Source organism: Acinetobacter sp. SwsAc5 (assembly GCF_013391485.1).
GTDB lineage: Bacteria > Pseudomonadota > Gammaproteobacteria > Pseudomonadales > Moraxellaceae > Acinetobacter > Acinetobacter towneri.
In genome coordinates, this window is record NZ_JACAXD010000004.1 from 57,672 (window position 1) to 163,906 (window position 106,235).

Here is a 106,235-nt window from a genome sequence, read left to right on the forward strand (position 1 = left end):
GTTCAAATAAAACTGTATGTTTAGACATTATTTGCTTTCCTCAGTATTTTGCGCTTTGGCTTCCGCTTCAACCTGTGCTTTTAATTGTGCCAAGACTTCATCGCGTAAATGCGGTTCAGCCATTGGGAAGCCTAATTTTGCACGTGCAGCCACATAACTTTGTGCAATAGAACGTGCCAAAGTACGAACACGTAAAATATAACGCTGACGTTCAGTCACAGAAATTGCACCGCGCGCATCCAACAGGTTAAAGCAGTGAGATGCTTTAATCACTTGCTCATAAGCAGGTAATGGTAATTCTGCTGCAATTAAACGGCTCGCTTCTACTTCATAGAAGTCAAACAGTTCAAACATTTTTTCTACAGGTGCGTATTCAAAGTTATAGGTCGATTGTTCAACTTCGTTTTGATGGAACACATCGCCATACGTCACAGTACCAAACTGTCCTTTAGTCCAAACCAAGTCGTAAACTGAATCTACACCTTGCAGGTACATTGCCAGACGTTCAAGACCATAGGTGATTTCGCCTGTTACAGGGTAGCATTCAACACCACCGACTTGCTGGAAGTAAGTAAACTGAGTCACTTCCATGCCGTTTAGCCATACTTCCCAACCTAAGCCCCAAGCGCCAAGTGTTGGAGATTCCCAGTTATCCTCTACAAAGCGAATGTCATGCACCAATGGGTCAATTCCAATTGCTTTTAAAGAATCTAAATACAATTGTTGGATGTTGTCTGGGTTTGGTTTCAGCACCACCTGAAATTGATAGTAGTGTTGTAAGCGGTTCGGGTTTTCGCCATAACGACCATCTTTAGGACGACGAGATGGTTGTACATACGCCGCGTTCCATGTTTCTGGACCTAAAGCACGTAGGAAAGTGGCAGTGTGGAATGTCCCTGCACCCATTTCCATATCGTAAGGTTGTAAAACGACGCAGCCCTGCTCCGCCCAGTAGTTTTGTAAGGCAAGAATTAAGCCTTGAAAGGTATCAATATGCGATATGGCGCGACTCATGGTCATCCACTTAAAATTAGAGAAAAATTGTGCTCAATTATAAGGATTTTGAGGTGCAGTGCAAAGGATTCGAGCGTTTCAGCGACAAGTTCTGATAATAAATTATTTAAACGCTTTTGTTTAATTTTCGAGTTAATTCAAAACGTACCCCATACCAGACATATTTTCCCAGTTGGCAAAGTCCTGAATCGCAGACCATTCACATAAACGTCACCTCATGACGCATAACATCTTTCTCAATCTTAATTTTCAAATCATGAAATGTTAGCTTTGAAATGATGTTGTCACTGAGGTGTTTGCTATGTCTGATCGCATTCGTGAAAAATTACAAATTCTTGCCGATGCAGCTAAATATGATGTGTCCTGTTCCTCTAGTGGTAGTGACCGTAAGAATAAAGACAAAGGTTTAGGCGATGCCAGTCGGGCAGGGATTTGCCATAGCTATACCGAAGATGGGCGCTGTGTTTCATTGCTGAAAATCTTGTTCAGTAATGTCTGTATTTTTGATTGTGCTTATTGTGTGTCGCGCCGTTCTAATGATGTGAAACGTGCTGCATTTACGGTACAAGAGGTGGTTGATCTGACCATTAATTTTTATCGTCGTAATTATATAGAGGGATTATTCCTTAGCTCAGGTATTTTTAAATCCGCCGACTATACGATGGAGCGGATGCTTCAAGTGGTGAAAAAGCTACGTCTCGAAGAAAATTTTAATGGCTATATTCATCTCAAAACTATTCCTGGAGCATCGCCTGAGCTGATTCATGAAGCAGGACTTTATGCTGACCGTATGAGCATCAATTTAGAAATGCCAACTGAGGTCGGATTAAAAGCGTTTGCGCCTGAAAAATCACATCAAGAAGTACAAAAAGACTTGGGGCTAGTGCGAGATCGACTGATTCAACTCAAAGATGAACGCCAGATTATCAAGCATGTGCCAAAATATGTACCCGCAGGGCAGACCACGCAAATGGTAGTCGGCGCACATCAGGAAACTGATCAAGACGTACTTATGATGGCAGATCGACATTACAAGGAATTTAAACTGAAACGGGTATATTTCTCAGGTTATATTCCAATCAACACAGAAAATAACTATTTACCAGCGGTCGGTTCGGCGCCGCCTTTATTAAGGGAAAATCGGCTTTATCAAAGTGATTGGTTGATGCGTTTTTATGGTTTTGAAGTCAATGAAATCGTCAATGAAAAACACCCACATTTAGATTTGGATGTAGACCCCAAACTGAGTTGGGCGTTGCGTCATCCCGAGCAGTTTCCAGTGGATTTAAATCGTGCTGACTATCGCATGATCCTTCGTGTACCAGGCATCGGCGTAAAGTCAGCCAAGAAAATCGTGCAAGCGCGTCGTTTTGGCAAGATACATACTGATTTATTGAAGCAACTCGGTGTGGCGTATTCACGTGCCCAGTTTTTTATTCGTTGTGAAGACAGTCCACGGTTTCAAAAGGAACTTTCTACGACTGATATTCGTCAGCAAATATTAACGCAGGGTTCATCTAAATACGTTAAACAACTGTCACCGCAATTGAGTTTAGGATTTTAAACATGCTCAGTGATGCGGTGGTTTATTACTACTTTGATGGCTCTATGGTCGGTTTACTCAACTGCGTATTTCGTGCTTTTCAATTTAAAGAGTTTCACGTGCAACTGTGTTTAAACCAAGGTGCGCAGCATGGCTTATTTGCTACGGTGGTTGAAATTCCAAATCATGAGCAACATGCAAGTCGTGTTTGGTCAGCTTTACAGCAGAAACTTTCGCATTCATCTCTGAGACAATTTTATCTTGCTTATTTGTCAGAATCGTTGGATGCCTATCAACATTTATTTAATTACTGTATCTATGTTTTTCGGCATCAACATTCAGTCGAAAAAAATTACTCTCATCCCAGTGTTTTAGCGATTTCGCAATGGACGAAAAAGGTCGGGCGCGAAAAGCATCGTATGGAGGCTTTTGTGCGGTTTAAGAAAACCACAGATGGATTGTTTTTAAGTTTAGTTCGACCTGATTTTAATGTATTACCTTTGATACAGCCGCATTTTAAGCGTCGTTATCAAGATCAACGTTGGCTCATTTATGACGAACAACGTAAATATGGACTGTATTATGACTTACACGAGATTCATGAGGTGTCTCTAGATGCTCATCAGATTGACCGTAATATTGAAAATGGAGCTAGTCAAAATTTTCAATTAGAATTAGATGAACAAGAAGAATTATATGATCAGCTTTGGAAAGATTATTTCAATAGTATCAATATTAAAGAACGTCAGAATGTGAAATTGCATGTGCAATATTTGCCAAAACGTTATTGGCGATATTTGAATGAAAAATATGTTTAAGGCATTTTTTTGATTATTATTTTAAAAATACCAACATAACAAAAGAGCACATTCATGACTAAATTAGTTTAAAAAACAGCAGTACTGATTATCGCTTGTTTGAGTACTTTGGTATTTGCCAAAACGCAAGATAAAGCGATAGATCCTTATAGCCAATGTGTCGATGACATAATTCCACAGCTAAAACTGGGCAATATCAATAATGCTGTGGTGGAGATCTGTAGTACCAGAACCAAAACTTTATATGCAAAGCAGATTGTGCAGGTATGGGATCAAATAAAAAAACAGAGTCAGGAATACAAGCAGCTTGAACGCTATCAGGACATCATGAAATCACAACAACTCTTGAAAAATTTTGTCGATCAAAAGTGCCGTAATGCTGGTGCTTATATCGGTTCGCCGATGTATGAGTTTTGCCCCATGCAAAAATATGTAGAGCGATTGGAGCAATTGGAGGAGTATTTAAATTAATCTTGATCAGTTTTCGTTATTATTTAAAACTGTAATTTAAATACATCTTCAGTCTGAGTCGGCGTATACTGCTGCAACCAATGAAACAACACTATTCCAGCAAGGTGCATTGTGAGCTTAACCCAATCAGACTGGCTAAATGTCTTAAAACCGAATTACAAAGTATTACCTTTCAAAGAACGCCTACTTTGTGGTTTGGGCGCATTATTGGGTTTGGCATTGTCTTCACTCATCAGTTGGTGGGTATTGGGCGATATTAACGCATGGTATATCGCGCCAATGGGTGCATCTTCGGTATTGTTGTTTGCTGTGCCTGCCAGTCCTTTGGCGCAGCCGTGGAATATTGTAGTTGGGAACAGTATTGCAGCAATTATGGGCGTGAGCTGTGCTTTATATATTCCAAATTTAACCGAAGCCTTTAGTGTGGCGGTGGCTTTATCTATTTTCTTGATGATGACCACCGATTCGCTGCATCCACCGAGTGGAGCAGTGGCCATTACCGCAGTGCTTGGCGGAGATGCCGTGCGTGAGCTGGGTTATCACTTCATCTTTTATCCTGTGCTGCTTAATTCAGTTTTGCTGATGATGATTGCAATCGTATTTAACCGCATGATTGGCAAGCCTTATCCTCAAACGCCACAGTTGAATCAACGTACCCAAGACCCAACGCCTACTCAAAAAGCCACTATTCAGCCGCAAGATATTCAAGATGTTTTAGATGCCCAAACCCAGTTGCTAGATATTAGTGAATATGACTTACAAAAAATCATTTTAGAAGCGCAGCACAAAGCCAGTGAACGACAAACTCAAGCACTGACTTGTGCCGATATTATGAGTAAAGATGTGGTCAGTTTGCAGCAAGATGAGGATATTCACAGTGCTTTAGAAAAATTCAAACACATGAATTTAATGAGTTTGCCAGTCATTGATACTGAACAACATTTGGTGGGAACTTTGGCATTGTATGAAGTGGTGGAATGGTTTAAACACGCAACAGATTTACCTTATAGCTGGAAACATCAAGTAAAACATATCATGTTGCGCCAAGTGGTCACGGTGCAACCGCAACAAAGTATTCAAGACCTTGTACCGTACTTTGTCGAGCGTTCTTTTAACTACATTCCTGTGGTAGAGCAGCAGCGTTTGGTGGGGATTATTAGCCGTGCCGATATGATTGCCGTCTTAAATCAACAGCTTGCTGTAAAGACCAATTGATTGACTTGTATTGTCGATGCGTATTCAACACGCTTCAATTCTGAAAACACTGAACTGTTATGACACTCTGAAATATGGTGCAGGTTGAAAGGCAAAAAAAAGCTACGATGCTTGGGGGAGCAATCGTAGCGAAAAAGAAGAAAGTTGTGTGAATAGGGTGGTGTCTACGAGTGAATCGGTAAACGATTCAAGCCTATGAATCTTTAAATATGGTCAGTCTTTCAAATTTCAATACCGTTTATCGGTCTTGATCGGGATTGACTGTGCGCACAGGTCTTGTGTAGCCCTGAGTATAGTTTGCTGTATTCGACTGGTTTTGTTTAGGGATCACCAACCACAACACCAAATACACCAAAATGCCTGGAAAGGCAGCACTCATCACGGAAACAATCACAAAAATTAAGCGCAGTAAATTTGCGTTCCAACCAAAACGTTCAGCAATACCACCCATAACCCCAGCAATCATATTTGAGCGGTTTGAGCGATATAAACCAACATTGGCCATCTAATTCTCCTTGAGAGATCTAAAATTCAAAATAAATACAGGCTGAGGTTTAGGTTTACAGCACATCATCTGTCTATAGAATAAAAATGGTGATGCACTTGGGTTTTTTAAAGGGCGGTGGCAAAGCAATTAGTAAAGTTATGTAACTTTTGGTGTTGCTTAAACCAGCATCTACCTAAAATATCGTAAAGAAGCAATGGGCAGAGTAAGCGCTTGACCACAAAGGATTGAGGAAAAGCATGGCTTACATTGAGCTGTCTATTCGGTGGTTTGAATAGGACTGAATACTCGGTCTGGTCACTCTATATGAGGGATAGTGTGTCGGCTAAATTAAATATTTGCGCAGTTTCTATATGGAGTGCAGTGGCATTGCTTGGATGCGATGATTCACAACTTGAGCAAGCTGCAGTGCAAAAATATACAGAACAGGTAGAAACCAAAAGACTGACTGAAGTAGCAGGGCAGGCAACCGCACCCATGCAAACGGCTGCAACAGAACATCATATTCCCGAAAATCATCTGACTTATGTGGGACGCTATACTATTCAGATTAGCTGTGAAGATAAGTTTGTTATGTGCGAAAGCGGAAAAGTCGATTATATTCTGACCTTATTGCCTGATGGGACAGCGCATCGTATTTTTGTCAATGCGGGGCAAATCAGTTACGACAATAAAAAAAAATACCGCAAAGATTTATGGTTCTATGATGAAGACGCGCATCAAATTGTGGTGGCACGCGCCTCTGGGGTGAACTTTTACTATAATGTTGATCAAGACCATAATTTAATTATGGATAAAAACAAAATTGCGATTGCAACAGAAAATAATCGTGAATACTTTAAAAGCAATCCCTTACCTTCGCAAAACTATCATTTAATCAGAGCAAGTTAATTATTCGCTCATTCAATTCTTAGCCCATTCGTGAAAAACTTTTGGGCTTTTGTTTTTTTACATCAAGTTTTTATTTGGGATGTGTAAAGTATGATTTATCAATGATGGCACATCGTCTACAACTGAATTGAGCAAGGTGTAGTGGATAAAAGTGTTAGTCAAACAGGGCAGAATACGGGAATTCTATAGTAAATTACGAAACTGCACGATCCACAGAACAGTGCTGTGATGACTGGTAATTTAAAGATTTTTTAGAAGGAATGGTGGGTCGTCCGCGATTCGAACGCGGGACCAACGGATTAAAAGTCCGCTGCTCTACCGACTGAGCTAACGACCCAGAGGAGTAAAAATGACGATGATCATTTTTAAAGTATCAACCTTGAAGAAGATGGTGGGTCGTCCGCGATTCGAACGCGGGACCAACGGATTAAAAGTCCGCTGCTCTACCGACTGAGCTAACGACCCATCTAAGGTTGATCAAGGAAATGGTGGGTCGTCCGCGATTCGAACGCGGGACCAACGGATTAAAAGTCCGCTGCTCTACCGACTGAGCTAACGACCCTGAACCAGCAATCAAGCAGGCTTGATTGTGAAGTGCAAGAAAAACCAGAGGGTTTTAAGCACCACTTCGTTTGATGGAGCGTATTGTAGCAAGATATGAAGCGAGCGCAAGTAAAAAATAAAAAAGTTGCCTATGTTTGATTATAAATGCAACAAATTTGTCGTATCTAATCAAAAAATAGGCAACATAGTGGCTTAGAAGCGATATTGATACTGTTGAATATTGTCGTAAATTTCTTGGGTCAGCTCGCAATAAGCAGATTGGTTTGGCAATAACACCAGAATTTTTTCATCACACTGTTTTAAATCAAAACCTTGAGTTTTCAGGGTGTTCTTCTGATATTTAAATGTACCTGTGGTTTGCATTTGCTTTTGAATGCGTAAAAAAACGGGTACTGCATAAGCGGGCATTGCTTTTTTAAACTCCACCAGCATTTGACGCAAGTCTTGTTCATCTAACTGGCAGCCTTCGTTTAAGGTAATCGCAGCCATACCTGCACGACCATTGGTATGTGGGATTTCAACGCCATACACGACAGCTTCAGCAATTTTTTCATAGTCACTGACAATGTTTTCTACTTCTGTGGTGGATACGTTCTCACCTTTCCAGCGGAAGGTATCACCTAAACGATCAACAAACTGGGCGTGACGGAAGCCAATGTCGCGGACTAAATCGCCCGTGTTAAAATAGGCATCGCCTTGTTTAAACACGTTTTGCATCATCACCGCCTTGTTTTTTTCAGGGTCGGTGTAGCCATCAAACGGTGAGCGACGGGTGATTTTTCCAATCAATAAGCCGACTTCGCCTTTTTTGACTTTCATGCATTTGCCTTTGGCATCGCGTACGGGTTCATTTTTTTCTTTATCAAACTGAATGACCGCATAAGGTGTCGGTGAAAAACCAACCGTGTTGTCAAAGTTAAACACATTGCTAAAGCCGACGTTGCCTTCGCTAGACGCATACAGTTCCAGAATTTCCTGAACACCAAAGCGTGTTTTGAATTTGCTCCAAATATTAGGACGCATGCCATTGCCAATCATTTTGGTCACACGATGCCCACGCTCTAAATCAGAAGCAGGCGCATCCATTAAATAACGGCACAATTCGCCCACATAGCCAATCGCAGAGGCATTGAATTTGTGTACATCTTGCCAGAAGCATGAAGTGGAGTATTTTCTACGGATGGCAAAGGTGGCACTGCCTGCAATTACGCCACACCAGCACACCACAATACCTGTGGCATGGTACAGCGGCAGAGTGCAGTACATCACATCATCCTGATTTAAACCCAAGACATGACCATAGGTACCATAAGCCAACGTCCAACGGCTATTGGTGAAAATCACCGCTTTAGGTAAGCCTGTTGTACCTGAGGTATAGATATAAAACAGCCCATCTTTGCCCTGTACTGACTGTGTGGTGGCAGGGTTAAAGCTTGGGAATGATGCAATGCATTGCGCTAAATTTTGAAAACCTTCAGGGGCAGTGCCAGCATCGGTACGGGTATTTTGATCTGCAAACCAATACAGTCGATTTTCTGTAAGCTCAAGTTCTTGGCGAATATCGGCAACGGCTTGACGACATTCTTCCCCCACAATCACGGCAATTGGTTTGACTAAATTGATGCTGTGCGCCAAAACTTTGGCAACTTGTGCGGTATTGACCAAAGCCACGGTAACGCCAATTTTTGCTAAGCCAATGACACTGGCAATTAATTCAGGGCGATTTTCCAACATCACCGCAATGACATCACCTTTATGTGCACCTATGCTTAAATAGTAATGGGCAATTTGGTTGGCCCAAGCATTGAGCTGTAAATAGCTGTACTGCTGATCTTCAAACACTAGTGCACAGCCATGCGGGTTACGATGCACGGCTTTTTCAAATGCTAGACCTAAGCCTGCAGGCGTGTTGGGTGTGCGTAAATAGGCTTGCTTTAACCCTGTGATCAGGTGAGGCACTTTAGTCATAAACTGCGGAATTTTTGCCGCAACATCCGTTAAGCCAATTAAATCGCTTTTTGTCATCTGGTTCATAAGAATCCTGTTTTTGTCATCATCCGTTGCATCTGCACAGCATCACGTCTTGTTGTTTTGTAATCCCTAAGTCCTAGTGCAATCAACCTAATTTTTCAGCTTTGTTAGGTGTTTTTAGAAAAGCTGTTAAAAATCAAAAACACCTAAGTTCAAATTAGCTCGCTTAAATTTAAGTCAGCACCGCGTTGGCTCTAAAGTAGCAAAAAAAATCCAGCCATTAAAATGACTGGATTTTTTTATTCCGCTGCAAAAGTGCGAATTACGACTCAGTTGGCGGAGTTACTTTTTTAGGTGGACGGCCACGTGGACGACGCGGACGCGCAGTTTTCTCTTTCTCTGCTTTGTCCTGTTCAGATTCAGCAGTTTCGACTTGGTCGTCTACAGCCAATTCCGCTTGTACAGGTGCGACCACTTCAACGGCAGTTTCTTCTTGCGCTGCTGCAGTTTCAGTGACAGCTTGTGCAAGGTCGTCTTGCGCGTTCAACTCAGGCTGAGTAGCTTCAGTTGTAGCCACTGCTTCAGGGTTTACTTCTGTAGTTGCTTCGACTTCAGTGCTTAGCGCTACAGACGTTTCTGCAGTAGAGTTTGCTTCTACAGATGCGTCGGTAGTTGCCACAACGTCAGTCGTTGGCTCTGCTGCAGGTGTGCTTTCCGCTTCAGCTTTTTCTACTGCCTGTGCTTGCTTGGCTTGTTCCAATGCTTGCTCAGCAGCTTGTTTGGCTAAACGACGACGCTCACGCGGATCGTTGGCAACACGCTTATCTGACACTGGTTTTGGTGGTGTTAGGTCTAACACAGGTGCAGGCTCAGCTTCAGGAGCAGCTTTGGCAACTTCCACATCGCGAGTGACAGGTTTTTTCTCTGCCACAGGCGCAGTGCTAACAAGGCTTGCAGCATACTCGTCAGTGAACTTCTGCAAAGCACGATTGAACGTTGGAATTAAACCAAACTGTTCAATCAGGACTGAGCAATCTTCACCATAGACGTGGCGAATCAGACTACCAATGCTGTATTGCGCTAAAGTTGGCACCTGTGAAGGTGTTAACTTTGGTGCAGTTACTTGCTGCGCTTGAGCTTCACGTTGCTGACGACGACGCTGACGCGGGTCATTGCTGGCACGTTTTGCAGGCGCAGTCGGTTGTGCTTGTACTTCCGCAGGTGCAGCTGTTTCTTCTGCAACAACGGCTGCAGCTTCTACCGCAGCAACAGCTTGAGTTGGTTCAGCAACCGTTTCAGGCACAGTTGCTTCTACTGCTGTGACTGGTTCAGCCGCTAATGGCGCAGCATTCAATGCCACAATTTCAGTTTGAGCCTGATCGACATTCACCACCAAAGCCGTCGTGTTGAACTCTTGACGCGGTGCGTCAATTAACTCCACTTTCGGCTGATTAGAAGTCACTGCGGTAGGTGCTTGCTCATTCAATACGCTTGGGTCGCGGTGACGATTTGGGCGTTCTGGACGAGGTTGGTTACGACGGTCACGACGTGGTACGGCATTTTGCTGCTGCTCATTGTTGTTTTGAGCTTCTTGCTGCTGCGGTGCTTGGTCATTGTTGTGCTGACGACGAGAGTTGCGTTTGTTTTCACGCGCTTCTTGACGTTGCTCCTGACGCGACATTTGAACCACTTCTTCATGCACTTGATGTTGTTGATTATCGTGCTGAGTTTGCGGCTCACGTTGCTCTTTGTGCTTGTTATTGTTGTTGCTGTGACGCGGCTTTTTGTTGTTGTGACGCGGAGCAGGTTTGTCTTCACGTTCAGCAGATTTATCTGCAGAGTCACGTTCAGTTTTTTGTGCCACTGTTGATGGTGCAAGGTACACATTTTGACTGCTTGCAGCAGGGGCAGTAGACGCAGTTGCAATTTGACCAAACTGACCACGGCTCACAGCACCGCTATTTACCATTTGCTCAATGGCTGCTGCAGCATTGTTGGCACTACGTGCTTGATCAATAGTGCTGGCTTGCTTTTGAACAAACAGGTTTTCTAACCATGCACATGGGCTTGCAGCTGTTGTGGCTGCCGCAGGTGCAAGCTGCTGTTGTGCAGATGCTTTATTTTGCTGTGCTGCTTGTGGTTTTCTTGCAGAAGTTTTTTCTGCCGCAGGTGCAGCAGCGTGGCTGTGCGATTGATCGGCTTCTTCTAAATGCCATTCAGAAGATTCATAACCCAACTCTTTTTCGCTTGAACGAGTTGCTTCAGTACGTTCATAGCTGGTTGGTGCAAAGCCTTCAGGATTATACGAAATTTCGTAATGCGGGGTTTCTAAGTGTGGGTGAGGTAATACAGTCACACGCACATTTGAAGTTTGCTCAAGGTAAACCAGACTGTGACGTTTTTCATTCAGTAAGAATGCTGCAATTTCAACAGGTACTTCGACTTGAACTTCACCATGACGTTCACGCAGGGCAATTTCTTCCACTTTACGCATAATTGAAAGTGAAAGAGAGCGTAGGTCACGTACCATGCCTGTACCGTGACAGCGTGGGCAAACGTAACCAGTCGCTTCTTCAAGTGATGGACGTAAGCGCTGACGGCTCATTTCCATTAAACCAAAACGTGATAATTGACCAAATTGAATACGTGCGCGGTCACTTTGTGTTGCTTCACGAAGTTTGGCTTCAACCATACGTTGGTTGCGGTCTTTGGTCATGTCGATAAAGTCGATGACCACCAAACCACCGATGTCGCGTAAACGCAATTGACGCGCAATTTCTTCGGCAGCTTCAAGGTTGGTATTAAGCGCAGTATCTTCAACATCTTGACCACGGGTAGACTTAGCCGAGTTGATGTCAATTGAAACTAATGCTTCAGTTTGGTCAATGACAATTGAGCCGCCTGAAGGCAATTTAACTTCACGCTCATAAGCTGTTTGAATTTGGCTTTCGATACCAAAATGCGCGAATAGCGGCTCATTTAAAGTATAGGTTTTTAGCTTGTCTAACTGACGTGGCATCACGGCTTTTACGAAGTTATAGGCTTCGTTATAAGCTTGTTCTGAGTCAATTAAAATTTCGGCAACATCATCACGTAAGTAGTCACGAATCGCACGTGTCACCACACCTGCTTCTTGGTGTACCAACATTGGCGATGGGCCAGAGCTTGCGGTGTTTTGAATTTGCGCCCAAAGGTCAAGCAAGTGTTGTAAATCAAGCTGTAATTCTTCTTGTGAACGACCAATGCCCGCAGTACGTACAATCACGCTCATGCCGCGTGGCACGTTTAAAGATGCCAACATTTCTTTGAGTTCTTCACGCACAGAACCTGAAATTTGACGACTGATACCGCCACCTTTCGGGTTATTTGGCATAAGCACTAAATAACGACCAGCCAAAGAAATGAAGGTAGAGAGCGCAGCACCTTTGTTGCCACGTTCTTCTTTTTCTACCTGTACCAAAAGCTCAGTGCCTTCAGTGATCAGTTCACGAATATTAGAAGTTTGGCGAGGGTCGGCTTTGTAATAAGAGTTTGCGATTTCACGCATCGACAGGAAGCCTTGGCGACCTGCACCGTATTCAACAAATACGGCTTCTAAAGAAGGTTCTACACGGGTCACATGACCTTTGTAGATATTCGATTTTTTTTGTTCACGGGTACGATTTTCTAAATCGAAATCGTAAAGACGCTGACCAGTGACAAGTGCAACGCGAATTTCTTCGGCATGTGTTGCATTAATCAACATACGTTTCATGGGTGTAACACCTAATAGTGATACACAGCAAAAAATCGCTAGACACGTAGCGAACATCAAGCATCACGGATCAACTGCTCAGATCTCAAAAAAACCAATTGTGGTCTGAGTTTTTTTTACCGGCCTTTTTGTGTGGGGCTGCGGTGTATGATTCACGTATTGATGATGGCAATACGGCTTTAACCTTTAAACGGATAAAGTCACCTGATCGCTTCACTGGCGGACGAGCGGTGTATTGGATGTGTGTAACTTTCACTGTCACATTGCTCGAAGATCATCTCTTCTTTCATAGATAGAGTGTCTTGATACGGAATTATCGTCGTATCTTTACAAATTGTGCAGATCCAATACATCAAACGCTTTAGCCTGAAGTGGTTTTCAGGGTGCGACTAATCTGATGTGTATCAGTTTACGTTTAAAAACCAACTAGAGTTGGCGACATATTTTTTCAGGCAAACTGATTTATGTACCTGAGGTACAATTAAACGCAACAGTTTGCTTTTTTGCCGATATAATAAGCCTTCGGCGTCGGCATAATTCTTTTGGGACCTGCTCGTATGTAGTGGGATGTTGGTTGATTGCTCTATTTCAGAAAAACCTGAAAAGATTCAACGTGAACCCACTGACGATGGTTTCCGTGCGCTGACTATATCAAACCTTGCATCATCTGCCTATGGGCTAAGCTTATGTTTCTTGTGTAAAGCATAGCCTAAATGATCAGTTTTTAATCAATTTTAGTATTTTATTAGGTCTCTTAACTGTATGAATTCTACCCAACAATGGCAAAGTGTCACTTGGTTTGAAGTGGATGAGCATCAAGCGGGTCAACGCATCGATAATTTTTTGTTTAGTCGTTTAAAAGGGGTGCCTAAAAGTCGCATCTATCGTTTGATTCGTGAAGGGCAGGTGCGGGTCAATAAAAAGCGCATTAAAGCAGAAACCAAACTGAATATTGGCGATCAAATTCGTGTGGCGCCGATTCGCTATGAACAAAAAGACGACAGTGCTGCTCCAATTTCAGACAAGGTGGCACAGGGTTTATTGAGCCGTGTGATTTATGAAGATGAAGGCTTGATGGTGGTGAATAAACCTTCGGGCATTGCAGTCCATGGCGGCAGTGGCGTTGCCTACGGGTTGATTGAAGGCTTACGTGCTGCGACAGGTAAAAAATATTTGGAATTGATTCACCGTATTGACCGTGATACTTCAGGCTTGGTGATGATTTCCAAAAAACGCAGTACCTTAAAAACCCTGCAAGATTTATTGCGCGAACATAAAATCCAAAAAACTTATGCTGCCATTGTCAAAGGGCAGGTGAGTTTGGATCAACAATTGATTGATGCGCCGTTACATCGTTATGAATTGGCGAATGGCGAACGTCGTGTACGTGTGTCTAAAGAAGGTAAAGAATCTAAAACCCAGTGGAATGTGGCAGAGCGTTTTATGCATGCAAGCTTGGTATATGCTTCGCCATTGTCTGGACGTACCCATCAAATTCGTGTGCATGGTTTAAGTATTGGGCATCCGCTAGTAGGTGATGATAAATATGGTCATCAAACTGAATATCGGGGTCCTGCGCCACGTCGTTTGTGCTTACATGCCATGCGTTTGGAAATTCCAGGCTATCCTGTGATTGAAGCGCCTTTACCTGAAGATATGCAGAGTTTGGTGGCGCAGTTGAGAGCGCAAAAGGCGGATAAGCCGACGGCGCCACCTGAGTTTTAATTTTTGTAACTCTCTGTTGTGCGATAGCAGCTTGCTTCTTTTTAAAGATGAGGAACATTGTTTCGCAACAAGGAGATGAGGTTTTTAGGGGTAATTCACAGCCACATTTTATAGTTTTTAATTTAAATTTTTGGTGTATAGGCTATGCCTTACTTTTCAAAGATGAAAAGTAACAAAAAACTTTTGTTTCGCTGATGGAACATCTCTGTGCCACAGCGAAACGGCGACATCCATGTCGCCCTTCGCGTATCGAATATTTGTTGTGATATATGTGCTGATTCTTGGTCGTTTATCCTTTTGAGTTAAGGTAAAGCGAGGGAATTTAAAAGCCGAATCAAATTTAGGAACCTAATATGAATAAACCTGTAGAACTCATCATTTTTGATTGGGATGGCACCTTATTTAATTCCGTCGGTCAAATTGTGGCGAGTTTGCAGTTCGCAGCACAACAATTTCAGCAACCCCTGACCGATGCTGCGGCTAAAAGTATTATTGGTTTGGGTTTGCCTGAAGTGGCACAGCGTTTATTTCCTGAAGTGCCAGAGCTGCATCAAGCGATTTTGCAGTGCTATTCAGAACACTATGTCGAACACTCAAAAACCGATGCTTGGTTTGAGGGTGTGGCAGATATGCTCGATGAGTTGTCAGGTTTGGGACTGAAATTGGCAGTGGCAACAGGCAAAAGCCGTAAAGGTTTAGACCGAGTGTTGGCGCAAACCAAAAGTCAGGATTTGTTTGTGGCGACACGTGCTGCAAGTGAAACCAAATCTAAACCTGATCCTTTAATGTTGCAGGAAATTTTGAGCAGTACCGATGTGCAGGTCGAGCAAGCGATTATGGTGGGTGATACTTCTTACGATTTGGAAATGGCACAAAACATTGCCATGCCGCGTGTAGGCGTGAGTTATGGCGTGCATAGTGTAGAGGTGTTGCAGCGTTATCAGCCTTTAACCATTGCAGATGATGTGCCGAGTTTGCATGATTTTTTAGTGCAGCAATATCGTTTACGTCAGGCGAGTTAAACCCAGTAAAACAATTTAGATGAATTTGAAATTAGAGTAACTTGAAAAATTTCAGGTTGCTCTTTTTTTATGTACTTTTGGGAGCGTCATAAAAAGGCTTAGCTTTTAGTCTAAAGTTAGGATTAAGACATTTTAAGATTGCTGCGAATTGCCGAGTCAATGACTCGGAAAATAATGTCATAGCCTACAGACAACTGTTTTGCTTGCTTTTTATAAAAATAGATTAATAGCTAATAGCTATTGAAAAAAAGAAAATAAGTATTGGCATAAACCCGCCATTTTTCCGATTCTTAATCAGTTTACATACCTCTGAGCTGGATAGCTTGTCCTGAGAATGGACAAGATCGGGGTCATCATCCCTATTTTCTATTATTACCTTTCCAACATCTCGGGGTATATGCCCAATTTTTGCAGTTTAAGGAAACATTGATGTCGAATTCTGCTGTTGTTGAATCAGTTGCGCAAGCATTACGTACTGCCGAACTCTCTCAAACTGCGATTGCGCCAATCCGCCCAGAACTTGGTGGTGAAAGTGCTGACGTAGATATTGCCTATGCCGTTCAAGAAGTGAATACCGAACGTGCCTTAAAAGAAGGTCGTCGTTTGGTGGGGCGTAAAATTGGTTTGACCTCTAAAGTGGTTCAAGCACAACTGGGTGTAGATCAGCCTGACTTTGGCATGTTGTTTGCCGATATGGCTTATGGTGATGGTGAAGCGATTCCTGCAGGTTTGCTGATTCAGCCAAAAGTAGAAGCAGAAATTGCATTGGTGATTAACCAAGATCTAACCAAAGAAAAACACACGTATGCGGATATTATCAGCGCGACTGAATATGCCTTGCCTGCCATTGAAGTGGTCGATAGCCGTATTGAAAACTGGAAAATTAGTTTGATTGATACCGTGGCCGATAACGCATCTTCTGCTGCATTCGTTCTAGGTTCAAAACCAGTCAAGCTAGAAAATCTGGATTTGGTGAACTGCAAAATGGTGATGACCCGTGGTGAAGAAGTAGTTTCTCAAGGCGTGGGTAAAGCTTGTTTAGCAAATCCATTAAACGCTGCCGTGTGGTTAGCCGATGAAATGGTGCGCCGTGGTCGTCCATTGTTAAAAGGCGACATCATCTTAACTGGTGCTTTAGGTCCTATGGTTGTTGCACAGCCAGGTGAAGAATTTAAAGTCGAAATTGAAGGCTTTGGTTCAGTGACAGCTGCGTTTGCTGCGGAATAAATCGAGATTCTAAGAGAGTACATGCATGAAAAAGATTAAATGTGCAATGATTGGTCCAGGTAATATTGGTACAGATTTGCTTTATAAATTACAACGCAGTGAATGGTTAGAGCCTGTGTGGATGGTGGGAATTGACCCAACCTCTGAAGGTCTAGCTCGTGCGGCAAAAATGGGTTTAAAAACCACAAGTGACGGTGTAGATGGTCTTCTTCCTCACGTACTTGAAGATGACATTAAAATTGCTTTTGATGCAACTTCTGCTTATGTGCATGCAGAAAATAGCCGCAAACTGAATGAGCTTGGCGTGTTGATGATTGACTTAACGCCTGCAGCAATTGGCCCATTCTGCGTACCACCAGTGAACCTTGAAGCGTTGCTACAAGCGGGCGAAGTGCCAAACGTCAACATGGTGACTTGTGGTGGTCAGGCAACAATTCCTATGGTGGCTGCAGTTTCTCGTGTTCAACCTGTGGAATACGGTGAAATTATTGCAACGGTATCGACTAAATCTGTGGGGCCGGGTACACGTAAAAACATTGATGAATTTACCCGTACAACTGCAGGCGCGATTGAAGAAGTTGGCGGTGCAAAACAAGGTAAAGCCATCATCATCATTAACCCAGCTGAGCCACCATTAATGATGCGTGATACCGTTCACTGCTTGGTGGAAGGTGAGCCAGATCAGGCAGCAATTACAGAATCTGTGCATGCCATGATTAAAGAAGTGCAAAAATATGTACCGGGTTACAAACTTGTAAACGGCCCTGTTTTTGATGGCAACCGTGTTTCAATTTTCTTGGAAGTTGAAGGTTTGGGTGATTACTTGCCTAAATACGCAGGTAACCTAGACATTATGACTGCAGCGGCTGCACGTACTGCAGAAATGTTTGCAGAACACGTTTTCAAAACTGCTGAAGCTTAAGGAATACCAAAATGTCTAAGATTATTATTAATGATATGACTTTACGTGATGGTATGCACCCAATGCGCCATCAAACCACACCAGAGCAAATGGTTGCAATTGCCACTGCGTTGGATGATGCAGGTGTTCCTTTAATTGAAGTCACACACGGTGATGGCTTAGGTGGTAACTCTGTGAACTATGGTTTTGCAGCAGCTACTGATGAAGAATATCTGAAAGCAGTGATTCCAAACCTGAAACAGGCAAAAGTTTCTGCACTGTTATTGCCAGGTATTGGAACAGTTGATCATCTGAAAATGGCGCATGATGTAGGTGTGGCAACCATTCGTGTGGCGACACATTCGACTGAAGCAGACGTTTCTGAACAGCACATTACTGCAGCACGTAAACTGGGTATGGATACTGTGGGCTTCTTGATGATGGCGCACATGGCTTCTCCTGAAAAATTGCTCGAAGAAGCACAAAAAATGGTGTCTTACGGTGCAAACTGTATCTATGTAACAGATTCTGCAGGCTATATGTTGCCTCAAGATGTGACTGATCGCGTAGGTATTTTACGTGCCAACCTCGGCTCAGACATCGAAATTGGTTTCCATGGTCACCATAACTTGGGCATGGGCGTTGCGAACTCTGTATCGGCTGTGACCGCAGGTGCAACCCGTGTTGACTTGGCTTCGGCTGGTTTAGGTGCAGGCGCAGGTAATACACCACTTGAATTGTTTGTAGCGGTCGCAAACCGTATGCAAATGGAAACAGGTGTGGACTTGTTTAAAGTGCAGGATATTGCTGAAGACTTGATCATTCCAATGATGACGCATCAAATTCGTGCAGACCGTGATGCAGCAACTTTAGGTTATGCAGGTGTTTACTCATCGTTCCTATTGTTCGCAAAACGTGCCGAAGCAAAATATGGAGTATCTGCGCGTGAAATTCTACTTGAGCTTGGTCGTCGCGGTACGGTGGGCGGTCAGGAAGATATGATTGAAGACTTGGCATTGACTATGTCTAAAGCACGTGAAATGCAAGCCTAAGTTTTTAATATAAAGCAGGCTTGAATTAAGCACTCCAAATGCGTTTGGGGTGCTTTTTTTATGCTGTGAAAGATGTAAAACGTGCTGAATTTTGTGCTAATTAAAATGTTTTTCTTATAAGTTAGGTTTATAGAAAATAACGCTAACACATGGGTTTAAAGTTAAAAAAGATTAATCCTTCACATGATGCAAAAAATAACAGCGTTTTTCACCTAAATTAAGCAGTGAATTCAAATAAAAATTCATTTAGTGAGGATTTTGAGCTTAATTTTTTATCGTTAAAAAGAATTAAAAAACTTGGAAAAAAGCTGCTCGATACAGAAAGTGCTGAATTTGTAGAAAAGCTTAATACTGTGGTCGGATTTTTTTCAATTACAGAGTTTTGCATGATGCGCTAATTCGCTTATTGGATGAATAGGAAAAACTCATGCATCGTCATAATTTATGGATAGCACTTTTTGCTGCGACAGCAACTTTAGGGACATCTGCCACTCAGGCAGATTTTATTGACGACAGCAATGTTCAGCTTAAATTTAAGAATTTTTATTTAGATCGTCAAATTAAGGACAACCCTGCGGGTAATTGGGGTTCGTGGTCACAAGCTGTCACTTTAGATGCTAAATCAGGTTATCACGATTTAGGTGGAATTAAGGTTGGAGCCGATCTTCTTGTTCAGCATGCAGTGAAACTCAAAGGGCGCGATAAAAACCCAGACTGGGTGTTGCCACATAACGGTAAAGAATCAAAAGATCACTTTGGGAAAGTGGGAGCAACGCTCAAAGCGAAAGTATCTGAAACCGAGCTTAAAGTGGGGGAGTTGTTACCAGTATCTCCAGTTTTGGTCTTTGATCCATCGCGTCAATTGCTGACCACTTATAGTGGTGCATGGTTAGAATCTAAAGATATTCAGAATACTAAACTATCCGTTGCTTATATTGATAAAATTAACAACCGTTATGACAATCAGTTCCGTGATCTGACTTTATTCGCACCAGGTAAAACCTTGCCAGATGCTTCAAAAGGACATTTTGATCTTGGTCCAACTTCTGATGGTATGTGGATTGCGGGAGTAGATCACCAATTCACCAAAGAATTGGGTGCAAGTTATTGGTATGCAGATGTGCAAGATATTTACCAACAACATTATGTAGGTTTGAGTTATAACCGCCAATTGGCTGAAAAGACCAAACTCACTAGTCATGTACGCTACTTTGATAACGCCGAATCGGGTGATCAATTATATGGTGAAATTGATAACCAAGCACTTTCGGTAGGTGCAAAGGTGAATCATGGTGCGCATACTTTTGGTGTTGGCTATCAGCAAATGTTTGGCGAAACCAACTTTCCAACATTGGGTGGTTGGGTGCCACAGCCTTATTTAGTGAACTGGGGTGTTGCAACCTTTACCAACCCTGATGAAAAATCATGGGGCTTCACTTATGGCTATGATTTTGCTGAATTGGGTGCAAAAGGCTTAAACGCAACAGCTATGTACATGTTAGGTAAAGATGCGACGTATGCTGCGAAAAAAGACCAAGACTCAGAAGAGTTGAACTTGATTGTCAATTACACCGTACCAGAAGGTAAATTGAAAGGTTTAGGTGTTCAGGCAATGTATATTGATGCAGATTTTGATTACAAATCTGATTTACAAGAGTACCGTGTCGCCACCACTTACACCTATAAATTTTAAAATTTGTAAAAAAGAGCGACTTTATATAGTCGCTCTTTTTTTAATATTTACGCACTAAATACCTTATAAAAATTATGACTTTAATTTTATTAAATTTATAAATTTCATAGAGTTGTTTAATCGTTTTTTTGTGGGTTGTGATCGTAAATTTGTATCAGTTCATGCGGCATGAACAGGTAATATAAGCCAGTAAATACGTAATGTTGAATGAGTCCACTTGACGTCAAATTCTATTTTTTAGAGCTAAACGCAAGCTAAAGACTGTACGAGGAGTATATATGAGCACTGTTCAAATCCCTGACTATACAACAGATCCATTCTTTGGCTTAGAAGATAAATGGATTGAAACTGCCGAAGGCGAATTAACGCACTATCACGAAGTGGGTGAAGGTACACCTATTCTATTTTTACACGGTTCAGGCACAGGTGTATCTGCTGCGGCAAACTGGTGGTTAAACTTGCCACAAATTGGTGAGCAAGCACGTTGTATCGCAATTGATACCATTGGCTATGGTCAGACTGTGGTGGCTCCAAACACTGCTTATGGTATTCGTGCTTGGGTTGATCATGCAGTGCGTACTTTAGATGCATTGGGCATTGAAAAAACATGGTTGGTGGGTAACTCGCTTGGTGGTTGGTTGGCATTCCAATTGGCATTGGACTACCCTGAGCGCGTACTTGGTATCGTGTCTATGGGTACAGGTGGTGCAAAACAGACTGCTGCACTGAAAGCTCACGCAAACCCAGTACTTACAGAAGAAGGTATCAAAAAGACACTTTCTATGTTCGTTGTGAACAAAGACCTGATCACAGATGAGTTGGTTAAGGTTCGTTTTGCTTCTGCAAAAAATGACTATGCATCAGACCGTTTAATGGATGTGGTTGGCGCACGTGACCGTGACCGTTTTGAGTTCCCACTCGATTTTGACAAAATGAAAGACATCACAGTACCTGTTTTACTGATTCACGGTACGCAGGATGTAGTGATTCCAGTATCTCGCACATGGGACATTTTAAATGTTGTGCCACATGCCGATGCGCACATTTTCAGCCAATGCGGCCACTGGTCACAAGTTGAAAAAGCGGAAGAATTTAACACTGTAATTAAAAATTATTTAACTGCACGTGGCGTAAAATAAGCAACATGATGTGAAAAAGGATGGCTTCATGCCATCCTTTTTTATGAGTAATATTTGGGGCATTTAGTGTTGGATAAAACTGGCCACCAAATTAATGCAAATGGCTAAAATGGTGGTATTAAAACTATAGGCCAAAATAATGTGTAGTGTGTTCAGCACTCGCATAGGCTGTGAGCTAATTGAAACATCTGCAGTTTGTGCTGAAGTACCAATCACATAACTAAAATATAAAAAATCTGGATAAGTCGGGTAGGGTGTTTTAGGAAAATCCAGTCCACCTTCTTGCTGCTGTTGTAATGCTAAATAGTAGTCATGGGCATAGTGGATGGCGAAAATGGTGTGCATAAAAAACCAAGCACATAAGATGGTGGTAATAGATAAAATAAAATGTCCCATGCGCACAAATTCACTTTGTGCAAATAAATTCACCTCAATAATGATCGCAATAAAGCACATCACCAAAGTTAAAAATACCAAAAATAGAATCAGCCATTTGCTGGCATCTTGCTGTTGGGCGCGTTGCAAAATATGTGCATGATCACTGTGCCACAGATTAAGCATGGTCAGCAGTAAATAGCAGGAAATGGCAATATTCCAGCTTAGTAATAAGCAACTTGACCATGCCCATGTACTCAAAGTTTGAAATATGGCATACAGCACAATGGTAATCACAAAACTAATAAAGAAATAAGGGCGAGACTGAATACCAGATCGCATGCGTGTGAGTGGATTTTTTAGCATTCTTATTCCTTTTAAGGCTTTTTTTCTCACTTGATTGTGCGCTGTTTTATGGCATGAGTCTAAGTAATTCTGGGTATTTCAGGTAGGTTTACTTATTAGACTTAAGTTGTAATTTAAGGTGCTTGATGGCAGCAATTTTGTATAAAAATGTGCTGTGATATTTGAAGTCAATGAGCATTCATTTTGCATTATCTTTCAAAAATATGTTTAGACTTAAGTCTAAAGCTGAGTATTGATGCAGAAACAATAAAAAAGTGCTTTTTCCCTTGGTGGAGAAAAAGCACTTTTATGATTGGGTATTTCAGACTTGAGTTTTATTCGCGGTTTATGTCCAAATAGAACACGCGAGTGAGCAGCTCTAAAAATTTCTGTACAGCAGGTGAGTTACTGTTTTTGCCATAACTCACATATAAGTCCAAATACGGTAATTCTACATCTAAGGGGCGAATCACAGTATTTTCCATGGTTAGTGGTGCAACATAGCCTGGCAAAATAGTGCAGCCCAAACCCATGCCTACAGAGTTGATATTAAATAAAATATTGTCTGCTTTTTGCACAATATTCAGTTCAATATTATGTTGTTTAGAAAAATCGACAATCAAATGGTGCAAGGTATAAGATGCTTCTGCCGCAGGAATAATAAAATCTACGCCATTTAAAGCTTTAACAGGAATACGTTCATATTTTGCTAATGGATGATCTTTAGGCAAAATAAAAATCAGCGGCTCACGCAGCACAAACTGACTTTCAATTTCATCACTATTAATATTGTGTCGGGTAAAGGTGATGTCGAGCTCACCTTTTTTGATCATCTTCATTTGCTCGGTATTGTTCAAGCTGAGCAATTCAATTTTCAAATCTGGGTTTTGTACCCGTAAGTTAGGCAGTACAAAGGGGAAAATTTTCATTTCCGCCACAGGTACAAAGCCAATACGTAGCATTTGCTGTTTGGCTTGTGAAACCTGACGTGCCATGGCAACGGCTTTGTCGGCTTGGGCAAGGGTCAGGCGAGCCTGTTCCAAAAATACAGCGCCTTCTTCGGTCAGTTCAACCTTGCGTTTGGTACGGTTTAACAGTTTAACGCCAACATCTTCTTCTAAGTCTTTAATTTGCTGACTCAGCGAAGGTTGAGCCGTATAAAGCTTAAGCGCCGCTTTACTGAAGTTGAGTTCTTCAGCCACGGTAATGAAGTAGCGAAGGTGACGTAATTCCATACAGCCATTCCAAAGATTAATTCAAAATATGTCTTACTATAGATTAATAAAAGTATAATCTATAAACAACCATCAGATGAAAATTATTGTGTCATTTAGGAAATAAATAGGGTTTTATCATTGTGTAATGTTTTAATCGCATAATATAAAGTTTTATTAATCTATAAAATCTATTAATTAAAACAAAAAAAATATTTCACTAAACGTCCCTAAAAAATCATTATCCATCCAAAGTTGAGTCTATTTACTTTGTGCCGTTGTTGGTCACAGGAGAGCTTTTCATGAGTGGAAAAATTGATGTGCGCGAAATCGACGCTTTGGTCGATGCACAAAATGGACGTATCACTCCATCTATTTATACAGATCCAGATATCTACGAATTAGAACTTGAACGCGTGTTCGGCCGTACGTGGTTGTTCCTGTGTCATGAAAGCCAAATTCCTAAAGCTGGCGACTTCTTCAATACCTACATGGGGGAAGATCCAATTATTGTGGCACGTCAAAAAGACGGTTCAATCAAAGCATTTTTAAACCAGTGCCGTCACCGTTCTATGCGTGTGAGCTTCGCAGACTGTGGTAATACGCGTGCATTTACTTGCCCATACCACGGCTGGTCTTACGGTATTGATGGTTCACTCAAAGATATTCCATTAGAAGAACGTGCTTATCCTCAAGGTGCTTGTAAAGAGCAATGGGGCTTGGTGGAAGTGAATCGTGTGAAGTCTTACAAAGGCTTGGTATTCGGTTGTTGGGATGAAACGACTCCTGACCTAGAAGAATACATGGGCGACATCGCTTGGTACTTAGATGGCGTGGTGGATCGTCGTCCGGGTGGTACAGAAATTATTGGTGGTGTACACAAGTGGGAAATTGACTGTAACTGGAAATTTGCTGCAGAACAGTTTGCCTCTGACCAATACCACGCATTGTTCTCTCACGCATCTGCTATTCAGGTTTTGGGTGCAAAACCAGATGATGACAGCAGTAAACAATTGGGTGCTGCACAAACTGCTCGTCCTGTTTGGGAAACTGCGAAAGACGCACTTCAATACGGTTCACGTGGTCACGGTTCAGGTTTCTTCTTTACAGAAAAACCAGATGCAAACGTATGGGTAGATGGCGAAGTTGCTAACTATTTCCGTGAAACGTATGACGAAGTTAAAGAGCGTTTAGGTGAAGTTCGTGCCCTACGTTTGGCTGGTCACAACACGATGTTCCCAACCTTGTCTTGGTTGAACGGTACAGCAACACTTCGCGTATGGCACCCACGTGGTCCGAACAAAACTGAAGTATGGGCATTCTGTATTGCCGATGCTGAAGCCTCTCAAGAAGTGAAAGACGCTTTTGAGCGTTCTGCAACACGTGCATTCGGTCCTGCAGGTTTCTTAGAGCAAGACGACTCTGAAAACTGGATTGAAATTCAAAAAGTATTACGTGGTTACAAAGCGCGTCAAAACAAACTGATTGTTGAGATGGGTAAAGGTAACGAAAAAATCCGTGAAGATGGTATTCCGGGTATTACCAACTACATTTTCTCTGAAACTGCAGCACGTGGTATGTACCGCCGTTGGGCAGATTTGCTGATCCATGAAAAATGGGAAGATGTTGAAAAAGCAGCTGACGAATACGAGAAGGAGCTAGTGAAATGAGTCAAATCAGTTTAGAACTTCAACACGAAGTTAGCCAATTCTTGTATCGCGAAGCAAAGTTGCTGGACGACTGGAAATTCCGTGAGTGGTTAGAACTCATGGCAGAAGATATTTCTTATACCTTGCGTACTACACCAAATGCGCAAACCCGTGACCGTCGTCGTTCAGTTGAGCCACCCACCACTTGGGTGTTCAACGACAACAAACACTTGCTTGAGCGCCGTGTAGCACGTTTAGAAACGGGTATGGCGTGGGCAGAAGAGCCTCCATCACGTACAACGCACATGGTTAGCAACGTGATTGTTGAAGCAACAGATGTTGAAGGTGAATACGATGTACACGTAACTTACTTACTGTACCGTACTCAAAAAGAGAAAGACGTGACGATTTACTGTGGTAAGCGTAATGACAAAATCCGTCGTGTTGAAGGTGGCTTAGGCTTCCAAATTTTCAACCGTAAGATTGTGCTTGACCAAGTAACGTATAACTCACACAACCTGAGTGTATTCTTCTAATGAATAAGATTTTTGTTTGCCAAGTTGACGAATTAGACGAAGGCGAAGCGTTAAAAGTGGACTGCGGTGTAAACGGTATCGAAGCACTGGCAGTATTCAATAACGGTGGTGAGTTCTTTGCCATGAATGACCGTTGTTCACACGGTAATGCGTCTATGTCTGAAGGTTATCTTGAAGATGATGGCACGGTTGAATGTCCACTACATTCTGCACGTTTCTGTTTAAAAACTGGTCAAGCTTTATGCTTGCCAGCAACTGACCCAATTCAAACCTTCCCTGTGGTGGTTGAAGATGGTGCGTTATACGTAGAAATGGCAGGAGAATAAGCATGGGTTGGCTAAAAGGCGAAGTGGCACTGATTACAGGTGGCGGTTCTGGTTTGGGTTGGGCTTTGGTAGAACGCTTCCTTGATGAAGGTGCGCATGTGGGCGTATTACAGCGCTCACAATCTAAAGTAGATGCCTTAAAAGAACGTTTTGGTGATCAAATTGTGGCTGTCGCTGGTGATGTTGCCAACTATGCAGACAATGTCCGTGCTGTACAGGCCACTGTGGAGCGTTTTGGAAAACTGGATTGCTTTATTGGCAATGCAGGGATCTGGGACCATTATGCAGATATCGTCAATACTTCGGGTGAGCAGCTTGAAAAAGCCTTTGATGAAATCATGGGCATTAATACCAAGGCATTGATCTTGGGTGCAAAAGCGGCACTAGATGAGTTGGTGAAATCTGAAGGTTCTATCATCTTAACCTTATCCAATTCTGCGCTGTATTCTTCAGGCGGTGGTCCTGTTTACACTGCATCTAAACATGCAGGTGTTGGCATCATGAAAGAGTTGGCTTATGAGTTGGCACCTAAAGTACGTGTTAATGCCGTTGCGCCTTCAGCGATGAATGTCAATATTAAGGGCGCAGCATCTTTAGGTCAGGAAAACCTAGGCTTACTTGATGCACGTGATCCTGAAAAAATTGCACGCGGTATGCCGCTGAATTTCTTGCCTGAGCCAGAAGATATGACAGGTTCTTATGTGCTCTTAGCATCTCGTCAAAATAACCGTCCACTGACTGGCGTTCTGATCAATGCAGAATGTGGTCTGGGTATTCGTGGTTTACGTCAACCACGCGCAGGTTTCTTTGACGAATAAAATTGAGTCTAAATTCAATAGACGAATCGGCAGCCTTTCTCTGGGCTGCCTTCCTTATTTAGGAGTCTCTCATGGCCGTTAAACTCATTTGTGCATCGCACAGTCCTTTAATGGAATTTGCAACACCGCAAGATCAATCCAAAGAACAAAAAGTTCGTGCTGCCTTTGAGCAACTTGCTGCAGAAGTCAAAGCTTACGATCCAACCTTAATCATCACGTTTGGTCCAGACCATTTTAATGGTTTCTTTTACGATTTGATGCCAAGTTTCTGTGTGGGTATTCGCGCCACGGCTGCGGGTGACTGGGACTACGGCAAAGACAATGACCGTATTGATGTGCCTGAAGACAAAGCTTTGGCTATGGTGCATCGTGTATTGGATGAAGGCGTAGATGTGGCGTACTCGTATCGTATGCAGGCCGATCATGGGGTGACTCAACCTTTACACTTCTTATGCGATGGTCAGTTAGACCGTTACCCAACCATTCCTGTATTTATCAATGGTGCTGCTGCACCAATGCCAACCACGAAGCGTACCATTGCTTTGGGTCGTGCAGTGGGGCAATTCATCAAGTCTTTAAATCTTGAAAATGAACGTGTTCTTGTTTTAGGTACAGGTGGTTTGTCGCACGATCCACCAACACCACAAATGGGGTCAGTGCCACCTGAAGTTGAAGAGTTTCTAATTGCAGGACGTAACCCAAGTGCTGAAGCACGTCATGCACGCCAAGCCAAAATTATTGCTGTTGGGCAAAAACTTGCAGCGGGTGATACATCGGTCGCAGTGCCACTTAGCCCAGAGTGGGATATTGCCTTACTTGAGAAATTCAAGCATGCAGATTTTGCGGCAATGGAAGCCATGACTGAAGCTGAAATTCGTCGTGATGGCGGCCGTGGTGGTCAGGAAGTTCGTTCATGGATGGCTGCTTTTGCGGCATTGGATGAGCTGGGTGCGTATGACATGACCACACATTGCTATGAAGATATTAGTGAGTGGATTGCGGGCTTTGGCATCGTATCTGCCGAGTTAAAAGGTTAAGTCCATGAGCGTAGAAACAATTGTAATTGTGGGAGCAGGTCAGGCAGGGGCGAGTGCCATTCTTGAGCTGCGTGGCAACCAATATGCAGGCAAAATTATCCTCATTGGTGATGAAAAACATTTGCCTTATGAGCGTCCACCGCTGTCTAAAGATGTAATTTTACGTCCTGAAGAAACCAAAATCGAAATTCTGTCTGAAGAAAAATTGGCAGAATTGGGCGTGGAAACCATCCGTGGCAATGGCGTGAGCAAAATCAATGCCGAAGCGAAAACTGTTGAACTCTTAAACGGTGACGTTGTCGCTTACGACAAACTTTTGCTTGCTACAGGTGGTGCAGCACGTCGTTTACCTAACTTTGATGCTTTGGGTAAACACGTTTACACGCTGCGTAACCTTGAAGACTCACAAGCTTTGGTTCCTGTACTGCAAGCGGGTCGCCGTATCATTTTAATTGGTGGCGGTGTGATTGGTCTGGAGTTGGCATCTTCTGCACGTTTCAAAGACTGTCAAGTAACAGTCATTGAAATGGGGCCAATGGTGATGGGGCGCTCATCACCACGTATTTTAAGTGAATTCTTGCTTGAGCAGCAGCAACTGGCTGGTGTCGATGTACGTCTGTCCACACAAATTGCAGATTGTAAGTTGGATGGTGAAGAAATTGTTGTCACCCTTGAGGGCGGCGAAGAACTTCGTGCTGACGCTGTGATTTACGGTATTGGTATTATTCCAAATGCGCAATTGGCTGTAGCAGCAGGTCTGGACGCAGATTTTGCAGTGCATGTGAATGAAAACTGTCAAACCTCAAACCCAGACATTTATGCTGCGGGCGATGTTGCTTCACAACTTCGTGAATGTGGTAACCATCGTCGTGTAGAAACTTGGGAAAATGCCAACTTGCAAGCAGGCATTTTTGCACGTCATGTCATGGGCGTGGCGCATCCTGTTGCAAATCCTGCTTGGTTCTGGACTGATCAGCTCGACATCAACTACCAATTCGTTGGTGATATGTCGGCAGCAGAATGGCATGTACGTGGTGAGATGGATGCGACTAAACGCAGTGACTCCACATTCGTACTGTTTGGTGTGACTGATGGCGTGATTGTAGGTGGAATTACCGTGAACGCTGCCAAAGACATGCGTCACCTGAAAAAGCTGATTAGCAAACAGGCTGCATTTGACGCAGACAAGTATTTAGATGTGAGCCAAGACCTTCGCAAACTGGTGAAGTAATCTTGAATAAATGAAACAGACCTGAGGCAACTTAGGTCTGTTTTTTATGTGCTTAAAAAAGTTAGATTTCATGTTGGGTAAAGTATGAACGCCAATACATCTCCGCTTGTTGTGACCGCCAGTATTTATGTGCTCTTGGTGCTGATCTGGGCCATTACGCCATTGGCGATTGTTTGGAGTGTGCAAGAAGTCCATCCGATGTGGGTGCTGATAATCCGCTACTTTGGTGCTTCTGTGATTGCGCTGTGTTTACTCAAATTGATGCGTGGCCCATTGCCTTTTGATAGCACTTCTATGAAAAGCTATTTGGCAGGAAGTCTGAACTTAATTGGTGCGCAACTATTTATCTATTTGGCAGCAAATTATTTAACGTCAGGTTTAATGGCGCTGATTTTTGGTTTCTCGCCATTGATTGCAGGCTTGATCGGTCATGTGATTCTACGTACACAAAAACTGATCGCGTTACAGTGGATTGGTATGGCAATTGCCATTTCAGGGCTAAGTTTTGTTTTTGCTGATTCTGCCGATAGCAAAGTCAATCCTTGGGGTGTGGTACTCATGCTGATTAGCATGGTGTCTTATATCAGCTCAATTTTTTGGGTCAAACAAATCAATGCACCTTTAAGTCCTATGTCTCAGGCCACAGGTTCATTAATGGTTTCGGCACTGGGTTCATTGTTATTAATTCCTTTTATTTGGCAGCATGTTCCAACCGCCATGCCTGGGGTGAAAACCATGATTGGTTTTATCTTTACCATGATCATGTCATCTATTGTGGCAATGCTGTGCTATTTCTGGCTAATTCGCGGTTTAACTGCATCTACGGTTTCTTTAAGCAATGTGATGACGCCTATTATTGCGCTGATTCTGGGTGCAACGCTAAACAATGAACACATCAGCATGAATGCCTTTATTGGTATTGCTGTGGTGATGTTGGGTATTGTGATGTATTTCTGGAAAGAATGGCGCGAACAGTATTTCTGCAAAGGCTAATTTTGCAGTGCTGAGTTGTTGTCCGATACGACTTTTTTCTCAAAACAACAAAAACATAAAGGAAATTGCCCGCTTGATTTCGCTACTATGCGTGATAGAGTCAACACATGAACCAAAGCTGTGTTTATTTCTGAACAGATCAGGATTAAAAGCATCATGGCCGATGCGCTATATATTATTGGGCTTACATGAACAACGTGGAACAAAAGCATTTTCAACTGCCAACGGAAGCCTGTTGGTCACATACTTGGCGTAAACCCAAGCTACAGTTTTTGCCTTCAAATCATTATGATGGCACGCAGTTTTTTAATCCTGTGGCGTACCCTGAGGGGCGCAGCCAAACCGATTTGCTGAAATGGTTGCTAAAACGTAAATCGAACAGCTGGAAGGTCAATGCTCAACAAGAGGCACAACAGTTCTTTGCAACGCCGCGTGCGGTTCCACAATTACGCCCACAGGCCAGTTTGGATGATTGGCAAGTCTGGTTTGTAGGGCATGCCACTGTATTGATTCAAATTGGCCCCTATAACATATTGACTGATCCAGTCTGGGCTGAGCATGTGAGCCCGAAACAGGGCAGAGGGCCTAAACGTGCCTGTCCTGCGGGCATTGCATTGGAAGATTTACCCACCATTCATGCCGTGCTGCTTAGCCACAACCACTATGACCACATGGATTTAGCCACCTTAAAATGGTTGAACCATCAATTTGCCATGCCTATTTATACAGGTTTGGGCAATAGCTGGTATTTACCGCCAGACTTGCATGTGATTGAAATGGATTGGTGGCAGTCGGCTTTGTTTAAAGAGTTGAAAATTGTGTACACCCCTGCACAACATGGTTCGGGGCGTGGTGCACGTGATCAGAACATGGCGTTGTGGGGAGGTTTTTCCATTTTGCATGGGCAAGACCATTGTTTCTTTGCGGGTGATACGGGTTATTCGCCACACTTTAAAGAAATTCAAACCCGTATGGGCGCACCACGTGTGGCACTTTTGCCTATTGGTTCTTATGAGCCACGTAATCTGATGCGTTATATGCACATGAACCCTGAAGATGCCTCTCAGGCGCATAAAGATTTGCATTCCAAATGTTCTTTGGCCATTCATTACCGCACTTTTGAGTTGACCGATGAAGGGCGTGAGCAACCAGAGGCAGACTTGCATCATGCCATGAAACGTTCATCTAAATTGATGAATCCGTTTTATTGTATTCGTGAAGGTAAGAAGCTGATTGTGTAGTCGTTAACAAGCCAAAAGTAGTTTTCTACTTGCTGAAAAGTGTTATTTGCAAACGACACAATAAAAAGCCCCTATCGAATAGGGGCTTTTTTATGAGTTTATATTTTTAGTGAATCTTTAAGTGTAAAGATTACAGTACACCTGGCTGACCAAGTGCAGGATCCGTTGCACGAGCAGCTTGTGCATCTGTAACAGTCATGCCTAACGCAGCAGCAACACCTTCACCATAAGCAGGATCACATGCGTAACAGTTACGAATATGGCGGTACTTAATGAAGTCTAGCGCATCGCCCATTGCACGTGCGGTATTATCAAACAGTGCCTGTTTTTGCTCAGGGTTCATTAGGTTGAACAAGGCGCGTGGCTGGCTGAAATAGTTGCTGTCGTCTTCACGGTAATCCCAGAAATCTGCATCGCCACGGATTTTCAATGCAGGTTCGCGATATTGTGGTTGCTCTTGCCATTGGTGGAAGCTGTTTGGCTCGTAGTGTGGCAAGCTGCCATAGTTGCCATCCATACGACCTTGACCATCACGACGGTTTGAGTGCACGGGACAACGTGCTGCATTCACTGGAATTTGTGAATGATTCACGCCTACACGGTAACGAGCAGCATCGGCATAGTTAACTAAACGCGCTTGTAGCATGCGGTCTGGTGAATAGCTGATTCCTGGAACAAGGTTGCTTGGCGCAAAGGCGGCTTGTTCAACATCTTGGAAGTAGTTTTCTGGGTTACGATTCAGCTCAAACTCACCCACTTGAATGAGTGGGTAGTCACCTTTAGGCCAAACTTTAGTCAGGTCAAATGGGTGATATGGCACTTGTTCTGCCTCAAGTTCAGGCATGATTTGTACGAACAGCGTCCATTTAGGGAAATCACCACGCTCAATGGCGTTATACAGGTCAGTCTGGCTGCTTTCACGGTCACGACCAATCAATTCTGCTGCTTCTGCGTCGGTTAGATTTTGAATGCCTTGTTGAGTGCGGAAGTGGAATTTCACCCAAAAACGCTCATTATTGGCATTAATAAAGCTGTAAGTATGGCTACCAAAACCATGCATGTGACGATAACCCACAGGAATACCACGATCCGACATCACAATGGTGACTTGGTGCAGTGCTTCTGGCAGCAAAGTCCAGAAATCCCAGTTATTGGTCGCATTACGCAGGTTGGTGCGTGGGTCACGCTTTACCGCTTTATTCAGGTCAGGGAATTGACGTGGGTCGCGGAAAAAGAACACTGGTGTGTTGTTACCGACTAAATCCCAGTTGCCTTCTTCAGTATAGAATTTTAAAGCAAAACCACGAATGTCACGTTCTGCATCGGCAGCGCCACGCTCACCTGCAACGGTAGAGAAACGAGCAAACATTTCAGTTTTTTTGCCAACTTCAGAGAAAATTTTGGCACGGGTATATTGGCTGATGTCGTGCGTGACAGTAAACGTACCAAACGCACCTGAACCTTTGGCATGCATACGACGCTCAGGAATTACTTCACGTACAAAGTTTGCCAACTTTTCATTGAGCCATAAATCTTGGGCAAGAAGTGGGCCACGTGCGCCCGCAGTCATACTATTTTGGTTATCTACAACAGGTGCGCCTGCATCGGTGGTTAAATGCGTTACAGGGCATTTTTTTATCTCTTGGCTCATCATTGTTCTCCATTATTGTGATCATCATGTGGTGGGCTGTATTAGAAATTTAGCTTCTAAAACAAGCGGCCATGAACCGTTTTGTTTGTTTAAAAAATCAACTACAACACCACAATACCATGCAGATCGGGCTTTGTAGATGAAAGCTTTTCAAATCTCACCATTTTAATGTAAAACGATTTTTATAATTTTACAAATAGATAAATTTATTGTTTATGATTGGTGTATTCGATTATTGTTTGTGTGGAAATCAGGGTCTGTTGACATTTCATAAATGGCTTGCGCTGTAGGCTAAAACTGAGCAGATCAGGCATGAAACGCAGGGAATAGCGAGACTATTGCCAAGTTTCATAACGCAATCTGAGAAAGTTTTAGTCACAGCCTTTCAGGACAAGCATATTTTTTGCTGCTATTACGTTATGTGTCAGTCACTTAGAATGACTAAATTCCCTATCTCATGCCTTATATCAGCTAAAAAAATATGCGTCGTCGCAAACATAGACGAAGTGTCAACAGACCCTAATAGTTTTTGCAGCATTAAATATCTGAAACAGAGACTAAAAACGGTTGAATTGCTAGTGAAATATCGGTGTACAAGGTGCCCCAATCTTGAAAATGCGGATTGATTAATAAACTTTGTGAAATAAAGCCATAGCTGATGCGGTGCAGATTCAAAGCAAGGCGCAGTTGTAGTTCGGCATTATGTATGACAGGTGCGAATATCTGTTGCCACATTTGCAGCATCATGCTGTAACTTTTTTGGTAAGTTTCAATGTGTGAAACTTGTCGTTCCAGTAAAAAAGTCTGCGCCCAAAGCCATTGTTGTGCCTGAATTTGCTGAAGCTGAAACTGAATGATGGTTGCAATATAGCGGTTTATTTCAACAACTGTGGATAACTCAAGTTGCTGTTGGGCATAACTTTTTAAGTGTTCTGCATGCTGTTTGACTTGCAGGTGAATCGTCAATGCCAGTAAATCTTCTTTCTTGGCAAAGTATTCATAAAAAGTGCCTAAACCGACACCTGCCAAATTAGTAATTTCACGAATGGTAATTTCAGCTGCCGAGCGTTCATGCAAAAGCCGAACAAAACTTTCCTGTAAAGCCTCTTGAGTCAGTTTAGCCCGCGATTGGCGCGGCTTACGGCGCACTTGAACCTCAGAATTTTTCATAAATAAAGCCGAACACCTGAGCACATATTTTTCTCTATACTAAATGCAATGATAGCATCGCGTTTGTCTAGGAGTGACACAATGCAGACATGGATGACCCATCAAATTCAAAATCAGTTTGATGAATTACAAGACTATAACTTATTTGAAACCGATACGGTTTTACAAGAAATTTTAACCCGTTATGGCAGTCAAGATCAGACCCGACTGAGTGAATTGGGGCACATTGCAGCATCGGCAGAATATTATCATTATGCCGATTTAGCCAATCGGCATACGCCTATTTTACATGCCTTCGATGCACGTGGACGTCGTAAAGATGTAGTGGAGTTTCATCCTGCGTGGCATCACTGGATGGCGCTGAATCGTAAGTTTGACACGCATGCACATCCATTTAAGCAACCGCAATCTACGGCAAAATGGGTCGATTGGGCCAGTCGTTTTTATTTGGCAGGACAGGTTGAGTGCGGTAATTTATGCCCAAATTCTATGACTTTAGGCAGCATTCCGCTTATTCAGCGTGAACCTGAGTTGTGGGCAAGCATGGGTGAGAAACTGTTATCGCATGAATATGACCCGCGTGATGTGCCGATTTCACAAAAGAAATCTATTTGGCTGGGCATGGGTATGACCGAAAAGCAGGGTGGTTCAGATGTGCGGGCCAACCAAACGCTCGCCGTTCCAGTCGCAGCGACAGGACGTGGGCAAGCCTATTTACTCACAGGTCATAAATGGTTTTTCTCTGCACCAATGTGTGATGCACATTTGGTGGTCGCCAATACCGAACAAGATGGTTTGGCTTGTTTCTTTGTACCGCGTTGGTTAGAAGATGGCAGAAAAAATAATATTCAGGTACAGCGTTTAAAAGACAAAGTGGGAAATCGGAGTAACTCCAGTTCTGAAGTCGAATTTCAGCAGGCGTGGGGCATCATGATTGGCGAAGCAGGGCGCGGTATTCCCACCATTATTGAAATGGCGAACTACACTCGTTTAACCTGTGCTGTGGGCAGTAGTGCCATGCTGCGTCAAGCCTTGGTGCAATGCCTTGCCTATACTCGACAACGTCAAGCATTTGGACAGACTTTGGCGAATCAGCCATTAATGCAGGCAGTCTTGGCAGATTTGGCTTTGGAAACTGAAGCTGCGGTACAGCTCAGTTTTCATTTGGCACATTGTTATGAAAGCGATGATGCTGTGTCTTTGGCATGGAAGCGTTTAATGACCCCTGCTGCAAAGTTCTGGATTTGCAAACGCGCGGTGGAACTTACAGGTGAGATGATGGAAGTTTTTGGTGGCAATGGTTATGTCGATAACAGCATCATGGCACGTATTTTCAAAGAAGCACCTGTAAATACCATTTGGGAAGGTTCAGGCAATGTCATGTGTCTGGATGTACTACGCGCTATGCAGCGAGAACCTGAGCTGATTCAGGTGTTATTGCAGGATTTTGCTCGCACTGCCGTTACTCATCCTATTTTGGGCAGTGAATTAGATGGTTTGCAGCAGTTATTGCAGACCACGAACAGCAACGATTTACAATTTATGGCACGTGCTTTGGTGAGCCGTTTGGTGATTTTGGCACAAGCGGTTTTGTTGTTGCGTTATGCGCCAAGTTTTGTGGCAGAAGGTTTTATTCAGTCGCGTTATAGTGCATTGCATGGGCAAGTGGTGGGTATGCTTAAACCTAAACAGGTCGATGTTGCATCCATCTTGCAGCGTGCATTTTCAGCATAGCATCCCTTGCTACTTGATTCTGCACAAAAAATTCACCCGCTTGGTAAAACCAAACGGGTGAATTGAACCGTATATTGCAGTCGAGTCGTGATCAATCACGCTCGCTTGTAGCAAAGCTGATTGCTTCAGCGAAACTTATTTCGCAGGCTCTTCAGCTTTTACACCTTTTTGATATAGAGTGTAGATGAAAATTGGAATATCCAAATCTTCCAAGTGTTTGTAGATCAGTGGACGTACATCTTCCCAATCTAAACCGCCTACACCTGTTGCAAGACGCGGTAATGCCAAGCTTTCAATTTTCTCTTCTTCAATCAACTGTTTTAAGTTTTTCAAAGTGCGGTTGACGTATTCTGTCGATGCTTTACCTGGTTTTGAACCGTTGTCATAAGCCGCTTCCTGAGTCATCAGGTTGACGATGCGTTGACCTTCGGCATTGACCCAAGTCCATTGTTCACCCGCTTTAGGATGGTAAATATGACAATAGTTGCGGAAGTCTTTATATAGCGCAGGCCAGTGCTCACGCAGACTTAAAGCCAAACCTGTTGCAAAGTTATCGTTAGGGGCAACACCGTGAGCAATCGCACGTGCTTCGCTCAGTAAAATATCTCCAGAAACTTCATAAATCATGAATTTGACTCCTGTTTTTAATGGTCTTGTTAAACTGATCTTCTATATTCATATTAGCCAATCATTGCAGTTTTTCTAGTGGGTTTTATAACCAATAAGTCTTTGAAAAGTAATAAAAATTTTTAGAATTTTATGCTATAATTGTATGGGTAAAGCCGCTGAGTGTTCTTTAAAATAGCCTTCAAAAATAACCGTCAGAAAAATCTGATAAAGTGGCGGCAATAATTTATTTACCCTTCTTTTTATCTTAGCACTATTGAGTGAAAATCGCTTGTAAAATGTACAAAAAAGCGTATGATCGGCTTCCCAATTTAATATGGAACATTGGTGAGAGAATAGTCACGTTATGCAGAAGCAATTGGCTTGAATTTTCCCTCAACATCTCCATCTAAAAGAGTAGCGACACTGCTCATTTCCATGATCAACCGAAAGGAACAGCGTAATGGCAAAGAAAAAACAGCCTGAGCTTATTCAGCATAACTTTGTGGCCAAGCACATGCACAAGGTCAACAAAAGTCAGGTTTTTGTAGACCGTAAGAAAAATGCCAAACGAGGCTATAGCAAACACAAACAAGGGCGATATTCCGATGATTATCGCCCTTGTTGTTTTTGGAGTGAATGGTGTGTTGCTTGAGGCTTAAACTAAGTTTTATGGAGATACGATACGTGTCGCTAGTTTCACCATATCGCCCAAGCCATGGGTTTTAAAATAATATTCCATCAGACTTTTCACCATCAGCGGATTATTCATTTTTAACGCCTGATCTAATAAATGTTGCGCATCGGTCATCGGTACATGACAAATTGCTTTACGCACCCGCAAGATATTACTTGAACTCATCGACAGGGTATTAAAGCCCATTGCCATCAGAATTACCGCAGACAGCGGATCTCCTGCCATTTCGCCACAAACGCTCACAGGCTTGTCATATTTATGACATTCTTTCACCAAGCGGGTTAAGGCGCGCAGTACTGCAGGATGAAAGTGTGAATAGACGTTGGCCACACGCGGATTGTTACGATCCACTGCCAATAAATACTGGGTTAAATCGTTTGATCCTACCGAGAAAAAATCCACCAACGGGGCAAATTCATCAATTTGCAGCAGCACACTCGGTACTTCTACCATAATGCCAATTTTCGGTTTGGTGATTTTAACCTGTTCTTCTTCCTGCACTGCTTGCAAGTCACGATCGAGCAAATACAAGGCTTCTTCAACCTCGCTGACACTGGTGATCATTGGCAGCAAAATATGCAGATTATTCAAACCAATACTGGCTTTGAGCATGGCACGAATTTGCGAAGAAAAAATTTCAGGATGATCTAGCGTGAAGCGAATCCCGCGCCAACCCAAGGCTGAGTTTTCTTCTTCAATCGAAAAGTACGGCAAGTCCTTGTCTGCGCCAATATCTAGCGTACGCATCACCACAGGTTTGTTGGCAAAGTGACTGAGCTGTTGGCGGTAAATAGCACGCTGTTCTTCTTCGCCCGGGAAACGGTCACGCAGCATAAATGGAATTTCAGAACGATATAAACCAACACCTTTAGCACCGCGTTGTACGCCACGCACCACGTCAATCATCAAGCCTGTATTGACATACAATTTTACCGCTACGCCGTCAGGGGTAATGGCATCTTTGGTTTCATATTGCTTGAGGTCTTTGGCAATCTGTTCTTCTTCTTTTTGAATTTCTTTATAGCGTGTCCGCATGCGACGTGGCGGGTTGATAAACACCCGACCTTGGTGCGCATCTACAATCATTTCCACATCGTCTAGGCTGTTGATGGGCAATTCAGTTACGCCAACTACGGTTGGAATACCCAAAGCACGTGCCACAATGACCATGTGAGAATTCATTGCGCCTTCGGTGGTGACAATTGCTGCAATTTTATCGACAGGCAGTTCTACCAAAGCTGCTGTGGAAATTTCTTCGCCAATTAAAATACTTTCATCGGTCAGTTCACGGTGACTGGCATCGGCTTCTTGTAAAGAGGCGAGAATACGACGCCCTAAATCTTTCAGGTCAGAAACACGTTCGCGTAAATAGTCATCTTCCATTTGCGAAAATAGGGCAATGTGATTGTCAATTACAATACGCACTGCACCTTGTGCCCAGTTACCTTCACGAATCAGTTCTTTAATTTCTGCAGGCAGGGCATTTTCATCCAACATGCGTAGGAACACACTGAATAAAGCGCGTTCTTCTGCCATTAAGGCATCCTGCATTTTGTCATCTAGTGCCTGAATTTCTTGACGCACTGCATCTAGTGCGTTGTCTAGTAATTCTAACTCTTCACTAATGTCTTCAGCTTCACGATCAGGTACAGCCGCCAAATCTGCAGGTGGATACAGAATTACCGCACGACCCAGTGCAATCCCGCCCGAACCTGATACGCCCTGAAAGGTTTTGTAGGCAGGCAGGTTGTTGGGTTTGCGGAACACATCAATGTTGCCCACGGCATGCGCATGCGCAATGACACCTGAAAGCTGAGCACAAAGTGTGACTAAAAAGGATTCTGCGGCTTCAGAAAAGTCTTGTTTGTCCTTGTTTTGCACCACAAGAACGCCCATAACTTTACGGCGATACATGACAGGCACGCCAAGGAAAGAATTATAAATTTCCTCGCCTGTTTCGGCCAAATACATGAAGCGTTCGTGTTTAGGTGCGTCGTCTAGGTTGACAATTTCTTCACGTTGTCCGACTAAACCGACCAAACCTTCACTGGTATGTAGAGACACATGCCCCACAGCCTCAGGATTTAAACCCTTTGATGCCATGAGCAAATAGCGTTGATTGCGTTCATCGAGCAGGTAAATAGAGCAGACATCCACATGCATGGCTTCTGCGACCTGATTGACCATAATATCGAGTGATTCATGCAAACTGGTGGACGCATTGATTTCTTGTACAATGCGTCTAAGGGTATCCAGTTGCATGTTCGACATACGCGCTACTCCATATTCCAATCAATGATTTGAGGTCAGTTTTACACCACAGATGACCCTATAACAATAAGCTAAAAAATCTACATCTTCATGCAAATTTTAAGGTTTTTTCAGGGGCAATTGATTGCACAATTCCACCATCGCTTTACGGTAGACGTCACGTTTAAAATTGACGACCTGACCAAGCGGATACCAGTAACTGACCCATTGCCATTGATCAAATTCGGGTGGGTCTGACAAATTCAGCCGAATATGATGCGCTGACGCTGTCAGTTGCAATAAAAACCACTTCTGTTTTTGACCAATACATACGGGATCTGAATCCGTGCGTATATACCGATGTGGCAAACGATAACGCAGCCAACCCTTAGTTTGCGCGATAACTTGGACGTGTTCGGGCAGTAAGCCAACTTCTTCTCTCAGCTCACGATAAAGTGCCTGTTCAGGGGTTTCTCCATATTGGATACCTCCTTGTGGAAATTGCCATGCATTGTGACCAATGCGTTTTGCCCATAGAACTTGTCCAAACTCGTTTGCCAAAATGATCCCGACATTGGGTCGGAAACCTTCTGAGTCGATCATTTGGCTACCTAAATATTGTTTAATTTATGACTTTGCACTCGGGGATGATGATTTCTTTTCTCCAACTCGAAAACGCAAAGTGTAAATAATGTTAAAATTGCTATGATCTTAACGAATTTCTATCGACTAGCGGAGATAGATTTACAATTTTTTTCTTAAATTTCAGTTTTTACGAGTATTTTCATGAAATTGGCGCTATTTGATCTCGATCACACCTTGTTAAATACTGATTCAGATCATTCTTGGGGTGAGTTTTTGGTAAGTGAAGGCTTGGTCGATCCTGTTCGCCATCGCGCCATGAACGACAAGTTTTATGAAGACTACAAAGCAGGGCAACTCGACCCAATTGCATATAACGAATTTGTATTTGAGTTTTTAACCCAGCACGACAATCAGTACCTCACAGATTTGCATGAATTATTTATGCAAAAGGTGATTCGTCCACAAATGCGCCCTGAAGGGTTTAAAGCTATTCAGCGTCATCAAGAATTAGGGCATGAATTGGTGGGGATTACAGCAACATCTGACTTTATTACTGCACCTATTTTCCGTGAGTTTGGTATTAGTGAAATTATTGCCACCAATGCCGAAGTGGTCGATGGTAAATATACAGGCAAAGTCATTAATACTGCGTGTTATCAACAAGGCAAGTTGGTGCGTTTGGAGCAATGGCTTGCAGGGCGTGAAGTGACAGAATCTTGGGCATATTCAGACTCGATTAATGATCGTTTCTTGTTGGAATATGCAGATCACGCCATTGCTGTAAATCCTGATGCACGTTTACAGGCTTTGGCTGAAGAGCAAGGTTGGGATGTGCAGGACTGGTCAATTTAAGTCTGAATTTTTTTGAGGTGTTGCTACTCTGGCTTTTACTAGCTTATTGATTTATTTTTGTTTTTATTTATTGCAATGTTGGATTATGTCATTCATTTTTAGAATAGGCATGCTAAGGTAAGACAAGAATTAAAAATGATCAGGAGTGAAAAAATGAGTGGTGTACGCCCAAGAATGACACATTTATTTGAACAACTGGGTTTGGATGCCAGTGAAGCCGCGATTCAGCAATTTATTGAAACGCATCAATTGAATGCGGAAACAACAATTGCCGAGGCAGAATTTTGGACGGAAGCACAGCGTCAGTTTATCGTCGAAAAAATGAAATCGGATGGTTCATGGGCAATTGTGGTAGATCAATTGAATGAATCTTTACATGAAGATTCGGTGAATCGTTAAGACCTCACTTGCACCTAAATTAAGCCAATAAAAAATACCCTCAATACAATCGTGTCTGAGGGTGTTTTTCATTCAAAAGAAACGATTAATCTTTTAGTGTTTCATCATCTCAATCAATTCTAAAACAGCGCGTGATTGCGTTCGTCCCGGATGCCATACCATGCCTAATTGACGGTTCATTTCTAAGTCAATATCTAACTGTTGTAAGTCTTGATTGACCAAAGTTTTAGGTAAAACAGACCATCCCAAACCAATTGACACCAACATCCGAATAGATTCTAGCGGATTATTGCTCATGGTGACTTTAGGTTTAACACCTTGCTTTTCAAACTCTGCCAAAGTGATTTGACTGGTATAGGTTTGCGCGGCAGGCAACAAACTAGGGTAGGCGAGTAAATCGGTCAATTGCAGGTTTTTCTGATGTGCAAGCGGATGAAAAGGCGCAACCACAAACACCAATGGATCATTCCAAATGGTGACATAAGACAGACGTTCATCTAATTTGGGCGGTAAGGTCAGAAAAGCCAGTTCTAAATCGCCTGCCAAAACTTGTTCATGTGCCTGTTCTGAGTCGACAAAATGCACATCTAGCGTGACGTTGGGAAATTCCTGCACATATTCACGCAAATGATTGGGTAAATGATGCAAACCAATATGGTGACTGGTGCCAATTTTCAGTTTGCCTTGAACCTGTCCTTGCTCATGACTGAGGGTATGGTGAATATCGCCCAGTTCATTCAGCCAGTTTTTGACTTTAGGCAATAATGAATGTGCTGCATGCGTGGCTTGCACCCCACGACCTGCCGACTCAAACAGCTTCACGCCAAAATAGCCTTCTAAGCTGTGAATACGTTTGGTCACCGCAGGCTGGGTAATAAATAACTGATCTGCTGCCAAAGAAATAGAACCTGTTTCCATGACTTTTACAAAGGCTTCAAAGGCTGCAAGATTCATTTGCACCATCCATAAAGATTTTTTATTACTGTGCTTATTATTTAGAAAAAATTAGAATTAATCAAAACAAATTCTACTTATTTTGAAACTATGCGTTTGGGATGATCTGTGGAGATACAGTAGAGATAAAAAAAAGATCATCGTGGGCTGCAACCAAGATGATCTCAAACTGAAATGGAATATTCACAAGCAGAATCTTTAAAACCATTAAGCGATAATTTTAGAATCTTGCGTTTGTGCTTTCTTTTCCCAAATCCGCTCGTGAATGAAATACGCAACAGCTTGTACTGTCGGTTCGACCAAACTTAAGGTAATGGCCATCCAAATATTGCCTGTGACTATATAACCGACCACCATCGCCACGGTGATGTGCATGATGTAGTAGCTTAAAGTTTTTTTGAACATCCGTTGATTGTTGGTGACAAATTTTTGAATATGACTCATGTGAATACTCCTTATGCTGCTTTGATCGTTTTCTGTGTGGATAGCTAAAGGATAATCATTCTTATTTAATTTGTAAAAGCGAATAATTTTGTAATTTTAATTGGAAAATTAGATTTTAATAGTAAGATTACAAGGTCAAGATTTTAAGCATCTATTCAGTTTTGCTTATAGGCATGTTGTAATCAATCAATAAAAATTATTTTGCTTGAAAGAATAAAGGGTCTGCTGACATTTCATAAATGGCTTGCGCTGTAGGCTAAAACTGAGTAGATCAGGCATGAAATGCAGGGAATAGCGAGACTATTGCCAAGTTTCATAACGCAATCTGAGAAAGTTTTAGCCACATGAGCAAAAACAAAGCATTGCTTTGTTTGCTGCGCAAGGGGACAAGCATATTTTTTGCTGCTATTGCGTTATGAGTCAGTCATTTAGAATGACTAAATTTCCTGCCTCATGCCTTATATCAGCTAAAAAATATGCATTGTCGCAAACATAGACGAAGTGTCAATAGACCCTAAAAATTCCTAAAAGTTTTTAAATTAATAAAAATGATAAATTAGATTTATACAAATTCGCGGTTATAATCAAATTAATGAAAAAATTACCCAGTCCAGTGGAGTAGATCTGACATGGCAGGCGAAAACCAACAAGCACAAAATCCAACTGCAAAAACTTTGTATGACAAATTGTGGGATGATCACTTGGTCACTCAACGTGATGATGGCTCGGCTTTATTGTATATCGACCGTCATTTATTGCATGAAGTGACTTCTCCACAAGCCTTTGAAGGTTTGCAACTTGCAGGACGTAAACCGTGGCGTTTAAGTGCCAACGTGGCAACGCCTGACCATAACGTACCAACGTCAAAGAAAGAACGTGCGGACGGTATTGCGGGTATTGAAGATGATACTTCACGTATTCAGGTACAAACTTTAGATGACAACTGTAAAACCTTTAATGTGGTGCAGTTTGACATCAACGACATCCGTCAGGGGATTGCGCATGTGGTTGGGCCTGAGCAGGGCTTAACTTTGCCAGGTATGACCGTGGTTTGTGGTGACTCACATACAGCGACTCACGGTGCATTTGGGTGTTTGGCGCATGGTATTGGGACGTCTGAAGTTGAACACGTATTAGCAACCCAATGCTTGGTTCAAAAGAAAATGAAAAACATGCTAGTGCGTGTAGATGGCAAATTAGGTCAGGGTGTTACACCTAAAGATGTCGTTTTGGCGATCATTGGTAAAATTGGTACTGCAGGCGGTACAGGTCACGCGATTGAGTTCGGTGGTCAAGTGTTCCGCGATATGTCGATTGAAGGCCGTATGACAGTATGTAACATGGCGATTGAAGCAGGCGCGCGCGTGGGTATGGTGGCTGTGGATGACAAAACCATTGAATACGTGAAAGGTCGTAACTATGCACCAAAAGGCGAGCAATGGGATGCTGCAGTTGCTTACTGGAATACTTTACATTCAGACGAAGGTGCACACTTTGACACCGTAGTGGTATTACAAGGTGAAGAAATTGAGCCGCAAGTGTCTTGGGGAACTTCACCTGAAATGGTGATTCCAGTGTCACAAGCCGTACCAACTTTAGAACAGGCGAAAGATGACGTACAGCGCAATGACTGGACGCGTGCTTATCAATATATGGGCTTAACTGCAGGTCAGTCTTTGGCAGATATTCAATTAGACCGCGTATTTATTGGCTCATGCACCAACTCGCGTATTGAAGATATTCGTGCAGCCGCTGAAGTGATTAAAGGTCGTAAAGTTGCAGCAAGCATTAAACAGGCGATGGTGGTTCCGGGTTCTGGTTTAGTTAAGCAACAAGCGGAACAAGAAGGCTTAGACAAAGTGTTTGTAGAAGCAGGCTTTGAATGGCGTGAACCAGGTTGTTCAATGTGCTTGGCAATGAACGCAGACAAATTGCAACCGGGTGAACACTGTGCATCGACTTCAAACCGTAACTTTGAAGGTCGTCAAGGTAACGGTGGTCGTACCCATTTGGTGAGTCCAGCAATGGCAGCTGCGGCAGCAATCGCAGGTCATTTTGTAGACGTACGTTCATTCTAAGTTATGCTTTCATCCCAGCCTTCTCTCAGAGAGATGGCATTCCCTCTCGCTATAGCAGAGGGCAAGGGAGAGGTTACGGATTCAGTGAGAATTAAACATGAAAAAATATACCGTTGAACAAGGTATCGTTGCACCATTAGACCGTGCCAATGTCGATACAGACTTAATCATTCCAAAACAGTTTTTGAAATCGATCAAACGCACTGGTTTTGGCGATAACTTATTTGATGAATTGCGTTATTTAGATGAAGGTTATCCGGGTCAGGACAATTCAAAACGTCCGATTAATACTGAGTTTGTGTTGAATCAGCCACGTTATCAAGGTGCTTCAATCTTAATTTCACGTGCCAACTTTGGTTGTGGTTCAAGCCGTGAGCATGCACCTTGGGCATTGAATGAATATGGTTTCCGTACCGTTATTGCACCAAGTTTTGCCGACATTTTCTTCAATAACTGCTTTAAAAACGGCATGTTGCCTGTGATCTTGTCTGAAGAGCAGGTCGAGCAATTGTTTCAAGAATGTGCGGCAACAGAAGGTTATCAATTAACCATCGACTTGGAAGCGCAAGAAGTACGCACACCAAGCGGTACGGCATTTAAGTTTGAAGTAGATCCATTCCGTAAACACTGTTTATTGAATGGTTTGGATGATATTGGCTTAACATTACAAGCAGCCGATGACATTCGTGCTTATGAAGAGAAAACCAAGCAGTCGCGTCCGTGGGTTTTTGCCGAAATTCAGGCATAAATTCGCTGAAATTTGTCATAGCATCGCTGCCTAACTCTTGCTAACATCGGCACATAATAATTTTTATATTTTGTATCTAACAGGTGAGGTTAGGGGCGAATAATGACTAAAATTTTCGGTCGGCTTGCTGTCATTGGATTATGTATCACTACGCTAAGCGCATGCCAAACGTGGAATACAGCACGCATTAAACAGGTGAAAGAAACTGAACAAAGCAAATCCAATGCGCTGATTTACTGTGCGGGTACAGATAATTGTGAGTTTGAGCGTTTAAATACGGTCACCATTGTCGATGCAGAAAAACATCGTGTTACACGTGCTGCCATTCAAGAGGGTTTGGTGCGTTTACAGGAATCATCCTTAAATAAATCCAATGCCTTGTATTTATCTGTACCGCCTAAACAACATGAATTGGTGATTCGCTTTTATCCCATTTCTAAAGATCGTGCAGAAAAATTGCATGTGATTCATAAGTTTAATGCCAAGCAAAAATATACTTTTAGAATGTATCGTGACCGCAGTCGTAGTAAAGGCAGCTTGTTAAATGTGTCTGCGCCAGATCCTTTATGTGTAGATTTGGTGCAAAACAGCACAACTATTCGACGTTTTTGCAAACCCTACAATGTCTTAAATGGCTTGGGTGAGTTTGTAGAACAAAAAATTTAATCCCACAGTCTTTGACTGTCAAGAACAATGGAAAATCTCATGTCAAAACATATTTTGATTTTAGCTGGTGACGGCATTGGTCCAGAAATTGTGAAAGCTGCTGAACAAGTGCTGACACGTGTCAATGAAAAATTCAATTTGGGTTTGACTTGGGAACAAGGTTTATTGGGTGGCTCTGCAATTGATGTACATGGCGAACCATACCCAGAAGTGACATCTGAGCAAGCAAAAAAAGCCGACGCAATTTTATTGGGTGCAGTCGGTGGTCCAAAATGGGACAACATTGAACGCTCAATCCGTCCAGAGCGTGGCTTGTTAAAATTGCGTTCAGAACTCAATTTGTTTGCTAACTTACGTCCTGCAATTTTGTATCCACAATTGGCAGATGCTTCAAGCTTAAAGCCTGAAATCGTATCGGGCTTAGATATCTTAATCGTGCGTGAATTGACAGGTGGTATCTATTTCGGTCAGCCACGCGGTATTCGTGAATTAGAAAACGGTGAAAAACAAGGTTTTAACACCGACGTATATGCTGAGTCAGAAATCAAACGCATTGCAAAAGTGGCGTTTGAAATGGCGAAATTGCGTGGTGGTAAAGTATGTTCGGTGGATAAAGCCAATGTACTAGAAGTGACTGAATTGTGGAAGCAAACTGTGACTCAGTTACATGCAGAACAGTACCCAGAAATCAACTTGTCGCACATGTATGTCGATAACGCAGCGATGCAATTGGTACGCGCGCCAAAACAATTTGACGTATTGGTGACAGGTAACTTGTTTGGTGACATCTTGTCTGATGAAGCGGCGATGTTGACAGGTTCTATTGGTATGTTGCCATCTGCGTCTTTAGACGAAAATGGCAAAGGTATGTATGAGCCTTGCCATGGTTCAGCGCCAGATATCGCAGGTCAAAACTTGGCAAACCCATTGGCAACCATTCTTTCTGTGGCAATGATGTTACGTTACACCTTCCGCGAAGAAGCGGCAGCAAAAGCCATTGAAGATGCAGTAGGCAATGTATTAGATCAAGGTTTACGTACTGCCGATATTATGTCTGAAGGCATGAATAAAGTTGGTACTGTTGAAATGGGTCAAGCAGTCGTTACGGCACTCAACTAAAAATTTAAGCGATTTAACCTATCGCTTACAGCTCAAAATCATTAAACGCAGTCTTCGGGCTGCGTTTTTTTATTGGTTTTGTACTTTCAGAGTGTTTTAGCTAGGAGACTTAACAGCGTTGTCCCGAAACATACACTGCGGTAGCAATACCCTGCTGTAGGCGAAAATACAAATCACAAGTCAGTGCAACATCGTAACTTTCATGACTCGGGATACCGATATTTAACGGAACAGCACCAATACCTGTAGTGGGATGCTGCGCCATAGGGATCGGAACACGTACAGGACGAATGATACGGTAATGTAGCAATTGAGGGGTAGCTTGAGCTGTACCAAGCTGTTGATAGCCAATTTGGCTTAATTGCAAATGGGTCAGGATATATTGGCTAGATTGACCAATAAATTGCTGTAAATACGCATCGCGGTTTAAAGTGGAATGCGGTGGATTACTACTACACGCCACTAAACTGAGCGCAAAAAGAACTGTTATACAAGCAACGCAGGATCGAAATAACATGCTTTTTCTCCCTTGCTCAAAACTTTATTGTAGAAGGCAATGCAAGAAAAGAATGTGGTGATTCGATAAGTGGTGGAAAGCAAGAATGAAAGGCTAGGCAGAAATTTTTGAGGTGAACGTAAAAAAGCCACTCCGAAAGTGGCTTTGCTTACACTAAAACTTAGCGTGCGCGGTAAGTGATGCGACCCTTTGTTAAGTCGTAAGGGGTCATTTCAACTTTCACACTGTCACCCGTTAAAATACGAATATAGTGTTTACGCATTTTACCAGAAATGTGAGCAATCACTTCATGACCGTTTTCTAAACGTACACGAAACATAGTGTTAGGAAGCGTTTCGGTGACAACGCCTTCGAACTCAATGAGTTCCTCTTTATTGGCCATAGCCTACCTGAGTATCAAATTGGAAAGGCGCAAATTATAGGCAATTTATCTGCAAAAATCAAGATGCTTAATCCTATACGCCGATCATCTGTTAGTAAAATAAGCGAATCATCGGTTTATACTTTTTCTGTAAAAATGGGCCTGTTTAGGTTGTCAGTTCGGTCAATCGCAGTTAATCTAATTTCAATCTTTTTAAGTATAAATGAAGTACATACAAGGAAGGTTTTTGCGTGGGTCAGCTAACAGATGCATCGGTTGTATTGCGATTAGGCTACCAAGCGATTCGTCGTGCGGGGTTGCCAACCGAAGAAATTTTAACAAAAGCTGGTGTGGCCTTAAATCAGGTCGAAGCCAATGAGCGAACGCCTTTAAATGCACAATATGCGTTTTGGGTTGCGGCTGAGGAAGTCAGTAAAGACCCTGATATTGGTTTACATCTGGGGGAACATTTGCCACTTTACCGTGGGCAAGTGATTGAACATTTGTTTATTTCTTCAGAAAACTTTGGTGAAGGTCTAAAACGCGCTTTGGCTTATCAACGCCTAATTAGTGATGCTTTTGATGCTAAATTGGTAGTGGAAGATGGTCGCTGCTATTTAACCAATGGTGTGCAGCCAGGGTCAGAAAATATCGTTAATCGTCATTTTTCTGAATGCGCCATGTCGGGTGTTTTACGATTCTTTAAATTTATTACTGAAGGTCGTTTTCAGCCCATTTATATCGACTTTAACTTTAGTCAAGGCGCTACTGATGATGAATATTTCCGTGTCTTTGAATGTCCTGTGAGTTTGGGGCAGAAAGAAACGCGTTTGTATTTTGATCCGAGTATTTTGGATTATCCACTGTGGCAGGCAGAACCTGAGTTATTGCAATTACACGAACAGTTGGCATTGGAAAAACTGCAGGAACTGGCGCGTTATGATTTGGTTGGTGAAGTGCGCCGTGCCATTGGTTCGACCTTAGAAAGTGGAGAAACGACACTAGAAACAGTGGCGGCACAATTGAATATCACGCCACGTCGTTTGCGTACCCAATTGAGTGAAGCCAATACCAGTTTTCAGCAAATTCTGTCCGATTATCGCTGTCGTCTGGCTAAACGATTATTATCGAATACCAATGAAAGTGTGGAGCGGATTGTGTACTTAACGGGTTTTTCAGAGCCAAGTACGTTCTATCGTGCCTTTAAACGCTGGACCAATGAAACCCCAGTGGAATATAGAAAGCGCAAGCAGCGTTAAGTTTGAAAATTTAAAACCTTTCCTAAACAGAATCCCCCTAAATCCCCCTTTTTCAAAGGGGGACTTTCGTTTTAAAGCCTCGAAATGGAGCTCCTCTCTTTGGAAAAGGGAGGTCGGAAGGGATTAAATTATTCCGGCATATTTAACCAATGTGGCCCTAAGGGAACTTTCGGTAAATCAAACTGTTCAGGATAGTGTGCCTGAATAAAATACAAGCCATCGGGTGGGGCGGTAATTCCTGCTGCTTTACGGTCTTGAGCTGCAAAAATTTGGTCAATATGCGCAATGTCATATAAACCTTGTCCAATCTCCAATAGACAACCCATGATATTGCGAACCATGTGATGTAAAAAACCATCGGCTTGAATATCTAATACCAAATAATTGCCGTGACGAATTAAGCGACAATGACTGACATGACGGACAGGCTGATTGGACTGACACGCTGCAGCACGAAAGCTTTCAAAATTATGTGTCCCTTCAAATTTCTGCGCAGCTGCAATCATTTTATCGACATCTAAGGGATAATAAGCGTGGGTGACTTGTTTGTGCAGCAAGGCAGGGCGTTGTGGATTGTTATACACCACATAGCGATAACGCCGTGCCTGAGCCTTAAAACGGGCATGGAAGTCCATATCCATCGTTTTAATCCATTGAATCGCAATGTCTTTGGGTAGTTGGCTGTTGGCACCCATTAACCAACCGCGTTCAGGGCGAATGGCATGCGTATCAAAATGTGCCACCATATTGGTTGCATGCACGCCTGCATCGGTACGTCCTGCACCATGTAAAATAATGGGTTCATCGGCAATTTTGCTCAGAACTTTTTCAATGGTTTCCTGCACACTAGGTACGCCTGCTTGCTGGGTCTGCCAACCCCGATACCGAATGCCACAAAACTCAATTCCGATTGCAAAACGCTGCATAATCACCTCAAATCACACTGAAGACTGCCAATGCGCATACCACTGTGCAAGGCTGTCGTATTGTAAATACATTTTTAAGGCTTTGGCATAAAGATCTGCGTGACTTTGGCAATCACTGATTAAAATTTTGCTGTCCTGTAACCACTGGCTGATCGCATAGCGTTGTTGCATGCCACCAAAAGTGACTTGGGTGGTGAGAATGACGGCACATTGTTGAGCTTGCAAGGCCTGAATTAACGCAATCACTTCGGCATTGACTGCCATATTGCCTGTGCCATAACTCTGTAAAATCAGGCAGTGTGGTGGCTGTTGCTGTAAGGCTTTTAAATTATCGACCAAAGCAGAAATGGCAATTGGCTGCAACATCCAATTCAGGCAGTTAAAGTGCTGGGCTTTTTCAATATGTTGAGAGCTAATGTTGAATGCTGGCTCATTCTGCGATTTGCTCTCCGTGCAAACCAAAGCGGACTGACCTATAAATGCATTTAACTCGGTGGTGTGTTGTTTCAGTGCCGTTGCGGCATGAATCAGTTGATGATGGAAGGCCAGATATACTCCCTGAGTCACTTGATGAATCTGTTGTAAAGCAAAATTTAGGTTGTCCAAGGCATCACTAAATTCACGGGTATCTGTGCCTTGTGCATTGAGTAAGGGATATTGGCTACCCGTGAGAATGACATGGGTACTTTGCGCTAAAAAACGTGCCAAGACTGCGCTGGCATAGCTGAGGGTGTCGGTGCCATGTAAAATAACGAAATGTTGAAAATCATCGTGTTGTAATTTTTGAATATATTGAATGAGCTGTAACCAGTCTGCGGCTGTGCAGGCACTACTGTCTTTAATGACAGGGGCAACAAAGCATTCAATCTCTAAATTTAGGGGTAAGACCTGTGCCAAGCGTGGCAGAAATTGCTCCGCAGGCATTGGGCTTAGTGGTTCACCGACACAGCCAAAAGTGCCGCCCATATAGATTAACGCAATTTTTTTCATCATAAAAAAAGCAGCCAAGAATGACTGCTTTATCTTAATCTGATTTGAATTAAGAAGCGATTTGATTCAGTAACTGATCGGCACGTTGGCGTTGTTCAGCAGAATAATTTGCGCCTTGTTCGCTAAGTAAAGCTTTCGCAGCATCATAAGCGCCCAACTCTACATATTGGCTCGCTAAGTCTAAGTTCAACTGAATTTCATCCACTTGAGATAAGTCTGGGAATGATTTCACCAATGGATCATTCAGATCAACATCTGTGCTGACAACGGTTGCAGCAGGTTCAAGTGCAATACTTGGTGCAGCAATGATTTCTGGTTCAGTTGTAGGTTGAAGATTGGTTTCCGCAGCAGGCGTATTGTCAAATGTGAAATTAAAATCAGGTGTTGCAGGTTCAGTTTTTGCTTCAACAGTCGCAGGGGTTTCTGTTGTTGAAAAGTCAAAGTCTAAACTTGGGGCTTCAGTTGTAGCAGGTGCATTTGCTGGTGTTTCAGATGCTACTATTTCAGTTTTATTCGGTTCTAAATCAAAAGAAAACTCAAGCGGTTGGGCTGCTTCTGTAGCACTTGTACTTGGCTCAGGAGTAATTGCGGGTGTTTCAGTTTTCTCTGTTGCTGGTGCAGTATCTACAGAAAAATTAAAGTCTAAAGCAGCAGGTTCTGCTTTTACTTCAGGCTCAGCTGCTTTTTCTACAGGTGCAGCAGCAGGGCTGAAATTTAACGATGAGGTATCAAATTCTAAAGCTGCTTCAGGTGCTGCTGTTTTATTTGAAGTTAGTTCGTGCTGTAACTGGTCAAAAGAAGAGCTATCAGAAGAGATATCATCTTTTGATTGTATGAGGGCATCAAAATCAGCAGTTGATTTTTGTTCAACAGGAGCCGATTCTAAATCCGCTGGAGTCGTTGGTTGAAAATCAATCCCATCAATTGCTTTGTTGTTTTGCTCATCAAATACTTGTTTTTGAGCTTCTGCTTGAACCAAAATATCATCAAGGCCCAAAGCGCGTATATGATTGAGTAATTGATCAATCGCAAACCCATCTTTTTGCTGTAAATGAATGTCGAGCAAGAATAAATACAGACCGTGTAAAGAATTATCACGTTTTAAGGCCTGGTTGATCTGTGCTTCCGCAGCAAAGAAATTGCGTTCCTTAATCAGATTTTCAATATTTGTCTGAATTTTAACAGGTACAGGGGTAGAGTGTTGTGGAGTTGGAACAACCTCTTCAACCACCACCGATTTCTGGGCAACTTTTTTGGTAGTTGTGGTTTTCTTGCCACTGGTTTTGGCTGGCGCTGCTGTTTTCTTGTTGCTTGGTTCGGCTTCTTTACTTGCTTCACGCTTTTTCAAGAAAATTGCGATCACCAGTAATAAAATAAACGGAATCACATAAATCAGCATGTTTATACCCCTTGAGGATGTGGTCCCTGTTTGACCTTATCCCAAAAAAATCATTGTGTGTAACATTTAGTGTTTTGGCTTATTTGCGGCTTGTTGTTTTTGCAATTGTTGTTGCAGTTCAGCAAGGCGCGCGTTGAGTAATTGAATTCTGTGATCCTTCTGACGTAATGCCAATTCTAATTCTGTTACGTTTCTCTGTAATTTAACGGTTTTCTCACGGGATGTCATAACTTTTAATGACAAGTCACCCGAAGTTTGTGTGGATTGTGTGTTCTTCTTGGCAGAACCGTGGGTGGAGTCCTGTTGATTCTCTGCCACGAGGCTCATTTCTGCTTGATTTAAACGATATTTGGCTTTGCCTGATTGTGGTGCACTGGCCGTTTCTGGTTGTGGAATTGCGGCTTTTTTCTCTGGTTTAGAGTTAGCTTGTGCATGTAAGTTTAAGGTCGCACCACGACGTAAACGATTGGCATCGCCTTGAATAAAAGCATGCTCATTATTGGCTTTAATTTGTTGCATCACTTCGGCAACAGGGCGATTGTTTTCGCCCGCAATGCGTGAGGCAATGGCCCATAATGATTCATTCGATTGCACTACATGTTGAGTATTGACCGTAGGCTTCGCTGTTACAGGGCTTGGTTTAGCTTGTGTAGCCGCTATTTGTGCAGGCTTTTTCGTTGCAGCAGCAGGCTGAGTTTGTGCTAGTTGCTTCGTACGTTGCTGTTCAGCAAATTTTTGTACCAATGGATCAGCCGATTGTTGTGCGGTGACTGAAGTGGTGGCTGTAGATGCTGTCGGTGTTGGGTTGTTATTTGTCTGTGCTGGCGCTACTTTTGGGGCAATCACAGTCGTATTTTCACTTGCTGCGCTACGGCTTGGTGCAGTTTGAACCACCGTCACTGTTTGATGGTTTAATGCAGGTGGTGTATTACGTTTAATGGTTAACGGTGCTTCAAAAGCTTGTTGTTCAATTGCTTTAGGCGTTTCAACCTGATAGTTCGCACTTACGGGTAAATTTAAAGCAATGTCTTGCTCATTGACAATCATGACAGGCGTTAAAGCTTGTTCATTACTGCGTTGCATAACGGCCAATGGCGCAGGTGCACTGCGTTTTAATGGTGTACGAATATGTTGCAGGCGAGTTGCATTACCTTCTTTAATTTTGACCACAATATTCAACTCAGACTCGGTTAGAGGTCGAGATGAGGTAATGGTGATGACCCCTGTACCGTTGCTGTTACGACGTGTAAAAAAGTTAAGATGACCAGGTGGACGGTGGCTCGCACCAATCGACATCAGATCTTCGGCCGTAGCTAAACTAACATCAATCGCTTCATTCACATTCGATTGACGAAAGTTGATTTCGGCATAGAGCAATTCCCCAGTTGTTGATTGAATTTGAATCGGGTCAACATTCATTGCATACATTTGCTGTGAAGCCAAAATAGATAAAATGGCGATCTTTAATTTGTTATATACAGTCATCTTAATTGTTAGCTCGGTCATTTATCGCAAGGCGAAAAGGATAGAGTAGCGAGTTGTAGGTCGATTGTAAAATATTAACACGTTGATTACATAAAAAAGCCAGTCAAATTTGACTGGCTTGTTGAGTTTGATCACAGAATCCAAAATGATTCAGTGCTCAAGACGAGGCTTAAGCATTTTTGTAATCAATTAAGATGCGTAACATACGACGTAATGGCTCTGCTGCGCCCCAAAGTAATTGGTCACCTACAGTGAATGCACCAAGGTATTCTTTACCCATGTTCATTTTGCGTAAACGACCAACAGGTACTGTTAAAGTCCCTGTAACTGCAACTGGGGTAAGATCGGTCATTGATGCTTCGCGTGTATTTGGTACCACTTTTGCCCATTGGCTTGATTGACGAATCATATCTTCAATTTCGTTCAGTGGAACGTCTTTTTTCAGCTTCAATGTGATTGCCTGAGAGTGACAACGCATTGCGCCAATACGCACACAGTGACCATCAATTGGAACGATCTGCTGATTGCCTAAAATCTTGTTGGTTTCAACCTGACCTTTCCATTCTTCTTTTGACTGACCGCTTTCAAGCTGTTTGTCGATATATGGAATGAGAGAACCCGCTAAAGGCACACCAAAGTTTGCCGATGGGAAACCTTCGCCACGTTGTAATTCGGCAATTTTAGAGTCGATGTCTAAAATTGGTGAACGTGGGTCATCCAACAAGTCTTTGGTGTTGTTATACAAGTAGCCCATGCCTGTGATCAGCTCACGCATGTTTTGCGCACCTGCACCAGAAGCTGCTTGATAGGTCATTGAAGTTGCCCATTCCACCAAATTGTTTTGGAATAATGAACCCAAGCCCATCAACATGAGTGAAACAGTACAGTTACCGCCCACAAATGTTTTGGTGCCATTCACCAAGCCATCTTTAATGACATTCATGTTGACTGGATCAAGTACGATAATCGCTTCATCATCCATACGCAGGGTAGATGCAGCATCAATCCAGTAACCATTCCAACCTTCAGCTTTAAGCTTCGGGAAAACGGCAGAAGTGTAATCACCACCTTGACAGGTAATAATGACATCCATTTGCTTCAGACTTTCAATATCTGTTGCATCCATAAGTGCTGGGGCAGTCTTACCACCAAACGCTGGTGCTTCACCGCCAGCATTACTGGTAGAGAAATAGAATGGCTCAAAATGAGCAAAATCATTTTCTTCAACCATACGTTGCATAAGGACGGAACCCACCATCCCGCGCCAACCGACCAGACCTACTTTCATGTCACTTTGCCTCGGTGCGTTAAAAAACAATAAAGGAATATAAGTCTATCAAAAGGGGACGCAACTGCAAGCATTACATGAACAAAACATGAGTATTATTGAGTGAAATCTCTTGTTTGTGTTACATACAAAATTGATAACTTTGGTTTTCATGTAAAAACGACAAAAAATACAAAAGAGTAAAGCAAGATGATTTGGGTAGAAGGGCTTGCAATATTAGTCATTTGGTTAAGTTTTTGGTCACTGATTCCGCGTGATGAATGGTGGATTCGGGGCGCAGATTTTCCACGTTTACAGATCTTGGTTTTGGGCATCATTGCCTTTGTTTTGCTACTGATTTGGGAGCAGACGTGGGATGTGTCTAGCCAAGTGATTTTAATTGGGCTGATTGCAGCTTTGGCTTATCAGTTAAAAATGGTCTTGCCCTACACCTTGCTGTGGAAAAAACAGGTCAAACAAGTTCGTCCAGAACAGCTAAATCCTGAAAAACAAATTTCATTAATCGTGTCCAATGTTCTGACACCAAATCAAAAATATCATCTTTTAATTGAACATATTCAAGCCTTAAAACCAGATTTGGTGTTGACCCTAGAATCTGATTTGGCTTGGCAGAAAGCCTTGTCTGTGATTGAAGCCGATTATCCTTATCGGGTCGCTGCACCTTTAGATAATTTATATGGCATGCATTTGTATAGCCGTTTGCCATTAAAAGACAGTGAGATCAAATTTATTCTCAGCGATGAAATTCCATCCATTCATACCAGTGTGATTTTGCCTTCGGGGCAGCCTGTACAGTTGTATTGTTTGCATCCTAAACCACCAAGTCCTACCGAAGCCAAAGATTCAGTTTTAAGAGATGCCGAATTGTTGATTGTAGGCGATCAAATCAAAGATTTAGATGAAAGCTGTATCGTAATGGGTGATTTAAACGATGTGGCGTGGTCGCGGACTACGCGCTTGTTTCAAAGAATCAGTGGCTTGCTCGACCCGCGCGTAGGGCGGCACTATATCAATACCTTTCATGCCGATTATCCTTTACTGCGTTGGTCATTAGACCATGTATTTCATAGTACAGATTTTGCATTGGTAGATATGCAGCGTTTAGCACATATTGGTTCAGATCATTTTCCTGTGTATGTGGTATTGCAAACTGGGCGGGTGTTTGATCGAATTCAGGAAGAACTGCCGCAAACCGATGCCGATGAGCAGGAAGCACAACAGGCGATTCAGGATGGGATTGAAAAAGCAGAGCAAGAAGAAAAACTGGTGACCGATGAAATTGCACAACCGTATAAAGCACAGGATAAATCGGTTTAGAAATTAAACGAAAAGTGTACGAAATGGCTTACACGGATTTAGGCACATGACGCATGGTTTATTCTGACTGATCTGGTTAAGATTAATTCATCAGCACAAGGACTCGGGAACGGAATATCCCATTAAGGAAGACGACGCTGAGGGATAAACATCAAGGATATGATGTAGGTAAGGAACGCCATACAATAAAATAACAATAAGTTTTGAAAGCACAACCTCATGAGCCCGAGTTTTACAGGATGTAGAACTCGGGCGATGATTTTTTAGGGCTTATTTTTTCATTCTCATTGTTTTTAAACAAATTAAATTTCAATCAGCTCGATTCAGTTTTAAGGCTTTAGGTGTGTTTTGACTGCAAAACTTGCTGATATAAATCTAAGGTTTGATGACACATATCTGCCAAGCTGAACAATTCAACAGGGGTGACACTTTGCGGTATTTCCAGATGCAATTGCACTGCATTGAATAAAGCCACTTGGTCATCTGCTGCGATGAGCCCTTGCGGATACAGTTGTGACAAAATTTCAGCCACACCACCACGGTTCCAGCCAATCACAGGTGTTCCTACAGATAAAGCCTCAAGTGCAGTGCGTCCAAAGGTTTCCGCCTGATTGGAAAGTGAAAGTACAATATCGCTAAACGCAAGCCACTCGCGAATGTCAGAACGGTGTCCAACAAAGGTTATCGCTTCGGTCAGATGTTTATCCCGAATATTGCGTTCCAGTTCCTGTAAATAAGCTGCTTTTTTAACATCTGCACCGCCTACAACAACAGCATGAATCTGTGGATACTGGGTTTTTAATTTCGCAATTAGATCAATCAATGTTTCATGACCTTTTAAGCGGGTGATACGTCCCGGCAAACAAATTAAAAACTTATGTTCAAGTTCTGGGAAATCTTGATAGGTTTGTTGCATCCATTGTGCCGAAGGTTGATACCCGTGCGGAAATGCAGCAGGGTCAATTCCACGATAAATACGGACAATATCTTCAGGTGGACAGTTTTGATAATGATCACGAATGTATTTGACTACACTGTCAGAAACTGCGATCACTTTTTCCGCTTGGGTCATAATTTGGCTGTAACGGTTAACTGAATAAAAACCATGTACAGTTGAAATTAAGTGTGGACGTTTTTCGGCTGGAATACCTTTTAGGGAAAAATGAGTTAGCCATGCAGGTACGCGGGAACGTACATGCACAATATCAGGTTGATGTTGCATAATCAGTTGGCGTAAAGGACGGATTTGCCACAAGCTTGATAATGATTTTTTGTGGATGGCTAACTTTAAATGAGTGGAACCTTCAGCTTCGAGTTGGTTCACCATCCGTCCGCCATTCGACACCACCAATGACGTATGTCCTTGAGCGACCAAGGCTCGGGCGATTTCGAGCGTACCGCGTTCTACACCGCCACTGTTTAATTCGGGTAATAACTGCATGACTTTCATGAATCTTTCCTTCTGCCGTACAGATTAGTAAATACTGTCATAACCTTCGGGGCGGCTCTTAAACCGACGATGAAACCACATATATTGGGTAGGAGCGATCCGTAATTGCTGCTCAATAATGAAATTGGTGCGCGTTGCATCTGCAACTTCATCTGCGCTTGGGAAATCCAGTAGTTCAGGTTCAATCAAGACTTTATATTGAGGATTGGAAAGCTCACCTGTACGGTAAAAATATAACGGAATTGCTGCGGCTTTGGTCATTTTAAGTAAACGACGATGCGCTGTAACTGTCGCTGCAGGTACGCCAAAAAACGGTGCCATAACACCTTGTTTTAAACCAAAGTCCTGATCTGGGCTATACCAAATGGCACGACCATTTTTTAAGTGACGGATTAAACCACGCATGTCATCGTGGTCAATTTGATGACCGTAAATGGTGGCGCGACAACGGTAAATCAGCATGTCCAGTAATGGATTGTTTTGTGGACGATAGACCACATCGGGGTCAAAATATTGCGCACAGACATAGCCGCCTGCATCTAGCAGAGTAGAATGTGTACCTAACAATAAAACCCCGCGACCATCTGCTTGGGCTTGCTGAATATGTTCTAAACCTTCAACCTGAGTACGTCCTTTAAACCACTGTGGACAGTACCACGCATTTAAGGTTTCAAATACGCCCAGCATTTGATCAACAAAGACTTGGCGAGCATTTTCATGTACTTCAGCCTCGCTCCATTCAGGAAAACACACTTCCAAATTGCGTAACGTAGTTACGCGACGTGACTTCATGCTGTTAAAGGCAAGATTGCCTAAAAGCTGCGCCAAACGATACTGAATCGCCCACGGCAAAATGGCTAAAATCATCAGGCAGACAATGCCAATCCAGATGCCCCAATATTTTGGCAACAGGAAAGACCATTGAAATTCGCCTGGTTGATATTCAGTGTGTTGACTCATAATGACCGTGTAAAGTGTTGTATCGTTGCAGTTTAGCACGAACCGATTTTAAAATTTAAAAGCATCCGTCCAATGGGAAAGATGCTTAAAACGGTTTTGCGAAGTCTTTCAGGACAAGCGTAGACGAAGTGTCAATAGACCCTAGTTACCATTCGCCAAGTTTTCCAGTTCGTCCCAACGCTCCAGTTTTTCCAGCAGTTCTTCATCAATTTCAGCCAAACGCTGTGAGGCTTTGGTGGCTGCATTGGCATCTGTTACAAACCAAGAACCATCCGCCAGTTTTTCAGCCAATTCGGTTTGTTCCTGTTCCAGTGCTTCAATTTCACCTGGCAACTGCTCTAAAGCACGTTGATCTTTGTAGCTCAATTTTACTTTTTTAGCCGTTGGTGCTGCTGCAGCCGCTTCGGCTTTGGCAACGGCTTTTTTAACATCACTTTTTTGATCAACCACAGTTTGGTCTGGGCGTTGCTGCAAATAGTCCTGATAGCCGCCAATATATTCATCAATATTGCCTTTGCCATCAAATACCCAAGTTGAAGTCACCACGTTGTCCATAAAGGCACGGTCGTGTGAAATCAGCAATAAGGTGCCTTTATAGTCGCTGAGCATTTCCTCAAGCAATTCTAAAGTGACCATATCCAAGTCGTTGGTCGGCTCATCCATCACTATCAGGTTAGATGGTTTGAGTAATAATTTTGCCAGTAAAATACGGTTGCGTTCACCGCCAGACAAGGCTTTAACAGGCGTGCGCGCACGTTCTGGTGAGAATAAAAAGTCTTGTAAATAACTATAGATATGACGACGTTGTCCGTTCACATCAACAAAATCTGAACCTTCAGACACGTTATCTTTGACCGACTTTTCCAAATCCAAGACGTTACGCAATTGGTCAAAATAGGCAATTTCCAGTTGTGTTCCTGTTTTGACAGAGCCGCCATGCTCAATTTCACCTAAAATGGCTTTAATCAGAGTGGTTTTACCGACACCGTTATCACCAACTAAACCAATACGGTCGCCACGTAATACCAATGTTGAAAAGTCTTTGATAATTGGAGCTTGATTGCCAAAGGCCACTTGTAAATGTTCAATATCAAAGACCAGTTTACCTGAGCGATTGGCTTCCTGCGCTGCCATATTGACTTTGCCTTGTTGGAAGCGACGTGCTTTGGATTCTTCACGTAAGGCTTTTAAAGCACGCACACGTCCTTCGTTGCGGGTACGACGTGCTTTAATGCCTTGACGAATCCATGCTTCTTCTTCGGCCAGTTTTTTATCAAACAGCGCATTTTGTTTTTCTTCAGCTTCAAGTTGCTGCGCTTTTAAATCTAAATAACGCGAATAGTTGCCTTCGTAGCTGCGTAATACACCACGATCTAACTCGACAATGCGGGTGGCGATACTATCGACAAAAGCACGGTCATGCGAAATAAACAGTAGAGTTAAATTATTTTGATCGAGTAAAAATTTTTCTAGCCATTCAATACTTTCCACATCTAAGTGGTTGGTCGGCTCATCTAGCAACAATACGTCAGGTTGGGTGAGTAGGGCACGTGCCAACAACACACGACGTTTACGTCCACCCGATAAATCGGCCAAGTCGGCATTTGGATCAAGTCCCATTTTACTTAAAATGGCATTGACCTTATTTTCTAGCGCCCAGCCATCAAGCTGATCTAGCTTGTGTTGCAAGTTCCCCATACGGTCACAGGCATCCATATCGCCCAATACACAGGCATCGCTGGCTTCGTGATAGGCTTTTAATACTGCAGCAGCTTCGCCTGCACCATCAGCAACAATATCGGCGACTTTGCCTGAATCCATGGGCACATCTTGCGCCAACATGGCAATGGTGATGCCATTTTGAATAGACACTTCACCTGCATCGGGCAGTAAACTTCCTTCAATCAGTTTAAGTAGAGTAGACTTACCTTCCCCATTACGGCCAATCAAACACACTCGTTCGCCACGTTCTAGGTTAAAATTCGCGCCGTCGAGCAAGGCAGGTCCACCAAATGCAAGTTGGACATCCCTTAAAGTAATATAGGCCATAGTGTTTCCTAAAAAATCTCAAATGAGGATTTGAAATGACTAAACAAAGTATAGATGATCAGGCGTCATTTTCCGCACCCATTGAAGATTTGCAAGTGCGAATTGCATTTTTGGACGATTTAGTTGAGCAATTGAATGAACAAGTGGTTCATCAAAGTCTGGAAATTGCTGATTTAAAGAAACAAATGCAGTTGTTATATCAGCGGGTAGAGTCGGCAGATTTGTCGGATGGGATTGCACCATTTGACCCGATGACCAATCGCCCACCACACTATTAATCAATCGTACTTAATCAACGGTATTGGTTTCCGTGCTGATTTTAATTTGACCTTTGCTGTACTTCCCGCTGTAATGCTCGGCTGCTGTGCCTGAATCTTTTAAACCCTATTGTGTCCGCTAAAGTTTATGTCCTCTAAAGTTGTATTACTTGACCTTGAAAACAACCTGCCTACCGCGACTTTGTTGCGAGAAATTATTGAGCATCATCCGAGTGTGTATCTGTTTAATTGTGCAGGAAAATTTGAATATAACTTGCAGGATTTAACTGAACTCGCTGGCTGGATCAGTACGGGTCAACTTATGATTTTAGACAGCCCGCGCGCAGAGTTTAAAGAGTTTGAATATGCAGTGGTAGTTGGGCAACTGATGGCACTGCTAGAGCCAGAAACACAAGTTGAAGTGATTTCTGCGGCTGACAGTATTCAGATTTTAATGGAAATGTTGCAAGCATCTGAAATTGCCTGTCACCTGATTCATATTCAGCCTGAAATGCAGTCTGGGAAAAGCAAAAATCGTTTACCAAGCCCAATGGCAATTCGCAACAAACCTGAATTGCTGTTGGTAAAAAAGTATTGTGATGCGTTGGCAAAAATGTCAGGCAAGCCAACTAACGTAGAGGCTTTAAAAAACTCGATTGCCAATATTTTGCAACTTGAGGCCGACAAAGTGCAGCATGTGGTTGGTATGTTGATGAACCTGAAAATTGTAAAGCGGGTGGATGAGCAAATTAGCTTTCGTAAAAAAGTACTGAAGCAGTGGGTTCAACTTGACTTGGATGCTGTGGAAGAATCTACGCAAGAGGCGACAGTCACTTCTACAATCGTGGCGCAAACTGAAGCCGCAGAGGTACATCCTCAGCACAGTTTATTTAAAAACTTTAGCCAAATTGACCCTGTGCAATGGGAAGTTGCCAAAAAGTTACGTGAGCTAAAGGGTGAAAAACCGAAAGATATTTATGAGTTGCGTGATTTGCTGGAACAGTTATTTCCAAAATCTGATATTCGTTTATTGCTAAAAGAACTGATAGAAAAAGGCTATATTTATTGGAATGGACATGAAGTTCTATATAGTCATGAAATGTTTTTAAGCTAAGTTTTAGAATTTTTCGATTAATGGCATGAGTCGATTTAAAACCCATCTGCAAGATAGTTTTTTATCGATGCGACTGATTTAATTCATCATTTATCAACCATTTAAAGTTTTGAAAATGATGCCTTTTCACGTAAGACAATTTTAAGCTGTTTGTAGGCAGATGGACTAAAACACTTGAAATAAATAAATCACAGCTTATTTTAATCTTGCGTTTTATATTGTGCTTATGCAACTCTAATATAAGAATAGAAAGGTTGTACTATGGAAAATACTGGAATTTGGGTTGCCGTTGCCATCATCATATTTGTGATGGGCTCTATTTTTGGTTTGCGCGTTAGCCCAAGAGAAAAAGCTTTGGGATTGATGCGTGAAAAAGCCCGAAAAATGGGACTACATCCACGTTTGGTGGTTGCACCTGATTGGACAAAAATTCCGAAAGCTACGGAATCACGTGCCAGTATGGTGGCGTATTACAGCGTACTCATTGCCGATGCACGTTTACCATTAATGCGTGCTTTGGTGAAAGATCAAAAGCTAGAACTGCTACATGGTGATGATAAATTCCAAGACTTACCCATTGCATTAAAGGGTATTTATGCTATTGATATGCAGGCAAACTGTGTAGGAATCTATTGGGATGAAGAAGCCGATCTTCGCGCGACTCAATTAGATGAGATGAAAGCCTTTTTACATAGCTTGGCTGAACGTTAATTTTAAACCATTAAATAGGAAATACGGTTACTTATGGCGAACGCTCCTCGGTCCACATCCAAAAGCACTGCAGCCAAATCTGAAGCTGGTCACAAACGTGCCTTAGTGATTGTGGAGTCGCCTGCAAAAGCGAAAACAATCAATAAATATCTTGGTTCGGACTACATTGTGAAGTCTTCGGTCGGTCACGTGCGTGATTTGCCAACCAGTGGTGGCGCAAAAACCACAGAAAAGAAAACCACCACCCGAACCAAACTGACCGAGGCTCAGAAAGCTGAAAAAGCTCAACAAGCATTAGTCAACCGTATGGGGGTTGATCCTGAACATGACTGGAAAGCACACTATGAAGTGCTGCCAGGCAAAGAAAATGTAGTCGCTGAATTAAAAAAACTGGCATCGCAGGTCGATGAAGTCTATCTCGCAACGGACTTGGACCGTGAAGGGGAAGCGATTGCGTGGCACTTAAAAGAAGTCATTGGTGGAGATGACTCACGTTATCAACGTGTCGTGTTTAACGAAATTACCAAAAATGCGATTCAAGAAGCCTTTAAGCATCCTGCGCGTTTAGATACCAACAAAGTCAATGCCCAACAGGCACGTCGTTTCTTAGATCGCGTGGTGGGTTTTATGATTTCGCCACTGCTCTGGGAAAAAATTGCCCGTGGTTTATCGGCAGGACGAGTGCAGTCAGTTGCGGTGAAGCTGGTTGTGGAGCGCGAGCGTGAAATTCGCGCCTTTGTACCCGAAGAATATTGGCAAGTCTTTGCAGATACTAAATCTGAAAAAGATGACATTCGTCTAGAAGCGGTTAAGCAAGCGGGTAAAACCCTCAAGTTACGCAACAAAGCTGAAACCGATGCTTTACTGAACTTGATTAAAGATGCGCAATACACCGTATCTGCACGTGAAGATAAGCCGACCAAAGTCAACCCAAGTGCGCCGTATATCACGTCAACGCTGCAACAGGCTGCGAGTACCCGTCTTGGTTTTTCAGTCAAGAAAACCATGATGCTAGCACAGCGTTTGTATGAGGCAGGTTTTATCACCTATATGCGTACAGACTCGACCTTCCTGAGTGATGACGCGGTCAATATGGTGCGTACGCATATTGAAGCGGAGTTTGGTCAAAAATATCTGCCTGCTAAACCAAATCGTTATGGCAATAAAGCAGGCGCACAAGAAGCGCACGAAGCGATTCGTCCATCTAATGTTGCGCTTAAAGGCGACAGTTTGGTGGGTGTAGAGCGCGATGCACAGCGTTTATATGATCTGATTTGGCGTCAGTTCGTCGCTTGCCAAATGACACCAGCCGAATATTTATCATCGACCATTTTGGTTGATGCCAATGGTGTCGAGTTAAAAGCCAAAGGTCGTACGCTAGTTTTTGATGGCTTTACCAAAGTGCGTGGGCAAAACAAATCGGATGATGATGTGTTACTGCCTGCAGTTAAAGTCGGTGAAATTCTTAAATTAGAGAAGCTTGATCCATCACAACACTTTACCAAACCGCCTGCGCGTTTTACCGAAGCCTCTTTGGTGAAAGAGCTTGAGAAAAAAGGTATTGGACGTCCATCGACCTATGCTGCGATTATTTCAACTATTCAAGACCGTGGTTATGTCAAACTGGAAAACCGTCGTCTGTTTGCCGAAAAAATGGGTGAGATTGTTACAGATCGTCTGGATGAAAGTTTTAATAACCTGATGAACTACGATTTTACAGCAGACTTGGAAGGTCAGCTGGATAAAGTTGCAGATGGAGAACGTAACTGGAAAGACTTACTCAACAGTTTTTATGGTGACTTCAAGCAGCGTTTGACTAATGCACAGGGCGAACAAGGCATGCGCCGTAATCTACCTGTAGAGGTTGATGCAGTACATTGTAAAGAATGTTCACGTCCAATGCAGATTCGTACAGGTACAACAGGGGTATTCTTGGGATGTTCAGGCTATAACTTGCCACCGAAAGAACGTTGCAAGGGAACTCTGAACCTAACTCCTGTCGAGTCGCTTGCTGCATTGTCGGATGATGATACCGCTGAAACTGCAGATTTGATGTCTAAAAAACGCTGTCCAATTTGCGAAACTGCCATGGACAGCTATGTGATTGATGGTGGTCGTAAACTGCACATTTGTGGGAATAACCCAGACTGTGCAGGTTTTGAGCTAGAAGAAGGCGAGTTCAAAATTAAAGGCTATGATGGCCCAACCATTCCGTGTGACAAGTGCGATGGCGAAATGCAGTTGAAAACAGGTCGTTTTGGCCCTTATTTTGCCTGCACCAGCTGTGAAAACACGCGAAAAGTACTCAAGAATGGTCAGCCTGCGCCACCGCGTGTTGATCCAATTAAAATGGAACATTTACGTTCAACCAAACACGATGATTTCTTTGTGTTGCGTGATGGTGCAGCAGGCTTGTTCTTGGCAGCCAGTAAGTTCCCGAAAGTACGTGAAACCCGTGCACCGAAAGTCGCGGAATTGCGCACAGTTGCAGAACAGCTTGATCCGAAATATCAGTTTATTTTGCAAGCACCCGATGCAGACCCAGAGGGTAATCCAACATTGGTGAAATTCAGCCGTAAGAATCAAGCGCAATATATTGGTTCGGAAACGCCTGAAGGCAAACAAACCAAATGGTCATTGGTTTACCAAGATGGTAAATGGGTTGAGGCTTAATTATCCAAATTAGAAAATGCTGGCTTCGGTCAGCATTTTTTTAAATCATATAATTTGAAATGTGAAAAATAAAAAACAGAGAGGTTTTGTGAATCTTAATCCAAAGAAAATAGCAGTATTAATTGATGCTGATAATACATCCATGGTGAATGTTGAAGTTGTATTAGAAGAGATCGCCAAATCAGGTATAGCAAGTGTCAAACGAGTTTATGGTGATTGGAGCAAGCCAACACTAAAGGGCTGGTATGAAATATCACTTAAATGTGGCATGACACCTGTACAACAATATGCTTATACGGTTTCAAAAAATGCGACTGATATTGCAATGGTTATTGATGCTATGGAGCTATTGTATTCGGGAATATTTGATGGTTTCTGCTTAGTTTCTAGTGATAGTGACTTTACTCCCCTTGCTTTGAAAATTCGAGAGAAAGGGCTTTTTGTTCATGGTTTTGGTAAGGGTACAACACCAATATCTTTTGTAAACGCTTGTGATCGTTTCATTGATGTGAAAAACCTCACCAATGGTGAAACTGTAGATTTAAAGGAAAATACAAATGAGCAGGTGACACAAGGTCAAATTACAATTGATAAGGATGTGCTTGCACTAATTTTAAAAACAATACGTGATAAAGCTGATGATCATGGTTGGGCAAACCTTTTGGTTGTTCATCAATACATTAATGTTGTTAAGCCTGATTTTGATTCGAGAAATTATAAAAGAGCTAAATTTTCAGGCTTAATTAAATCGTTAGAATTATTTGAAATTAAAGAAGTTAGAAGTCAATTGTTGGTAAGAAAAAGAACTTTTAAGACCATTATCAAATTGACGCAAGAAGCTTTGAAACAGGTATCACATGCAAATAACTGGGTAAGTATTGCTTCAGTAGTTGATGCGATCAAGCGCTTGGATCCAGAGCTCGATATTGTTCCTTACGGATTCTCTTCTCTTGAGGAAGCAGTTTTAGCAATTGCGGGTGGCTGGGTCGAGTTTAAAGATAATAAGATTAAACTTGGTAAAGTGATTGCCTAAAGATATTTAAAGTATGTGGAAAAAAATCCGAATTTTATGCTTATTGCTGGTTTTGCTGGTCGTTGCAGTCAATGCTTGGCGTGATCAGAGCCAAGACTGGAATAAGCCCATCATCGTATTGTTACACCCAATCAATGCCGATGGACGATCAAATACCCAAAACTATATCAATACATTAAATATCAATAATTTAAATTCTGCTCAAGACTATCTAAAACAAGCTTCTTTGCAGTACCGTGGGCAACCCATTGCGCTCTATTTCAAACAGGGGCGAGAATTAAAGCAGTTGCCACCAAAAGTGCCTGAGCAAGCATCGCTGCTTAGCACTGTACTTTGGAGTTTAAAGTTCCGCTTTTACGCTTGGCAGCAACGACAAAGCAGTGATGGTACAGCAACAGTGACCCTGTACCTGAATTATTATGATCCGAGTCAAACTCAAATTTTGAAGCATTCCACCGCTTTGCAAAAAGGCAAAATTGGCTCGGTGAATTTATTTGCTTCTGCTGCGCACAGTCAGCGTAATACGATGGTGATGGTGCATGAATTACTGCATACCTTTGGTGCCACAGATAAATACGATTTGAGCACAGGTCAGCCGATTTATCCGATTGGTTATGCAGACCCAAATCAGCAACCGTTATATCCACAACGACAGGCTGAACTGATGGCAGCTTATGTGCCACTTTCGCAAAACAAAAGTAAGATGCCTGACTCGCTACAACAGACACGTATTAACGAAATCACTGCCATAGAATTGGGCTGGAAATAATGTGGATAAGCATGTACTTATCCACATCTCTACAATAGAGCTTGTGTAAAAGTATGTGTTTAGGCATGAACCGAGCCATTTATATTCATGGGTTTATTCCTAAACCGATCTGTTAAACTATTCATCCACCCAGTACGATGAGTCACTATGAGTTTAGCCAGCCTAATTGATGAATTGAATCCCCAGCAAAAACAAGCAGCCACGACAGCATATCAACATAGTCTGGTCTTGGCTGGCGCAGGCTGTGGCAAAACCAAAACCATTGTGGCACGTGCAGCGTACTTGATTGATAAAGGTATTGCAGCCAATCAAATTCAAATTTTGACCTTTACCCGCCGTGCGGCGAGTGAAATTGTCGCACGGGTGGAGTTGGCACTGGGCGAGCAAGCCAAAGGCTTACGTGCTTCGACCTTTCATACTTTTTGTATGTACTTGTTACGACGTATTCCTAAAGCTTTTGGCTTGGAACAATTTTCTATTATTGATCGTGATGATCAGTTGATGATGTTTCGCCTCATTCGCGGAAAAGATGATAAGAAAAATCCAAGTCAGTTGCCTAAGCCTCAAGAATTATGTGATTTGTATTCTTTTGCGCGGAATACCCGTCAAAAACTGAGTGTGGCTTTAGAAAAGCAACAGCTTGAATATTTGGCATTAAAAGATCAAATTGCTGAAATTATGCAGGAATACGAAAGCCGTAAACGTGCACGTGGCTTTCTCGATTATGACGATATTTTGGCTGTGGTGGCATCGGCATTGGCGCAGTCGGAAGGTCTGGTCGATTATGTCGCGTCAATTTGTCAGCATCTTCTGGTCGATGAAATGCAGGACACCAATCCTTTGCAATGGGCTTTGCTTGAGCCTTTAAAAGATCGGGTCAGTTTGTTTTGTGTGGGCGATGATGCACAATCGATTTATGGTTTCCGTGGTGCAGATTTTGAAAATATTCATCATTTCACAGAGCGCGTACCCAATGCTCAAATTTTCAAATTAGAGCAAAATTACCGTTCTACGCAGGAAATTTTAGACCTGTCCAATTGGTTGTTAGATCAAAGTGAGATTCGCTATAACAAACGGTTGCAGGCGCATCGTGGTGATGGCATCAAACCCAAAATGCATATTTTCCCGAATGAATTTGATGAAGCCAAATGGATTGCGATTGATATTAAAGAGCGACATTTCTTGCAAGGCGCGCCGTGGTCAGATCACATGGTGTTGGTGCGTTCAAGTTTTGCAGCGCGACATATTGAAGCTGCCTGTATTGCGGCAAGTGTGCCGTATCGTTTTATTGGCGGCATGAAGCTCTTGGAAACTGCGCATGTAAAAGACTTGCTTAGTTTATTGCGCGTTATTGCCAATCCTTTAGATGATATTGCGTGGATGCGTTTTCTCACTTTATGGAATGGCGTGGGCGATATCGGTGCGAGTAAGTTGGCACAGCAATTGTTGCTTGAACCGACAATGGATCAGGTGATTGAAAAGCTGGAAAAATTTGGACGCTTGCCAGAAGAAACGTTATTGATCATGAAGCAAATGGATGTCTTACGACATGAAGTTGCAGCTTGCGTCGGTTTAGGCATTGAAGCTATTCAGGAACAATTGGCAGATAACTATAAAAAAGACTGGAATCGTCGTCAGGGTGATTTTCAGTTGGTGCAACAACTGGCGGGTAAGCATGCGCAGTTAAGTGAGTTTTTAGAAGAATACGTGCTTGATCCTGTGTCTATTTCTGAAATTGAACGCCAGTCTGATACCGATGTGGTCACTTTAATCACCATTCACTCTGCCAAAGGTACGGAGCAAAAAGTCTGTTATGTGGCGAATGTGACTGCAGGGCAGTACCCGCATGCGCGGGCGCAGGGCAGTTTTGATGATATTGAAGAAGAACGTCGAGTGCTGTACGTGGCTTTGACCCGTGCCCAAAATGAACTGATTTTAACCAAGCAAAATTTTAATTTATGGGCGCGTGATACGGTAGATGAACAAGGGCGCAAACTGGACAGTTATTTTTTGAATGATCTGACACGGCAGTTGTGTGCGATGGAAACTCATCACCGTACCCGTCAGCAAACGGTTAAAAGCGCCTTGGTGGAACGCCAAGCGATTAATTTAGATTTTGGCATTGATCTCGATTAAACTATGCCACAAGGTTTCCTGCAAAAAGTAGAGTAGGCGAGTGCTTTTTGATGTTTTTTGCCTATTTTAAGGTTGTAAGATGAAAATTTTAGTTCGTAGTTTAGAGCGTACAGTGACTGAAGAAGAATTGTTAAAGCTTTTTCAGGAATATGGCACTGTAGAATCTTGTAATTTGGTGTTGGATGCTGCAACAGGAAAATCTAAAGGTTTTGCATTTGTAGAAATGCCACATGCACGTGAGGCAGTAAAAGCCATTAAAGCGCTGAATACTTTGCGTCTGCATGGTCATGGAATACGTGTCAAAGCAGCAGAAGATAAACCTGCATCAAAATAGTTCAAAGGGAGCAAAAAATGCTCCTTTTTTATGCGTGATTTTTAGTAAAAATACGAGATTGGCACTGCATTGGTGCGCGATTTTATCGCAGTAAAAATAGTGTATTTTTTATTGGGTGTTGCAGGAAAATCGGTTTAATCTAAGCTTCTTAGAACGCTAAATTGAGGAAATGCTCATGTCCCGTGTTGCTCGTTTTCATGCAGATCGTACCAATCAGAAATTATATTTCGCCCGTCTTTCATGTCAGCAGGCCGAGCAAACCGAGCATGTTCAGCAAGCGCAGGCACATCGTGAAGCTGCGGTGTTTCATTTAAATGGCGCGGTGCTGGCTTTTTTGCAGGAATTGGTGCGGTATTATCGTTTAAATGACAGTAATCCAACCCTTAAATCAATTGAAGAATTGATGGCAGCCAAAGGGCAGATTTCCCCTGAAGTGGCAATTTTGCAGCAACTGAGCAAATCGGGTTTTATTGCAGAGTTAAAGCGCGCTTATCGTTTATGTCAGTACACGCCCGAGCCAAGTGCACCAGGACCTGAACAGGAAACGTCATCCAATTTGATTATTAAAGTCACGCAAACGCCGCAAGCATGGTTGCCAGACACCAAAATTTTACGCGAATGGCATCGAGATTTAACCCAATTAATTGATGGTTTTCGCAATGAGATGGTGGAGTTTTAAGCTGACCAATAGCCCTTGAAAAATTTTTGATCAGCCCGATATAAATATTCTGAACGATGCAAAGTGCAAGCGCCTTTGCCGCCATGTCGAGCATGGAGGATATATGTCTATAGAGCAATTGAAAGAATTATTTGGTAATCAGGAAGCTATTTTGGAGCTGGTGCAGCTTGAAGGCGGTGAGTTGGCATTGCGTAATGCAGGCTCAGAGAAAGAGCCGTTAGTGAAAATCCAGTTCAATGACGAAGTCAAAGCCTTATTGGGTGATCAGACTGCTGTTGTTGCCCAGCACATGATTCAGGCGGCATTATTTGGCTTGTTGGAAAAACAGGTCAATGAGTGGCATGCAGAAATTGTGGATGAACAGCCGCAATTTATGAGTTAATCCGAAAAGGTCTTTCGGTGATGAGCTATCTTTAATGAATAGATTGTCTATCTGCTTTGGTTAAAATCATGGACATTATTAGATAGTTTTTCATCAACACAATGAAAGCCAATCTATACGTCAACAAAAAAAGCGCAGCTTAAACGGTGCGCTTTTTGTGATTTTGGCTATGGGTTTTAGATGAATGATGCTCAATGCGTTGGTGGCTGATGATGGGCAATTTCAATTTGATTTAAAATATAATTGCTCATATTTTTCGCCATTTCTTCTTTGGCAAAATACACCTCACCAATGTTGTCTTTACGAATTACTTCCGCTTCGGCTTTGCTTTCTGCACACACCAAAACCTGAATTGCAGGGTTTAGGGTTTTGGCAATATCCACAATTTTATGAATATCCAAAATGTCCATAGGCGAGAGAACGAGTAGTCGTGCATGTTGAATATGTGCCTGAATCAGTACACCCGCTTCTGTGGCAATGCCGCTGACTGCAGCAATGCCTTTTTCGCGTAAGTCTTCGACAATTTCACGGTTTTCTTCCGCAATCACGACCTTAATATTCTCAGCCATTAAATTTTGAGTAATGTGGCGTCCGACTTCACCATGTCCAACAATCACCACCTGATCACGTAAATAATCTTGAGAAACTTCATCGGGCAGCATGGCTAAAGGGTCATTGCTGCGTTCAAGCAAACGCGCCAAATAAGAGCGTTCCCGAATCCAGTTTTGCACAGGCTCAATCGCAGAAAAAACAAAGGAATTGAGGGTAATTGAAATGAGTGCGCCTGCTAAAATCAGGTTTTGTCCTTCTAGTGACAGCAGTTGTAAAGATACACCTAGCGTTGCCAAAATAAAGGAAAACTCACCAATTTGTGCCAAGCTCGCGCCTACGGTCAAGGCTGTATTGAGTGGATAGCGGAAGAACAAGACCAATGCCATGGCTGCAATGGTTTTACCCACCATGATAATGCCGACGACCGCTAAAACGTGCAGTGGTTCTTCTATCAGAATACGCGGGTCAAACAGCATGCCCACAGCAACGAAAAATAGAATGGAGAAAATTTCACGTAAGGGTAAAGTTTCTTCTTCGGCGCGATGACTGAAATCAGATTCTTTGACCACCATCCCCGCAAAGAACGCCCCAAGTGCCATCGACACGCCAAAGATTTTATAAGCACCAAAGGCAATTGATACCGCAGCAGCGACTACCGTTAGAGTAAACAGTTCCCGCGAGCCTAAGCGAGCCACAATTTGCATAATGAAGGGCACAAGGCGTTTGCCAACAATCAGCATAAAGGCAATAAAGCCTGAAACTTTTAATAAAGTCAGTCCGAGTGTTAGCCAAATATTTTCATCACTGGCATTGTCGATAGCTTGTCCACCCAGTAATACAGCTGTGGCAGGCAAAAGCACCAATGCTAAGACCATCACTAAGTCTTCAACTAACAACCAGCCTACGGCAATTTTACCGTTCACGGAGTCGAGCAGGCCACGATCACCCAATGCTTTTAAGAGCACAACGGTACTGGCACAAGACAGACTTAAGCCAAAAATTAAGGCAGAACCAAAACTCCAACCCCACATCATCGACACGCCTACACCGAGCAGGGTCGCCACGGCGATCTGCAATACTGCACCAGGCAAAGCAATGCGTCGTACCTGCATTAAATCATTTAGCGAGAAATGCATGCCAACACCGAACATGAGGAACATGACCCCAAGTTCTGCCAATTGGTTGGCAAGATGAATATCTGCCACAATGCCCGGTGTGTTGGGACTAATGATGACACCTGCAATCAGATAGCCCATAAGCGGTGGAAGGCGTAAGTGCGCAGCGATATAGCCAAATACCAGTGCCAAGCTAAAACCAACGGCAAGTAAGATGATGAGTTCTACATCATGAGGCACGAGAAACTCCTAAGCCATGGTGAAGGTGCGGTCAAAAGACTGAAATAAGACAAGCACAAACAGTGCCAAAAAAGAAGCGAGGAAATTTTAACAAGTGAGGCAAAAAAAGTGCAAAAAAAAAACGACCTGAATAAGGTCGTTTTTTAAAAAAGCTAAAATTATTTGATTTTAGCTTCTTTGAAAACTACGTGTTGACGGATTTTTGGATCAAATTTTTTGATTTCCATTTTTTCCGGCATAGTACGTTTGTTTTTAGTAGTGGTATAGAAATAACCTGTACCAGCTGTAGAAACTAAGCGAATCTTATCACGCATTGTCCTGACTCCTTACTTAGATCTTTTGACCTTGAGCACGTAGGTCAGCAACAACCTTTTCAATGCCCAATTTGTCGATAATACGCATACCTTTAGTGGTTAAACGAAGACGTACGAAACGTTTTTCGCTTTCTAACCAGAAACGGTGGTTGTGCAGGTTCGGCTCGAACCGGCGCTTAGTTTTGTTGTTGGCGTGTGAGACGTTGTTACCAACGACTGGACGCTTGCCGGTAACTTGGCAAACCTTAGACATGGTGTAACTCCATTGATTTAGCCAACAGCAAATCTGTATGGCCAGTCAAAAATAAACGGATGAATTCATTCAAGGGGCGTTTTATATCAAAAATACGCTTAAAAGACAAGCGATTTTCTTCAAAAACAGCATGAGCTAGTTTGATAGCTCATGCCTTGATCAGTTAGCGAAGCAGCGTCTTCGAAATCAATCGATGAATCGGCTTATCAAATGGGGGGAGAATGAACTTCAAGCTGTAAAGCTTCGGATTAGACATTACCGACCGTTCATGTGACAAGCTGAAAAAACCTTCTGGACCGTGATATTTCCCCATGCCCGATGCACCAACACCACCAAATGGTAAGTCATCTTGTGCAACGTGGGTCAATACAGTATTGAGTCCGAAATGCCCTGAATGGGTTCGCTGTGCGACATAGTCGGCACGCGCCTGATCAAAGTCGAAATAGTATAAAGCAAGAGGACGCGGTCGGCTATTAATAAACTCGATTACATCATCAATTTGTTCATATTCTAAGATTGGCAGGACTGGACCAAAGATCTCATTTTGCATAATTTGCATGTCTGGACTGACATTGGTCAGTACCGTTGGTGCCATTTTACGGGTTGCAGCCACATTTTCACTTTGCGGATTAATTTCAATAATATTTGCACCTCGCTCACGTGCATCTTCTAAATAGCCCTGTAAGCGACGATATTGTTTGTCATTAATAATAGAAGTGTAGTCTTGGTTATCACGAATATGCGGATACATTTCGGTCACAAATTGCTCGAAATGCTCCATAAATTCGGCAGTTTTGCCTTTAGGCAAGAACATATAGTCGGGTGCAACACAGGTTTGTCCAGCATTCCAGAGTTTACCTACCGCAATACGCTGCGCTACATCGACCATATCGCTAGATGGATGCACCAAAACAGGGGATTTTCCACCTAGTTCTAAAATGACAGGCACAAGGTTTTGTGACGCGGCAGCCATTACAGTTTTGCCGACTTCGGTAGAGCCTGTGAAAATAATTTTGTCAAAAGGCAAATGACAGAACGCATCGGAAATAATACCGCCGCCATTAATTACTGCCACCAATTCCTGTGGAAATGCTTCGCTCATGGCGTTTTCCAGTACTTTACCAAAATGCGCAGAAGCACTGGAAATTTTGATCATGGCATGGTTGCCTGCAGCCAAAGCACAGATCAGTGGGCCTAAAGACAACAGCAGCGGATAGTTCCAAGGTGCAATAATGCCAATTACCCCTAAAGGTTGATACTGTACCCATGCTTTTGCAGGTTGGTGGATAATACCAACCTGACGTTTAGATGGCTTCATCCAGTCGGTCAGGTTTTTGCTGTAATATTTGATATGTTCCAAGCAGGTAAGTAATTCACCAATTTTGGTTTCTGCAATGGCACGGTTGCCATAGTCACGGTTAATGGCTTCAGCAAATTGATCCTGATATTTCACAATCACACGTTTTAAGCGGGCTAAGCGTTCAATGCGTTCTTTGGCACTTGGGACAGGATGACGCTGATAGGCATATTTCTGCAATGCCAAAATATCATCCAGACGTTGTAAATCGGGTGAATGTGGGGTCATTGAAGTTGTTTTTGTTTGACTGTTCATGGCATGTTACCATTCAATAAAAGCAATATAAGTTAATTTTTAGAGTATTTACTCTAATCAGTCAAGTGACTTTATGTTTTCATGCCCCCCAAATTTTAAAGAATGGTTGTTTTTAGGATGTCTCAAACCAAAACGTTGAAAACCAAAGAACGTATTTTGCAATTGAGTTTGCAATTGTTTAACGAGCGTGGTGAGCGTTCGGTAACAACCAATCATATTGCGGCAGAACTGGGCATGAGCCCAGGAAACTTGTATTACCACTTCCGCAATAAGAACGAAATTATTAAAGAGCTGATGGAACAATATCAGCAAGAAACTTTAGAAATGCTGGCTTTGCCTGAAAATCGTGGCTTAGATGCCAATGACAAAATTCGTTATTTTCAGGTTCTCAGTAGTCAGCTGTGGGCTTATCGTTTTTTGCATCGTGATGTCTATCATTTGGTCGAAACCAATGAAGATTTCCGCAAAATGTATCCACGTTTTGCAGGACAGGTCATGCAGCAGGGACAAAAAATTTATCAGGCCTTTGTGGATGCGGGTCTGATGCAAATGACTGAGTCAGAAATTGAAGCCTTGATTATCAATATTTGGATTGTGCTGACCAACTGGACGAACTTCTTATATATGTCGGGTCACATTACCGATTCAAACCATTTGGAAGAAAAATGGATTTGGCAGGCTTTACGTCAAATGCTGTTCCTTGAAGGGGCATATTTACGGGGTGAAAGTCGTGCAACCTATGAGCGTTTACTAGAAACACTAGGCACATCTGAACTGTTTGAGAGTTTATCATCCAGTAAAAATACTCAAGCCGACTAAGAGACTGAGAATGGCTATTTAGAATGTCTGAGAAACGCGCTAGAATACTCGGCTTGTTTTTCAATTTAACCAAGTAGTGACTAAAAACAACATGAATATGACGACTGCGAATACTGCACGTTTACTGATTACCTGTGAAGATAAACCGGGTATTGTGCAGGCTGTATCAAGCTTTTTGTATCATCAGGGAGCTAACATTACTGCGCTTGATCAATACGCAACAGAAGCACAGGGCGGGCGTTATTTCATGCGGGTTGAGTTTGAGCTAGATCATCTGCAAAGCCGTAAAGAAAGCTTATTGCAAACGTTTGCATCTAACGTGGCAGAACGCTATGACATGCAGTGGCGTTTGGCCTTAGTCAGCGATGTGAAAAAAGTCGGCATTTTGGTGTCTAAAGTCGATCATGCTTTGCTTGAGTTGTTATGGCGTCATTCACGTGGCGGTTTACCGTGTGAAATTACCAAAGTAGTGTCGAACCATGACACATTGCGTGAAGCGGTAGAAAATTTTGGTATCCCATTTGAAGTGGTACCTGTAAATAAAGAAAATAAACGTGAAGCTTATGCTCAAATTGATGAATTGATGCAAGGCAATGATTTGCTGGTATTGGCGCGTTATATGCAAATTCTGGATGAAGAGTTTGTGTCTAAGTGGGAAATGAAAGTGATCAATATTCACCACTCTTTCTTGCCGGCCTTTGTGGGAGCAAACCCGTACAAACAAGCCTATGAAAAAGGCGTGAAGTTGATTGGTGCAACGGCACACTACGTGACTGCAGACCTAGACCAAGGCCCGATTATTGAGCAAGATGTAGAGCGTGTAAACCATGACTTTACGGTAGATCAGTTGCGCGAATTGGGGCAGGACGTTGAACGTAATGTACTGGCTCGTGCAGTCAAATGGCATTTAGAAGACCGTATTATTGTAGATGGCAACAAAACTGTTGTATTTCAATAGGGTGTAAAGCCATCTCAAGATTGAACAAAAAACATGCCGTCTAGGCATGTTTTTTTATACTATAATTGTAATGTTATAACATTTGCTTCAATTGTGTATTAATAAGCATATTGTGTGATTATTCACACGTGTTATTAAAAAATAGTTGCAAATGAAAACACTTCTCATTTATTATTGCGTTACTTTAATTGTGCTAACCGATCAGTTTGATCGTATAAGCTGTGATGGTTTGGCAATTGCTTTTCAAGGTCGCTGACTTTAATGAACCAATCTCCCAACGCTATGACGCATACATCCCACACCATGAAAAAGAAAGTTGTAACAGCTTTAGCCGTGGTTGCATTGGGACACGTGGGCGTGTTGTGGGCATTGGGGCAGATGCCAACCCCTAGCTTAAAGCCAATAGAAAAAGAACCTTTAAAAGTTCGCTTTGTAAAAATTCAAGAACCTCCAAAACCTTTGCCGCCACAACCTAAAGCTGAGCCGCAACCAGAAAAACCAAAACCGCAGCCAGTGAAAGAAGTGCCAGTGGTAGAAAAACCGTTACCGCCGCCACCTAAAAAAGTGGAAAAAGTACAACAGGTAAAAAAAGCTGAAGCGCCTAAGCCTGTGGCAAAACCCGTAGAGAAACCTGTCGAGCGGGTAGTGAAACCTGCACCTGTAGCGACAGTGACTGAAACTAAAGTGGTACAAGCCGCGCCTAAACCAACTCCTGCTCCTGTTACACCAGCACCTGTCGTACCAGCCGCACCTAAAACAGTTTCAATTGGTGGGTCAGGGGTGCAATGGAGTCGCTCACCAAAACCAACTTATAGTAACCGCGATTTACAAGGTGAAACCCGAACAGTGGTGGTTCTCATTGAGGCCAATGAAAAAGGCGCAATTACCCATGCACAAATCACCCGTTCCAGTGGTTTACCTGCTTTAGATCAAAAGATTTTACGCGCTGTGCGTAGTGCAAAATTCAAACCGTACAAAGAAAATGGCGTTGCTTATCCAATTCGTGCTGAGCAGCCTTTTGAATTGACATTGAACCCTAACGGCTAACCTTAACAGGAGTTCGAGTATGAACTTTTCCGTCTATTGGCAACATGCAGATGCAGTCAGCAAAACACTGTATTTCGTGTTATTGGCGATGTCGATTGCGACATGGACCATCTTCGCATTACGTTTGATGGGCACGCGCCAATTGAAGCAACAAGCTTATGCTCAACTGTCTCAGGCTTTAAATCAGCTTAAGGCAAAACTGGTGCCACTAAGTTTTGAACAGCGCAAAGCGGTTGCAGAACAGGCTCTATTGCGTCAAATTTCTGTAGAAAAAGCATCGGCAGAAAAAGGGGTGTCGGTATTGGGTACAATTGCCTCACTTGCACCGTTTGTCGGTTTATTCGGTACGGTTTGGGGTATTTTCCATGCACTGGTTGCCGTGGGTAAAAGTGGACAGGCAGGATTGGCACAAGTCGCAACCCCTGTGGGTGAAGCTCTAATTATGACAGGCTTTGGTTTGGCAGTCGCAATTCCAGCAGTAATTGCCTACAACATTTGCTCGCGCGTGAACCGTACCTTATCGAATAACCTGCAAGATCATGCACACAGTTTGTTGATTGATACCATGTTGCAGCAAGATTCATCTGTGCAAAAAACAGAAGTGAAAGCAACACAACAAAGTTTAGTGGGAGGTCAGGTTTAATGGCTTTTCAATTGGGTGAAGACAACGACTCAGGCATGAATGAGATGAACCTCATTCCCCTGATCGACATTATGTTGGTATTGATGATCATCTTTTTGGTGACAGCGACCGTTGCCAACCCATCTATACCATTAACCTTGCCGCAAACGACTGCAGAGATTGTAAATTTACCACCTGAGCAAATTCAGGTCAGTATCAATGCCAATGGTGAAGTGGCGTGGGATGATCAAATTATTAGCTTAGATGAATTGCAAACCCGCTTTAACAGTGCCAGTCAGCAAGCACAGCAACCAACGGTGGTGTTAAGAGCCGACAAAGAAGCGCGTTATGATACTGTAGCGCAAGTAATGTCACGTGCGAGTGAAGCCGGACTCAGTGATATTGCTTTTGCAACAGACGATTAAGCCCATATCTTATTTAAAATTAGCGATCTTTTAAGGTCGCTTTTTTTATGCAAACTCACGCATAATGCCAAAATATTTCACCTACTCAAGCGTATTTAATCATCCATGCTATTTGGGTTGAGTTAGCCGCTTATTTGAAAGTCTATTTTTTTATTTAAATCAGGTTCAGCCATGAGTTCACGCCAAGCACTAGATGCAAAAGCCAGCAGTATGATGCTTATTTTGTGCGTCTTTTGGGGTTTACAACAAGTGGTGCTGAAGCTGGCCGCACCTGATATTTCTCCATTAATGCAATTGGCATTACGCTCAGGTTTATCTGCCATCATGGTGTTGCCTTTGTTGTGGATGGCAAGAAATACGCAATTGCTTGCAGCGCAATATGTGTATCCCGGCATATTGGTCGGGGTGTTGTTTGCCGCAGAATTTTTTATGTTAGGGCAGGCGATTCAATATACTTCTGCTTCGCACGTGGTGGTTTTACTATATACCGCACCTATTTTTGTGGCTTTAGCGTTGCATTGGAAACTACCTGCAGAGCGTTTATCTCGCTTGCAATGGGGCGGGATTCTGTTGTCTTTTGCTGGCATAGCGGTGACTTTTTTATGGCGTGATACTGTGCAACAAGAGAGCCACCAAAACTTCAGCCAGATGCTTTTTGGCGATTTACTTGCGCTGAGTGCAGGCATACTTTGGGCAGCCACAACTGTTGCGGTACGTCTAAGTCGTTTATCGGAAGCCCCTGCAACACAAACTTTGTTTTACCAATTGATGGGTGGTTTTTTGATTTTACTGCCGATGGCATGGTGGATGGGACAGGCTGAAATTCATTGGACAGCCTTAGCCATAGGCAGTTTGATTTTTCATGCGGTATTGATTTCGTTTATTAGCTATCTCGCTTGGTTTTGGTTGCTGAAACAATATTTAGCATCCAGTTTAGGCGTGTTTTCATTTTTAACGCCATTATTTGGCGTATTGTTTGGTGTATGGTTGTTGAATGAAAGCTTGAGCCAAAGTTTTATGATTGGGGCTGTTTTGGTCATGCTGGGGGTGTTGATGGTGAATGCTCAATGTTGGTTTAAACATAAAACCCAAGTACTAAAAAGAAAATAAGTATTTGCAGCTTTTCCATGAACTTGAGCAAGACTCAACATCAGCAATGTTGTCATGTAAAAATCATCTTCAAATAACCTAGTAGCTCAATACGGGTTTAAATTTGAAGATGGGTGATATTTAAAATCTAGCGAGCGCGTACAAGATTATTTTTCTTCAAAAATCTTAGAGAGCGGAATCGACAATTTGGCAGCCAAATAGTCATCGGTTTCACTGAGTACGGGGCCAAGTTTTTGCATCCATTCATCATCAGGATAGACATTGGCCAAGTCCTGACGACGTGGCAATGAATACGGTAGCTGTGAATAAAAACTCCAAAAATCTACCTGAGATAAATTGCGCACCAAAACAAATTCATCATTTTCAGTACGTTTAATTAAATTTTGTTGTTCTAGCATCAGCACATAAGACGGCCAGCGCCCAATTTCATTACGTCCCAATACATCTAAGGCTTCAGCTTCAGTGACACTTTCTCCGCGCATTTGTTTTTTGTAAAACAATTCCAGTAAGTCCAATAGCATGAGCAGCGGATGGCATTTTTTTTCGCGACTGGCTTCAAAAGCGGTCAAGGCATAACTAATTTCAACACCTAACAGCACAATATTCCAAGACAGGAAAATCCACAGTAAGAAAATAGGTACGGCAGCAAAAGCACCATAAATAATTTCATAACTGGTGAAGTTGGACATAATAAAACCAAACAGGTTTTTCAAAAATTCAAATACAACAGCACTGAACCCCCCCGCAATTAATGCGGCTTTAATAGGTACACTGCGGTTGGGAATGGTCCAATTCAGAATAAAAAAACCTAAAATGGTTAGGGCAAATGAAATCAGCCATAAAATAAATGCGCCATTGAGTTCATAACCTGCAAAGTTATTACTCAGCACATTCATAGATGCCAAAGTTGAGGAAATGACAAAAGCACTGCCCAGTAAAATAGGGCCTAATGAGATAATGGTCCAGTAACGCATAAAACCCATAATGCCGCCACGGGTTTCCTTAACCCGCCAAATTCGGTTAAACACAGTTTCAATACTGGTCAGCATCATCACCGTGGTCACGAATAAAAACAAAATCCCGATGACGGTTAAGTTACTAGATTTGTCGGTAAAGGCATTTAAGGCTTTATCAAAGGCGATGGTGGTTTTAGGTAAAAAGTTGCTGTAAATCAGTTGTTGTAATTGTTGCCGTGCAGGTTCGAGTGCCTTAATGGATGAGATGATCACCAAAAATACGGTGAGCATAGGTACAACGGCAAACAGGGTAGTGTAGGTTAAAGAGCCTGCTTGTTCACGGCAGCGATCTGCTTCAAAGCGACGCAGCACAAATAAGACAAATTGAAACCATTGTTTGTCATAAAAAGGCAGTTTCTTTAAATACTCAACGATCATACAGTGGCTGTCTCAACTTTTTTAATCATCTTTATCTGTTTTCATGGTTAAGCTTAACCAAAAAAGCAGCAAAATACCGTATAGTTTTCATTTTTAGTCTGATTTCTTAGCATGATGCAAGCATATATTCTGGTTTTGTACTTTAGTAAATATGGTTCTACCAAAGAAATGGCACATTTAATTGCCAACGGGGTGGAGGCTAGTGGCATGCCCGTTAAAATTAGAACTGTGCCAAATATCTCGACCGTGGTGCAACAAGCAGAGCCAAGTATTCCTGCCGAAGGTGATATTTATTGTACTTTGGATGACTTGGCCAATTGTGCAGGTTTGGCTTTAGGTTCACCTACACGTTTTGGCAATATGGCATCTGAAATGAAATATTTCTGGGATCAAACCACTAGTCTGTGGCTGAATGGCGCATTGCACAATAAACCTGCCTGCGTTTTTACCTCATCGGGTTCGATGCATGGTGGACAGGAAAGTACCTTATTGACCATGTTGCCGCCATTGTTTCACCACGGAATGATGATTATGGGATTGCATAATGCGCATCCTGCTTTATCAAATACCAAAACGGGCGGTACGCCGTATGGTGCAACGCATGTGAGCGGCCCGCGCCACGATCAGGCTTTGAGTCAGGATGAAAAAATCCTTTGTGAAGCGCAAGGACAACGCCTAGGTGAAATGGTAAAAAAATTACAGGGCATGTGAGATTCTTTCTTTAATTAAGATGAAGCGTAAAATGTGGATATCGTTTTACGCTTTTATCTTTTGTACTTGAATTCGATTGGCGTATGTAGCATTGAGTGTGCTAAAAAATAAGTTCACTTTTCACCTAAAATCACCATTTGCAGTGATATTCAGTTTTCTCTTTTCACGTCTAATAACCGCTTTAAAAGCAGAGTTTTCTGTCACGGTTCACGCAGCATTTTTTTGCAGGCTAGGGTCTGTTGACATTTCATAAATGGCTTGCGCTGTAGGCTAAAACTGAGCAGATCAGGCATGAAACGCAAGTAATAGCGAGACTATTGCTAAGTTTCATAACACAATCTGAGAAAGTTTTAGCCACAGCCTTTCAGGGCGAGCATATTTTTTGCTGCTATTGCGTTATGTGCCAGTCATTTAGAATGACTAAATTTCCTGTCCCATGCCTTATATCAGCTAAAAAACCTTGCGAGATATATCTCTCATGCCGCAAACATAGACGAATTGTCAACAGACCCTAATGTATTGAGCACAACGGACTGCTGTAAAAATGAGAGATTGAGGAAAGTGAAAATGAATAAGTGGATGCTGATTGGGTTAGGTCTAATGAGTTTAGGGTGTTCATGGTCGAGTGTTGCAGCGACTGAAATTGTGCATAGTCTGAGTTTTCCAGAAGAACAACGTATTGAAAAACAACCTGCGGAAGCACAGTATTTAGCGGCAAAAAAAACTGTGATGACTTCTGCAAGCAGCACTGCAAAATAAAAAGATGCAATCAAAAAGTGCTGCAATGTGCAGCACTTTTTTTGAAATTGATTTAGGGTTACTTAGAGTTGCTTGGCTGTTTCAACTTTTCTTTAAAGCGGTGTTTACATTTGAGGCATTGAAAATCTAGAAAAATATTCTGATCAACAATTACACCTGCTTTTTTACCAAAGCGATGCCCAAGAAAACCACCTGTGATTCCCACGCTAATTGCCCCGACAAATGTTCCAATGGTGCCGCCCATAATCACGCCCAATGGCCCTGCGGCTGTACCAATTGCCGCACCAATAGAAGCTCCCGAAGCTGCGCCGCCCACAGTACCTGCTGCTGTACCTGCAGAGCCTAATAACACGCCACCAATTTTTTGTAAGTTTTGTTCATGGTTGCGTTTTTCAACTTGAGTTGAACCACATTTTGGACAGACGATACTGTGTTCCATCAATGGATTGTCTTGTGTCATGACTTTAAAATGCCTTGTACTCATGTCGCATGCATCAATGCACGTAGACGACCTAAAGAGTGCTGTGTAGAGCTGCAATCTGAAAAGAGCAGACTGCTTAAACACTGTTATTTCAAGTGCAGCATGGCGTAGCACCACAGTTTTGTAAATAAAATATATGTAAATGAGTTGTTTAAGTTTGAAAAAAAGCATAAAAAAGAGCGCCTAAGCACTCTTTGATCATAAGGTCTAAATGATGAAACAACATCAGTTTTAATCGACTTTAATCGCGTACAAATTCAACAGTACCGTTTGCCAAAGACTTTACCCGTGCCAATGATTCAACACGATAGCCTTTTTCAAGCAATAATTCACGACCCGGTTGGAATGATTTTTCAATCACAATCCCAATACCCACGACTTCTGCATTCGCTTGATGGATTAAATCTGCCAAACCAAGTGCAGCTTGACCATTTGCCAAAAAGTCATCAATCACCAAGACTTTGTCGCTCGCGCTGATATGTTTGTTTGAAATGGCAATCGTGCTTTCAGTTTGCTTGGTAAATGAAAATACTTTAGAGCGGTATAAATCATCTTTTAAGGTTAAAGATTGATATTTACGTGCAAAAATTACAGGTACGCCAAGCTCTAAACCTGCCATCACAGCTGGTGCAATGCCAGAAGCTTCGATGGTAATAATTTTGGTGATGCCTGCATCTTTAAACAAACGCGCAAATTCTTGACCAATTTGCTGCATCATCACAGGGTCAATTTGATGGTTTAAGAAAGAGTCGACTTTTAGAACCGCTTCAGATAGAACGATACCTTCGGCTAAAATTTTCTGTTCTAGTGCATGCACGGGAGAATCCTCAAGAGCAGGTGCTTTTCAAAGCAAAAGCGTATTTTAAAAAGCACCTGAAAAAATGCAAGAACAATTTACCAAATGGTGAATAACTGCCAAGCTTTGCTCAGTAGTTATATTCTAAATTAGTTGGTCGGGCCTTTATAGCCTGTGAGTAATAATCCATAAGACTTGTCTTTGTCTTGGTGGGTAACTTTGACAGGCAAGTAGTCAAGTTTTGGTGCCAACCAGAAAATCGTATCACGGTTTGGTTTGTTGTGTTTCAGCACCACTTTAATGGTATCAAAAGTACCATAACTGGTTTTGATTTTTTCTGAACCTTGCTTAATAAAGCGACGTGATTCCACCTCTTTATTATCGGCAATATAGTAGCTCGATTTTAAACCGCCACTTTTTAAGTCTTCACGGATTTGCAGTTCCGCATTCAACTCATCCAACACGCCCGCTTTCCACGCAAAAGAACGGGTGTCGCTGTCCTTTTTGGTGTTAATGGTTTTCGCCGAAGGATTGAAGTTAATACTCATGGTGTTGTTATGCACTAAAATCTTACTGCTGCGGCTAAAGCTAGATGAGCCAATTTTGCCATTATTAAAACTAAAACGGCTAGTTTCTGTAGCAGAGGCAATCACGCCTGCTTTGGCAGCAAACACATAACTCCATTGGTTACCTGTTTGGCTTAAAGTACGTGTTGCAGAACCTAAGTTTTTACCATTGTAGTTAAATTGATAACTGGCTTGAAAAGGACTCATGGCAAATGTTTGGCTAGAGAAACCAGCCAAAAACAGTGCTGTAGACACACCGGCTGCCATACCCATTTTTTTCAATACATGATTTGCCATTGCTGAGATATTTCCTCTGTATGTAGGGAGATGCAATTTGCTTGCTTGTTGCCATTATACGCGTTGAATATGAAGAGAAAATTAGGAATTATGCGGCTTGTGTAGTTTTCCTGTATGTATTCTCTTCTAAAGTTTCAGCTTAGCTTTATTTTTGTTTCAGCGGTGTGACTTGCGTATCTGCAAGAGATTCTTCCACATCTTCTAGTCTTTCTTCAGACATTTTGCGGAACAACGCCGTTAAATTGACGTTGCCAGTGAGCACCAATTCCGCTTCGCGTAATACCGCATGATTCACATGAACTTTACTGAGTGTATCAATGATAGAGCGGTTTTTACCTAACCAGCGATTTAAGTCTAAATGTAGTAAATCATCTTTGACTTTAATGACTTTGAGTTTTTCTAAAATCATGCCTAAAGGGTCATCATTGCGTATTTTTTGATAGTAAAATAAAGCGCACTTCACAGCGATTTTATGCAAAAAACTTGGATAACTTGCTTCAATCACCTGCGTGTCACTAATTTGTTCAAACACAATCAGTTGAGTATCTTTATTCAATTCCATCTGTACTAATTTTAAATCGACAGACAGAGTGATGTTCAAGCCGTTGTAATCTAGGGTTGCATAAAGACGTAACCAGTCGTCGTGTAAGTCTGCGTGCAGATCTTGCAACATTTTCACATTATCGGTCACAAAGCGCTGAAAAGTCGCATTTAAAAAGACCTGAGATAATGGAAATTCACGTTCATCCTCAATAAATCCTTCAGCTTTTTGGTACACTTGACGGATACGTTGAGAGATATTGGTGATCAGGGTTTGCATACGGCAGTCCAAGTCGGTCATTTATTCTTTACAGATACAAATATTTTGTCGAATTGTATTAAAAATACAGGCATAGAAGCTTGCAGTTTAACAAAATAAGTTGCACCATTTTTAAGATTTTAAGGCTCAGTAGTCAGCTTTTTGATGAACTTCGCAGTTTTGCAGAAAAGCAAAAACTGAGCAAAGTAATATGCTCTTTAGTTTATACCGCATTTGGCGGCTTGGGGAATCAGACGTTTTGTCGGATTAATGTGATGCTAAAAAAAATTCAATTGATGCCTTCTACGCAAGATTGGTGGAAAGATCCTATTTTTGCTGCAGCGTTGCTGGTGGCTGCTGTGTTGCACGCATTAATTTTGGACGTGCAGTTTGCTGCACCGCAACAAAGCGATGTTGCGGTCAAGGAAATTGCGATATCGGTTCGCATGAGCGATACAAAAGTTGAAGATGCAGATTTCTTAGCCCAAGCCGATCAGCAAGGTTCAGGGACATTCCGTGAACAACATCGCATGTCGAGTGATATGCCTGCGCCCATGACTGAACAAAGTGCAGGGGAGCAAGAACTGGAAAGTTTAGAACGTATGCAGCAACAGCGCGAATTAAACTTTGAAGAAAAAGTATTGATGACCACGCTCAGTTGGCAGAAACAGGCGGCAGAAAATCAGCGCAAAAAAGCCATGCAGGAGTTGAATAGTCAATTTCAAGCTAAGGCGGCCATGGTTGCCAGTATTGAAGCGCAATATTTACAACGCCAACAAAACTTTAGCCGTCAGCAAAAAATTAAAACCATCGATGGGATTCAGGCCAAGCAAGACAACACTGCGGGGTATATGGAAAAATTCCGTCAAAAAGTCGAATTTTATGGTAACCGTTATTATCCAGAACAAGCCAAAGCACAGAATTTGGCAGGCGAAGTACGTTTAATGGTGATTTTGAACAACAATGGTGGGATTCGAGCCATTCGTTTAATTGAAAGTTCAGGACATGCCATGCTAGATGAAGCAGCCAAAGCTTCGGTGCGTAAAGCCGCACCTTTTGGTGCATTTGATGCCAAAATGAAAGATATTTCTGAATTGCGGATTGTACGGACGTGGCGTTTTGACCCTGCCGAAGCTGAGTTTGAGGTACGCTAGTTCTTTCCTCTCTGTAACTCTCTCCCAAAGGGAGAGAAGATTTGTGTAGCGTCTAACCATCATAGATTCTAGCTTATGTTTTATTTCTACTGGGAATTTCAGGAATGAGTTGATAAAGTAAGAAAAATCTTATCTTTCTTTTACGCAGCCGTATTCTTCTAGTTTCAACAATCATAAGATTCCAATAAATGTTCTCCTTCTCTTTGGGATAGAGTCAAAGGGAGCGCGGTTTTAAACAAAAAAGCGAGCCTTAGCCCGCTATTTTTGTGATTTTTTAAAACTTAGAATTCAATCTCTTTCCAAGTATGGATTATCCAAACCCAACTTGGCAAGAATCTCTATTTCTAAAGCTTCCATTTCTTCGGCATCTGCATCTGAAGTTTCATGATCATAGCCCATAAGGTGCAGCGTGCCATGTACTAGCATGTGAGTGAAATGCGCCAATGGTGTTTTGGCTTGTTCTGCAGCTTCCTGTAAAACCACAGGAATACAAATTACCAAATCCCCAATAGGGAAGCTCGGCAAAACTTGTGCCATTTCATCGGGTAAATCGCTTGGGAAAGACAAGACGTTGGTAGATTTGTCTTTTTTGCGATATTCCAGATTGAGCTTGTGACTTTCGGCATGATCGACACAGGCAATTCCAATTTCACAATCACTTTGGGTGTCTATATGTCTTAAAGTGGTTTCGACTACTTTTTTCAGATAGGCACGTTTTAACACCAGCTCAGGCGCTTGAATGTCCTGTTGCAGGCTGAGACTTAATTTCAAAATGAATCCTTAATACTTCAGTAGGTTGCAGAGCGCACAGCGATTAGTGCTGTGCATCTGCTGCGGCATCATTTTCCGCAATTAATGCTTCCTGGCGCGCTTTACGTTCTGCACGCGCTTCGGCACTTAAACGCTGTTGCTCACTGTCCCAGCCTTCATAGGCTTCAACAATTTTCTGAACCAGCTGGTGACGCACGACATCACGAGAATGGAAACGAGTAATATGAATTTCAGGGATTTTATCAATCACACGTAAGGCATGTGCCAGACCAGACTGCTGACCACGTGGTAAATCCACCTGAGTCACATCACCAGTAATCACTGCACGTGAACCAAACCCTAAACGGGTCAGGAACATCTTCATCTGTTCAGGCGTGGTGTTCTGGGCTTCATCCAAAATCACAAAAGAGTGGTTGAGGGTACGACCACGCATATACGCCAGTGGTGCAACTTCAATCACTTGACGTTCAATCAGCTTAGCAACTTTTTCAAAGCCGAGCATTTCATACAGGGCATCATAAAGGGGACGCAAATACGGGTCAATTTTCTGGGTTAAATCACCCGGTAAGAAGCCCAGTTTTTCACCCGCTTCAACCGCAGGGCGCACCAATAGAATCCGCTGGATTTCATTGCGTTCCAACATATCTACGGCAGCGGCAACAGCCAAATAGGTTTTACCTGTACCTGCAGGGCCAATACCAAATGAAATATCGCTTTGCAAAATACGTTGCACATAACGCTTTTGGTTAGCACCGCGTGGGTTAATACGGCCTTTGCGGGTTTGTAACCAAACAGCATCCAATCCAGTATGCTCTTGCCCATCATCCGATTGTAATTCACGGTCAGTCTGACTGCCTTGAATCATCATGTGGAGCGTGTCTGCACTGATTTGTGCAGAACTTTCCGCTTCTTCATGCAGGCGTTGCAAGAGCGTTTCGGCTCGCTCAACTGCATCAATTTCCCCATCTATAAAAAAGGCGTCACCACGATGGGAAATTTGGACGTCTAGGCGTTGTTCGATTTGTTTCAAATGTCCGTTATAAGCACCGAGCATGCTTTTTAAACGTTCCATTGAAATACCAGGAAAAGTTACTGTACGTCGAATCGCTGCAGTCAAGAGAATTCCTTAATCTGTTATTGGACTTTAGCTCCTACATTACGCCACGTCAGGCTCAAGATTCAAGAGTTCACCGTAAACTAAATTCAAAGTTTTAATCTCGGTAATCTCAATCTCCGCAAAGCGTCCGACCCAAGCAGGGTCACCAATAAATGTTACTAAACGTGTATTGTCGGCCGTACCCACTAAAATGTTCGGGTCTTTGTCGGAAACATTTTCAATTAGGACACGTTGTACCGTCCCAAGCATGGCATCGGTCTTATCAATACTAGATTGTTTGATCCATTGCTGAACTTTGGCCAAACGCTCTTTTTTAACATCTTCAGGGGTGGTGTCTTCGAGTTCCGATGCAGGTGTTCCCGGACGTTTTGAGTAGATAAAACTATAAGAATGGTCAAAATCCATATCTTGAATAAACTGATAAGTTTCTTCAAAGTTTTGATCGGTTTCACCCGGGAAGCCAATAATAAAGTCGCTAGATAAGTGCATGTCTGGGCGTACTTTACGTAACTTGGCAATCTTGTCGATATACACATCAATGGTGTGGTTACGTTTCATGGCTTGTAGCACATCATTCGAACCACTTTGCACAGGCAAGTGTAAATGCGACACCATTTGCGGTAAATCACGGTAGCATTGAATCAAATCATCATTAAATTCAAGCGGGTGTGATGTGGTGTAGCGAATTCGTCCAATGCCAGGTACTTCGGCAACCAAACGCAGTAAATCGGCAAAAGTACAAATTTTACCGTCAAAAGTTTCACCGCGATAGCCATTTACGTTTTGACCGAGCAAGCTAATTTCACGCACGCCTTTTTCGGCCAAAGTCGCAATTTCAGCTAAGACATCATCTAAAGGACGTGAAACTTCTTCACCGCGCGTGTAAGGCACTACGCAGAAAGAACAGTATTTTGAACAGCCTTCCATAATCGACACAAAAGCTTTAAACCCTTCAACACGCGGTTCAGGTAAAAAGTCGAATTTTTCGATGTCTGGGAAAGAAATATCCACCAGTTTGATTTTTTCTTTCTTTGGTTTTTCAACTTGATCGTGGTGCTGATCAAGCATTTGTGGCAAGCGGTGCAAGGTTTGTGGGCCAAAAATCATATCCACATACGGTGCGCGTTTTTGAATGTTGTCGCCTTCTTGAGAAGCCACGCAACCGCCTACACCAATCACCAAATCAGGATTTTTTTCTTTAAGCTTGCGCCAACGTCCTAATTCAGAAAATACTTTTTCTTGGGCTTTTTCACGAATTGAACAGGTGTTCATGAGCAAAATATCGGCATCGGCAGGGTTGCTGGTCAGCACATAGCCGTGCGAGTCGCCCAAAAGGTCTGCCATACGGTGACTGTCATACTCATTCATCTGACACCCTTGCGTTTCGATATACAGTTTTTTAACTGAACCGTCGGCTGGGGTGTGCTGTGGCTGGGTAACAGTGTTTTCTGAGGCAGCTTGGGCACCATTCGGGATGAAGGTTTGAACCGTCATGTAGGCTCCTAAGAGATAATTCACGAGTTCGTTTATAAAAATAAACGGAATAGATAAAACAGAGGGGTGTATTTTAGCAGGAATTCAAGATAAACTGACAGCCTTTAATCCGTGCATCACATACTTGAAATGTGAAGTAAAATTGTTGGAAGATTGATTTCAAGATTAATAGTGTCTAATCATAAGGTTACATAACAGAACACAACTTGGGTTCTAGACTAATTAAACTAAGCTGAATGATTGGATGCGGATCTCGAGGCAGAAGTAAATGACTGAAGGCAAGCGAATGCTGCAAATGATGAAACAAAATAATAAATTAACGAAAAAGCTTGTGCTAAGTCTGGTTTCGCTTGCCGTGATGACGGGTACGCATGCCGCAAATGAACAGTTTAATGATGCACTGCGTGCAGCCAATTCAGGTGATGTCGATTTATTGCAGCAGTATCAATATGCCATGCAAAATGATGTTTTGGGCTACTATCCTGAATACTGGGCATTGAACACCAATTTGGGCATGCAACCTGCCAGTGCAATTGTTCAGTTTGCACAGCGCCATCCACAATCAGCGATGGCAGAAAAACTCGCAGCCGATTACATCGAAGAAAAAGTGAAACAGGCCGATTTTAGCAGTGCACAACCTGTGCTTGCCTATGTGAGTAATGCTGATCAGGCCGAAAGCTGTGCCATGGCACAAGTTCGTACCCGTTCGGGTGATCCTTTGGTGCTTGCTGAATATAAAGATGTTTGGCTGACCACGAACTCACAACCTGAATCTTGTACAGGTTTGGGCCGAATGATGCTCTCTAGTCCAATCATGACTCAGCAAGACAAGCAGCAGCGTTTGTGGGGACAACTGCGTGCAGGGCAGTCAGGGCAAGCTTTGGCGACTGCGCAAAGTTTAGGTATGAATCTGAGTTTGGCACAACTGAACAGTATTCAGGCCAATCCACTGAATTATTTATGGTCGGCCCCAAAAGCCAGCAATGAAGATCACGCTTATTTAATTTATGCCATAGGTCGTTTGGCTGACAGTGATCTGGATTCGGCCTTGTCTTCACTAAAACGGAGCGCAGAGGGTACACCCGATGCCGTACAAAAAGCGTTGCACCGTGCAGTAGGCTATATTGGTGGCACTACGGTGATGAAAAATAATTTCAATCGTGAAGTGTTAAATGCTTTAGATGCCAGTTATGGCTTGCCATTTAGCCCAGAAGAAGCAGAAATTTATGCCCGACAGGCCATCCGCTTTGGTGCATGGGAAAGTGTGATTCGTGCAGTAGACAGCATGAGTGTGACCCAGAAACAAGAAGACCGTTGGCAATACTGGTTGGCCCGTGCCTCAGAACAACGTGGTGATGCAGCATCGAAACGCAGTGCACAAAATATTTATAAACAGTTGGCACAGGGTGATGATTATCACAACTTATTAGCAAAAGATCGTCTTGGGCAGCGTTACAATGCCATTCCAGTAAATAGCCAGCCGACGACCAATGATTTACAGCGTTTGAATCAGGATATTCACTTTAACCGTGCTTTTGCCTTACGTGAAATTAATGCGCCCGCCAATTATGTGAATCGAGAATGGAACTGGGCGGTACGTCAGGCCTATTTAAGACAGGATGATGGTTTGATTTTGGCAGCAGCCAAACGTGCGACCGATATGGGGTGGTACGACCGTGCAATTTATGCAGCAGACCGTACTGTGAATAAGCACAACTACAGTTACCGTTATGCAATGCCACACCGTAATTATGTGGTGAGCCACAGTCAAAATGCAGGTATCGATCCTGCTTGGGCTTATGGACTGATGCGTCAGGAAAGCCGTTTTAATACCACTGCGCGTTCGCATGTCGGCGCAGGTGGACTGATGCAAATCATGCCCGATACAGCGCGTCTGGTTGCACGACAAATGGGTGAAACTTATAATCCTGCCGCGTTAAGTGATATGAATACCAATATTCGTTATGGCACATTTTATTTGTCGACCATTCACAGACAATTAAGCAATAGTCCAGTACTCGCTACAGCGGGTTATAACGCAGGCCCGAACCGTGCACGCCGTTGGCAGCCCGAGTTTCAGGCGATTGCTGCAGACCAATATACTGAGAGTATTCCACTGTTAGAAACACGTGACTATGTCAAGCATGTCATGACCAATGCCACGCACTATGGTGTGCTGTTGGGGCAGGGTGGACAATCAATGAGTAGCCGTATGCAACATATTCCATCTCGGAATACACCTTAGGAAAATGTTACAAGTGATACAGTTAGATGATCATGCGTGTTGATATATAGATGCGTGAGTCATTGGGTGTATAAGAATTTAGGGGGCTGAAGCATTGAAAATGTGGATGAGTACAGTTTTACAGCCAATTCAAGTTACATTGCTCGGTTTGAGTGGTACAGCTTTGGTTTTGTGTACGCAAAATACATTTTCTGCCCCCGTGCAAGGCTATGTGATGTCCGTGCAAATGACGCCCGCCGTGTGTTTAATCGATTCGAGCAAAAGCAAAAAGCGTAAATGTTTAGAAGGCTACTCACTGAATATTGAAGGCTTATATCCTGAAGTTGCTGCGCGTGAGTGCAGCACTCAGTCATCGGCGAAGTTGCCGCCTTTACAAGCTAAAGTGGTGGCGCGAGTCATGCCTGATGAAGCTGCACGGATACAATTGTGGCAAGGTATTGGCGGCTGTGTGCCCATGAATGCCAGTCAGTATTTTCGCATGATTATTAATAATGCAGATCGGATGAACGTGCCTTCGGTATTGACAGGCCAAGACACGCAGACGGTGCAATTGTCACAACTACGGAGTTTGTTTCTCAAGTCCAATTCAGGTATGTCATCAAAAAGCGTGCATTTTCAGTGCTCTAACCATCAAGGTAAAAGTTATTTAACTGAAATCAAAATTTGTTATAACACCGCAGGACGCTATAAGCAGTGCGGTGCAGCGATTGAATCAAATTGCCCGAATCAGTTTGTCATTAAAGGTTCTTACTAGTTTGCTAGGTGACTGTAATTTCTGAATTTTAAGCTTTTTGAGAAATTTTATTCATATTTTCTATCAGACTTTTGTGGAATTTGATGCGCTTTTGCATGCATCCGCTGAATGATTGGAGTACAATCTTTCGCGTTTATGATTATTAAGATTAGATAGAACAGCTATTTAATCGCATTGACTATCCTCTCAATTGGAGATAATTACATGAAGCAACCTGTTCGCGTTGCCGTTACTGGCGCTGCTGGTCAAATTGGTTACAGCCTATTATTCCGTATCGCTAGCGGTGAAATGTTGGGTAAAGACCAACCAGTTATCCTTCAATTATTAGAAGTTCCTTTTGAGAAAGCTCAAGCTGCGCTTAAAGGCGTAATGATGGAACTTGACGACTGTGCTTTCCCATTATTGGCTGGCATGATCGGTACTGATGATCCTAAAGTGGCATTTAAAGATGCTGACTACGCGTTATTGGTTGGTTCTCGTCCACGTGGTCCTGGTATGGAGCGTGCTGACCTTCTTAAAGTAAACGGTGAAATCTTTATTGGTCAAGGTCAAGCACTTAACGAAGTTGCTAGCCGTGATGTTAAAGTTCTAGTTGTTGGTAACCCAGCGAACACGAATGCTTACATCGCAATGAAATCTGCTCCAGATCTTCCAGCGAAAAACTTCACAGCAATGTTACGTCTTGACCACAACCGCGCGTTAACTCAACTTGCTCAAAAAGCTGGCGTTGCTGTTTCTGACATCAAAACAATGACAGTTTGGGGTAACCACTCTCCAACAATGTATGCTGATTACCGTTTTGCAACTGCAAATGGAGAAAGCTTAAAAGACAAAATCAACGATGCTGAATGGAACAAAGACGTATTCCTTCCTACAGTTGGTAAGCGTGGCGCTGCGATCATCGAAGCACGTGGTTTATCTTCTGCTGCATCTGCTGCAAACGCTGCAATTGACCACATGCGTGATTGGGCGCTTGGCACAAACGGCGAATGGGTAACTATGGGTATTCCTTCTGACGGTTCTTACGGTATTCCTGAAGGCGTAATGTTCGGTTTCCCTGTAACTTGCGAAAATGGCGAATACAAAATCGTTCAAGGTCTTGAAATCGACGAGTTCAGCCGTGAGCGTATCAACTTCACGTTAAACGAACTTGAAGAAGAACGCGCAGCAATTGCTGACATGATTAAATAATTTAATCTGCTAGATTAAGTTAAAACTCCTTCGGGAGTGATGCCAGTCAACCTAAAAGTTGACTGGCATTTTTTTTGCGCTTGATTTTTTATTTGAATTAAATGCTTGTCATCATTCTAGTTTGTATGGTTTATCAGATATAAGAACTGATGGCGGGATATAAAATAAGTCGATTGACCTACATGATAATTTAAATTGGGTGGAATAGGCGCGTTTCCTTTTTCAAATCTCTCTCTGTTATATCCGTTATTGTTGCAAGTGCCCAAAGATCGGATTTTTCATTTTTGGGGCTTTTATCTTCCTTGTTGTCGGTACCATTGGCGCATTTCAAATTGTAGATCTAAATCAAGCATTGTAAGTTTTTGATGGGTGGTTTAGGGATGATGTTGGATCACGCTTCTTTTGATTTTACTTCTAGCAGGCGTGTTTATTAAATAATGTCGGTGTGAAATTGCATCCATTCTTCTTTTCACGTGAAACGCTATAGCCCGCAAAATTGACTAGTTGCTAACTTTAAGTTTAAGTAGACGAACGTTAGTCAGTGTGTGCAATGACTGGCTTTTTTCATGCTCTAGGATAGTTTTGGAAATTGAATGTTGTAGATATTCAATATTGATTTGAAGGATTAATTTGAATGACTTTCACCACATAGAAAACCCATCCTGAATTGGATGGGTTTTTCAGTTTTTAGCAAGTAGCGGTTTAAGCTCGTTCTAAAGCTGCACTTTTTCTGACTCTTGGTAAATACAATAATCGGTAGGTGATGGTAAGAAGGATCACCCACAATGGGCTGACGATAAGTGCTTTAAGAGTATCTGGTTCTAAGCTTAAAATAATTAAGGCGAAAAACAAGAAGACAAGTACAACATAGCTCATCCACACACCACCTGGCATTTTAAAGGTTGAGCGTTCATGCAATTCTGGTTGTAATTTACGATAGCGCAAATAGCACACCATAATTAGTCCCCAAATACTAATAAATAAAATCACACACAGAGAGCTCGCCAAAGTGAATGCTTCAATGGTATTGGGTACAAAATATTGTAAACCTGCACCCGCCATAATAAAGAAGCATGAAAAAATCAGTCCTTGTGCAGGAACAGCGCGTTTGGATAAGCGTGCCAAAGCTTGTGGTGCCTGCTTGGTTCTGGCCAAGCCAAATAACATGCGACTGGTAGAAAATACACCACTGTTCATCGATGACATCACTGAAGACAGTACTACTAAATTCATGATAATCGCAGAGGTTGGAATTCCTGCGTGTAGAAATAACGAAACAAAAGGACTTTGATCGGCAGGAATTTGGTTCCAAGGCGTTACAGACATAACCACCAATAAAGAAAGGACATAAAACAGAATAATGCGAGTTGGAATCGCATTTACCGCTTTAGGTAGATTTTTTTCAGGGTCTTTGGTTTCTGCTGCCATTGTGCCTAAAAGTTCAACTCCTACAAAAGCAAATAAGGCAATTTGGAAACCTGCTAAAAAGCCATTGCCGCCTTGTGGAAACATGCCGCCATGTGCCCAAATATTACTGAAGCTTGACGCCGTACCATCAGGGGATTGAAAGTGGTTGAGCACCATAAAACCACCAATAAAAATTAAACCCAAAATGGCTAAAATTTTAATCAGGGCAAACCAAAACTCAATTTCACCAAAGAGTTTAACTGTGAGTAAGTTGAGTCCGAGTACAAATAAAACACATCCCACACTAATTAAGGCTTGTCCTGTGGGGGTAAAGCTAACCCCGGCGGGTAGCCAAAAGTTGAGATAATTAATGATGGCTGCTAAGTCTGCAATACCCACCAAAACCCAACCAAGCCAATATGACCAGCCAATATAATAGGCAGCTCCTGGGCCAATTAAGTCATGTGCCATATCAATAAAAGATTTGTAATGCAGATTGGATAATAAAATTTCACCTAAAGCGCGCATTAAGAAGAAAAACATTAGACCAATAATCATGTAAATAAACAGAATAGAAGGTCCTGCAAGTGAGATGGTTTTGCCTGAGCCCATAAACAGCCCTGTACCAATCGCGCCACCAATGGCAATTAACTGTAAGTGTCGGTTGGACAATTTGCGCTGCAGTTGATCCGGAGGAGACTGCAAAGAATTTTGCGAAGTTTGTGTCATTTCAATGTCCTTATTGAGTTTTAACGGTAGCCATTGGCGTACTGAGTTCGCTTAAGCGAGCTGAATATCCTATTTAGCGCAATTCCTTTAAATATGAGAAAGATTTTAAATGCTACGGTTTATAACTGTGCTGCGGTAACTGCAATTTCAATACGCCAGTTTGGATTGACCAATTCTGCTTGAATGGTTGCACGAGCAGGTTTAGGACAGTCTATCAACCACTCTGCCCATAAGGCATTGACCACTGGAAAATCGGCAAGATCTTTTAAAAAGAGCTGTGCAGAAAGCAAGTGTGATTTATCACTATTGGCCTGAGCCAAAAGTTGTTCAATGGTATTGAACACGTTTCGTGTCTGAGCGTCTATGTCGGCTTCAGGATTGCTTGGAACTTGTCCTGAAAGATAAACCACATGATTAAATACAGTCACAGCACTCATAAAATCATTGCTGTGTAAATGTTGGATAGAATTGGGCATCACTATTTCCTTGTGGAGAGGGAGTGCATAAATGCAACTGGGTCAAACGTATAATTAAAATATGGAAAACACTTATTCCGTGGCTGCAATAGAAAAAGGCACGCGCAGTGTGACGGCACACATCAACTCATAGCCGACTGTGCCTGAAGCATGCGCAACTTCATCAATACTTAGCAAAGTCCCTGCAGCAGACTTGCCCCATAACACCACTTCGGCACCAATATCGGCATCGGTCACATGGGTGAGATCGACAGCCAACATATCCATGCTCACCCGACCAATCAGACGTGTTTTACAGTCATTGACCAACACAGGTGTGCCTGTTGGAGAAGTGCGCTGATAGCCATCGGCATAACCGCAGGCTGCAATGCCAATGCGCATGGGATATTCCGCTACAAAGTTGGAACCATAGCCGACACTTTGACCTGCCCCCAAAGTCTGTATGGAGATAATTTCTGTACGTAAACTCATGGCAGGTTGTAATTGCCAGCTTTGACTACAATGTTTTGGATAGTCAGGAGAGCTGCCATAAAGCATGATGCCGCCACGGACAATGTCAGAGTGTAGCTCATGGCTGTGACGTAAAATTGCTGCACTGTTGCTGACGGTCACCGCTGCAGGAAATGCTTGAATGATGTGTTGGAATTGCGAATATTGTTGCTGAATTCCCGAAATACCAAAACGTTCACCATCTGCATCTGAAAAATGCATCATGTGTGTCAAACTTGCTACAATCTCTAATTCAAGCAAGCGCTTCCAAGCCTGAGCATAATCTTCGGGTGCAAAACCCAACCGATTCATGCCTGCATTCATTTTGACAAAAATATGAAATCGCGCTGTGGGATGGCTGGACTGAAATTGCTGTAACCATTCAATTTGTACGGTGTTGTGTACGGTAAAACTAAAATTAAAGTCGTGACAATCCTGTAAGTCTTGTACAGAGAAAATGCCTTCTAATAATAAAATATCGCCTTGCCAACCCAAAGTACGTAAGCGTTTTGCTTCAGCGAGATCAAGCAAGGCAAAACCATCTGCTTGTTGTAAAGCAGGGTAGACCCGTTCAATACCGTGTCCATAAGCATTGGCTTTGACCACGGCATACACTTTTGAGTTTTTTGCATGACATCGAGCAATGCCTAGGTTATGGCTTAAGGCATCTAAATGAATCCATGCCCGTATTGGTCGTGACATAAAGTTCTTCCTTGAACAAATTGACTTTGCGTTTAATCCGTTCGCTGTATGTTTATAAACTAAGCTGCTAAGGTGGTGTGATAACGCTGCAGAGATAAACCCTCGGTGCTAATTTCTGTACTGCGTTCCATCACTAAATCACTGATCAACTTTCCTGAACCACATGCCATAGTCCAACCTAAAGTGCCGTGTCCTGTGTTAATAAATAAATTTGGATACTGTGTTGCACCAATAATTGGTGTGCTGTCTGGTGTCATCGGGCGTAATCCTGTCCAGAAAGAAGCTTGTTGCAGATCGCCACCCGGAAATAAATCATGCGTCACCATTTCCAAAGTTGCTCGTCGGTCTAAATTTAAGCCCAAATTAAAGCCACTCAATTCAGCCATGCCGCCCACGCGAATACGTTGATCAAAACGTGTGATTGCAATTTTATAGGTTTCATCCAAAACGGTAGATTGAGGTGCTAAGTCTGGCTGAATAATTGGAATAGTGAGTGAATATCCTTTTACCGGATAAACGGGTAAATCGAGATGCAAAGGCTTTAAAAAATCACGTGAATAACTGCCAAATGCCAGTACATAACGGTCTGCTGTCAGTACCTGACCATTGACCAACACACCTTTAATGGTATTGCCTTCTACAATGAGTCGTTCAACTTTTTGATTAAATTGAAAATTAACCCCTAAGTTCTTGGCATGTTGAGCTAAAGCTTTGCTAAATAAATAACAATCACCTGTTTCATCATTGGGTAAATGTAAGCCGCCGACTAATTTGTCTTTAGCATTGGCTAAGGCGGGTTCAACCTGTGCCAAACCTGCAGCATCGAGCAATTTAAAGTCTACGCCAGTTTCTTGTAGGACTTGAATATCACGTTGCACAGCTTCAAGTTGTGCTTCTTTACGGAAAATTTGCAGTGTACCTTTGGCACGGTTTTCGTAGTGGATGCCTGTTTCTTGGCGCAAGCTGCGTAAACAATCACGGCTATATTCTGCAACACGAAGCATGCGCTCTTTATTAATTGCGTATTGATTGGCGCTACAATTTTTCAGCATTTGTAACATCCATTGCAATTGCCACATGCTGCCATCAAGCTGAACCGCCAAAGGCGCATGATGCTGAAACATCCATTTCACCGCTTTAAATGGAATACCCGGTGCTGCCCACGGTGTAGAGTAACCTGGTGAAATTTGTCCTGCATTACCAAAACTGGTTTCTTCTGCAGGGCCGGCCTGACGGTCTAATACTGTGACCTCAGCGCCTTGTTTTGCTAAATAATAAGCACTGGTAACTCCAATGACGCCACTACCTAAAACAATTACACGCATGTGCTTGTCCTAACGCTATCCCTAGTTTATTTAACTAGTATATTTTTGGTTCAATAGTGAAATTTGCTGTTTTTAGGGTAATATTCTAGTGAATTCGTAGGATAATTCGCGGAAACTATAAAATAACAGGGATTTTAGATGCGTAAATTAGACCGTATAGATCGGATGATTTTAGATATATTGCAAAAGCAGGGCAGAATCGCGATTAGTGAGTTGGCAGCGATGGTCAATTTATCGACCACGCCTTGCTCAGAGCGGGTAAAACGCTTGGAACGTGATGGCATTATTATGGGTTACCACGCCCGTTTAAGCCCAGAGTTACTAGATAAACGCTTATTGGTATTTTTAGAAATTAAGCTTTCTGCAAAATCAGGCGATGTGTTTGAGCAAGTTGCACGAGATTTGGCAGATATTCCTGAAGTTTTAGAATGTCATTTGATTTCTGGGGACTTTGATTATCTAGTCAAAGCGCGTTTAAAGGAAATGAGTACCTATCGTAAGTTGCTAGGCAATATTTTAAAAAAACTACCTGCCTCGGCATCCTCACATAGCTATGTAGTGATGGAGGAAGTTAAAGAAAGTATGTATTTAGATTTGAGTGTATAGTTGTACAAAAAATAACATGCTGCAACTCGGCTGCTGCTGAATTGCGGCTCGAAGCAGGTTAAGGTCATTAAAAGTACAAGACGAATCAAAGGAGGATGCCATGTTTGACCAACAACCGACTTTAGAACTGTTATTTCAACAATTGGGTCTAGATGCTGACGATGCAGCAATTGATCAATTTATTCGTGAGCATCAATTACCTGCAGAAACCAAATTACACTGTGCCGAGTTTTGGACGGAAGGGCAGCGCCAATTTTTGCAAAGCCATTGGAAAAAAGATGATGATTGGGCCATTGTGATTGAAACCTTAAATGAGCAATTACATAGTGATCAACATCCGAGTGTTTAATCGGTATTTAAGTTAAATCAAATACTTTTCATCTAAAAAGAGCCAGTAAACTGCGTGCTCACAAAAAGATACAACAAACCCAGTCGGAAGACTGGGTTTTTTATACAAATTGTTATAAGTTGGTTGAATAAGGAATTACAACGAAACTAATAAAAGGGGGCAAGGTGCTCATGCAAAATACTCCATCATTAGCCATGTTATTCAGCCAACTCGGTTTAGCCAGCAGCCCTGCAGCCATTGAATTGTATGTACGTACGCATCAATTACCTGCACATATTAATTTACATGAAGCGCCGTTTTGGAATAAATCACAACGTGAATTTTTAATCAGTCATTTGGTACAAGACGATGATTGGGCCATTTGGATTGATGAACTCAATCAACAATTACATTTAGATGCTTATCGTTTACAAGCTGTTTAGGTTCAAGTCATTATCATCTTTAATATTTTTAGTATAAAAAAACGCCTCAGAACGTTCTGAGGCGTTTTTTTAATGCATTCTGCTTTTGAGAATTTGTTTAAACCAGACTTCTGTTTGATAGGCGTTAAAAGCAGGGTGAATTTGTAAGAGTTCCAAATCAAATTCGGCAGTTTTACTGTACTTACCTAACCAGTGGCGACACAGTGCGCTTTCATTTTTACTGGCACTGGCATAGGCCAAGAAAAAGAAAATATCTCCATGTGCATAATGAGTCATGGCTTTTAAAATTTGTTGGGTAATTAAGGCGTATTTTGCATCGCGGGTCAGCTCAAAATACATCATATAGGCTTTGGCTAAATGCAAAGACAAATTGATATATAACGTCACTGGTATTTCTTCAAATTCAATCCGACCTTGTTCCAACAGCACAATGGCTTCTTGCAAAAAGTAAATCTGTTCTTGGCGTAACTCGCTCAAACTCACCAATTGTAAGCGTAAATCGGCACGTTCTAATGCCAATTCAGGCGTATTGCCTTGTAAAAAAAGTTGGTCGGTTTCCCCAATACGTTGAATAAGCTGTTGAGTCGAGTTGCGCATGGGTGAATTCCTGATAGCAATATTTGCTCTACATCGGGGCAAATTTACAGTTTTAAAGCCAATAGTCTGAAAAATGCGGTCTGTTTTTACCAAAGTTGATTGCCGCTGCGTAGCCATGCGGTAATGGAAAGACGTTGCTGTGTCGCAGGCAAAACTTCGTGCAATAAATCACTTTGGAAAATTGCAATCCGATTTGGGCGTGGTTCTATAATTTGCCATGCTCCATGTTTGTCTTGTAAACGTAGTTGTCCACCCCAATCTGTCTGCCATTCAGGGTGTAAATAATAGACAGCAGAAATCACCCGATCATTTTTTTGTTGTGGGTTATCGCGGTGCAAGGCATAAAAAGAACCTGCTTGATAACTGGCAAAATGCGCTTCGACCTCACGAATCCCTAAATAAAATGCCTGATTGAATTGTTCGGCCAAAGCCAAAAGAGTTTGGGTATGTTGTTGTGCAATGCTTAAATCTTCGTGAATCCATAAAATATGATCACTGCGAATTTTGCTGACCACACCATTTTGTATGGCTGCTTCACGAAATTGATCTAAATTTTGACTACACTCTGCTAGAACTTGTTGTTGATATTCAGGTGAATAGGCATCATCCAACATGGCAAAACCATGCAAATCTAAATCTTCAAGAATTTGATCAATATTCCAAGATTTTGGAAGCAGTGTGGCGTCCATAAAATAGATACTCAGACAAAATGCAAGACAAGCTGATTATTTTAGAGGAATACAAGCTCCTGAATGAAACTTTTTTTCATGCTAAAATGTCGGTTGATTTTAGGAATGAACCAAACATGAATTATCGTCACCATTTCCATGCGGGCAACTTTGCCGATGTCATGAAGCATGTTTTATTGCTGCAAATTCTGACACGTTTAAATGCCAAAGATAAACCTTATCGCTATGTCGATACACATGGCGGTGCGGGTAAATATGACTTATCTTTAGCACCTGCACAAAAATCGGGCGAATTTTTAAATGGTATTCATCGTTTAGTGAAACTAGATGATTCAATCAAACGTCAGGCACCAGAAGGCGTACAGCAGTATTTAAAACTGGTTGAAGCAATGCGTGAAACGGATGGGCAAGGTGCATATCCCGGTTCGCCATGGTTTGCTTTACAAGGTATGCGTGACATCGACAAAGCAACTATTTTTGAAATGCAGCGCGATGTATTCCAGCAATTGCGTCATAACATTCGTGACAAACGCGCAGGTTTACATGAGCGTGATGCTTACGAAGGTTTATTGGGCGTCATTCCACCAAAAGAAAAACGCGGTTTGGTGATGATTGATCCACCGTATGAATTGGAACGTAAAGATTTCCCTCAGTTGGTTGAATTATTGGCAGCTGCACATAAAAAATGGCCAACAGGCGTATTTGCGGTATGGTATCCAATTAAAGACCGCGCCATGATTGAACGTTTTGAAAAGAAAATGTTTAAAACAGGTATTCGCCGTCAACTCATTTGTGAAATTTGTGTGTGGCCTGACGATACTCCTGTGGGCTTAAACGGTTGTGGTTTATTGGTGATTAATCCACCATGGAAATTCTCTGAAGATGCAGATGAAGCCCTGCAATGGTTGTTCCCGCACTTGCGTATGCAAGAACATGGTGGACATGCTGCAGTGCGTTGGTTAGTTGGCGAATAAAAAATTTAAATAGACGTTCAGGTTACAGTTAGGACACAAAATAATGACAAACACATCCAAACCCGAAGGAGAGTATAGTTCCCGTGATCTTGAGCATGACGGAATTACATTTGAAGTGGTGGAAGAAGAACATACCCGTGAAGGGCAAAAGGTGAAACGTCGTGGTATCTATCTGTGGCCAAACCTGATTACCACGGCAGCCTTGCTGTCGGGTTTTTACTCCATTATTGCCAGTATGAATGGCGAATTTAGCCAAGCGATTTATGCCATTTTTCTAGCAGCATTGTTTGATGGTTTAGATGGTCGTGTGGCACGTGCGATTGGTGCGCAAAGTCCATTTGGCGAACAGTTTGATTCATTATCCGATATGCTCGCCTTTGGTGTTGCACCTGCGATTTTGATGTATAGCTGGAGTTTGCATGATTTAGGTCGTATCGGCTTGGCGGCTTGCTTTGTTTATACGGCTTGTGCCGCATTCCGTTTGGCGCGTTTTAATGTGCAAATTGGTGTGGTCGATAAGCGCTACTTTATTGGTGTTGCAAGTCCTTTGGCTGCGCTGATTATCGTGTCGCTGGTTTGGGTAGGACGGGATTTTCCTGAACTGTATGATATTCGTGAAATTGGTCTACAAATCCTCAATGCTGTGATTATTATTGCAGTAGGATTGTTGATGATTTCCAATATTAAATATTATTCATTTAAAACCTTTGATCGTAAGCGTGTGCCGTTTTTTGTATTGCCAATCGCAGTATTTATCCTTGCAGCCATGACTTATAATATTCCTGTTGGAATTTTAGTGATTTCAATTATTTATGCACTTTCAGGTTTTGTGACCACTTTTATGGCAAGAAAAAATGCAGTGAGTTAATTAAGCTTTCATAAAAGCATCAACTCACAAGGAGTTTGATATGCAGCTGTTTCAAGATTTTCTCGATCGTTCCAAACAACTCAATCAAACTCCTGCGGCAACCGCCAAACTGCCTTATCACGCCCCAAAACATCATTATAAATTTATCTATCAGGGCTTAATTCTTCCTAATTTGCCTGCACCCTTACATTATCTCAACTTTATTGGTTTATTGGGCAGCCTAAATACCGCAATGCTGCGCCCTGAAAATGTGATTACAACCTCAGCTTTAGACACAGCCAGTATTCTTTGTAGTAGCAGCCCACACATGGTGGGGCAGTCCAATCATTATTCAATACAACATGATTGCGTATTTACTGCAGAGTATTTTCAGTTTGCCAATAAAGAGCGCATTACTGGACACTTTCCGCAATTTCATATTCAACGTGAAGATAGCGAACTTAGCTTTGATTTAAAGATCACCACAAGCTCTACAATTTCATATTTCACTAAATTGCGAATGAATTTGGCAGAACATTGGTCTTTGCTGTGTCAGTGTCAGGGAAGTGTACGCTATAAAGATCAGCATTTTCAGATTGAGCAATTGGGTAGTTTTGAGTTTGCCCGCTCAATCCAGTTTCCTTATTTCGCTGTGGCATTTTTTTGCTATCAAGTGATTAATCTGAATCATCAGCAACAAATGATATTGCTACAAAGTCGTGATGTGTTGAATCGAATTTTGCAATCTCGAATCTATCTGCGAAATGCGAACACGGAGCAAACTCGGGTATTTGATGGGCAAGTACAATTTAATATTCAACGGGTTTATCCAAAAGTAAAAACGCCAACAGGTCAGTGTATGTATTTGCCACGTGAGTTTGAATGGCGTTATCAAGATGAAGATGGCACCTCAATTCATTTACAGGCGCAGAGTCGTGGTGATTTTAAATTTGGGGCTGCAGCAGGTTATGTCGGAAGTTTTCAATATCAGTTGGCTATAAATGGAGATCAACAACAAGGAGAAGGAGGCTATTGTGAATATATCGACTGCCGCGCACTGAAATGGCAGGAACATGATCAGCCAGAAAAAATGTCAGATGTAGTTATGAATCCTGAACCTTTTATGATCAAGAAAAAGAAATAAACAGTATTTTGTGGAAAAGTGAAGTATTTTGCTGAATAATTAACCGTTCGGACTAAAAAACTTATAAAACTTAAAAAGAGGGGTTGCAAGGCGAAATATTTCACCTATAATGCACATCCATCGGCGGTGATGAAGATTAAAATCTCTGATAAAACAATGACTTGGTTAAGAATGATTAAGTTGGGTTTTAGAAAGAAAGTTTAAAATAATTTAAATTACCAGTTGACACTTTAGAAATAAAGCGTAATATAGCCGACCTAGCTTGATGCTGACGAAGCATCGAGAAGATCATTAAGAGATTATGAAGAACAACTTGTGTGGATTTTTACTGATTGATTGATCGAAAATATTTCATTGATTGATTGGTTTAAATTACTCGAAGTTTATTTGAGCGAAATTTAAGTCAGAAAATTGATGAGCCAGATTTGGAAGTTTAGATTAAAACTTCAAAATGATTTTAACTGAAGAGTTTGATCATGGCTCAGATTGAACGCTGGCGGCAGGCTTAACACATGCAAGTCGAGCGGGCGAGGTTGCTTCGGTAACTGAGCTAGCGGCGGACGGGTGAGTA

The 106,235-nt window shown here is 42.4% G+C and carries 100 protein-coding genes, 3 tRNA genes, 1 rRNA gene and 1 pseudogene (1 of these 105 only partly in view); 60 read left to right on the forward strand and 45 right to left on the reverse strand.

Going from position 1 to position 106,235, the window contains the following annotated elements:
• Both glyS and glyQ read right to left on the reverse strand, forming a co-directional pair.
• Positions 1–28: the 5' end (the start) of a glycine--tRNA ligase subunit beta gene (gene glyS, locus HYG89_RS03275; RefSeq protein ID WP_178866043.1), read on the reverse strand. 2,042 nt of this gene lie to the left of the window's left edge; the window shows 28 of its 2,070 coding nt (coding positions 1–28); it begins with the start codon at positions 26–28; its stop codon lies off the left edge, out of view.
• Positions 28–1,014: a glycine--tRNA ligase subunit alpha gene (gene glyQ, locus HYG89_RS03280; protein ID WP_004976017.1), complete on the reverse strand. Its 987-nt coding sequence runs from the start codon at positions 1,012–1,014 to the stop codon at positions 28–30. The genes glyS and glyQ overlap by 1 nt, the downstream gene beginning before the upstream one ends.
• Positions 1,015–1,315: 301 nt before the next feature.
• Between glyQ and HYG89_RS03285 the strand changes: the two genes are divergently transcribed.
• The 4 genes from HYG89_RS03285 (at position 1,316) to HYG89_RS03300 (ending at position 5,061) form a co-directional block, all read left to right on the forward strand.
• Positions 1,316–2,578, forward strand: coding sequence for a putative DNA modification/repair radical SAM protein (locus HYG89_RS03285; RefSeq protein WP_104852998.1), 1,263 nt, complete (start codon positions 1,316–1,318; stop codon positions 2,576–2,578).
• Positions 2,579–2,580: 2 nt separating this feature from the next.
• The gene (locus HYG89_RS03290; RefSeq protein ID WP_070154441.1) at positions 2,581–3,375 is read left to right on the forward strand and encodes a TIGR03915 family putative DNA repair protein; all 795 of its coding nucleotides are present in this window, start codon (positions 2,581–2,583) and stop codon (positions 3,373–3,375) included.
• An 84-nt stretch (positions 3,376–3,459) separates the two neighbouring features.
• The gene (locus HYG89_RS03295; protein ID WP_178866117.1) at positions 3,460–3,846 is read left to right on the forward strand and encodes a hypothetical protein; all 387 of its coding nucleotides are present in this window, start codon (positions 3,460–3,462) and stop codon (positions 3,844–3,846) included.
• Between the two features lie 111 nt (positions 3,847–3,957).
• Positions 3,958–5,061, forward strand: a complete 1,104-nt coding sequence (locus HYG89_RS03300) for an HPP family protein (RefSeq protein WP_178866045.1) — start codon at positions 3,958–3,960, stop codon at positions 5,059–5,061.
• Between the two features lie 238 nt (positions 5,062–5,299).
• Here HYG89_RS03300 and HYG89_RS03305 read toward each other — a convergent pair whose 3' ends face one another.
• Entirely contained in the window at positions 5,300–5,566 is a 267-nt protein-coding gene (locus tag HYG89_RS03305) for a PspC domain-containing protein (RefSeq protein ID WP_004976022.1), read from the reverse strand.
• A gap of 318 nt (positions 5,567–5,884) precedes the next feature.
• Here HYG89_RS03305 and HYG89_RS03310 point away from each other — a divergent pair, with 318 nt between their 5' ends.
• Positions 5,885–6,457, forward strand: coding sequence for a hypothetical protein (locus HYG89_RS03310; RefSeq protein ID WP_178866047.1), 573 nt, complete (start codon positions 5,885–5,887; stop codon positions 6,455–6,457).
• Between the two features lie 261 nt (positions 6,458–6,718).
• Here HYG89_RS03310 and HYG89_RS03315 read toward each other — a convergent pair.
• The 5 genes from HYG89_RS03315 to HYG89_RS03335 form a co-directional block, all read right to left on the reverse strand.
• Positions 6,719–6,794 (reverse strand) — tRNA-Lys (locus HYG89_RS03315).
• Between the two features lie 52 nt (positions 6,795–6,846).
• Positions 6,847–6,922: transfer RNA gene (locus HYG89_RS03320), tRNA-Lys, on the reverse strand.
• Between the two features lie 21 nt (positions 6,923–6,943).
• Positions 6,944–7,019: transfer RNA gene (locus tag HYG89_RS03325), tRNA-Lys, on the reverse strand.
• Positions 7,020–7,213: 194 nt separating this feature from the next.
• A complete protein-coding gene (locus tag HYG89_RS03330; protein ID WP_178866049.1) occupies positions 7,214–9,055 on the reverse strand; it encodes a long-chain-acyl-CoA synthetase in 1,842 nt (613 codons plus the stop codon).
• Positions 9,056–9,314: 259 nt separating this feature from the next.
• Positions 9,315–12,746 (reverse strand): Rne/Rng family ribonuclease, encoded by a 3,432-nt coding sequence (locus HYG89_RS03335; protein WP_178866051.1) that lies wholly within the window; start codon positions 12,744–12,746, stop codon positions 9,315–9,317.
• Between the two features lie 762 nt (positions 12,747–13,508).
• Here HYG89_RS03335 and HYG89_RS03340 point away from each other — a divergent pair.
• From HYG89_RS03340 to HYG89_RS03370, 7 genes are all read left to right on the forward strand, one after another.
• Positions 13,509–14,471 (forward strand): RluA family pseudouridine synthase, encoded by a 963-nt coding sequence (locus HYG89_RS03340; protein ID WP_178318628.1) that lies wholly within the window; start codon positions 13,509–13,511, stop codon positions 14,469–14,471.
• A gap of 353 nt (positions 14,472–14,824) precedes the next feature.
• On the forward strand, positions 14,825–15,493 hold the full coding sequence (locus HYG89_RS03345) for an HAD-IA family hydrolase (protein WP_178318627.1): 669 nt from the start codon (positions 14,825–14,827) through the stop codon (positions 15,491–15,493).
• A 429-nt stretch (positions 15,494–15,922) separates the two neighbouring features.
• A complete protein-coding gene (locus tag HYG89_RS03350) occupies positions 15,923–16,720 on the forward strand; it encodes a 2-keto-4-pentenoate hydratase (protein WP_004976036.1) in 798 nt (265 codons plus the stop codon).
• A 25-nt stretch (positions 16,721–16,745) separates the two neighbouring features.
• Entirely contained in the window at positions 16,746–17,642 is an 897-nt protein-coding gene (locus tag HYG89_RS03355) for an acetaldehyde dehydrogenase (acetylating) (RefSeq protein ID WP_178866053.1), read from the forward strand.
• Between the two features lie 11 nt (positions 17,643–17,653).
• Positions 17,654–18,673 carry a 4-hydroxy-2-oxovalerate aldolase gene (dmpG, locus tag HYG89_RS03360; RefSeq protein WP_004976038.1) on the forward strand — a complete coding sequence of 340 codons (1,020 nt, stop codon included), beginning with the start codon at positions 17,654–17,656 and terminating at the stop codon, positions 18,671–18,673.
• A 427-nt stretch (positions 18,674–19,100) separates the two neighbouring features.
• Positions 19,101–20,366 (forward strand): OprD family outer membrane porin, encoded by a 1,266-nt coding sequence (locus tag HYG89_RS03365; RefSeq protein WP_178866055.1) that lies wholly within the window; start codon positions 19,101–19,103, stop codon positions 20,364–20,366.
• A 278-nt stretch (positions 20,367–20,644) separates the two neighbouring features.
• A complete protein-coding gene (locus HYG89_RS03370; RefSeq protein ID WP_168460359.1) occupies positions 20,645–21,505 on the forward strand; it encodes an alpha/beta fold hydrolase in 861 nt (286 codons plus the stop codon).
• 63 nt (positions 21,506–21,568) lie between these two features.
• On the opposite strand, the gene HYG89_RS03375 is transcribed toward HYG89_RS03370, so the two are convergent.
• Together HYG89_RS03375 and hcaR are read right to left on the reverse strand one after the other, a co-directional pair.
• On the reverse strand, positions 21,569–22,246 hold the full coding sequence (locus HYG89_RS03375) for a DUF1345 domain-containing protein (RefSeq protein WP_178866057.1): 678 nt from the start codon (positions 22,244–22,246) through the stop codon (positions 21,569–21,571).
• Positions 22,247–22,560: 314 nt separating this feature from the next.
• On the reverse strand, positions 22,561–23,460 hold the full coding sequence (gene hcaR / locus HYG89_RS03380) for a DNA-binding transcriptional regulator HcaR (RefSeq protein WP_168460357.1): 900 nt from the start codon (positions 23,458–23,460) through the stop codon (positions 22,561–22,563).
• 281 nt (positions 23,461–23,741) lie between these two features.
• On the opposite strand from hcaR, the gene hcaE reads away from it, so the two are divergent.
• From hcaE to HYG89_RS03420, 8 genes are all read left to right on the forward strand, one after another.
• A complete protein-coding gene (gene hcaE, locus HYG89_RS03385; protein WP_154321080.1) occupies positions 23,742–25,109 on the forward strand; it encodes a 3-phenylpropionate/cinnamic acid dioxygenase subunit alpha in 1,368 nt (455 codons plus the stop codon).
• Positions 25,106–25,624, forward strand: a complete 519-nt coding sequence (gene hcaF / locus HYG89_RS03390) for a 3-phenylpropionate/cinnamic acid dioxygenase subunit beta (protein ID WP_154321079.1) — start codon at positions 25,106–25,108, stop codon at positions 25,622–25,624. Before hcaE ends, hcaF begins: the two co-directional genes overlap by 4 nt.
• Entirely contained in the window at positions 25,624–25,950 is a 327-nt protein-coding gene (gene hcaC, locus HYG89_RS03395) for a 3-phenylpropionate/cinnamic acid dioxygenase ferredoxin subunit (protein WP_004976057.1), read from the forward strand. The genes hcaF and hcaC overlap by 1 nt, the downstream gene beginning before the upstream one ends.
• A 2-nt stretch (positions 25,951–25,952) precedes the next feature.
• The gene (gene hcaB, locus HYG89_RS03400; protein ID WP_168460356.1) at positions 25,953–26,768 is read left to right on the forward strand and encodes a 3-phenylpropionate-dihydrodiol/cinnamic acid-dihydrodiol dehydrogenase; all 816 of its coding nucleotides are present in this window, start codon (positions 25,953–25,955) and stop codon (positions 26,766–26,768) included.
• Positions 26,769–26,839: 71 nt separating this feature from the next.
• Complete coding sequence (locus HYG89_RS03405) at positions 26,840–27,805, forward strand: 3-carboxyethylcatechol 2,3-dioxygenase (RefSeq protein WP_178866059.1); 966 nt, start codon at positions 26,840–26,842, stop codon at positions 27,803–27,805.
• Positions 27,806–27,809: 4 nt separating this feature from the next.
• Complete coding sequence (gene hcaD, locus HYG89_RS03410) at positions 27,810–29,036, forward strand: 3-phenylpropionate/cinnamic acid dioxygenase ferredoxin--NAD(+) reductase subunit (protein ID WP_178866061.1); 1,227 nt, start codon at positions 27,810–27,812, stop codon at positions 29,034–29,036.
• Positions 29,037–29,120: 84 nt separating this feature from the next.
• Complete coding sequence (locus tag HYG89_RS03415) at positions 29,121–30,029, forward strand: DMT family transporter (RefSeq protein WP_178866063.1); 909 nt, start codon at positions 29,121–29,123, stop codon at positions 30,027–30,029.
• Between the two features lie 188 nt (positions 30,030–30,217).
• On the forward strand, positions 30,218–31,270 hold the full coding sequence (locus tag HYG89_RS03420; RefSeq protein ID WP_178866065.1) for an MBL fold metallo-hydrolase: 1,053 nt from the start codon (positions 30,218–30,220) through the stop codon (positions 31,268–31,270).
• A 130-nt stretch (positions 31,271–31,400) separates the two neighbouring features.
• Here HYG89_RS03420 and HYG89_RS03425 read toward each other — a convergent pair whose 3' ends face one another.
• Positions 31,401–32,921: a catalase gene (locus tag HYG89_RS03425; protein ID WP_178866067.1), complete on the reverse strand. Its 1,521-nt coding sequence runs from the start codon at positions 32,919–32,921 to the stop codon at positions 31,401–31,403.
• Positions 32,922–33,458: 537 nt separating this feature from the next.
• A complete protein-coding gene (locus tag HYG89_RS03430) occupies positions 33,459–34,091 on the reverse strand; it encodes a TetR/AcrR family transcriptional regulator (RefSeq protein WP_178866069.1) in 633 nt (210 codons plus the stop codon).
• 81 nt (positions 34,092–34,172) lie between these two features.
• Here HYG89_RS03430 and HYG89_RS03435 point away from each other — a divergent pair, with 81 nt between their 5' ends.
• Positions 34,173–35,825 carry an acyl-CoA dehydrogenase family protein gene (locus HYG89_RS03435; RefSeq protein ID WP_178866070.1) on the forward strand — a complete coding sequence of 551 codons (1,653 nt, stop codon included), beginning with the start codon at positions 34,173–34,175 and terminating at the stop codon, positions 35,823–35,825.
• A gap of 135 nt (positions 35,826–35,960) precedes the next feature.
• Here the strand turns inward: HYG89_RS03435 and HYG89_RS03440 are convergent, their stop codons facing one another.
• Positions 35,961–36,452: a macro domain-containing protein gene (locus HYG89_RS03440; protein WP_178866071.1), complete on the reverse strand. Its 492-nt coding sequence runs from the start codon at positions 36,450–36,452 to the stop codon at positions 35,961–35,963.
• 442 nt (positions 36,453–36,894) lie between these two features.
• On the opposite strand from HYG89_RS03440, the gene HYG89_RS03445 reads away from it, so the two are divergent.
• On the forward strand, positions 36,895–37,086 hold the full coding sequence (locus HYG89_RS03445) for a hypothetical protein (protein WP_178866072.1): 192 nt from the start codon (positions 36,895–36,897) through the stop codon (positions 37,084–37,086).
• Positions 37,087–37,101: 15 nt separating this feature from the next.
• On the opposite strand, the gene ptsP is transcribed toward HYG89_RS03445, so the two are convergent.
• Together ptsP and HYG89_RS03455 are read right to left on the reverse strand one after the other, a co-directional pair.
• Positions 37,102–39,399, reverse strand: a complete 2,298-nt coding sequence (ptsP, locus tag HYG89_RS03450; protein WP_167845752.1) for a phosphoenolpyruvate--protein phosphotransferase — start codon at positions 39,397–39,399, stop codon at positions 37,102–37,104.
• A gap of 99 nt (positions 39,400–39,498) precedes the next feature.
• The gene (locus HYG89_RS03455; RefSeq protein ID WP_004976084.1) at positions 39,499–39,981 is read right to left on the reverse strand and encodes an RNA pyrophosphohydrolase; all 483 of its coding nucleotides are present in this window, start codon (positions 39,979–39,981) and stop codon (positions 39,499–39,501) included.
• Between the two features lie 183 nt (positions 39,982–40,164).
• Between HYG89_RS03455 and HYG89_RS03460 the strand changes: the two genes are divergently transcribed.
• Both HYG89_RS03460 and HYG89_RS03465 read left to right on the forward strand, forming a co-directional pair.
• Positions 40,165–40,815: an HAD family phosphatase gene (locus tag HYG89_RS03460; protein WP_070155338.1), complete on the forward strand. Its 651-nt coding sequence runs from the start codon at positions 40,165–40,167 to the stop codon at positions 40,813–40,815.
• A 153-nt stretch (positions 40,816–40,968) separates the two neighbouring features.
• Positions 40,969–41,214 carry a DUF2789 family protein gene (locus tag HYG89_RS03465; protein ID WP_136144729.1) on the forward strand — a complete coding sequence of 82 codons (246 nt, stop codon included), beginning with the start codon at positions 40,969–40,971 and terminating at the stop codon, positions 41,212–41,214.
• A gap of 93 nt (positions 41,215–41,307) precedes the next feature.
• Here the strand turns inward: HYG89_RS03465 and HYG89_RS03470 are convergent, their stop codons facing one another.
• The gene (locus HYG89_RS03470) at positions 41,308–42,168 is read right to left on the reverse strand and encodes a LysR family transcriptional regulator (protein WP_178866073.1); all 861 of its coding nucleotides are present in this window, start codon (positions 42,166–42,168) and stop codon (positions 41,308–41,310) included.
• A 207-nt stretch (positions 42,169–42,375) separates the two neighbouring features.
• Positions 42,376–42,612 (reverse strand): DUF2061 domain-containing protein, encoded by a 237-nt coding sequence (locus tag HYG89_RS03475; RefSeq protein WP_178866074.1) that lies wholly within the window; start codon positions 42,610–42,612, stop codon positions 42,376–42,378.
• 629 nt (positions 42,613–43,241) lie between these two features.
• Between HYG89_RS03475 and leuC the strand changes: the two genes are divergently transcribed.
• The 4 genes from leuC (at position 43,242) to leuB (ending at position 47,223) form a co-directional block, all read left to right on the forward strand.
• Positions 43,242–44,690: a 3-isopropylmalate dehydratase large subunit gene (leuC, locus tag HYG89_RS03480; protein ID WP_019836007.1), complete on the forward strand. Its 1,449-nt coding sequence runs from the start codon at positions 43,242–43,244 to the stop codon at positions 44,688–44,690.
• A gap of 97 nt (positions 44,691–44,787) precedes the next feature.
• A complete protein-coding gene (gene leuD / locus HYG89_RS03485; protein ID WP_019836006.1) occupies positions 44,788–45,438 on the forward strand; it encodes a 3-isopropylmalate dehydratase small subunit in 651 nt (216 codons plus the stop codon).
• Between the two features lie 102 nt (positions 45,439–45,540).
• Complete coding sequence (locus HYG89_RS03490) at positions 45,541–46,104, forward strand: hypothetical protein (RefSeq protein ID WP_019836005.1); 564 nt, start codon at positions 45,541–45,543, stop codon at positions 46,102–46,104.
• A 39-nt stretch (positions 46,105–46,143) separates the two neighbouring features.
• Positions 46,144–47,223 (forward strand): 3-isopropylmalate dehydrogenase, encoded by a 1,080-nt coding sequence (gene leuB, locus HYG89_RS03495; RefSeq protein WP_019836004.1) that lies wholly within the window; start codon positions 46,144–46,146, stop codon positions 47,221–47,223.
• A 109-nt stretch (positions 47,224–47,332) separates the two neighbouring features.
• On the opposite strand, the gene HYG89_RS03500 is transcribed toward leuB, so the two are convergent.
• The gene (locus HYG89_RS03500) at positions 47,333–47,740 is read right to left on the reverse strand and encodes a hypothetical protein (RefSeq protein WP_026437974.1); all 408 of its coding nucleotides are present in this window, start codon (positions 47,738–47,740) and stop codon (positions 47,333–47,335) included.
• A gap of 160 nt (positions 47,741–47,900) precedes the next feature.
• A complete protein-coding gene (gene infA, locus HYG89_RS03505; RefSeq protein ID WP_001284370.1) occupies positions 47,901–48,122 on the reverse strand; it encodes a translation initiation factor IF-1 in 222 nt (73 codons plus the stop codon).
• Positions 48,123–48,352: 230 nt separating this feature from the next.
• Between infA and HYG89_RS03510 the strand changes: the two genes are divergently transcribed.
• Positions 48,353–49,360: an AraC family transcriptional regulator gene (locus HYG89_RS03510; protein ID WP_178866075.1), complete on the forward strand. Its 1,008-nt coding sequence runs from the start codon at positions 48,353–48,355 to the stop codon at positions 49,358–49,360.
• A gap of 128 nt (positions 49,361–49,488) precedes the next feature.
• Here HYG89_RS03510 and truA read toward each other — a convergent pair whose 3' ends face one another.
• From truA to asd, 5 genes are all read right to left on the reverse strand, one after another.
• Positions 49,489–50,286 (reverse strand): tRNA pseudouridine(38-40) synthase TruA, encoded by a 798-nt coding sequence (gene truA, locus HYG89_RS03515; protein ID WP_004976106.1) that lies wholly within the window; start codon positions 50,284–50,286, stop codon positions 49,489–49,491.
• A gap of 12 nt (positions 50,287–50,298) precedes the next feature.
• Complete coding sequence (locus HYG89_RS03520) at positions 50,299–51,279, reverse strand: asparaginase (RefSeq protein ID WP_178866076.1); 981 nt, start codon at positions 51,277–51,279, stop codon at positions 50,299–50,301.
• Positions 51,280–51,325: 46 nt separating this feature from the next.
• Positions 51,326–52,675, reverse strand: a complete 1,350-nt coding sequence (locus HYG89_RS03525) for a fimbrial protein FimV (RefSeq protein WP_178866077.1) — start codon at positions 52,673–52,675, stop codon at positions 51,326–51,328.
• Between the two features lie 66 nt (positions 52,676–52,741).
• A complete protein-coding gene (locus tag HYG89_RS03530; protein ID WP_178866078.1) occupies positions 52,742–54,181 on the reverse strand; it encodes a FimV family protein in 1,440 nt (479 codons plus the stop codon).
• 148 nt (positions 54,182–54,329) lie between these two features.
• Positions 54,330–55,448: an aspartate-semialdehyde dehydrogenase gene (gene asd / locus HYG89_RS03535; RefSeq protein ID WP_004976115.1), complete on the reverse strand. Its 1,119-nt coding sequence runs from the start codon at positions 55,446–55,448 to the stop codon at positions 54,330–54,332.
• A gap of 189 nt (positions 55,449–55,637) precedes the next feature.
• Here asd and HYG89_RS03540 point away from each other — a divergent pair, with 189 nt between their 5' ends.
• The gene (locus tag HYG89_RS03540; protein WP_104853024.1) at positions 55,638–56,765 is read left to right on the forward strand and encodes an endonuclease/exonuclease/phosphatase family protein; all 1,128 of its coding nucleotides are present in this window, start codon (positions 55,638–55,640) and stop codon (positions 56,763–56,765) included.
• A 337-nt stretch (positions 56,766–57,102) separates the two neighbouring features.
• Here the strand turns inward: HYG89_RS03540 and HYG89_RS03545 are convergent, their stop codons facing one another.
• The 3 genes from HYG89_RS03545 to HYG89_RS03555 form a co-directional block, all read right to left on the reverse strand.
• On the reverse strand, positions 57,103–58,215 hold the full coding sequence (locus tag HYG89_RS03545) for a glycosyltransferase family 4 protein (protein ID WP_004976117.1): 1,113 nt from the start codon (positions 58,213–58,215) through the stop codon (positions 57,103–57,105).
• Positions 58,216–58,239: 24 nt separating this feature from the next.
• The gene (locus HYG89_RS03550) at positions 58,240–59,175 is read right to left on the reverse strand and encodes a lauroyl acyltransferase (RefSeq protein ID WP_104853025.1); all 936 of its coding nucleotides are present in this window, start codon (positions 59,173–59,175) and stop codon (positions 58,240–58,242) included.
• A 141-nt stretch (positions 59,176–59,316) separates the two neighbouring features.
• Positions 59,317–61,224 carry an ATP-binding cassette domain-containing protein gene (locus HYG89_RS03555; RefSeq protein ID WP_004976119.1) on the reverse strand — a complete coding sequence of 636 codons (1,908 nt, stop codon included), beginning with the start codon at positions 61,222–61,224 and terminating at the stop codon, positions 59,317–59,319.
• Between the two features lie 35 nt (positions 61,225–61,259).
• Here HYG89_RS03555 and HYG89_RS03560 point away from each other — a divergent pair, with 35 nt between their 5' ends.
• The 11 genes and pseudogenes from HYG89_RS03560 (at position 61,260) to HYG89_RS03605 (ending at position 71,312) form a co-directional block, all read left to right on the forward strand.
• The gene (locus HYG89_RS03560) at positions 61,260–61,502 is read left to right on the forward strand and encodes a SlyX family protein (protein WP_004976120.1); all 243 of its coding nucleotides are present in this window, start codon (positions 61,260–61,262) and stop codon (positions 61,500–61,502) included.
• 127 nt (positions 61,503–61,629) lie between these two features.
• Positions 61,630–62,595 (forward strand): hypothetical protein, encoded by a 966-nt coding sequence (locus HYG89_RS03565; protein WP_178866080.1) that lies wholly within the window; start codon positions 61,630–61,632, stop codon positions 62,593–62,595.
• 261 nt (positions 62,596–62,856) lie between these two features.
• Positions 62,857–63,306: an ammonium transporter gene (locus HYG89_RS03570; protein WP_178318603.1), complete on the forward strand. Its 450-nt coding sequence runs from the start codon at positions 62,857–62,859 to the stop codon at positions 63,304–63,306.
• 33 nt (positions 63,307–63,339) lie between these two features.
• Positions 63,340–65,979 carry a type I DNA topoisomerase gene (gene topA, locus HYG89_RS03575; protein WP_004976132.1) on the forward strand — a complete coding sequence of 880 codons (2,640 nt, stop codon included), beginning with the start codon at positions 63,340–63,342 and terminating at the stop codon, positions 65,977–65,979.
• A gap of 88 nt (positions 65,980–66,067) precedes the next feature.
• Positions 66,068–66,781, forward strand: a pseudogene (locus HYG89_RS03580) (NYN domain-containing protein); the annotation flags it as partial.
• Positions 66,782–66,805: 24 nt separating this feature from the next.
• Complete coding sequence (locus HYG89_RS15975) at positions 66,806–67,012, forward strand: OST-HTH/LOTUS domain-containing protein (protein ID WP_338150046.1); 207 nt, start codon at positions 66,806–66,808, stop codon at positions 67,010–67,012.
• A 13-nt stretch (positions 67,013–67,025) separates the two neighbouring features.
• Positions 67,026–67,781, forward strand: a complete 756-nt coding sequence (locus HYG89_RS03585) for a hypothetical protein (protein WP_167845767.1) — start codon at positions 67,026–67,028, stop codon at positions 67,779–67,781.
• A gap of 147 nt (positions 67,782–67,928) precedes the next feature.
• Complete coding sequence (locus HYG89_RS03590; RefSeq protein WP_178866084.1) at positions 67,929–69,917, forward strand: ATP-dependent helicase; 1,989 nt, start codon at positions 67,929–67,931, stop codon at positions 69,915–69,917.
• A 79-nt stretch (positions 69,918–69,996) separates the two neighbouring features.
• Positions 69,997–70,251, forward strand: a complete 255-nt coding sequence (locus HYG89_RS03595) for an RNA-binding protein (RefSeq protein WP_004976139.1) — start codon at positions 69,997–69,999, stop codon at positions 70,249–70,251.
• A 175-nt stretch (positions 70,252–70,426) separates the two neighbouring features.
• Entirely contained in the window at positions 70,427–70,930 is a 504-nt protein-coding gene (locus HYG89_RS03600) for a DUF6586 family protein (protein ID WP_178866086.1), read from the forward strand.
• 103 nt (positions 70,931–71,033) lie between these two features.
• Complete coding sequence (locus tag HYG89_RS03605) at positions 71,034–71,312, forward strand: hypothetical protein (RefSeq protein WP_178866088.1); 279 nt, start codon at positions 71,034–71,036, stop codon at positions 71,310–71,312.
• A 191-nt stretch (positions 71,313–71,503) separates the two neighbouring features.
• Here HYG89_RS03605 and HYG89_RS03610 read toward each other — a convergent pair whose 3' ends face one another.
• The 4 genes from HYG89_RS03610 to HYG89_RS03625 all read right to left on the reverse strand — a co-directional run bounded on the left by HYG89_RS03610 (position 71,504) and on the right by HYG89_RS03625 (position 75,398).
• On the reverse strand, positions 71,504–73,219 hold the full coding sequence (locus HYG89_RS03610; protein ID WP_178866090.1) for a cation:proton antiporter: 1,716 nt from the start codon (positions 73,217–73,219) through the stop codon (positions 71,504–71,506).
• A 158-nt stretch (positions 73,220–73,377) separates the two neighbouring features.
• Entirely contained in the window at positions 73,378–73,533 is a 156-nt protein-coding gene (gene rpmG, locus HYG89_RS03615; protein ID WP_004976146.1) for a 50S ribosomal protein L33, read from the reverse strand.
• 16 nt (positions 73,534–73,549) lie between these two features.
• A complete protein-coding gene (gene rpmB / locus HYG89_RS03620) occupies positions 73,550–73,786 on the reverse strand; it encodes a 50S ribosomal protein L28 (RefSeq protein WP_004976147.1) in 237 nt (78 codons plus the stop codon).
• A gap of 163 nt (positions 73,787–73,949) precedes the next feature.
• Positions 73,950–75,398: a coniferyl aldehyde dehydrogenase gene (locus HYG89_RS03625; RefSeq protein ID WP_004976148.1), complete on the reverse strand. Its 1,449-nt coding sequence runs from the start codon at positions 75,396–75,398 to the stop codon at positions 73,950–73,952.
• A 117-nt stretch (positions 75,399–75,515) separates the two neighbouring features.
• Between HYG89_RS03625 and HYG89_RS03630 the strand changes: the two genes are divergently transcribed.
• The 6 genes from HYG89_RS03630 (at position 75,516) to HYG89_RS03655 (ending at position 80,379) form a co-directional block, all read left to right on the forward strand.
• Positions 75,516–76,217, forward strand: coding sequence for a TetR/AcrR family transcriptional regulator (locus HYG89_RS03630; protein ID WP_004976150.1), 702 nt, complete (start codon positions 75,516–75,518; stop codon positions 76,215–76,217).
• 91 nt (positions 76,218–76,308) lie between these two features.
• Positions 76,309–77,175 (forward strand): formyltetrahydrofolate deformylase, encoded by an 867-nt coding sequence (gene purU, locus HYG89_RS03635; protein ID WP_168418525.1) that lies wholly within the window; start codon positions 76,309–76,311, stop codon positions 77,173–77,175.
• Positions 77,176–77,436: 261 nt separating this feature from the next.
• A complete protein-coding gene (locus HYG89_RS03640; RefSeq protein WP_178866092.1) occupies positions 77,437–78,222 on the forward strand; it encodes an energy transducer TonB in 786 nt (261 codons plus the stop codon).
• Positions 78,223–78,241: 19 nt separating this feature from the next.
• Positions 78,242–78,865: a MotA/TolQ/ExbB proton channel family protein gene (locus HYG89_RS03645; protein ID WP_178866094.1), complete on the forward strand. Its 624-nt coding sequence runs from the start codon at positions 78,242–78,244 to the stop codon at positions 78,863–78,865.
• Entirely contained in the window at positions 78,865–79,269 is a 405-nt protein-coding gene (locus HYG89_RS03650; RefSeq protein ID WP_178866095.1) for a biopolymer transporter ExbD, read from the forward strand. The genes HYG89_RS03645 and HYG89_RS03650 overlap by 1 nt, the downstream gene beginning before the upstream one ends.
• A 171-nt stretch (positions 79,270–79,440) precedes the next feature.
• Entirely contained in the window at positions 79,441–80,379 is a 939-nt protein-coding gene (locus tag HYG89_RS03655) for a DMT family transporter (protein ID WP_178866096.1), read from the forward strand.
• 146 nt (positions 80,380–80,525) lie between these two features.
• On the opposite strand, the gene HYG89_RS03660 is transcribed toward HYG89_RS03655, so the two are convergent.
• Positions 80,526–81,773 carry a YihY family inner membrane protein gene (locus tag HYG89_RS03660; protein ID WP_178866098.1) on the reverse strand — a complete coding sequence of 416 codons (1,248 nt, stop codon included), beginning with the start codon at positions 81,771–81,773 and terminating at the stop codon, positions 80,526–80,528.
• Positions 81,774–81,887: 114 nt separating this feature from the next.
• Here HYG89_RS03660 and wrbA point away from each other — a divergent pair, with 114 nt between their 5' ends.
• Together wrbA and HYG89_RS03670 are read left to right on the forward strand one after the other, a co-directional pair.
• Positions 81,888–82,484 (forward strand): NAD(P)H:quinone oxidoreductase, encoded by a 597-nt coding sequence (gene wrbA / locus HYG89_RS03665; RefSeq protein ID WP_026438329.1) that lies wholly within the window; start codon positions 81,888–81,890, stop codon positions 82,482–82,484.
• Between the two features lie 567 nt (positions 82,485–83,051).
• On the forward strand, positions 83,052–83,243 hold the full coding sequence (locus HYG89_RS03670; RefSeq protein WP_178866100.1) for a hypothetical protein: 192 nt from the start codon (positions 83,052–83,054) through the stop codon (positions 83,241–83,243).
• Positions 83,244–83,301: 58 nt separating this feature from the next.
• On the opposite strand, the gene HYG89_RS03675 is transcribed toward HYG89_RS03670, so the two are convergent.
• The 4 genes from HYG89_RS03675 to HYG89_RS03690 all read right to left on the reverse strand — a co-directional run bounded on the left by HYG89_RS03675 (position 83,302) and on the right by HYG89_RS03690 (position 86,203).
• Complete coding sequence (locus tag HYG89_RS03675; RefSeq protein ID WP_371972010.1) at positions 83,302–83,682, reverse strand: hypothetical protein; 381 nt, start codon at positions 83,680–83,682, stop codon at positions 83,302–83,304.
• A 283-nt stretch (positions 83,683–83,965) separates the two neighbouring features.
• Positions 83,966–84,541, reverse strand: coding sequence for a xanthine phosphoribosyltransferase (locus HYG89_RS03680; RefSeq protein ID WP_004976172.1), 576 nt, complete (start codon positions 84,539–84,541; stop codon positions 83,966–83,968).
• Between the two features lie 128 nt (positions 84,542–84,669).
• A complete protein-coding gene (locus HYG89_RS03685) occupies positions 84,670–85,383 on the reverse strand; it encodes a DUF3108 domain-containing protein (RefSeq protein ID WP_004976176.1) in 714 nt (237 codons plus the stop codon).
• Between the two features lie 145 nt (positions 85,384–85,528).
• Complete coding sequence (locus tag HYG89_RS03690) at positions 85,529–86,203, reverse strand: hypothetical protein (RefSeq protein ID WP_178866102.1); 675 nt, start codon at positions 86,201–86,203, stop codon at positions 85,529–85,531.
• 275 nt (positions 86,204–86,478) lie between these two features.
• On the opposite strand from HYG89_RS03690, the gene HYG89_RS03695 reads away from it, so the two are divergent.
• Positions 86,479–87,336, forward strand: coding sequence for an energy transducer TonB (locus tag HYG89_RS03695; protein WP_218644914.1), 858 nt, complete (start codon positions 86,479–86,481; stop codon positions 87,334–87,336).
• A 288-nt stretch (positions 87,337–87,624) separates the two neighbouring features.
• On the opposite strand, the gene ybeY is transcribed toward HYG89_RS03695, so the two are convergent.
• Genes ybeY through miaB form a run of 3 tightly spaced genes read right to left on the reverse strand, consistent with a single transcriptional unit; the run spans position 87,625 to position 90,718 of the window.
• Positions 87,625–88,107: an rRNA maturation RNase YbeY gene (gene ybeY / locus HYG89_RS03700; RefSeq protein WP_178866106.1), complete on the reverse strand. Its 483-nt coding sequence runs from the start codon at positions 88,105–88,107 to the stop codon at positions 87,625–87,627.
• Positions 88,108–88,150: 43 nt separating this feature from the next.
• Entirely contained in the window at positions 88,151–89,224 is a 1,074-nt protein-coding gene (locus tag HYG89_RS03705; RefSeq protein WP_004976193.1) for a PhoH family protein, read from the reverse strand.
• Between the two features lie 39 nt (positions 89,225–89,263).
• Positions 89,264–90,718, reverse strand: a complete 1,455-nt coding sequence (gene miaB / locus HYG89_RS03710; RefSeq protein WP_004976194.1) for a tRNA (N6-isopentenyl adenosine(37)-C2)-methylthiotransferase MiaB — start codon at positions 90,716–90,718, stop codon at positions 89,264–89,266.
• A gap of 358 nt (positions 90,719–91,076) precedes the next feature.
• Between miaB and HYG89_RS03715 the strand changes: the two genes are divergently transcribed.
• The 3 genes from HYG89_RS03715 to HYG89_RS03725 all read left to right on the forward strand — a co-directional run bounded on the left by HYG89_RS03715 (position 91,077) and on the right by HYG89_RS03725 (position 94,908).
• Positions 91,077–92,963: a lytic transglycosylase domain-containing protein gene (locus tag HYG89_RS03715; RefSeq protein ID WP_178866119.1), complete on the forward strand. Its 1,887-nt coding sequence runs from the start codon at positions 91,077–91,079 to the stop codon at positions 92,961–92,963.
• A gap of 106 nt (positions 92,964–93,069) precedes the next feature.
• Positions 93,070–93,717, forward strand: coding sequence for a ribonuclease I (locus tag HYG89_RS03720; RefSeq protein WP_131261023.1), 648 nt, complete (start codon positions 93,070–93,072; stop codon positions 93,715–93,717).
• Between the two features lie 204 nt (positions 93,718–93,921).
• A complete protein-coding gene (locus tag HYG89_RS03725) occupies positions 93,922–94,908 on the forward strand; it encodes a malate dehydrogenase (RefSeq protein WP_019836931.1) in 987 nt (328 codons plus the stop codon).
• 702 nt (positions 94,909–95,610) lie between these two features.
• Here the strand turns inward: HYG89_RS03725 and HYG89_RS03730 are convergent.
• From HYG89_RS03730 to HYG89_RS03745, 4 genes are all read right to left on the reverse strand, one after another.
• On the reverse strand, positions 95,611–97,044 hold the full coding sequence (locus HYG89_RS03730) for an amino acid permease (protein ID WP_178866108.1): 1,434 nt from the start codon (positions 97,042–97,044) through the stop codon (positions 95,611–95,613).
• A gap of 119 nt (positions 97,045–97,163) precedes the next feature.
• On the reverse strand, positions 97,164–97,520 hold the full coding sequence (locus HYG89_RS03735; RefSeq protein WP_178866109.1) for a RidA family protein: 357 nt from the start codon (positions 97,518–97,520) through the stop codon (positions 97,164–97,166).
• Positions 97,521–97,592: 72 nt separating this feature from the next.
• Positions 97,593–98,711 carry an alanine racemase gene (alr, locus tag HYG89_RS03740; protein WP_178866110.1) on the reverse strand — a complete coding sequence of 373 codons (1,119 nt, stop codon included), beginning with the start codon at positions 98,709–98,711 and terminating at the stop codon, positions 97,593–97,595.
• A 59-nt stretch (positions 98,712–98,770) separates the two neighbouring features.
• A complete protein-coding gene (locus HYG89_RS03745) occupies positions 98,771–100,036 on the reverse strand; it encodes a D-amino acid dehydrogenase (protein ID WP_178866111.1) in 1,266 nt (421 codons plus the stop codon).
• Positions 100,037–100,174: 138 nt separating this feature from the next.
• Between HYG89_RS03745 and HYG89_RS03750 the strand changes: the two genes are divergently transcribed.
• From HYG89_RS03750 to HYG89_RS03760, 3 genes are all read left to right on the forward strand, one after another.
• Positions 100,175–100,642 carry an Lrp/AsnC ligand binding domain-containing protein gene (locus HYG89_RS03750; RefSeq protein WP_178866112.1) on the forward strand — a complete coding sequence of 156 codons (468 nt, stop codon included), beginning with the start codon at positions 100,175–100,177 and terminating at the stop codon, positions 100,640–100,642.
• A 100-nt stretch (positions 100,643–100,742) separates the two neighbouring features.
• On the forward strand, positions 100,743–100,991 hold the full coding sequence (locus HYG89_RS03755; protein ID WP_096901745.1) for a DUF2789 family protein: 249 nt from the start codon (positions 100,743–100,745) through the stop codon (positions 100,989–100,991).
• A 164-nt stretch (positions 100,992–101,155) separates the two neighbouring features.
• Positions 101,156–101,413 (forward strand): DUF2789 family protein, encoded by a 258-nt coding sequence (locus HYG89_RS03760; protein ID WP_026438086.1) that lies wholly within the window; start codon positions 101,156–101,158, stop codon positions 101,411–101,413.
• 69 nt (positions 101,414–101,482) lie between these two features.
• Here the strand turns inward: HYG89_RS03760 and HYG89_RS03765 are convergent, their stop codons facing one another.
• Positions 101,483–102,010, reverse strand: a complete 528-nt coding sequence (locus tag HYG89_RS03765; protein WP_178866113.1) for a hypothetical protein — start codon at positions 102,008–102,010, stop codon at positions 101,483–101,485.
• A gap of 86 nt (positions 102,011–102,096) precedes the next feature.
• A complete protein-coding gene (locus HYG89_RS03770) occupies positions 102,097–102,699 on the reverse strand; it encodes a 2OG-Fe(II) oxygenase (RefSeq protein WP_004976210.1) in 603 nt (200 codons plus the stop codon).
• A gap of 116 nt (positions 102,700–102,815) precedes the next feature.
• On the opposite strand from HYG89_RS03770, the gene HYG89_RS03775 reads away from it, so the two are divergent.
• From HYG89_RS03775 to HYG89_RS03790, 4 genes are all read left to right on the forward strand, one after another.
• Positions 102,816–103,673, forward strand: a complete 858-nt coding sequence (locus HYG89_RS03775; RefSeq protein ID WP_026438537.1) for a 23S rRNA (adenine(2030)-N(6))-methyltransferase RlmJ — start codon at positions 102,816–102,818, stop codon at positions 103,671–103,673.
• Positions 103,674–103,716: 43 nt separating this feature from the next.
• Positions 103,717–104,541, forward strand: a complete 825-nt coding sequence (pssA, locus tag HYG89_RS03780; protein ID WP_004976213.1) for a CDP-diacylglycerol--serine O-phosphatidyltransferase — start codon at positions 103,717–103,719, stop codon at positions 104,539–104,541.
• A gap of 40 nt (positions 104,542–104,581) precedes the next feature.
• Positions 104,582–105,664 carry a DUF6670 family protein gene (locus tag HYG89_RS03785; RefSeq protein WP_178866114.1) on the forward strand — a complete coding sequence of 361 codons (1,083 nt, stop codon included), beginning with the start codon at positions 104,582–104,584 and terminating at the stop codon, positions 105,662–105,664.
• 458 nt (positions 105,665–106,122) lie between these two features.
• Positions 106,123–106,235, forward strand: a 16S ribosomal RNA gene (locus tag HYG89_RS03790); the annotation flags it as partial.

Coding starts and splice junctions, on each gene's coding strand:
- HYG89_RS03670 (WP_178866100.1), top strand. CDS start 83,052: ATGAATAAGTGGATGCTGATTGGGTTAGGTCTAATGAGTTTAGGGTGT.
- HYG89_RS03630 (WP_004976150.1), top strand. CDS start 75,516: ATGTCTCAAACCAAAACGTTGAAAACCAAAGAACGTATTTTGCAATTG.
- HYG89_RS03475 (WP_178866074.1), bottom strand. CDS start 42,612: ATGAGTCATATTCAAAAATTTGTCACCAACAATCAACGGATGTTCAAA.
- HYG89_RS03595 (WP_004976139.1), top strand. CDS start 69,997: ATGAAAATTTTAGTTCGTAGTTTAGAGCGTACAGTGACTGAAGAAGAA.
- HYG89_RS03765 (WP_178866113.1), bottom strand. CDS start 102,010: ATGCGCAACTCGACTCAACAGCTTATTCAACGTATTGGGGAAACCGAC.
- HYG89_RS03525 (WP_178866077.1), bottom strand. CDS start 52,675: ATGCTGATTTATGTGATTCCGTTTATTTTATTACTGGTGATCGCAATT.
- HYG89_RS03455 (WP_004976084.1), bottom strand. CDS start 39,981: ATGATCGACTCAGAAGGTTTCCGACCCAATGTCGGGATCATTTTGGCA.
- HYG89_RS03685 (WP_004976176.1), bottom strand. CDS start 85,383: ATGGCAAATCATGTATTGAAAAAAATGGGTATGGCAGCCGGTGTGTCT.
- HYG89_RS03500 (WP_026437974.1), bottom strand. CDS start 47,740: ATGTTATTTCGATCCTGCGTTGCTTGTATAACAGTTCTTTTTGCGCTC.
- infA (WP_001284370.1), bottom strand. CDS start 48,122: ATGGCCAATAAAGAGGAACTCATTGAGTTCGAAGGCGTTGTCACCGAA.
- HYG89_RS03755 (WP_096901745.1), top strand. CDS start 100,743: ATGTTTGACCAACAACCGACTTTAGAACTGTTATTTCAACAATTGGGT.
- HYG89_RS03690 (WP_178866102.1), bottom strand. CDS start 86,203: ATGCAAACCCTGATCACCAATATCTCTCAACGTATCCGTCAAGTGTAC.
- HYG89_RS03425 (WP_178866067.1), bottom strand. CDS start 32,921: ATGAGCCAAGAGATAAAAAAATGCCCTGTAACGCATTTAACCACCGAT.
- HYG89_RS03430 (WP_178866069.1), bottom strand. CDS start 34,091: ATGAAAAATTCTGAGGTTCAAGTGCGCCGTAAGCCGCGCCAATCGCGG.
- ptsP (WP_167845752.1), bottom strand. CDS start 39,399: ATGTCGAACATGCAACTGGATACCCTTAGACGCATTGTACAAGAAATC.
- HYG89_RS03375 (WP_178866057.1), bottom strand. CDS start 22,246: ATGCTAAAAAATCCACTCACACGCATGCGATCTGGTATTCAGTCTCGC.
- HYG89_RS03750 (WP_178866112.1), top strand. CDS start 100,175: ATGCGTAAATTAGACCGTATAGATCGGATGATTTTAGATATATTGCAA.
- HYG89_RS03490 (WP_019836005.1), top strand. CDS start 45,541: ATGACTAAAATTTTCGGTCGGCTTGCTGTCATTGGATTATGTATCACT.
- HYG89_RS03720 (WP_131261023.1), top strand. CDS start 93,070: ATGAGTACAGTTTTACAGCCAATTCAAGTTACATTGCTCGGTTTGAGT.
- HYG89_RS03725 (WP_019836931.1), top strand. CDS start 93,922: ATGAAGCAACCTGTTCGCGTTGCCGTTACTGGCGCTGCTGGTCAAATT.
- HYG89_RS03340 (WP_178318628.1), top strand. CDS start 13,509: ATGAATTCTACCCAACAATGGCAAAGTGTCACTTGGTTTGAAGTGGAT.
- HYG89_RS03590 (WP_178866084.1), top strand. CDS start 67,929: ATGAGTTTAGCCAGCCTAATTGATGAATTGAATCCCCAGCAAAAACAA.
- HYG89_RS03600 (WP_178866086.1), top strand. CDS start 70,427: ATGTCCCGTGTTGCTCGTTTTCATGCAGATCGTACCAATCAGAAATTA.
- HYG89_RS03540 (WP_104853024.1), top strand. CDS start 55,638: ATGATTTGGGTAGAAGGGCTTGCAATATTAGTCATTTGGTTAAGTTTT.
- HYG89_RS03625 (WP_004976148.1), bottom strand. CDS start 75,398: ATGAACAGTCAAACAAAAACAACTTCAATGACCCCACATTCACCCGAT.
- hcaE (WP_154321080.1), top strand. CDS start 23,742: ATGAGTGGAAAAATTGATGTGCGCGAAATCGACGCTTTGGTCGATGCA.
- HYG89_RS03460 (WP_070155338.1), top strand. CDS start 40,165: ATGAAATTGGCGCTATTTGATCTCGATCACACCTTGTTAAATACTGAT.
- HYG89_RS03290 (WP_070154441.1), top strand. CDS start 2,581: ATGCTCAGTGATGCGGTGGTTTATTACTACTTTGATGGCTCTATGGTC.
- HYG89_RS03775 (WP_026438537.1), top strand. CDS start 102,816: ATGAATTATCGTCACCATTTCCATGCGGGCAACTTTGCCGATGTCATG.
- topA (WP_004976132.1), top strand. CDS start 63,340: ATGGCGAACGCTCCTCGGTCCACATCCAAAAGCACTGCAGCCAAATCT.
- HYG89_RS03545 (WP_004976117.1), bottom strand. CDS start 58,215: ATGAAAGTCATGCAGTTATTACCCGAATTAAACAGTGGCGGTGTAGAA.
- HYG89_RS03370 (WP_168460359.1), top strand. CDS start 20,645: ATGAGCACTGTTCAAATCCCTGACTATACAACAGATCCATTCTTTGGC.
- HYG89_RS03435 (WP_178866070.1), top strand. CDS start 34,173: ATGCAGACATGGATGACCCATCAAATTCAAAATCAGTTTGATGAATTA.
- HYG89_RS03285 (WP_104852998.1), top strand. CDS start 1,316: ATGTCTGATCGCATTCGTGAAAAATTACAAATTCTTGCCGATGCAGCT.
- rpmB (WP_004976147.1), bottom strand. CDS start 73,786: ATGTCTAAGGTTTGCCAAGTTACCGGCAAGCGTCCAGTCGTTGGTAAC.
- HYG89_RS03785 (WP_178866114.1), top strand. CDS start 104,582: ATGCAGCTGTTTCAAGATTTTCTCGATCGTTCCAAACAACTCAATCAA.
- HYG89_RS03470 (WP_178866073.1), bottom strand. CDS start 42,168: ATGAATCTTGCAGCCTTTGAAGCCTTTGTAAAAGTCATGGAAACAGGT.
- hcaC (WP_004976057.1), top strand. CDS start 25,624: ATGAATAAGATTTTTGTTTGCCAAGTTGACGAATTAGACGAAGGCGAA.
- HYG89_RS03555 (WP_004976119.1), bottom strand. CDS start 61,224: ATGGCCTATATTACTTTAAGGGATGTCCAACTTGCATTTGGTGGACCT.
- glyQ (WP_004976017.1), bottom strand. CDS start 1,014: ATGAGTCGCGCCATATCGCATATTGATACCTTTCAAGGCTTAATTCTT.
- HYG89_RS03550 (WP_104853025.1), bottom strand. CDS start 59,175: ATGAGTCAACACACTGAATATCAACCAGGCGAATTTCAATGGTCTTTC.
- HYG89_RS03355 (WP_178866053.1), top strand. CDS start 16,746: ATGAAAAAGATTAAATGTGCAATGATTGGTCCAGGTAATATTGGTACA.
- HYG89_RS03330 (WP_178866049.1), bottom strand. CDS start 9,055: ATGAACCAGATGACAAAAAGCGATTTAATTGGCTTAACGGATGTTGCG.
- purU (WP_168418525.1), top strand. CDS start 76,309: ATGAATATGACGACTGCGAATACTGCACGTTTACTGATTACCTGTGAA.
- HYG89_RS03520 (WP_178866076.1), bottom strand. CDS start 51,279: ATGATGAAAAAAATTGCGTTAATCTATATGGGCGGCACTTTTGGCTGT.
- HYG89_RS03570 (WP_178318603.1), top strand. CDS start 62,857: ATGGAAAATACTGGAATTTGGGTTGCCGTTGCCATCATCATATTTGTG.
- rpmG (WP_004976146.1), bottom strand. CDS start 73,533: ATGCGTGATAAGATTCGCTTAGTTTCTACAGCTGGTACAGGTTATTTC.
- HYG89_RS03675 (WP_371972010.1), bottom strand. CDS start 83,682: ATGGAACACAGTATCGTCTGTCCAAAATGTGGTTCAACTCAAGTTGAA.
- pssA (WP_004976213.1), top strand. CDS start 103,717: ATGACAAACACATCCAAACCCGAAGGAGAGTATAGTTCCCGTGATCTT.
- HYG89_RS03660 (WP_178866098.1), bottom strand. CDS start 81,773: ATGATCGTTGAGTATTTAAAGAAACTGCCTTTTTATGACAAACAATGG.
- hcaR (WP_168460357.1), bottom strand. CDS start 23,460: ATGGAATTACGTCACCTTCGCTACTTCATTACCGTGGCTGAAGAACTC.
- HYG89_RS03695 (WP_218644914.1), top strand. CDS start 86,479: ATGCCTTCTACGCAAGATTGGTGGAAAGATCCTATTTTTGCTGCAGCG.
- asd (WP_004976115.1), bottom strand. CDS start 55,448: ATGAAAGTAGGTCTGGTCGGTTGGCGCGGGATGGTGGGTTCCGTCCTT.
- leuC (WP_019836007.1), top strand. CDS start 43,242: ATGGCAGGCGAAAACCAACAAGCACAAAATCCAACTGCAAAAACTTTG.
- HYG89_RS03350 (WP_004976036.1), top strand. CDS start 15,923: ATGTCGAATTCTGCTGTTGTTGAATCAGTTGCGCAAGCATTACGTACT.
- hcaD (WP_178866061.1), top strand. CDS start 27,810: ATGAGCGTAGAAACAATTGTAATTGTGGGAGCAGGTCAGGCAGGGGCG.
- truA (WP_004976106.1), bottom strand. CDS start 50,286: ATGCAGCGTTTTGCAATCGGAATTGAGTTTTGTGGCATTCGGTATCGG.
- HYG89_RS03735 (WP_178866109.1), bottom strand. CDS start 97,520: ATGCCCAATTCTATCCAACATTTACACAGCAATGATTTTATGAGTGCT.
- HYG89_RS03640 (WP_178866092.1), top strand. CDS start 77,437: ATGAACCAATCTCCCAACGCTATGACGCATACATCCCACACCATGAAA.
- HYG89_RS03650 (WP_178866095.1), top strand. CDS start 78,865: ATGGCTTTTCAATTGGGTGAAGACAACGACTCAGGCATGAATGAGATG.
- HYG89_RS03365 (WP_178866055.1), top strand. CDS start 19,101: ATGCATCGTCATAATTTATGGATAGCACTTTTTGCTGCGACAGCAACT.
- HYG89_RS03715 (WP_178866119.1), top strand. CDS start 91,077: ATGACGGGTACGCATGCCGCAAATGAACAGTTTAATGATGCACTGCGT.
- leuB (WP_019836004.1), top strand. CDS start 46,144: ATGTCAAAACATATTTTGATTTTAGCTGGTGACGGCATTGGTCCAGAA.
- HYG89_RS03465 (WP_136144729.1), top strand. CDS start 40,969: ATGAGTGGTGTACGCCCAAGAATGACACATTTATTTGAACAACTGGGT.
- HYG89_RS03415 (WP_178866063.1), top strand. CDS start 29,121: ATGAACGCCAATACATCTCCGCTTGTTGTGACCGCCAGTATTTATGTG.
- HYG89_RS03440 (WP_178866071.1), bottom strand. CDS start 36,452: ATGATTTATGAAGTTTCTGGAGATATTTTACTGAGCGAAGCACGTGCG.
- HYG89_RS03530 (WP_178866078.1), bottom strand. CDS start 54,181: ATGACCGAGCTAACAATTAAGATGACTGTATATAACAAATTAAAGATC.
- HYG89_RS03745 (WP_178866111.1), bottom strand. CDS start 100,036: ATGCGTGTAATTGTTTTAGGTAGTGGCGTCATTGGAGTTACCAGTGCT.
- alr (WP_178866110.1), bottom strand. CDS start 98,711: ATGTCACGACCAATACGGGCATGGATTCATTTAGATGCCTTAAGCCAT.
- HYG89_RS03345 (WP_178318627.1), top strand. CDS start 14,825: ATGAATAAACCTGTAGAACTCATCATTTTTGATTGGGATGGCACCTTA.
- HYG89_RS03560 (WP_004976120.1), top strand. CDS start 61,260: ATGACTAAACAAAGTATAGATGATCAGGCGTCATTTTCCGCACCCATT.
- leuD (WP_019836006.1), top strand. CDS start 44,788: ATGAAAAAATATACCGTTGAACAAGGTATCGTTGCACCATTAGACCGT.
- HYG89_RS03770 (WP_004976210.1), bottom strand. CDS start 102,699: ATGGACGCCACACTGCTTCCAAAATCTTGGAATATTGATCAAATTCTT.
- HYG89_RS03565 (WP_178866080.1), top strand. CDS start 61,630: ATGTCCTCTAAAGTTGTATTACTTGACCTTGAAAACAACCTGCCTACC.
- HYG89_RS03445 (WP_178866072.1), top strand. CDS start 36,895: ATGGCAAAGAAAAAACAGCCTGAGCTTATTCAGCATAACTTTGTGGCC.
- HYG89_RS03605 (WP_178866088.1), top strand. CDS start 71,034: ATGTCTATAGAGCAATTGAAAGAATTATTTGGTAATCAGGAAGCTATT.
- HYG89_RS03405 (WP_178866059.1), top strand. CDS start 26,840: ATGGCCGTTAAACTCATTTGTGCATCGCACAGTCCTTTAATGGAATTT.
- hcaB (WP_168460356.1), top strand. CDS start 25,953: ATGGGTTGGCTAAAAGGCGAAGTGGCACTGATTACAGGTGGCGGTTCT.
- HYG89_RS03645 (WP_178866094.1), top strand. CDS start 78,242: ATGAACTTTTCCGTCTATTGGCAACATGCAGATGCAGTCAGCAAAACA.
- HYG89_RS03585 (WP_167845767.1), top strand. CDS start 67,026: ATGTGGAAAAAAATCCGAATTTTATGCTTATTGCTGGTTTTGCTGGTC.
- HYG89_RS03305 (WP_004976022.1), bottom strand. CDS start 5,566: ATGGCCAATGTTGGTTTATATCGCTCAAACCGCTCAAATATGATTGCT.
- dmpG (WP_004976038.1), top strand. CDS start 17,654: ATGTCTAAGATTATTATTAATGATATGACTTTACGTGATGGTATGCAC.
- HYG89_RS03730 (WP_178866108.1), bottom strand. CDS start 97,044: ATGACACAAACTTCGCAAAATTCTTTGCAGTCTCCTCCGGATCAACTG.
- miaB (WP_004976194.1), bottom strand. CDS start 90,718: ATGACGGTTCAAACCTTCATCCCGAATGGTGCCCAAGCTGCCTCAGAA.
- HYG89_RS03420 (WP_178866065.1), top strand. CDS start 30,218: ATGAACAACGTGGAACAAAAGCATTTTCAACTGCCAACGGAAGCCTGT.
- wrbA (WP_026438329.1), top strand. CDS start 81,888: ATGCAAGCATATATTCTGGTTTTGTACTTTAGTAAATATGGTTCTACC.
- HYG89_RS03335 (WP_178866051.1), bottom strand. CDS start 12,746: ATGAAACGTATGTTGATTAATGCAACACATGCCGAAGAAATTCGCGTT.
- hcaF (WP_154321079.1), top strand. CDS start 25,106: ATGAGTCAAATCAGTTTAGAACTTCAACACGAAGTTAGCCAATTCTTG.
- HYG89_RS03655 (WP_178866096.1), top strand. CDS start 79,441: ATGAGTTCACGCCAAGCACTAGATGCAAAAGCCAGCAGTATGATGCTT.